The 115,343-nt window shown below is 45.3% G+C and carries 96 protein-coding genes, 4 tRNA genes and 1 pseudogene (2 of these 101 running past the window's edge); 40 read left to right on the forward strand and 61 right to left on the reverse strand.

The window, feature by feature from the left end; all coding sequences use genetic code 11:
• On the forward strand, positions 1-206 hold the final stretch of the coding sequence (locus C4S60_RS08240) for a phosphate ABC transporter substrate-binding protein (protein WP_103879864.1). It extends 610 nt beyond the left edge of the window; 206 of the gene's 816 nt are visible here — the last part of the coding sequence; its start codon lies off the left edge, out of view; its stop codon occupies positions 204-206.
• Between the two features lie 155 nt (positions 207-361).
• Positions 362-682, forward strand: coding sequence for a heavy metal-binding domain-containing protein (locus tag C4S60_RS08245; RefSeq protein ID WP_103879865.1), 321 nt, complete (start codon positions 362-364; stop codon positions 680-682).
• A 121-nt stretch (positions 683-803) separates the two neighbouring features.
• Here the strand turns inward: C4S60_RS08245 and C4S60_RS08250 are convergent, their stop codons facing one another.
• From C4S60_RS08250 to C4S60_RS08270, 5 genes are all read right to left on the reverse strand, one after another.
• Entirely contained in the window at positions 804-2,138 is a 1,335-nt protein-coding gene (locus C4S60_RS08250; RefSeq protein ID WP_160111348.1) for a CHASE4 domain-containing protein, read from the reverse strand.
• Positions 2,125-5,289 carry an ATP-binding protein gene (locus C4S60_RS08255; RefSeq protein WP_103879867.1) on the reverse strand — a complete coding sequence of 1,055 codons (3,165 nt, stop codon included), beginning with the start codon at positions 5,287-5,289 and terminating at the stop codon, positions 2,125-2,127. The genes C4S60_RS08250 and C4S60_RS08255 overlap by 14 nt, the downstream gene beginning before the upstream one ends.
• A 277-nt stretch (positions 5,290-5,566) precedes the next feature.
• Positions 5,567-6,277, reverse strand: a complete 711-nt coding sequence (locus C4S60_RS08260; protein WP_103879868.1) for a Crp/Fnr family transcriptional regulator — start codon at positions 6,275-6,277, stop codon at positions 5,567-5,569.
• Between the two features lie 17 nt (positions 6,278-6,294).
• Entirely contained in the window at positions 6,295-7,485 is a 1,191-nt protein-coding gene (locus tag C4S60_RS08265) for an EAL domain-containing response regulator (protein ID WP_103879869.1), read from the reverse strand.
• A 190-nt stretch (positions 7,486-7,675) separates the two neighbouring features.
• On the reverse strand, positions 7,676-8,164 hold the full coding sequence (locus C4S60_RS08270) for a hypothetical protein (RefSeq protein WP_146060853.1): 489 nt from the start codon (positions 8,162-8,164) through the stop codon (positions 7,676-7,678).
• Between the two features lie 342 nt (positions 8,165-8,506).
• Here C4S60_RS08270 and C4S60_RS08275 point away from each other — a divergent pair.
• Positions 8,507-8,641 (forward strand): annotated as a pseudogene (locus C4S60_RS08275) (heavy metal-binding domain-containing protein); the annotation flags it as partial.
• 129 nt (positions 8,642-8,770) lie between these two features.
• On the opposite strand, the gene pulA reads toward C4S60_RS08275, so the two are convergent.
• From pulA to C4S60_RS08300, 5 genes are all read right to left on the reverse strand, one after another.
• The gene (gene pulA / locus C4S60_RS08280) at positions 8,771-12,394 is read right to left on the reverse strand and encodes a pullulanase-type alpha-1,6-glucosidase (protein WP_103879976.1); all 3,624 of its coding nucleotides are present in this window, start codon (positions 12,392-12,394) and stop codon (positions 8,771-8,773) included.
• A gap of 496 nt (positions 12,395-12,890) precedes the next feature.
• The gene (locus C4S60_RS08285) at positions 12,891-14,171 is read right to left on the reverse strand and encodes a rhodanese-like domain-containing protein (RefSeq protein WP_103879871.1); all 1,281 of its coding nucleotides are present in this window, start codon (positions 14,169-14,171) and stop codon (positions 12,891-12,893) included.
• A 62-nt stretch (positions 14,172-14,233) separates the two neighbouring features.
• A complete protein-coding gene (locus C4S60_RS08290; RefSeq protein ID WP_103879872.1) occupies positions 14,234-14,560 on the reverse strand; it encodes a hypothetical protein in 327 nt (108 codons plus the stop codon).
• Between the two features lie 37 nt (positions 14,561-14,597).
• Complete coding sequence (locus C4S60_RS08295; RefSeq protein WP_103879873.1) at positions 14,598-15,182, reverse strand: cytochrome b/b6 domain-containing protein; 585 nt, start codon at positions 15,180-15,182, stop codon at positions 14,598-14,600.
• A 14-nt stretch (positions 15,183-15,196) separates the two neighbouring features.
• The gene (locus C4S60_RS08300; RefSeq protein ID WP_244183058.1) at positions 15,197-16,819 is read right to left on the reverse strand and encodes a tetrathionate reductase family octaheme c-type cytochrome; all 1,623 of its coding nucleotides are present in this window, start codon (positions 16,817-16,819) and stop codon (positions 15,197-15,199) included.
• A gap of 582 nt (positions 16,820-17,401) precedes the next feature.
• On the opposite strand from C4S60_RS08300, the gene C4S60_RS08305 reads away from it, so the two are divergent.
• Positions 17,402-19,744: a DUF11 domain-containing protein gene (locus C4S60_RS08305; protein WP_103879874.1), complete on the forward strand. Its 2,343-nt coding sequence runs from the start codon at positions 17,402-17,404 to the stop codon at positions 19,742-19,744.
• A gap of 119 nt (positions 19,745-19,863) precedes the next feature.
• Here C4S60_RS08305 and C4S60_RS08310 read toward each other — a convergent pair whose 3' ends face one another.
• The 9 genes from C4S60_RS08310 to viaA (C4S60_RS08345) form a co-directional block, all read right to left on the reverse strand.
• A complete protein-coding gene (locus tag C4S60_RS08310; RefSeq protein ID WP_103879978.1) occupies positions 19,864-22,578 on the reverse strand; it encodes an Ig-like domain-containing protein in 2,715 nt (904 codons plus the stop codon).
• A gap of 865 nt (positions 22,579-23,443) precedes the next feature.
• The gene (locus C4S60_RS08315) at positions 23,444-24,223 is read right to left on the reverse strand and encodes a DsbA family protein (RefSeq protein WP_244183059.1); all 780 of its coding nucleotides are present in this window, start codon (positions 24,221-24,223) and stop codon (positions 23,444-23,446) included.
• Between the two features lie 419 nt (positions 24,224-24,642).
• A tRNA-Cys gene (locus C4S60_RS08320) sits at positions 24,643-24,716 on the reverse strand.
• 290 nt (positions 24,717-25,006) lie between these two features.
• A tRNA-Leu gene (locus tag C4S60_RS08325) sits at positions 25,007-25,093 on the reverse strand.
• Between the two features lie 64 nt (positions 25,094-25,157).
• Positions 25,158-25,263, reverse strand: a tRNA-Gly gene (locus tag C4S60_RS23545).
• A gap of 440 nt (positions 25,264-25,703) precedes the next feature.
• A tRNA-Cys gene (locus tag C4S60_RS08330) sits at positions 25,704-25,777 on the reverse strand.
• 142 nt (positions 25,778-25,919) lie between these two features.
• A complete protein-coding gene (viaA, locus tag C4S60_RS08335; RefSeq protein ID WP_103879876.1) occupies positions 25,920-27,365 on the reverse strand; it encodes an ATPase RavA stimulator ViaA in 1,446 nt (481 codons plus the stop codon).
• A gap of 41 nt (positions 27,366-27,406) precedes the next feature.
• On the reverse strand, positions 27,407-29,068 hold the full coding sequence (locus C4S60_RS08340) for an ATPase RavA domain-containing protein (RefSeq protein ID WP_103879979.1): 1,662 nt from the start codon (positions 29,066-29,068) through the stop codon (positions 27,407-27,409).
• 173 nt (positions 29,069-29,241) lie between these two features.
• Positions 29,242-30,735: an ATPase RavA stimulator ViaA gene (gene viaA, locus C4S60_RS08345; RefSeq protein ID WP_103879877.1), complete on the reverse strand. Its 1,494-nt coding sequence runs from the start codon at positions 30,733-30,735 to the stop codon at positions 29,242-29,244.
• 238 nt (positions 30,736-30,973) lie between these two features.
• Here viaA (C4S60_RS08345) and C4S60_RS08350 point away from each other — a divergent pair, with 238 nt between their 5' ends.
• Positions 30,974-31,492, forward strand: a complete 519-nt coding sequence (locus C4S60_RS08350; RefSeq protein ID WP_103879878.1) for an NUDIX hydrolase — start codon at positions 30,974-30,976, stop codon at positions 31,490-31,492.
• A 10-nt stretch (positions 31,493-31,502) separates the two neighbouring features.
• Positions 31,503-32,510 (forward strand): low-specificity L-threonine aldolase, encoded by a 1,008-nt coding sequence (ltaE, locus tag C4S60_RS08355; protein WP_103879879.1) that lies wholly within the window; start codon positions 31,503-31,505, stop codon positions 32,508-32,510.
• A 64-nt stretch (positions 32,511-32,574) separates the two neighbouring features.
• Here the strand turns inward: ltaE and C4S60_RS08360 are convergent, their stop codons facing one another.
• Both C4S60_RS08360 and C4S60_RS08365 read right to left on the reverse strand, forming a co-directional pair.
• Entirely contained in the window at positions 32,575-33,378 is an 804-nt protein-coding gene (locus tag C4S60_RS08360) for an AraC family transcriptional regulator (protein WP_103879880.1), read from the reverse strand.
• Entirely contained in the window at positions 33,365-34,147 is a 783-nt protein-coding gene (locus tag C4S60_RS08365; protein WP_103879881.1) for an EAL domain-containing protein, read from the reverse strand. Before C4S60_RS08365 ends, C4S60_RS08360 begins: the two co-directional genes overlap by 14 nt.
• Positions 34,148-34,709: 562 nt before the next feature.
• On the opposite strand from C4S60_RS08365, the gene C4S60_RS08370 reads away from it, so the two are divergent.
• The 3 genes from C4S60_RS08370 (at position 34,710) to yjeH (ending at position 38,066) form a co-directional block, all read left to right on the forward strand.
• Positions 34,710-35,030: a c-type cytochrome gene (locus tag C4S60_RS08370; protein ID WP_103879882.1), complete on the forward strand. Its 321-nt coding sequence runs from the start codon at positions 34,710-34,712 to the stop codon at positions 35,028-35,030.
• A 147-nt stretch (positions 35,031-35,177) separates the two neighbouring features.
• Positions 35,178-36,704, forward strand: a complete 1,527-nt coding sequence (locus C4S60_RS08375) for a phospholipase D family protein (protein ID WP_103879883.1) — start codon at positions 35,178-35,180, stop codon at positions 36,702-36,704.
• A gap of 96 nt (positions 36,705-36,800) precedes the next feature.
• A complete protein-coding gene (gene yjeH / locus C4S60_RS08380; protein WP_103879884.1) occupies positions 36,801-38,066 on the forward strand; it encodes an L-methionine/branched-chain amino acid transporter in 1,266 nt (421 codons plus the stop codon).
• Between the two features lie 106 nt (positions 38,067-38,172).
• Here yjeH and C4S60_RS08385 read toward each other — a convergent pair whose 3' ends face one another.
• Complete coding sequence (locus C4S60_RS08385) at positions 38,173-38,913, reverse strand: sulfite exporter TauE/SafE family protein (protein WP_103879885.1); 741 nt, start codon at positions 38,911-38,913, stop codon at positions 38,173-38,175.
• 411 nt (positions 38,914-39,324) lie between these two features.
• Here C4S60_RS08385 and hpfG point away from each other — a divergent pair, with 411 nt between their 5' ends.
• Together hpfG and hpfH are read left to right on the forward strand one after the other, a co-directional pair.
• On the forward strand, positions 39,325-41,856 hold the full coding sequence (gene hpfG, locus C4S60_RS08390; protein WP_103879886.1) for a (2S)-3-sulfopropanediol dehydratase: 2,532 nt from the start codon (positions 39,325-39,327) through the stop codon (positions 41,854-41,856).
• Between the two features lie 71 nt (positions 41,857-41,927).
• Positions 41,928-42,881: a (2S)-3-sulfopropanediol dehydratase activating enzyme gene (hpfH, locus tag C4S60_RS08395; protein ID WP_103879887.1), complete on the forward strand. Its 954-nt coding sequence runs from the start codon at positions 41,928-41,930 to the stop codon at positions 42,879-42,881.
• Between the two features lie 7 nt (positions 42,882-42,888).
• Here the strand turns inward: hpfH and C4S60_RS08400 are convergent, their stop codons facing one another.
• The 3 genes from C4S60_RS08400 to C4S60_RS08410 form a co-directional block, all read right to left on the reverse strand.
• Entirely contained in the window at positions 42,889-43,236 is a 348-nt protein-coding gene (locus tag C4S60_RS08400; RefSeq protein WP_103879888.1) for a DOPA 4,5-dioxygenase family protein, read from the reverse strand.
• Between the two features lie 103 nt (positions 43,237-43,339).
• Complete coding sequence (locus C4S60_RS08405) at positions 43,340-44,632, reverse strand: DEAD/DEAH box helicase (protein WP_103879889.1); 1,293 nt, start codon at positions 44,630-44,632, stop codon at positions 43,340-43,342.
• Positions 44,633-44,701: 69 nt separating this feature from the next.
• Positions 44,702-45,283: an acyl carrier protein phosphodiesterase gene (locus tag C4S60_RS08410; RefSeq protein ID WP_103879890.1), complete on the reverse strand. Its 582-nt coding sequence runs from the start codon at positions 45,281-45,283 to the stop codon at positions 44,702-44,704.
• A 189-nt stretch (positions 45,284-45,472) separates the two neighbouring features.
• On the opposite strand from C4S60_RS08410, the gene C4S60_RS08415 reads away from it, so the two are divergent.
• Positions 45,473-46,081 (forward strand): YitT family protein, encoded by a 609-nt coding sequence (locus tag C4S60_RS08415; protein ID WP_103879891.1) that lies wholly within the window; start codon positions 45,473-45,475, stop codon positions 46,079-46,081.
• A gap of 11 nt (positions 46,082-46,092) precedes the next feature.
• Here the strand turns inward: C4S60_RS08415 and C4S60_RS08420 are convergent, their stop codons facing one another.
• Genes C4S60_RS08420 through C4S60_RS08430 form a run of 3 tightly spaced genes read right to left on the reverse strand, consistent with a single transcriptional unit; the run spans position 46,093 to position 49,782 of the window.
• On the reverse strand, positions 46,093-47,127 hold the full coding sequence (locus C4S60_RS08420) for an HlyD family secretion protein (protein ID WP_146060854.1): 1,035 nt from the start codon (positions 47,125-47,127) through the stop codon (positions 46,093-46,095).
• A gap of 14 nt (positions 47,128-47,141) precedes the next feature.
• The gene (locus C4S60_RS08425; protein WP_103879893.1) at positions 47,142-48,458 is read right to left on the reverse strand and encodes a glycosyltransferase family 2 protein; all 1,317 of its coding nucleotides are present in this window, start codon (positions 48,456-48,458) and stop codon (positions 47,142-47,144) included.
• A complete protein-coding gene (locus C4S60_RS08430) occupies positions 48,451-49,782 on the reverse strand; it encodes a TackOD1 domain-containing metal-binding protein (RefSeq protein ID WP_103879894.1) in 1,332 nt (443 codons plus the stop codon). Before C4S60_RS08430 ends, C4S60_RS08425 begins: the two co-directional genes overlap by 8 nt.
• Before the next feature lie 279 nt (positions 49,783-50,061).
• Between C4S60_RS08430 and C4S60_RS23755 the strand changes: the two genes are divergently transcribed.
• From C4S60_RS23755 to C4S60_RS08445, 4 genes are read left to right on the forward strand one after another with little or no spacing between them, the layout of a single operon-like run.
• A complete protein-coding gene (locus tag C4S60_RS23755; protein WP_244183060.1) occupies positions 50,062-50,220 on the forward strand; it encodes a hypothetical protein in 159 nt (52 codons plus the stop codon).
• Complete coding sequence (locus C4S60_RS08435) at positions 50,221-51,093, forward strand: TRAP transporter substrate-binding protein (RefSeq protein ID WP_279626941.1); 873 nt, start codon at positions 50,221-50,223, stop codon at positions 51,091-51,093.
• A 10-nt stretch (positions 51,094-51,103) separates the two neighbouring features.
• Positions 51,104-51,634, forward strand: a complete 531-nt coding sequence (locus C4S60_RS08440) for a TRAP transporter small permease (RefSeq protein WP_103879895.1) — start codon at positions 51,104-51,106, stop codon at positions 51,632-51,634.
• Positions 51,631-52,929 (forward strand): TRAP transporter large permease, encoded by a 1,299-nt coding sequence (locus C4S60_RS08445; protein WP_103879896.1) that lies wholly within the window; start codon positions 51,631-51,633, stop codon positions 52,927-52,929. The genes C4S60_RS08440 and C4S60_RS08445 overlap by 4 nt, the downstream gene beginning before the upstream one ends.
• Before the next feature lie 39 nt (positions 52,930-52,968).
• On the opposite strand, the gene C4S60_RS08450 is transcribed toward C4S60_RS08445, so the two are convergent.
• Positions 52,969-53,544, reverse strand: coding sequence for a dioxygenase family protein (locus C4S60_RS08450; protein WP_103879897.1), 576 nt, complete (start codon positions 53,542-53,544; stop codon positions 52,969-52,971).
• A 185-nt stretch (positions 53,545-53,729) separates the two neighbouring features.
• Here C4S60_RS08450 and C4S60_RS08455 point away from each other — a divergent pair, with 185 nt between their 5' ends.
• From C4S60_RS08455 to C4S60_RS08465, 3 genes are all read left to right on the forward strand, one after another.
• Positions 53,730-54,665 carry a LysR family transcriptional regulator gene (locus C4S60_RS08455; RefSeq protein WP_103879898.1) on the forward strand — a complete coding sequence of 312 codons (936 nt, stop codon included), beginning with the start codon at positions 53,730-53,732 and terminating at the stop codon, positions 54,663-54,665.
• 300 nt (positions 54,666-54,965) lie between these two features.
• The gene (locus C4S60_RS23945; protein ID WP_160111349.1) at positions 54,966-56,396 is read left to right on the forward strand and encodes a DUF3943 domain-containing protein; all 1,431 of its coding nucleotides are present in this window, start codon (positions 54,966-54,968) and stop codon (positions 56,394-56,396) included.
• A 163-nt stretch (positions 56,397-56,559) separates the two neighbouring features.
• Positions 56,560-57,486, forward strand: coding sequence for a LysR family transcriptional regulator (locus C4S60_RS08465; RefSeq protein WP_244183062.1), 927 nt, complete (start codon positions 56,560-56,562; stop codon positions 57,484-57,486).
• Positions 57,487-57,682: 196 nt separating this feature from the next.
• Here C4S60_RS08465 and C4S60_RS08470 read toward each other — a convergent pair whose 3' ends face one another.
• Entirely contained in the window at positions 57,683-59,038 is a 1,356-nt protein-coding gene (locus C4S60_RS08470; protein WP_103879900.1) for an MATE family efflux transporter, read from the reverse strand.
• Positions 59,039-59,315: 277 nt separating this feature from the next.
• Positions 59,316-59,681, reverse strand: a complete 366-nt coding sequence (locus C4S60_RS08475; RefSeq protein WP_103879901.1) for a hypothetical protein — start codon at positions 59,679-59,681, stop codon at positions 59,316-59,318.
• Positions 59,682-59,898: 217 nt separating this feature from the next.
• Between C4S60_RS08475 and C4S60_RS08480 the strand changes: the two genes are divergently transcribed.
• From C4S60_RS08480 to C4S60_RS08505, 6 genes are all read left to right on the forward strand, one after another.
• Complete coding sequence (locus C4S60_RS08480) at positions 59,899-60,987, forward strand: efflux RND transporter periplasmic adaptor subunit (protein ID WP_103879902.1); 1,089 nt, start codon at positions 59,899-59,901, stop codon at positions 60,985-60,987.
• On the forward strand, positions 60,987-64,046 hold the full coding sequence (locus C4S60_RS08485; RefSeq protein WP_103879903.1) for an efflux RND transporter permease subunit: 3,060 nt from the start codon (positions 60,987-60,989) through the stop codon (positions 64,044-64,046). Before C4S60_RS08480 ends, C4S60_RS08485 begins: the two co-directional genes overlap by 1 nt.
• A gap of 539 nt (positions 64,047-64,585) precedes the next feature.
• Entirely contained in the window at positions 64,586-65,260 is a 675-nt protein-coding gene (locus C4S60_RS08490) for a hypothetical protein (protein WP_103879904.1), read from the forward strand.
• A 208-nt stretch (positions 65,261-65,468) separates the two neighbouring features.
• Complete coding sequence (gene gltS / locus C4S60_RS08495) at positions 65,469-66,665, forward strand: sodium/glutamate symporter (protein WP_103879905.1); 1,197 nt, start codon at positions 65,469-65,471, stop codon at positions 66,663-66,665.
• A gap of 55 nt (positions 66,666-66,720) precedes the next feature.
• The gene (locus tag C4S60_RS08500; protein ID WP_103879906.1) at positions 66,721-67,554 is read left to right on the forward strand and encodes a hypothetical protein; all 834 of its coding nucleotides are present in this window, start codon (positions 66,721-66,723) and stop codon (positions 67,552-67,554) included.
• Positions 67,554-68,921: a patatin-like phospholipase family protein gene (locus C4S60_RS08505; RefSeq protein WP_103879907.1), complete on the forward strand. Its 1,368-nt coding sequence runs from the start codon at positions 67,554-67,556 to the stop codon at positions 68,919-68,921. The genes C4S60_RS08500 and C4S60_RS08505 overlap by 1 nt, the downstream gene beginning before the upstream one ends.
• A 69-nt stretch (positions 68,922-68,990) precedes the next feature.
• On the opposite strand, the gene C4S60_RS08510 is transcribed toward C4S60_RS08505, so the two are convergent.
• From C4S60_RS08510 to dhaK, 4 genes are all read right to left on the reverse strand, one after another.
• A complete protein-coding gene (locus C4S60_RS08510) occupies positions 68,991-69,584 on the reverse strand; it encodes a GNAT family N-acetyltransferase (protein ID WP_103879908.1) in 594 nt (197 codons plus the stop codon).
• Between the two features lie 327 nt (positions 69,585-69,911).
• On the reverse strand, positions 69,912-72,308 hold the full coding sequence (gene ptsP / locus C4S60_RS08515) for a phosphoenolpyruvate--protein phosphotransferase (RefSeq protein WP_103879909.1): 2,397 nt from the start codon (positions 72,306-72,308) through the stop codon (positions 69,912-69,914).
• A 2-nt stretch (positions 72,309-72,310) separates the two neighbouring features.
• On the reverse strand, positions 72,311-72,946 hold the full coding sequence (gene dhaL, locus C4S60_RS08520) for a dihydroxyacetone kinase subunit DhaL (protein WP_103879910.1): 636 nt from the start codon (positions 72,944-72,946) through the stop codon (positions 72,311-72,313).
• Between the two features lie 15 nt (positions 72,947-72,961).
• Complete coding sequence (gene dhaK, locus C4S60_RS08525) at positions 72,962-74,020, reverse strand: dihydroxyacetone kinase subunit DhaK (RefSeq protein WP_103879911.1); 1,059 nt, start codon at positions 74,018-74,020, stop codon at positions 72,962-72,964.
• A 349-nt stretch (positions 74,021-74,369) separates the two neighbouring features.
• Between dhaK and C4S60_RS08530 the strand changes: the two genes are divergently transcribed.
• The 5 genes from C4S60_RS08530 (at position 74,370) to C4S60_RS08550 (ending at position 78,177) form a co-directional block, all read left to right on the forward strand.
• The gene (locus tag C4S60_RS08530; protein ID WP_103879912.1) at positions 74,370-75,455 is read left to right on the forward strand and encodes a glycerol dehydrogenase; all 1,086 of its coding nucleotides are present in this window, start codon (positions 74,370-74,372) and stop codon (positions 75,453-75,455) included.
• 223 nt (positions 75,456-75,678) lie between these two features.
• Positions 75,679-76,308 (forward strand): heme-binding beta-barrel domain-containing protein, encoded by a 630-nt coding sequence (locus tag C4S60_RS08535; protein ID WP_103879913.1) that lies wholly within the window; start codon positions 75,679-75,681, stop codon positions 76,306-76,308.
• Between the two features lie 353 nt (positions 76,309-76,661).
• Positions 76,662-77,036, forward strand: a complete 375-nt coding sequence (locus C4S60_RS08540; RefSeq protein ID WP_103879914.1) for a hypothetical protein — start codon at positions 76,662-76,664, stop codon at positions 77,034-77,036.
• Between the two features lie 204 nt (positions 77,037-77,240).
• Positions 77,241-77,630, forward strand: coding sequence for a DUF302 domain-containing protein (locus tag C4S60_RS08545; protein ID WP_103879915.1), 390 nt, complete (start codon positions 77,241-77,243; stop codon positions 77,628-77,630).
• Positions 77,631-77,787: 157 nt separating this feature from the next.
• Positions 77,788-78,177 (forward strand): universal stress protein, encoded by a 390-nt coding sequence (locus tag C4S60_RS08550; protein WP_103879916.1) that lies wholly within the window; start codon positions 77,788-77,790, stop codon positions 78,175-78,177.
• 380 nt (positions 78,178-78,557) lie between these two features.
• Here the strand turns inward: C4S60_RS08550 and C4S60_RS08555 are convergent, their stop codons facing one another.
• From C4S60_RS08555 to C4S60_RS08585, 7 genes are all read right to left on the reverse strand, one after another.
• On the reverse strand, positions 78,558-78,965 hold the full coding sequence (locus C4S60_RS08555) for a GFA family protein (RefSeq protein ID WP_103879917.1): 408 nt from the start codon (positions 78,963-78,965) through the stop codon (positions 78,558-78,560).
• Between the two features lie 164 nt (positions 78,966-79,129).
• On the reverse strand, positions 79,130-79,684 hold the full coding sequence (locus tag C4S60_RS08560; RefSeq protein ID WP_244183063.1) for a P-loop nucleotide/nucleoside kinase family protein: 555 nt from the start codon (positions 79,682-79,684) through the stop codon (positions 79,130-79,132).
• Between the two features lie 44 nt (positions 79,685-79,728).
• Positions 79,729-80,583 carry a glyoxalase III HchA gene (gene hchA, locus C4S60_RS08565; protein ID WP_103879919.1) on the reverse strand — a complete coding sequence of 285 codons (855 nt, stop codon included), beginning with the start codon at positions 80,581-80,583 and terminating at the stop codon, positions 79,729-79,731.
• Positions 80,584-80,737: 154 nt separating this feature from the next.
• The gene (locus tag C4S60_RS08570; protein WP_103879920.1) at positions 80,738-81,139 is read right to left on the reverse strand and encodes an HIT family protein; all 402 of its coding nucleotides are present in this window, start codon (positions 81,137-81,139) and stop codon (positions 80,738-80,740) included.
• A gap of 41 nt (positions 81,140-81,180) precedes the next feature.
• Positions 81,181-81,396 (reverse strand): TIGR02450 family Trp-rich protein, encoded by a 216-nt coding sequence (locus tag C4S60_RS08575; RefSeq protein ID WP_103879921.1) that lies wholly within the window; start codon positions 81,394-81,396, stop codon positions 81,181-81,183.
• A gap of 111 nt (positions 81,397-81,507) precedes the next feature.
• The gene (locus C4S60_RS08580; RefSeq protein ID WP_103879922.1) at positions 81,508-81,960 is read right to left on the reverse strand and encodes a GNAT family N-acetyltransferase; all 453 of its coding nucleotides are present in this window, start codon (positions 81,958-81,960) and stop codon (positions 81,508-81,510) included.
• 38 nt (positions 81,961-81,998) lie between these two features.
• Positions 81,999-82,268 (reverse strand): hypothetical protein, encoded by a 270-nt coding sequence (locus C4S60_RS08585; protein WP_103879923.1) that lies wholly within the window; start codon positions 82,266-82,268, stop codon positions 81,999-82,001.
• A 277-nt stretch (positions 82,269-82,545) separates the two neighbouring features.
• Here C4S60_RS08585 and pncB point away from each other — a divergent pair, with 277 nt between their 5' ends.
• Positions 82,546-83,778, forward strand: coding sequence for a nicotinate phosphoribosyltransferase (gene pncB / locus C4S60_RS08590; protein WP_103879924.1), 1,233 nt, complete (start codon positions 82,546-82,548; stop codon positions 83,776-83,778).
• Between the two features lie 44 nt (positions 83,779-83,822).
• Here pncB and C4S60_RS08595 read toward each other — a convergent pair whose 3' ends face one another.
• The 10 genes from C4S60_RS08595 to C4S60_RS08640 all read right to left on the reverse strand — a co-directional run bounded on the left by C4S60_RS08595 (position 83,823) and on the right by C4S60_RS08640 (position 94,118).
• Positions 83,823-84,278 (reverse strand): DUF3291 domain-containing protein, encoded by a 456-nt coding sequence (locus tag C4S60_RS08595; RefSeq protein ID WP_103879925.1) that lies wholly within the window; start codon positions 84,276-84,278, stop codon positions 83,823-83,825.
• A gap of 60 nt (positions 84,279-84,338) precedes the next feature.
• A complete protein-coding gene (locus C4S60_RS08600; RefSeq protein ID WP_103879926.1) occupies positions 84,339-84,872 on the reverse strand; it encodes a P-loop NTPase family protein in 534 nt (177 codons plus the stop codon).
• Between the two features lie 134 nt (positions 84,873-85,006).
• A complete protein-coding gene (locus C4S60_RS08605) occupies positions 85,007-85,405 on the reverse strand; it encodes a hypothetical protein (RefSeq protein WP_103879927.1) in 399 nt (132 codons plus the stop codon).
• 449 nt (positions 85,406-85,854) lie between these two features.
• Positions 85,855-86,289, reverse strand: coding sequence for a hypothetical protein (locus C4S60_RS08610; RefSeq protein WP_103879928.1), 435 nt, complete (start codon positions 86,287-86,289; stop codon positions 85,855-85,857).
• A 167-nt stretch (positions 86,290-86,456) separates the two neighbouring features.
• Complete coding sequence (locus C4S60_RS08615) at positions 86,457-86,879, reverse strand: DUF3592 domain-containing protein (RefSeq protein ID WP_103879929.1); 423 nt, start codon at positions 86,877-86,879, stop codon at positions 86,457-86,459.
• Between the two features lie 899 nt (positions 86,880-87,778).
• Positions 87,779-89,701, reverse strand: a complete 1,923-nt coding sequence (dhaR, locus tag C4S60_RS08625) for a dihydroxyacetone kinase operon transcriptional regulator DhaR (protein WP_103879931.1) — start codon at positions 89,699-89,701, stop codon at positions 87,779-87,781.
• Between the two features lie 330 nt (positions 89,702-90,031).
• Positions 90,032-90,181, reverse strand: coding sequence for a hypothetical protein (locus C4S60_RS23640; protein WP_167390964.1), 150 nt, complete (start codon positions 90,179-90,181; stop codon positions 90,032-90,034).
• A 184-nt stretch (positions 90,182-90,365) separates the two neighbouring features.
• The gene (locus tag C4S60_RS08630; protein ID WP_103879932.1) at positions 90,366-92,384 is read right to left on the reverse strand and encodes an alpha-glucosidase; all 2,019 of its coding nucleotides are present in this window, start codon (positions 92,382-92,384) and stop codon (positions 90,366-90,368) included.
• A gap of 95 nt (positions 92,385-92,479) precedes the next feature.
• Positions 92,480-93,529 carry a TRAP transporter substrate-binding protein gene (locus C4S60_RS08635; protein ID WP_103879933.1) on the reverse strand — a complete coding sequence of 350 codons (1,050 nt, stop codon included), beginning with the start codon at positions 93,527-93,529 and terminating at the stop codon, positions 92,480-92,482.
• A 79-nt stretch (positions 93,530-93,608) separates the two neighbouring features.
• Positions 93,609-94,118 carry a YgjV family protein gene (locus tag C4S60_RS08640; protein WP_103879934.1) on the reverse strand — a complete coding sequence of 170 codons (510 nt, stop codon included), beginning with the start codon at positions 94,116-94,118 and terminating at the stop codon, positions 93,609-93,611.
• 223 nt (positions 94,119-94,341) lie between these two features.
• On the opposite strand from C4S60_RS08640, the gene C4S60_RS08645 reads away from it, so the two are divergent.
• Positions 94,342-95,214, forward strand: a complete 873-nt coding sequence (locus C4S60_RS08645) for a LysR family transcriptional regulator (RefSeq protein ID WP_103879935.1) — start codon at positions 94,342-94,344, stop codon at positions 95,212-95,214.
• Positions 95,215-95,277: 63 nt separating this feature from the next.
• Here C4S60_RS08645 and C4S60_RS08650 read toward each other — a convergent pair whose 3' ends face one another.
• The 8 genes from C4S60_RS08650 to yihU all read right to left on the reverse strand — a co-directional run bounded on the left by C4S60_RS08650 (position 95,278) and on the right by yihU (position 103,375).
• A complete protein-coding gene (locus C4S60_RS08650) occupies positions 95,278-95,541 on the reverse strand; it encodes a PTS sugar transporter subunit IIB (protein ID WP_103879936.1) in 264 nt (87 codons plus the stop codon).
• 87 nt (positions 95,542-95,628) lie between these two features.
• Positions 95,629-96,675, reverse strand: coding sequence for a TRAP transporter substrate-binding protein (locus C4S60_RS08655; protein WP_103879937.1), 1,047 nt, complete (start codon positions 96,673-96,675; stop codon positions 95,629-95,631).
• 73 nt (positions 96,676-96,748) lie between these two features.
• Positions 96,749-98,038 (reverse strand): TRAP transporter large permease, encoded by a 1,290-nt coding sequence (locus C4S60_RS08660; RefSeq protein ID WP_103879938.1) that lies wholly within the window; start codon positions 98,036-98,038, stop codon positions 96,749-96,751.
• A 12-nt stretch (positions 98,039-98,050) separates the two neighbouring features.
• Positions 98,051-98,671 carry a TRAP transporter small permease gene (locus C4S60_RS08665; RefSeq protein ID WP_103879939.1) on the reverse strand — a complete coding sequence of 207 codons (621 nt, stop codon included), beginning with the start codon at positions 98,669-98,671 and terminating at the stop codon, positions 98,051-98,053.
• A gap of 167 nt (positions 98,672-98,838) precedes the next feature.
• Positions 98,839-99,699 carry a class II fructose-bisphosphate aldolase gene (locus C4S60_RS08670; RefSeq protein WP_103879940.1) on the reverse strand — a complete coding sequence of 287 codons (861 nt, stop codon included), beginning with the start codon at positions 99,697-99,699 and terminating at the stop codon, positions 98,839-98,841.
• Positions 99,700-99,943: 244 nt separating this feature from the next.
• On the reverse strand, positions 99,944-101,194 hold the full coding sequence (locus C4S60_RS08675; protein ID WP_103879941.1) for an AGE family epimerase/isomerase: 1,251 nt from the start codon (positions 101,192-101,194) through the stop codon (positions 99,944-99,946).
• Between the two features lie 150 nt (positions 101,195-101,344).
• Entirely contained in the window at positions 101,345-102,406 is a 1,062-nt protein-coding gene (locus C4S60_RS08680) for an aldose epimerase family protein (protein ID WP_103879942.1), read from the reverse strand.
• 75 nt (positions 102,407-102,481) lie between these two features.
• A complete protein-coding gene (yihU, locus tag C4S60_RS08685) occupies positions 102,482-103,375 on the reverse strand; it encodes a sulfolactaldehyde 3-reductase (RefSeq protein ID WP_103879943.1) in 894 nt (297 codons plus the stop codon).
• 268 nt (positions 103,376-103,643) lie between these two features.
• Between yihU and C4S60_RS08690 the strand changes: the two genes are divergently transcribed.
• The 8 genes from C4S60_RS08690 to C4S60_RS08720 all read left to right on the forward strand — a co-directional run bounded on the left by C4S60_RS08690 (position 103,644) and on the right by C4S60_RS08720 (position 115,124).
• A complete protein-coding gene (locus C4S60_RS08690) occupies positions 103,644-104,534 on the forward strand; it encodes a PfkB family carbohydrate kinase (RefSeq protein WP_103879944.1) in 891 nt (296 codons plus the stop codon).
• Positions 104,535-104,551: 17 nt separating this feature from the next.
• A complete protein-coding gene (locus C4S60_RS08695) occupies positions 104,552-105,310 on the forward strand; it encodes a DeoR/GlpR family DNA-binding transcription regulator (protein WP_103879945.1) in 759 nt (252 codons plus the stop codon).
• A 120-nt stretch (positions 105,311-105,430) separates the two neighbouring features.
• On the forward strand, positions 105,431-106,312 hold the full coding sequence (locus tag C4S60_RS08700; protein ID WP_103879946.1) for a LysR family transcriptional regulator: 882 nt from the start codon (positions 105,431-105,433) through the stop codon (positions 106,310-106,312).
• 96 nt (positions 106,313-106,408) lie between these two features.
• Complete coding sequence (locus C4S60_RS08705) at positions 106,409-107,491, forward strand: efflux RND transporter periplasmic adaptor subunit (RefSeq protein WP_103879947.1); 1,083 nt, start codon at positions 106,409-106,411, stop codon at positions 107,489-107,491.
• Between the two features lie 9 nt (positions 107,492-107,500).
• Entirely contained in the window at positions 107,501-110,572 is a 3,072-nt protein-coding gene (locus C4S60_RS08710; RefSeq protein WP_103879948.1) for an efflux RND transporter permease subunit, read from the forward strand.
• Between the two features lie 3 nt (positions 110,573-110,575).
• The gene (locus tag C4S60_RS08715) at positions 110,576-112,075 is read left to right on the forward strand and encodes an efflux transporter outer membrane subunit (RefSeq protein ID WP_103879949.1); all 1,500 of its coding nucleotides are present in this window, start codon (positions 110,576-110,578) and stop codon (positions 112,073-112,075) included.
• A gap of 284 nt (positions 112,076-112,359) precedes the next feature.
• Entirely contained in the window at positions 112,360-112,536 is a 177-nt protein-coding gene (locus C4S60_RS23645) for a hypothetical protein (RefSeq protein ID WP_167390965.1), read from the forward strand.
• 632 nt (positions 112,537-113,168) lie between these two features.
• Positions 113,169-115,124 carry a hypothetical protein gene (locus C4S60_RS08720; protein WP_103879950.1) on the forward strand — a complete coding sequence of 652 codons (1,956 nt, stop codon included), beginning with the start codon at positions 113,169-113,171 and terminating at the stop codon, positions 115,122-115,124.
• 48 nt (positions 115,125-115,172) lie between these two features.
• On the opposite strand, the gene C4S60_RS08725 is transcribed toward C4S60_RS08720, so the two are convergent.
• A protein-coding gene (locus C4S60_RS08725; RefSeq protein WP_103879951.1) for a BatD family protein crosses the window boundary here: on the reverse strand, positions 115,173-115,343 show its 3' portion. The gene runs 1,068 nt beyond the window's last position; the window shows 171 of its 1,239 coding nt (coding positions 1,069-1,239); its start codon lies beyond the right edge, outside the window; it ends in the stop codon at positions 115,173-115,175.

A 115,343-nucleotide genomic window follows, 5' to 3' on the forward strand; every position in this document is an offset into this window, starting at 1 on the left:
GCTCAGTTAAAGCGATTCAATTTGAAGGTGTCGAGCCAAATACCAAAAACATTGCAGATGGAAAGTACAAGTTGGCGCGCCCTTTCCTGCTCTTACACAAAAAAGATGATATTGATGACGATGCCGACAAATTCATCGATTTTGTGCTATCTAAACAAGGCCAGGCACTGATTCAGGAGTATGGTTATACACCAATCAAAAAATAGTCGTTTAATCAGGAGAGCATTGCTCTCCTTTTTATTGCCATCGGTTACACAAACTTCGAAACGGCAATTTGACCAATCTCATCATTTACTGCACTGTTATAGCAGCTATTTACATCACTTCGTTATATCCAATTAAACTCAAGAGGAATGCATCGATGATTGTAACCACCACTCAATCCGTTGAAGGTAAAAGAATTGTTGCTTACAAAGGCGTCATCGCTGGCGAAGCTATTCTCGGAGCAAATGTCTTCAAAGATATGTTTGCCGGGCTACGTGACATTGTGGGTGGTCGATCCGGCACCTACGAGCGAGAATTGCAACATGCTCGCGAAATAGCACTCCGTGAGCTTGAGCAAAAAGCTGCGGATGTTGGCGCTAACGCAGTTGTTGGCGTTGACTTAGATTATGAAATACTGGGGACGGGCAATGGGATGTTGATGGTGTCGGCGAGTGGTACTGCAGTTGTTGTTGACTAACTAGATTGCCTTTACCGAGGTTTTCATTTTCAGCCCAGCAATCGCCGTCCCCATCTTTCTAATGGGTACTCGTCAGGCTTTATCTGGGCTGGTTATTAATGCTAGAGGGGAGCCAGTCAAGTTAGCTGCTCTTTATGTTTCTTATTACAATCAACATATCCTTTTCCAATCTGGATATAACAAGCCTGACCTGAAGGTACGGTGCGTCCTTTCGATATACTCTTAAGTACTGATGAGAATCAAATAAGGTATTTCCATCTAAAACTTGAGCTAGAATTGGTAGCAAGCTCGGATACTCCTTCAATTGGATTAGAATATCGACTGGATTATTAATAATATCCGATTTTTTTATACCAATAAGCATTTCACAAGATTCAGAACAATATAAAACCTTCCCTTCTTCATCAACTTTAAACACATAGTCCCCCATGGAGTTGACGATCTTGTTAGATTCCTTAGAAACCAACTGCAAATTCCGATGCATATTGTAAATATTATCTGACATATCCCCAATTTCATCATTCCCAGCGTAATCAAACTTGGAGATAAGTCCTTTGCCTTCTGTGCTTTCTTTGAGCCACTGATTAATTTCAGCGAGTGGAATAGTTACAAACCTTCTCAATAAGATAAGAAGCCCTGTCATAATTAAGAGTATTGTAGCTATTACCAAATATATAAATACTTTTATTCCATGAAGATAATCAACTGAGTGGAACTTTCTAACAAAAACATCTAACTGAACTTTTTCACTCTCAGTTAGGACCTCAAATAGACCGTCAGAAAATGAATCATTCCAGCTATAACTTACAAGCCGAATATCTACGTCAAAAAAATTATCATAATCTGAGACTCCATCATGCTTATAGATGATATCTACTTTATCATCAAAGACCCTCCTTAGATTTTCGATCAATTCTCTATTGAGACGCCTAATCAAAACAAAATAGTGCTCTATACTCGATCGCCCATCCATTAATATCGGCCTAGAAACCACCCAAAAAACCTCTTTTTGCCGTGTTACAACAAAATACTTTTCAGAAGATTGACTAAATTTATTGTAAATCAGTCGAAGTATAAACTCTCTATCGTCATCGGAGGACTTAACTATAGAATCACCATTATTAACAATAAAAGCAGAGTTACTATCGCTATTTAGATGTGATATCTCCGATTCATAAAATAGATCTATTTTAAGCTTATCATCACTATTGACAACATCATATAATTGACCCCAGCTGGAGTAGTCCTTACTAACAACCTCTAAAGATTTCAGATCGAGAAGCAAGACCCTCATTGCATTCTTAGCCAATTTTTCAATTTGTTGTTTTTCCACGCGATAAGAGGTGTCGCGCAGTACATTAATTGATAATAAGGAAAACACTAGTAGAACAGCTATCAAGATTAATAACATAGCCAACAACAGCCGCTTTTCAATTCTATACTTAAGAATTTTCATTAAGTGAATCCAAATATTTATTAATAGCAACCCTAACATTAGTCAAAGCCTCGATCAACCTGTCTATTTCAGCGGTTACCTGTTCCTGATTCAGCGTATTAATTTTATTCTCTATATCACTAGCCATATCCGCAGTCTTTGTTTCACCAAGGTAAAGTAATGAACCCTTTATCTTATGCAGTACGCGTTTTACAGCTGAAGAGTCTCGGACCTTATATACATTACGAAGTGTGTCAATATCATCTCCTAGCAAATAGTTTTTCAATATATTGACCATCACCTGGTGCTCGTGACCTGCTATTTCTTTTAGGTGTTCCAAGTTCAAGGAGTGATCTGAAGATATCGAGTTTCTTGAGATCTCACTAGCACTATGAGTCGATACAATGTCAAGTGCCTTAGCATCAATGCCACGCGTTCTTAAAACAACTGAAAACTTTTCCCTCAAGGATAAAGCGCTTGTTGGCTTAATAATGCAGTCATCAAATCCTGCTTCCTTACACCTATCTTTAACCTCACTGTTTGCGTCTGCAGTAATGGCGATCAAGTATTCGAACCTGTCTCGCTTTCTAATCTCCCGGGCAAGCTCATAGCCGTCCATTTCTGGCATGTGGCAATCAGATAGGACAATATCGAAAGAACGATTTTCAAGCGCGTTAAGTGCTTCAACACCGTTGCTAACGGTTTCAAATGATACACCGAGTTGTTGCATCTGATTTGCTACAACGAGCAAATTCACCTCATTGTCATCTACGCAAAGTACTCTTAAGGCCCTAATTAACGAACTGTCTTTCTCATTGCCAGATAGACTATCACCCCCTGGTTGAGAAACTCTTTTTGTTGGTATGGTTATTTTGACTTGTGTTCCCCAACCATAAATCGAAGAAATGTCAATTGCTCCGTGCATCGCATCGACGATATCCTTACATATACTCAGCCCAAGCCCAGTTCCTAAGTGACTATAATTATCCGACTGTTCTTGATGAAAAGGTGAAAACACGTTTTCAAGGCTAGCATTCTCAATCCCTTTACCTGTATCTCTGATTAAGAACACCAGTTCTACATCGTCTAGCGCGTTGCTAAAGCTTTCAACTCGTAGTGAAACGTCACCCTTTTCGGTAAATTTAATCGCATTTGACAAAAGGTTATTCAGTACTTGCAGCAGCCTGTGAGCATCAAGCTCATACCAATTATTAATAGAGTTAGAGTATGACACACAAAGATTAAGTTTCTTCAACCGAGCTCTGCTTTTAAAATTACCCTCAGCTGAACGAAGTAAGTCGGGTAAGTATACACTGCTTTTGGCAAGCGATATTTTCCCTGCCTGGAACTTAGAGAAATCCAATACATCATTTAACAAGGAAAGAAGGTTGTTAGAGGAATCATCCAACGCTCGGACTAACTTCCTTTGATCTGCGGAGAGTGTGGTGGTGTTTAAAGCCTCAACCATGCCTAAAATACCGTTCATTGGTGTCCGAATCTCATGACTCATCCTTGCTAAGAAGTCAGATTTCGCTTGAGATACTTCAGCGATAACTTGCTGTTTATCCTCTAGCACTCTCAATGCAGTTTGATAATCCATTGAAAGTCGCCTTTGTCGGATAAACAACATTACTACAAATATAAATGCAGTAAACATCGCAAAAATGACTACCAATAACTGGTAATCATATGACTCACTATCAGACACGGCCACTTTGTCTTGGCTATACCACCTTTCCTTAGATTGAGCATAGAAGTTTCCTCCTAACCCACTCAGAGCTTGATTTATTAAACCTAAATAGTCTTTTCGGTAATTTCTCAATGCAATTTTCAAAGGAAGATCAAATTCAAAATCGAGTGGTCTAAGCACTAACACATTGTCAGCCTGCTGTAGTTCCTTTTGAAAAGAAATATGATAGAGGTTACCGACGTAAGCATCAACCTTGCCTTCAGATACTAATTCCATCGCTTCAGTTATCGATTCTACGTAGACTTTGTCGTAACTAATTTCATTTTGCAGTATCTCATTCTCCGCGAAACCTGCCACCTGAGCCAATGCTTTCCCTTTCAAGCCAATTAAACTATCCGTTCCATCTAAACTTGCGATAGACGCCGTCACCGAACCTATTCTCTCACTGAATAAAAATTTTCTTCTCGATGGAATTTGAAATAAACCTAAAACTAGATCCACCTCATCCGATTCAAGGGCTAGCAATGCCTTGTCAAAGTTTTCATAATAGATAGGTTTAAATTGCACTCCACTTTGATTACCAATTTTCTTTGCGAGATCAACTAGTGCCCCCTCTACTAAAAAGCCACTAGATATGTAATCCGGCTCATCACCTTTATAAAAAGGAAACTTTAATTCCAATGACGATTTATACAATGGCAAGTGATTTTCGAATAAACTCTTATCGTACGTCCCCGCTAACGGAGTATAATGCGGACTCCCTTCCTGGAAAGAGTTCTTCCAATAACTTAAAGTCAACGCATAGTTACTTTCAACTATCCATTTATTAACCTTCTCTAATAGTTTATCTTCATCATTTACTGAGACACTAAAGCTCGTGAATACGTCTTCGTCATGAATTTCACGAAATCCATACTCCTTTAGCAGTTCGGCTTCAATATTAGTTCTGTCCGCTAGGTAAAGATAATCCGCTTGGTTCAGATACTGAACAATTAATGCTGGATTGTCCGTTTTAACTAAATTTTCATTATAATTGTTGTAAAAATCCGGTTCTGCACCCCATGGGGACACTAAAATACTTTTTTTTCTCAATTGTAGACTTAGACTACTGTTTTTGGAAAACAAACTGCCCTTCATCTTGATGTAGGGAACGGAAGCATGCGCTCCTCGAATAGATAAGTCAGAACTTGGCGTGAAAAGCAGCAGGTCTAGGCTATTTGCTTTGAATCCCTCGTTGATTTCATTTCGTGTTAATTTGGAGATATGTAAGTCATAATTGTGCTTCGTCGCCCAATCTAGCCAATAGTCCGTCAGAAATGAATGCAGCGATTCTTGCTCTGGCAACGCTATATGTTCATAAATCTCTATAGCAGCATGAATCTTTTCTTTATTTCTAACTTCCTCAGAAAAAGCCAGAGAACTTGCGAGAAAAACGGACAAAAACCCGAAAAAAGGACATAATCTATTGATTTTTCCTAGCATAAGATGTTACTTCCCATACCCTAACACCAATAAAACTCTAAAGTGGCGAACCTTAGTAAGTGAGCATTGAACAATAATGGCATATTTATATTATAATCATATAGTTAAGCTAACAGACTACTGCAAGTATAGACGCTTATACCAAACAAACAAGCCGATACATATACAACAATTAAGTCTTCTAAAATTTTCCATCGCTATGGCGAGTAATCAGCAATGAACAACCAATGATAAGTTAGCATCTATAGAAAAAACCTAGAACACGTCAACTTCTCTATTAACGTTCTATCAATGCCCTCGGATCATGGAACATTAAGTTCATACCATCCATAATTTTGCAAAGTTCTTGTAGATGGTCGATATAAATCTTCCCTCTTTGAATGCTGATAAACCCCTTAAACTCTAATATTTTAAGTGCTTCATTAAGCCTAGGTCTAGATATTCCCGTTATCATTGCCAATTGACTTTGAGAAATATTAATACACAGCTTTGTGCCTTTAAAATACTTACTATAAGTAACAAGAGAAACTATCGCGTATACTACCTTTTGTTCCCTGCTATGGATACTCGAGAGCAATGCTTGCATCCATAAAGATTGAGATTTTTGACCACAAAAATACAGCCATTGGTAAACTTCAGGGTGAAGGTTAGTAAGCTTATAAATCGTTTGTTTAGGAAAAAACAGCAACCTGACAGGCTCTATCTGTTCAGCAATTGCATACAACTCGGAATCACCATAAATACTTAATGGACCAATCCAATCTCCGCGACCTACGACTGCTCCCGATATGTTTTTCATATCTGATGTCGAGAAACATATCCCCAAAGAACCACTTAGTATATAAAACACTCCGGGCATTTTACTGAACTTATTAGTAATTTCTAGACCAGAAGTACCTTCTCTTATAGTCGCTGTAGATATGAGTGCATGTTTAAGAGAGTCTGGCAAACTACAATTCCAGTTGATTTCACAATCCTTGTTATTCATAGTATGACCTCTTGAAATCAATATGCACCTTCAACTGTCGCCATATACTCCATTAAGTCCGCCTGTGACAATGGCTTAGAAAAATAGTAACCCTGGACTATTTCACATCCGAGCTGCTTTAGCCTAAAATACTGCCCTTCAGTTTCAACACCCTCAGCCACAACTTTGAGTTCAAGGCTTAATGCCAACGCAATGGTACTATTGACAGCTGCCATGTGCTTGCTGCTCTCTAACATATTGTCAATGAAGTTTTTATCGATTTTAAGTTCAGTAAATGGCCCATGAACTAGTTGCCACAATGAGGAGTGACCTGTACCAAAATCATCAATCGATAGCTCAATTCCCAATATTCTGATTTTATTAATTATCCTTAAGAGACTTGCCACTTCATCACAAATGTCATTTTCTGTTAGCTCTAAGATTAGTTTATGAGGAGGGAAATTATGCTTGGAAACCACCGCTATCAAATGGTCATAAAAATCGTCTTCAAGCAAGTCATTTGGGGCAACATTCACACTAATAGATATAAACTGTTTTTGCTTATGACAAAAACTTCCAACTTCTATTGCACTATCCAGCACTTTCTTAAACAACGCGTAACCATAATCTTTTTCTATAAGCTCAGAAAGAAATTGATTTGGTGTTAAAAGTCCATATTGTGGGTGAGACCAACGTGTCAGTGCTTCCAACCCTATCACTTTACCCGATTCCACCGATATCTGGGGCTGGAAATAGACGACCAGCTCATTTTCCGCGAACGCTCTTTCGAAATCTAATGACATTTCATCATATGAGATAGAAGTAGGAGCTGAGCAAACCGCATCTTTAAGTCGACTCAATACCTCTTCAAATTTTTTTGGCGTCGCTGGCTTACTTAATGTGGCAACGTTTACCATCCCAAACTGTTTTGCCATCTCCAATACAGAAGAAATGATACTACCTTCAACACCAGATAGAATGACTACGGGTACTTCATTATCCAACTCAGACAACTTCGCGATGAAATCCACACCATTCATTTCAGGCATTTGTAAGTCACAAACAATGAACTCTGGCATTTCACCTTTTTGCTTCAAAACGTCTAGTGCCTCAAAGCCACTTTCAACACAGATAATTTCACCATCAGTTAACAGCCTAGCCTGTGTGAGAAGAATGTTCTGTTGAAACTTGTCATCCTCAAGGATCAATATATAGTCATTTCTCTCCATAAAGCCCTCATAGCGCACCAGCTAAATCTTTAATATAGCAGATATTATTCTCGTCAAATCAACCTCTTTCACAAAACTTTACATACATAAGCCAACTGACGTACTTAGCTAACCTGTAGATATCATACTAAGCTCAATGCTTCGTTGAGCTTTCTCTATACCTTCAAGAATACGTGTATAAGGTTCTGCACTAATGAAACACGACACCACCAACATCAAGTTTCTTTTCAAGGTCATTCATGTCACACCGATAGTTATCTAAGTCCATTATAGAACCACTTAAAGCGGGTTTTCCGTCACCATCTCTTTTCATCCAATTCAAAAGATAAGGATAATCTGCAACTGTTAAAGGTAAAACACAGAAACTAACGTTCGAGAACCCATTCTCAACTAGATGGCATGCAGCATCGTAAAGCTTTTTTTTAGGTCCGACTGACAATAAACAAATAGGCACCCCTCTTAGGCTGTTTCTATATGAAGCAAAGAGTTCTATACGTTCCCCCTCAACCGTGTCTAGATTAATGATACATAGTGATGGTGTAATAGAATCTAAAATAACATCGGCTTCGTAAGTACTCTCAACGAGAACGGCAGCCATATTAGTTTGTGTGTGAAAAAACTTCGCTAGTTCACTCACATATACTTCATCATTATCAACTATCAAAACAAGTTTATTCACTGAAACTGTACACCTCTCGTAGAGCTTTTGTTTCTTCATCTGTTAGAATATACGACACCTTTTGACTCTCTAGCCCCTTAGACAGAGTGGATATTATTCGTTTCCTTTCTTGTGCTGAAAGTCTCTCAACCAATGCTCTAACTTGTTCTTCCACCTGCTCGTAATTCATTGTCAACCCAACCACCTAGCCACATATTCTGATTGTAACGCTCCTTTATCCAGTGGACTGTTCCAAAAGGAACACAAACCAGCAAAAAAAATTATAATTTCAAGATTCAAAATTATTGACGAACACGTGTACCACAAAGCGGGAGCTTTAACGAACTCGTGAAATCACCTTGAAAAGAGCTTGAGCAAAAAGCTGCAGATGTTGGCGCTAACGCAGTTGTTGGCGTTGACTTAGATTATGAAGTACTGGGGACGGGCAGTGGTATGTTGATGGTATCGGCGAGTGGTACTGCAGTTGTTGTTGATTAGTATTCGCTTCCAAGTGTGTAGATAAAGAAAAGCAGCGCTGATCGGCGCTGCTTTTTAGTGGTTTAAAGCTAACTTACTTAACAGTCACGGTAATTGCCTGAGAAGTTTAATTAGTAAGCATTCATCTGGCTATTTTACCGAAACAATTGGTTTCTCTATGTCATCACTTTGCTCATGACTCGCATCCAGAGTAAATGTGTATTCACCGGCATTCTCAATCGTGACTGAACAGTCTTTACTATTCCCCAGCGCTAGCGAGTCAGCGGCTACTGTCGCATTATCACAACCAATATCTGGCGCACTCCAACTGCTGTCTGCGAATTTAAATTTATAGCTTCCTGCCTCAAGCGCACCAGAGACCTGATAGATACCATTGCCAATAAACGTCATCTTCCAGCTGTCGTTATCACTCCAACTGTTCATATCGCCTTTAACGTATACCGCGGTTTCACCATACGGTGGAACACTGGACACATCTTTGTTAGAGGTATCAACCGGAAGTCCCGTACCTTGAGCATCGCCTTGCGGCAATACAAACACGGCTGAGGTTAACGCCGGCACAGAGAAGGTACTGTCAGCAAACGTCGCTGTTTTCACAGTAGTATCTGCCGATGCCAGTTGTACCGGGTGGAGTTCAAAGTTAGCCGTACCCTGAATACTGAAGTCCTGAGCCTCTTTGGTTGAGTTGATAACGACCACAATGGCGTCATAGTTAGGGTCCAAATCGGTACCTGCACTAGTGCCATCATCTATAGTCATCACGATCAGGCCTTGTGTTTGGTTCTCACCAACGTTTCTGAAGTCGACTCGATTCATCACCTCAGCCGCCGTAGCTAAACGGAACAGTTCGCTGCTACTGCGGATCTTCAACAGTTCGATAAATTGCTGTTTAGTGAGCTCAATATCTTCGGCTGCTGGACCTGCCGTTGTGTCTGCAATGATTTCTTTAATCAGCTTCCAGTTTGCACCGTCTTTGTCTTCTCGTGGCAGACCGACATTCCAGTTGTTGTCGGAACCATCAAAGCGAACACGGTTATACCAGTCACCTGAATCATACGAGTCACGCTGCATTGATTTAGAGCGAAGTAGCTCTGAACCCATGTGGATAAACGGAATTCCCTGCCCCAACATTACGGTAGACAGCGAAACACTCTGCATACGAGCGCGCTCTGCTGACGGTGTGCCAGTCGCGATCTTATAAGCGTTGTTGTCCCACAACGTTTGGTTATCGTGTTTCGAAACGTAGGAGATATTCTCTGATGGACTTTGAGTGTATCCAGCCTGTGCTCCGTTATAATCAACATCCTGACCACGCTTAGGCATACCGGTGTAATCCACCAGCACATAGGACGCTAAGTTACCCGCCATACCCAAACGAACCAAGTCCTGATTGTGCAGCATACCGTCGATTGTCTCTTGAGTGCTGGCCACCTCTTCATTTTCATACGCGCCATTGCCGAAACCCTGGTTATAACGAAGGGAACGTCTGCCATCCTGATCTTCTCCGCCATCAAACGGGCTACCACCTCGAACCGCATCACGCAGACGGTCTGAGAAAGTACCAATTCCCGTACCAGCCATGGCTACCTGAGTGGCCTGTTCAAAGCGAGCGTGATTGGCAACCTCACCGAAGTCCCAACCTTCACCGTAAAAGATTGTATTACCGTCAATCTTCTTGATTTCAGCCAAAGCTTCAACCATCAAGGCTTTTGGTTGGTGGCCCATCAGGTCAAATCGGAAACCGTCCACTTTATAGTCGTTAGCCCACACTTTTAGCGAGTCGACCATCAGTTTACCCATCATCAGGTTCTCTGTGGCTGTGTTGTCGCAGCAGGTTGAGCTCTCAACTCCACCCGTATTGGTATTCAGGCGGTGATAGTACCCTGGTACGATTTTATCTAATACCGACTTGTTGTTAACCCCAGATGCATTGGTGTGGTTATATACCACGTCCATCACAAACTTCAGCCCCATATCGTGGGTCGCTTTCACCATTTCACGGAACTCTTTGATGCGGAGAGAACCTTCTGCATCGGTCGCGTAGCTGCCTTCTGGAACGGTATAGTGGAACGGATCGTAACCCCAGTTAAAGCTGTCATACATTCGCAGATCATTCATTAACGCCTGTGCATCTGCACTTGAAGGGTCGTAGCTTGCCAATAAGTCTTCAATCACCTGGCTTTCGCTGGCGGTGCTACACACAGCAGCACTTGCGTTCAATGCACACAAATCACCGACTGTATCGGTAATGTCCACACGCGCTACTTCATTGACTGTCGCGATATCAAACGCTGGTAATACGTGAAGCGTTGTTAGACCCGCTTCTTGAAGTGCTTTCAGATGCGTTACGGACTCACGCGTCTCTTCTGTAAACGCCAGATATTTGCCGTTGAAGGCGTCACTGCCAGTAGAATCACTGAAACTGAAATCTCGAATGTGTGATTCATACAGAACGTGGTCTTCGTCTTTATCCAACACTGGGCGCACGTGCCCGACTTCACCCCAACCTTCTGGCATTAGAGATGGATCATCAAGGTTAACCACCTGAGAATACAGAGAGTTAGCCGATACACTTAAAGAGTAAGGGTCGGTTACCGGGAGTCTTTCCACTTTACCCGTGGTTGGATGATAAACCTCAACATCGTAGCGATAGAACTTATTAACCGCACCAGAAACAACCGCAGACTCCCAAATACCTGTCGTGGCATCCTGAGTCATTGGGTAAATCGTATCTACGGTTTTGTCATCGTTATACACTGCTACCGAAATGCTTCTGGCTGAAGGAGCCCACAGTCTGAACGTCGCGTCACTGCCTTCAACAATTGCACCTAACTGTTCAGCAATCGCGTTACCCGCCGCTGAATCTGCATAAACTGCATCAAGCACTGCTGCAGTCTGAAGTTCTGTCGCCGATGTAATCTCGCCTTTGCTGTTCAATGCTGCAATAACCAGTTGATCTTTCAAACGAGCATGGCGAGTCGCCGCATCGAAGTCAACGCTCACTGCTGTCAAGCCAGCTAAATGACGATAACGTTGTTGCAAAGTCTCTGACAGATCACCACCAACACTCAGTTCAACTTTTCCATCCTGTCCTTCGATGACCTTATCATCATTCATCGTGATGCTGCCATCTGCACTGTAATACAGTTCAATTTTTGCTGCGTTAGCCGCTGCTTCCCAACCAATCGTGGTTGCATCTAGCCAGTGAGCTGCACGTCCATCGATAGTGACTGGTCGCTCTGCAATGGGCACATAGTAAAGTTGGCTACTACCGTGGAACCCAAAGACTCCTTTACTTTCACCCAGTTCACGTAATTTCACCGAATGGTTACTGCTGCCAAACGCTTTCTCATCCCCTTTATGCAAGATGAAGTTCATACATTCATGAGGGTCTGACGCATCAGGGTTCACTTTAAGCACATAATACGCGCCATAGGTAGAACTGATACCGCTATACAGCATTGGATCATCCCATGCCGTACCACCACTGGCGATCCCCATTGCGTCTAAATCGGTACTTTCGCACCCTTCCCCATTCCACAGGTGAAGTCCCCAACCGTCATATGGGCTGCCTGATTGAGAGGCAACATCACGCTTATAGTAAATGACGACTTCGTTTTCACCTGCTTGATACAAACCATCGATAGATCCGTTATTCCCGCCTGTATCACTGCCCGAGCCACTGCCGGTATTACAACCCGCTAGCACCGCTGCAGAAAGCAACGGTATCAGCGTTCTTGCGACCACGGTCATGTTTAGTTTTTTATTGTCCACTAGCTAAACCTTTCTTATTGTTGAGGGTAAAAATGTTGGTTAATTCACCTCTATATCGTAAAGAAAGACATGCTCAACAAAGTGTGAAACAGATACGTAAAGTTAGTTAATACAAATAAATAACAATGGGATCGATGCAAGGTCACAGATTGAGTGACGATTTTTCACACAGAATGTCCGACAGCGCACATTTACCTGCTGGACACTCAAAGGGCGTAGAAATATGGGAGGAGATCGAGAGGCGTAGGTTTCAACCTTCAATTAGAGATAATGATCAAAGTAATCATCGTAGTTATTTCACGAGTAAAATTATGTGGGTAGCGGAGTGAGTCGAGTCGCTGGTAGTTAGACTGAATTTTGCGTTTGCCTGAGTGTAGGTAAGCCAGACTATAAAACCAAAGGGGCACCTTTGTGCCCCTTTTATTCACCACTTTTCAATATCCCACTGGGTCATCGATCGCTTTACCCTAGCGGATTAAATCAACTTAATACCATTTTCTTTCACCACATCTACAAAACTGTCGTCCAGATACTGAACGTTGCTATAACCTAGCTTGATCAGCGTAGTATAAGCCAGAGCAGCTCTTGCGCCTGCAGCACAGTGGAAGATAATAGGCTTATCCTTCGGGATATTCGCCAGATTTTGATCAAGCGTCTCTAGCGGGATATGAATTGAAGCATTCAATTTCCCTTTTGCGACCTCATTGTCGTCCCTGACATCAATGATCAACGCTTCGCCACCTTTAACTGCCGCTGCGAACGCAGCGCCATCTAAGGCTCCGGGTTTCGGTTTTTTCACATAGGTAAGCTCGGACAGAGCCTTGTCCATTGGACGGCTTGCTTGCTTCCACCCTTCGATTCCCTGCTCAAGAATGGACACATTTTTGAAGCCCCAGGAAGACAAGATCTCATAAGCCTCGATAGCAGCCTCATCATCCGCATTACTCACCAGTGTAATTGGCGCTTTCTTATCACGAAGAGCAAAAATCGTGCGCTCAGCGACCGGTTTTTTTTCGTTGTTCCACGTTTCATGCATTGATGCCAATTCAGAGGAGGGTAAAGTGACCGATCCTCTCACTGATACATTCTGAGACTCTCTTACGTCCAGAATAACGTTGTGAATATTAAGGTTCTGTTCCAGCCAGTCCGGAGCGACATAGCTCGGATACATATCACCTTTCCATGCTGGATAGCCTTCAACATAGACTTTCACATTGCCGTAGCCATTTTCCTTAGCGATTTTCATCGCTTTTGGGCTCAGAGGACAGGTAACGCCGCCGCAATAGAAGACCATTGGTGTCGCTTTGTTTTCGGGCAGCCAGTCTAGGTTCTTAGCAAGCTTGGTTGCGGGCGTGGCTTTCGCATTAGGAAGATGACCAACATCAAATACCGACCTGGGTCTGGCATCTCCAATGAATAACCCCTGATTCGCTTCGATAAGTTCAGAAAGCTCATCTGTATCTATGACAAGCTCGGGAGGTAATTCTACCAAGACCCGTTTGATGTTTAACGCCAGATTATTGTCATCGAGTTTGGCTTTGAATTTGGTATTGACGGTGAAATCTGAAAACGCATCGGCATTTTCCAGCGTCGTATCATCATTAAACTTCAACACTTCAACTTGTTGAGTTTTGGTGTTGAGGTACTGAATCACCTTCCCTTTTCCAGACATTGACTGGACCTTACCGACCACATCAGCACCTAATGCCAAAGGGGTCAGCAGTAACATTGGAAAAATGAGGTATTTCTTATCCATAACTATTCTCCCTGATAGAGGGTTACGTTGCATTTAAACAAACTAGAACCCGATGAGTCATGCTAGTTACACGCTGGTAACTCACCGCTGTCCGCTGCGTATTTAATGGCGAAGTCCCGAATGTCTGGCGCGATAGTCTGAAACTCATCGCTGGCCAGAAACTCAGCCGATTCAGGATGCTTCTTGCTGTATTTTTTGATAAATTTTGCCGCATCTTTCTTAAAGTAACGTTTCCATTCTACTTTCAGATGCTGTGTGGCAAACTCCTCGCCGTTATAGCCAAACAAAGGCCTCAGGTGCTCCAGGTAATACTCCTGACCCTTAGCAGCGTCGGCATAGGCACCATTGGCCAGTAACGATAATGCAAAAGCTAATATTAGTTTTTTCATACTGTCCCTCGTCTTTTCTTAATCTGAATTTGTAAGGTCATTCGCTTCCCGTTAGCATCGCTTTTAGGTGTGATGTGAGCTTTTCTCCCAGCGTGATCAGATACAGATGAACGATAAGGAAAGCGATCATCAGATAGGCAATCAGTGTATGTAACTGAGCCACCCAGTCTACCTGCTGGATAAGTCCCAATGCCTTAAGCTCAGGGAAGAAAAAATAGGTTAGCCCCGACAGAATTTGCAATGGCACCAGAATGAATAACAAACCCAAATACGCCATTCTTTGTAACGGGTTAAATTTGCTCTGTGCTGAGACCTTATGAGGATGTTTTTCCCCGACAAATACCCCATATAAGTAATAACGAATCACTGCATCCATACCATGTCTGGATGGCCTGAACTGCCGCCACTGATCAGCGCTGACAAACCAGGTAAAAATCATAATCACTATAATCACCCACAAGAAACCGGCAATATCGTGGAGATTGGTGCTGAGCTCAAAACCAAATAACGAGATAATGCTGTGAATCTCAAGTCCAGATACGATCAGGAGTAGTACTAATAGCGCTTGTCCCCAGTGCCAGAATCGTTCGAATTTCTTAAAAATAACCTCTGATTTCTTCATAATTCGATACTCCATTATTTATCGCTGTTTTGGCGATTTCTCAGCATAATCAACCGTGTTGTCCCATGAATGAACACGCCTAAAAGGCTTCCCACGATCAACAATCCGCCTAGCAGCTCAATCCAGAGTGAACGATCGCGCCCCACCAGATAAAAGTCGCTGATGCCAGCCAGACGACTCTGTTGACTATGACACCCTTCACAACCAAGAGACGCTGATGCGGGAGCGACCATATGTTTTATCGGCCAGTAACCATTGGTTTCGATGAAGTCATACTGACCGCTAAACTCGACGTTATTTAGCTCTGCTCCGGCCTCAAGTGCTTTGTCCCAGTTAAATTCAGTCCAGAATGCACCTGTTCCCGCTCTACCATAAAGCTTGATAGGCAAAAAGTGATTTAGCTCGGTGTCGAACGGTTGCTTGCCGCGATGGATTTTGAATGGCCATATCCGAGCATCGGGGTCTGAGTAATCCCCGGTAGGTGGGTTAACATCAATTGGAGCACTGGCCGGATCTATCTCATCCAGATAAGTAATTTGCTCCAGTGTCCCTTTATACCAACGATATTCAGGAACCACTTCTCTCCCCCAAGTGAAGGTGCCTTTCTTACTGACGTAAGCGTGGTGACTAACGCCATCAAAGTCGGCATCAACGACGAAGGGTTTTCCGTCTTTGAGTTCCCCTGCGGTAGACCAGTCCCATGATAGCTTGGTTAGGTAAGGTCCACGCGCCATTTCCGGAATATGACAAGAGGTACAGGCAACTTTGGCCGTATGGTTATCAATGACGCGTTTCTGGTGAGGTGCCGCACTATGACAGGATTCGCAGGAGACATTCGACCCATATCGATCAGACCTGCCCATATTAGGCTTATCATCAACAAAGGCCGCTCTATCATAATAACGTCCGGAGATTTTGTGTTCACTAGCGGTATGGCAATCCTGACAGGCGAAGTTGAGCTTTTCAGGACTCATATGAACATCGAGCGCATATTCAGGGGATAACAAAGAGAGATCGGTATCGCCGTGTTTCACACCATTCCCACCACCGCCTAAAGCATGGCAGGAAAGGCAGTTGGTACGATCTGGCTTACCGACATGCTGAGCGACGTATTGTAAGTCCACAGCCTTCTGCAACTGACCACTGACGGTTGTGTCTTCATAGTAGGGGTGACCCGATGAGGCAGCAGATTTCTTATAAGTCCCCGTCGTATCATGGCAGACCAAACAATCTACATTTTCCTCAGCATCAAACTCAAAGTCTTCATTACGCCACCCATAACCCGCGTGGCACTGGGTGCAACTTTCGTTGCCTTTGGCTGATACGCAATAATTATTAAACGCATTCTTGCCTTTACCTACATCCACACCATCCACTTTTTTCATCCATGTCCAGTGAAAAGTGTCATGTACTTGCTTGGACGCTTCGGTGTGACATTCCAGGCACGCTTCTGTTACATCGGGTGCATAGTCAAATTCCTGCGCTAACACTTCAAAACTGGCATGGTCAGCGGTACTTACGATACTACTGACAGATTCACTATCGGTAATCACCATCCCATCCTGACACCACGCCTGTCCTTGTAAAAAAAGCCAGCCTATAAGTAATACAAATGCTCCCCTGCAGCTTCCACGCATCCCTTGCTCCTTAATGCCAAATTTTTTACGCACAAAATCAATCGAACACTAATTTAACCAATACTAATATACAGATTTAACCACAATGTTTGTGCGGTCTTATCACAAAAATAGAGATTTCATTAGAAAAAGCTAATTTATTCGAGACGAGCTTAACTTAAATCAAGAAAGGGGCGACTTGATTTCTGACACGAGTCGGCTGCTTAATGTCGGCGTGTTTCTGTTGTGTAAAGTTGGTTTACACATTGAGTGTTCTCATTCACTACCTTTCTAACTCGCTGATCTCAGTTCAATAATCTAAACAACATCCGGTGACTAGTCGTTGGCGATTAACACTGTGTTAATCACAAGTGTTACATCCGCATTCAGAGAAACAGTAAAAGTACATTAAATCAATACGATAGAGTTTGGTCTACTTCTTGCTCCCGGGTTGGTTAACCGACAAAGACTTCAAAGTTTGTGCAATAGGAGTCGTGGAATGTCGGGTTAACAGTTGGTGTGTCCTCTGATGCCGGAATGCAGCATTGGCATCATTGGGCATTCACATCCCACTTTTATCACTTTCAGAGAAAAAGAAGGTAGATGATGAAACATTTAATACATAGCCAACAGAACAAGTTGCTCAGCTGTATGCTAATAGGTGCCTCTGCCCTTTACGGACAAACAGCATTCGCAGCTGAAGACGATGCCAAATTTTATCCGCAGTTAAACAATCAAGAATGTTTAGCGGATTATTCCGACATGGGCTTGAACTGTACCGCAAATGATGTACGTGTCAGTCAGGTGGTTAATATTAAAGGAGTTAAACCTGGTACATTTCCACCAGAGCCTGATGATTCAGGTGATCCCGTATCGTGCCGACCTGGTGACCCCGTCACCTTTTTTGCAGATGTCGAAGTTGTGACCACTGCAAACGAACGTTACGACTATGCGGTCTGGTTACCCGGAGGTTCTTATAGCCCTCAAGAACCTAGCACTCCGGAACAAGAAAAGGTCTGTTCAGTCTTGATTGGTGATAACCGCGATCCGAACAGCGCGTCGGGTTGGATAGACGGACTGAGTTTTGAGTTTGATGTCGATAAGAAAGCGGGCACGCAAACACCGCTGGACTATTGTACCGACATCAGTAAAGCTTCCCCATACAGCGGCGTTCATACGTATTACGAGCAGCTTATCACCATGACCTGTCTGGATGATGACGGTTCAGGTAAAGCAGACTTTAACTACTGTATGTCGTGGAACCAGAGAGCTGAAGCTGAATGTAACGCCACAACGCCATCTCCTGCTGGTGCCCCATCTAAATGTCGTTGTGACATTTTTGATGTCGATATTCTAATCGACCCACCAGGAATAGTGAAAACGCTTGAGAGTAGTACTCCTTTAGATGAGCCCGGTGGTAACTTTATCTTTAAAGTATCCATTGAAAACATCAACCCTAACTCTTCTTTGTTTATAACTTCGTTAACTGATTACCTTGACTTCAACAATGCGGGTACTTTTGGTGAAGTAATCGATTTGTGGGGACCCACTGAAACACCGGCTGGTGATGGTGTCTATCTGATTGAAAATAGTACAGCTTGTCCTAAACCAGCGCCCGGAGGAAGCTATGAAATCCTCGCGAAACAAATCTACACCTGTCAATTCACGCTGAAAGTAGTCGCTGACGACTTGCCAGATCTACCAGTGGGATACCTGGAAATTGATGATATCGTCAAAGCATCTATAGAAAACCAGTTTGGTGCCCCTGTCCTTGATGGCGATTCATGTCCAGCAGCTCTATCCGCGATTGATGGCGACCACTGTAGTGAAGTTAAAACCGTCAAAGTAAACAATGTATCACCAGATATAGATGTTACAAAAACTGTTTCGCCGACTCAGCTAGCAGAAACCGGACCAGGCGCTACAGCTTCCGTGACTTACACTGTCACAGTGAAAAATACATCAACCAAAGATGCCTTGATCATCACTGAAAGTGATATTTCAGATAACCCTTATGCCCTAACCTCTTCTGAAAAAGCACCTTGTGTGGGTACATTAGCTATTGGTGCGTCATGTGTCATGACATACACCAGGGGTGGTCTCGTGGGTAACTCGGGCGATTCCATCGTAAATACCGCAACGGTATACGCAGTGGATAACGAAAATGATCCGACCAATGACTCTGGTACAGCAACAGTCGTCTTTACCGATGTACCTGGAGCACTTGACTTGACTAAAACACCGAACAAAAATTCGGTTCTAGAGTCCGGTGAAGACGTTGTCTTTACATTTGTCATCACGAATGAATCGCCAACTGATAGAGTGCAGCTAAAATCAATGGTTGATACCGTTTTCGGTACGATTTTTGACGATAGTAGTTACCAAGGTACCTGTAGTTTCTACAATACATGGCTAGAGCCAGCGGGTGATAGTGTCAGCTGTACAATCACTAAATTCCTAATTGGCGAGCCTAGTGATCCTGATCATGAAAACTGGGCCACCGTTACAGGTGTCAGTGATGACAATGAAACATTGACCGCGACGGATAATGCTATCGTAAGTTACGAAGACGTACCTACTGACTTCACCTTGAACATCGGTCTAGCGTTCGAGTTCTCTATCAGTATTACAAACAATTCTGATTTTGAACCAATAACATTGGATGCGTTCAATCTCGGAGGCGTTCCATTTAAAGGCGGACTAACCGGCGGCGGCTTCGAAGTCATTAATATCGATTGTCCAGAGTACACTGACTTACCGTATGAAATTGGTATTCTCGGTGAGCTAAACTGCTCATTCAGAGTCAATGTGCTTAACCCAGCGACAAGCGACTTTAGCCTAGTGGAAGGCGGTGATGATGTAGAACTAATTATCAGCGATAATGATGGTAATACTGCGGCACAACCTTCATATAATGTTAAGGTTCAGGCAGTACCTAACCTTTAAAAGACTCCGATAGTTTTAAAAAAACAGTGAGTCATAGAGTAATGGTGGAAGAGGAAGTGCACTTTCTCTTCCACCATAATTTTTCATACAGCGAGGCAATAAAACACCTCACCAATCAGTTACTTTTTACCTTTACCGCCATTGCCATTGGAGCTTTCCATTCCAATCGTTACAACTGCAGTGCTGGTTTCATAACCATCTGTAATACTGTAGGAGAAACTGTCATTTCCTTTAAAGCTCTTAGCAGGAGTGTACAGTAGCTGGCCTCCCGAAGTAATTTGGACCGTTCCTTTTGAGCCTTGAGTTACTGAAGTAATGCTCAAACTATCACCATCTGGATCGCTATCGTTGATAAGTACATCAATGACAACGGGTTCTTTTGCTGAAAGAATGAACTCATCATTGACAGCAACCGGGGCACCGTTGGGTTCAACCGCAGATTCAATCACAACGCTCTCCACCTCACTAACACTAAAGCCTGGCTCTGAAGTATGCTGCGCTAAAAATGTCACATTGTAATTACCATCCGACGCGTCAGTGCTTGAAGCAACGTCCAGATACAGCGTGTTACTTTCATCCGGTGCTAAAGTCATGGTTGTGTCATTGGCATTCCAGCCATCAGGAACGCTCACGGCTAAGTCGAACATCGCTGGTTCACATTCTCCGCTGTCCTGACTGGTCACCGTCACGGTATAACTCATCTTACTGCCCGGTTCATACACCCCGGTTTGGTTTGCTGTAACCGTCAATAATGGCGCACTCAATTGACATACCTGAACGGGTGTTTCTACCAAATAGCTAGACGTCGCGCTGGCGTTGAAATTACTATCACTACTGTTTGACGCATTGAATGTAATGTCATACGAACCATCTGCTGCCGTTTCATTCGAAGTAACATCAAGTATTACAGTATCGCTGGCACCAGGAACTAAATTTAGCGATGCGGCAGTTGTTATCCAGCCTGAAGGTACAAACGCTTCAACCGCGAAATCAGACGATGAACAGCCGTTACTATCGTTATTGGTCACTGACACCGTATAGCTCAGAGTGCTACCAGAACTTACACCCGCACTCTGGAGTGGAACAACCGTAATAGACGGGTCATTCGATGTACATGTTGCCTCCGCGAAGCTCACATAGACACTTGCCCCGGTACTGTCCGCCCATTCGGTAGTCACTGTGATACCAGCGTCTAAATCACTATAGCTGTTTCCCGGCACCAGTGATGAATCATTCCAATCGGCACTGGCACTGTTTGGCGTCATATCCAATAATTGGCTGGTGTTCCTGTCACCTTCTCTTCCTAGGTGAAAAGTAACACCTGAAATGAGCGATGGTGTATTAACGAGATAACGGTCAAAGCCTACCGCCTGACGGTATTCCAAGTAATACCAGAGTTTTTCACCTGTTGAAGGATCAACACCACGTTGGATTTTAAGTGCTTTGCTTTGGCCCCCCGGTAGAGTTTCATAAGGCTCCAAGAAGTAGCTACCTTCACTCTTAATTTCAACAATACTGTCTGTGTGAGAATCGGTAGCGGTGTTTAACCAGCCCAAAATGTCTTTACTAAACGAATTAAAATGTCCGGTAAAATTTGGTGCCCCCATAATATCCAGACTGTCACCATACTCGACGCTGTAGCAGTTGCCCTCCACAACATCTGTCTCACACTCAAGCTTCTCTGCGTGATGCAAACCCAAGTTATGTCCAAGTTCGTGGGCTACGGTTCTAAGTGTCAGCGAACCGTTTATCCAACTTCTCGAAGGGTTACCTCCAACGGTTCCACGACCTGTCCATCCACATTTACTGCTTTGTGGGAAGACATACATCAGCCTGTTGTAGCTCGCGACATCTATGCCACTGTCTTCCGCTGCCTGATTCGCATAGGTGCTGATAGTGCTTAAATCACAAACTTCATCGATGGGTAGAGTGTAATAGCCTTGTACATCTCCAGAAAACAATGTCTGTCCATAAGACACTTCTTGAAAGTAATCATTGACTGAACCAAACACAACTTCCTCGACTTCTCCGACCGTCCAGGGCTGTTGGGGGTTGCTTTGGAAGTTAACCAACATCACTAGTGTTTTTTGGTCACCCAAAGTGTTATTTAGTGCTGAAGATGTCGTGCTAATTTCTGTGGTCGATACGCTACCGTCCGCTAATACCGTTAGGCTTTGTAGCGATTCATTCAAAACTAATGAAGCAGGTTCACCTTCGTGTTTCTCAAACCTCCAGCCACTCGCACGAACTCTCATACCTGAATGAACTGCGTTTAACTGAGCGCGGTCCTTCATGTGCAACTCAATATGTCCATCAGCGGTTTTCAGGACATGGTATAGACGGCTCTTACTATGATCTTCATAGTCTTCGTAATAAACCTCAAGCTCACCATCGAGCACCTGTTCTTGTTCCAGAAGTTCGCGAACTTCCTCGGGTGCACCTTGGCGTTCCTCTGAGCTAAGCGCCAGGCTTGCTACATCGGCTGGGGCCACTTCTACGAGTTCGGATAACAATTGCTGGCGCTCTTCCGCTAGCGACATCATCTGACTTAGATAGTGACTTTTATCTTGTTCTGTTGCGTCGCGGTAAAGAGCTAAGGCCTTTGTCAAAGCTTCACTATTCGATTTAGCATTTTGGCGCATTTCTATCGCGAATTGTCTGGCACTTTGTGAATGAGTATTGTGTTCCTCTAAATGTCGTCCATGCATAAAGGTGTCATCACCGGCTAAAGCGGATGCATTGAAAAACAGATAGGACGTCCCAAGTAAAGCCGTAAATGAAGATTTAAACGTGTTGGACGCTAATATTTTTGAGTTAAATAGGAGGTTAAACATACGTGTAACTTTCAGATCCATTTCGTTTTGCAAGATAAATCAAAGCCTAAGCAGAGTGACGCTCACACAAAGACCACAGGATAATTAACCCGTAGGGATTATTTACTTTGCATATATTGAGTTATCTTCTAGTTAAGACAACCATGAAATAATTAAAGGCAAGCGAACCCCAAAATTGCCACTTATTTAAAATTAGAGCAATCATGATTAGCAAACTTTTATAATAATATAATCCGCACTGCCCAATCTTTGCATATTGAGAGTACAATTAAACAAATATAATTTTATTGTACAATAAAATTATACTTGCATAATGTCAGGGTGTTATTTAAGAACATTTATACAACTGTAACAATATCTACTCCACTTACAATTGAACATATTTGCTTACGTTTTAAGAATCAAAATACTAGCAAAAACCCAGGTCAAAATTCAACCACATCGATAACAAAAAACGAAATCAAAGTGGAAATTCCATTTAACTCGTGAATATATAAGGCAATTATTTTTTATTAAAATGGCTTATCTAACCTTATGAAACAATTGTTATATATACATAAAGTGAATAGCAAAGTTGCATTTTATACTTTCAAAATTAACCACTTGTCATAGCCCTGACCATTCGATAACACAACTTTGACATTTTAATGGGTGGGGTAAATCTAACACAATATTTACAGTGAGGTGTAACAAAGCTATTCAAGCACACTCATACCTCATGCTCTGAAAATAAATATTTAGTTACAAAAAACCAACAAAATATCCACAAATAGCACGTTGTCCATACCCAATTTAAGGGATTGTGTGCTTATCAAAAAAAGCAGCTAAATATAGCTGCTCTTTAAATATTAAACATTCCTATGTCTTACTCTGGTTCTTCCTCACTTTTCTCTAACTCGTTTATCAGTGATTCAAAAACTGGGTATTGTTGAGCTCCAACAACAATTTGGGGCTCAATCAGAAGGTCGTTTTCCACCCGGCCAATAAGAAACGTTGGTGTACCTCGTATCCCAAGTGATTGACCTAATGCCAAATCTTGTGCGACTTTATCGGCAACTGACTGATCCTTTAAGCAATCAGCAAAAGCATCCATATTCAACGATAAGTCCGTGGCAGATTTTTGATATAACTCACTACCCAACTGCTGTACGTTACTAAATAGCATGTCTCGCATTGGCCAATAAGAGTTTTGCTTAAAACTGCATTTCGCCGCGACCGCGGCTGGTACTGCCTCTGGATGGAAGTCTAGCGGAAAATCTCGAGCGACATATTGTACTCTACCAGTATCGATATAATTTTTCTTTAAGTCTTTGAATGTAAAGTCAGCAAATCTTTTACAGAACGGACATTGAAAATCAGAAAATTCTATAATAGCGATCTTTGCATCAGAACTCCCTAGTATAGGAAGATTCCCGCCTTCAGAAAAATTGGGTTGATCTGGTAGAATTCTGGGTTGTTTTTTGGGTTTTTTAAATGCTAAATCATGTATTTCCGATACTTTATCTCCAATATCACCCACCTCTTGGGAAAGCTGACCTATCTCCTGCTTCAATGATTCGATTTCAGATTTTAACTGCTCAGTCTCTCCCGATTCACAACCCGATATAGCTTGCAATAACACCAACGAGATAACGAGTCTAGCCATATGTATAAACATCTTAAGCCCTCACTTTGAAATAGCACAAAATTGAGTTCGTACCTTACTCTTACCTGCTAAAAGATTTGCTGTATCATGCTATTACTAGTTTTATCTTATTAAATTACGAGTAATAACATGAAGCTACAGAAAACTGCTCACTTTCCATATTGTGTTCTTCACCATCACGTACGATGAATCAGACATTTCTTTCAATTTGCTAAAGAGTATTGTAGAGGAGTTGTTATAAGTCAATTTACACTAAACACTGAAGACGCTACCACGGAGAATTTTCTGGTTGGCAAGACATATCTTAATTAACACGTTGTAATTAAGATAGTTTTAATTATTACGTTAAAAAAATGGGGAGATGGTTTGAACGGTATTTTTGTACGAAAAAGCCTGTCGAATGACGGGCTTTAAAATGATGGAGGCGCCTCCCGGAGTCGAACCGAGGTCCACGGATTTGCAATCCGCTGCATAGCCACTCTGCCAAGGCGCCTTAGATTGTGTGCTATTTCATAATAGCTGAGAGGCAAAACCAAATACTATAAGGTTACTCTCATAAATGATGGGCCCCGGCCGGAGTTGATGGTCCGACATTTCGGCCGGCACTCGAGCTGGGAGCTTAATCTCATAAATGATGGTGCCCCGGGCCGGAGTTGATGGTCCGACATATCGGCCGGCACTCGAGCTGGGAGCTTAATCTCATAAACGATGGTGCCCCAGGCCGGAGTTGATGGTCCGACATATCGGCCGGCACTCGAGCTGGGAGCTTAATCTCATAAACGATGGTGCCCCGGGCCGGACTTGAACCGGCACAACGCGAACGTCGAGGGATTTTAAATCCCTTGTGTCTACCAATTCCACCACCAGGGCACACAAATCTCTTTGTGATGGAGACACCATCTTGATATCGCCTACAGGCCATACCTTTTTAATTTGGAGCGACTCGACCCGATTGGGGCACGAGGTTCCCTAGCTCTTAACAAAAAAGGCGTGACCTCAACCTTGGCAAGGTTGCGCTCTACCAACTGAGCTAGTGTCGCATTTTGTCTTATCAGACTTCGTTTCAGCGAGCTTCCCCGTGAGAACGAGGTGTACTTTAACGGATTAAGATTTTCCGTCAACAGGTATTTTTCACTTTATGAATCAAGTGATTAAATAGCGAACTTCAGCGTATGAAGCACGTACAATTCGTCTATTTATACGTCGTTTTATAACTTAGCAATCTCTCGTTCAAGCTGATGTTTTTCGTCCGTAATGATTTTTTCGAGCACCTCCACTCATAGCAAAACTAACCATAAATAGACGCTGGTCACAATGCAACCTGTTTGGCGATCCGGGAGCGTTTTTCTGATGTTTAGTCTCAGAAATAAGTTGAGATTTGAATCGATGAGAGGTAGCGACGAAGATAGAGAAGATGACGAGGGGATTTCAAAAGGCCCAAAACGACAAAACCCCGACCTAAGTCGGGGTTTCTAAATAATGGAGGCGCCTCCCGGAGTCGAACCGAGGTCCACGGATTTGCAATCCGCTGCATAGCCACTCTGCCAAGGCGCCTTTCTTTTCAACACGTTAGATAAGCTCTCTCGCCGTGTTCGAGGCATACTTTACGGATTACAGAAAATTAGTCAAACAAAAAACTGTCTTTTTAGGTTTGTTTGGCGACTTTAACATCAAACTGAATACCAAACCGTCACATTTACCATCTTTTCATCAAACGCCCGACAAGATTGGGATGATAAGACCAACAATGATCAAACATACTCATCAGTGACGGATTACCATACTTTGACAGATTGATGGCATGAAAGCGATTTTTCTTCTCTTTCAACTGCTCTACTTTATGCTTCATTTCCTCAGACTGCTCTGGAGCAATAAAATCTGAGATGACCACCATATCCGCATTCTTGTAAGTGTCGGTACTCATCAAATCGATGGACTGTTTTAATACGGGTTCTAAATCGGTACCACCATGGAACGAGTAACTAAGGAAATCTGCTGCTTCTCGCAAGCCATCTTGCTTAGTCAGTTCATAGGTAATGTGTGTGGTAGAAAATAGGATGACATAACATTCTCTGTCTTCTGCCAGAGCAATTTGCATCAGAGCATACGCCATGGCTTTGGCGCACTGCTCAGGGAAACCACTCATAGACCCTGATGCATCGATACAGACAATGAATGGCCCTTTTTCGATTTCTATCTGACTGTTATCGGGGGCGGTGGTGCGGACTTTTTTAAGTGTTCTTGATTTACCTTGAGTTTTGTAATTCATCAAACGCTTATCAGCCAGGTGCTTGTAAAACACGACTTCCAACTCGGGATAGGCAAGAAACATGGTTTCATTGGGAAGGAGTTTATTGAGGTCATCCGACTCGTGGATACCGACAATGTCGTCTGTGGCCTCATCACTTTGCTCTTCCACCATTTCGACATTATCCGCCTGGGCTTTATTAAGCTCAGGATCATCCTGATCGTTGGCCATGCGGCCAAGCTGTTCTGCTATTTCCTGAAGTCCTCTATTCTTTTTAAGAAACTCAGCATGACTGTGCATTACTTTAAGATCAGTTTTGGTGAGTTTCGCGGCGGCCATGTCCCAAAGTCGACCAATGGCTGCTTCATCGCCCTGCTCAGCCACCGTATCCATCTCTTTCATCGTTTCCATGCGCTGATAAAGATCCGCCAGAAACTTCTCTTTGCTGGCTTCCAGCTCAGAGATCTCTGCCTGTTTGATGGCATCAGCCAGGCTCTTATACCATAAGTCGCAGAAATACCTTGGAAACATTGGGTTGTTGACCGCTTTATTTTTCTCGATCAACCGTCGTGCTTGCAAATAGAATGCTGAATGCCACTCCAGTTGCCTGACGACATCATTGATTTGCTCAAAGAACGTCGCCTCATCCCAATGAATCACTTCTTGGTACAGCGCCAGTTCTTTTTGGAATCGTTCTGTTTCACAGACGCGGGTCATGCGTTTTTTAACCGACCCACGCCACTTGAGTAGATGTCCCTTGACCGCCGAGCGCACACCACGTTTCTCTGTTAATGCCACTACCTGAGAACGTGCCATAAGGTCATTGACAGCAGTATCTATCAGACCAGAATCCGCTATCATAAGGGCTAGATTTAATCCATCGGCTCCGAGCATCCATGCCTCCGAGTAGTGATTGAGTGCTGTGCCTTTACCTATCAGGCAAAGAAATCTTTCAGGTTCTTGATTCGCGCTACCGCCTTTTCAGCTTCTGCGTTGGTGCTCTCTAATGTCTGGGTCACGTTTTGCAAACTGACTTCCATCTCAGTTGGAATGTCTGGCTGAATAAAGCCGTGAGGCAATGCACCGTGGAATTTCGAGCGAACCGAGCGTAGATGATGTTCCGCGTGGTTAAGTTGCGTCATTACCTGATCAGCTCTTGTCGTCCACTCCTCCAGCATAGTGGAGTCAATACCCTGATTGGTAACCAGCGTGGTGAGTACCGAACGATTCGCTATGTCCTTAATGACCAGGTTATTGGATGCATCGATATCCAGTTTGAGACGGCATAAATGGGTGTTCTGGTTGACGTAACCATATACCTCACTGCCGCCCTCCTTAATTGCCCGGTTCAACTCATCCTTTGGTATGTATACCCAACGACTGTCGCCTTTCTCGTTTTCAGACACTGACATATTACTTTGTAACAACACCAGTTTGACCAGATCCGTTGCCGGACCGACTTTATAAGATCTGGCATTACCAATGTCGTACTGATAAACGTCTTTGCGCAATAGACCCGTTGTTGTTTCCATGGAAAGCAGCATCGCAAATTCCGCTTCTATTTCGTCCTGAATGTCGGCAAGCTGCTCCTTGCCCTCCTCAATTTGTTGGAATACTTCCTGCTGATCGAAGGCGTGATTCAGGGCGAAGTCCCTGACCACATCACGAACAATCTCTAACGATTCAGGACTGTTCCACAGGCAGTCTTGAAGCAGTAATAGATCGAGAGGATTAACGGTGTCACGACCATTAAAAAATGCACTCGCTTTGAGCAGTTTTACCGCTTTTTTCCAGCGTCGGTCAGAAACATAAAGATCGGCTTCGGACAAGGTAGCACGGTGCTCATCGGCGGCACTCTCTAACATGGTTTTAAGCTGATATAGCTTTTCGAACACATCGTCACTCAGTTTGACTGAATTTAGTTCGCTCTGCCATTGATGATACTCCTCGTCGGTAATCGCCAGACCTTCCGGAATTTTTGCTTCTTCAGACGTTCCAACGGTGAGCATCGATTTGAAATTCTGTTTGTTTTGGATACGGTTAACAAAAATTCGCACCAACATACGGTCATAAAGCGCTTCCAGGCCGCTGTCTTCATCCGGAAGCTCGTTCGATGCGGACACCAAAAGGCGCATGGGCACTTTTTCGATATCACTACCATTCTTAAAAGTTTTTTCGTTCACAACCGTCAACAAAGTATTAAGAATCGCCGGACCTGCTTTCCAGATTTCATCGAGAAAAACCACTTGAGCTGTGGGTAGGTAGCCGTCGGTAAGTCGAAGGTATCGACCATTGTCTTTTAGTTCCTGAATACTGAGCGGACCGAACACCTCCTCTGGCGTCGAGAAACGCGTCATGAGGTATTCAAAGTAACTGCTATTGTCGAAAGCCTGAATCAAACGTTTTGCGATCAGACTTTTTGCAATCCCCGGAGGCCCCAATAGGAATACGCTCTCACCAGCAAGAGCAGCCAACAGGCAGAGTTTGATGGTTTCTTCACGCTCATAAACACCGTCAGAAAGTGCAGAGGCTAGTTTATTTATTCGTTCAGATAGCAATGCTTTATCAGCGTGGGAAACAACTGTGGGCTTTATCATGCCTATACCTCTGTGCACAAAACTGGAATGCATAAATCTTTTATACATTTGTTATCATTATGTTACAAGATTTTTCAATCATGCCCTCTTTTAAGCATGACCACTAACCAGAATTTATCAAATTGATTTTATTGGCTTTTAGTCTAACAAAACCGTCGACCTCAACCCGGTCATTAGCCGAAAGTATTAGACAGTGCCAATCTTGCTTTTTGCAACCCGCTAGATGGTTTCTTAACAAATTGGCCGATGAGACTTGGATGGTAGCGCCATTGAGAGTCAAACAGATTGAGTACCTCTGGGTTACCGTATTTCGATAAACACAAAGAATGGAATCGGTTGTATTTTCCCTTTAGGGATAGAACTTTTTTTACGACATCTTCGTCTTGTTTCGGAGCAATGAAATCCGATATCACCAAAAGATCAGCATTTTTATATTGCTCCCCTTGCATTATGTCGACCGCATAACTTAAGACTTTGCTGAGATCTGTCCCTCCCTTAAAACTGTATGACAAAAAGTCACAAGCTTCTTTCAGGCCGTTTACACCAGACAGGTCGTAAGTAATGAATGTAGAGGAAAACAGAATCACATGACACTCACGCTGTTCCTTTGCCGCCATTGTCATTAAAGCGTATGCCATCGCTTTGGCCGATTTTTCCGGGGCTCCCTGCATCGAGCCAGACACATCGATAGCAATAACCATGGGCCCCTTCTCTTTCACAGCCTCGCCTGATGTCGGTGCTGGGGTAAGGAGCTGACGAATGGTTCGCTGCTTTCCTTCAGCTTTATAGGTCAACAGACGTTTCTCAGCCAAGTGCTGATAGAAGACGGTCTCTAGCTCTGGATAAGCCAGATACATGGTTTCATTAGGAAGCAGCTTATTAATATCATCGCTGGTATGAATACCGACGATATCGTCGGTCGCAAAGTCGCATTTATCTTCCACGACCACGTTATCGTGCGTTTGTGCTTTATTGAGCTCAGGCGCATCCACTTCCTCAGCCATGCGACCCAGTTTTGCTGCAATGGCCTGAAGCTCACGATTCTTGCCAAGATATTCCGCGGTGCGTTCGATGGATTTTCTGTCTTGTCTGGTGAGCTCTGCTCCCGCAAGATCCCATAATCGGCCTAGTTTCGTCTCAACTCCACTACCGCTGACATTTTCCATGTCTTTTAGTGTGTCGATACGTTGATAGAGTTGCTTCAAAAATCGCGCTTTCTGTTCATCCAGAGCATCTTGTTGTCTGTTTTGTACTGAGGTTTTGAGGCTCTCATACCACACCTTACAAAACTGACGAGCAAAGAGCGATGGTGGATAAGACGCTTGACTGGCTATCATTTCCTGAGCTTTAGTATGAAATGGCGACTCGGCAGGAATCTGGTCAACAATCGAATCAAGTTTGGCTGTGAACTCTTGTTCCGACATATAGACTGCGTCCTGATACAGATTCAACTCATCCTGAATCGTATCTCCTGGTTGGGACTTAACCAGTTTGCGTTTAACACTTTTGGTCCATTTAGCCATCGATGCGGTCAAACTGTCCTTGACACTGTCATCACTGCTTAGGGAAAGTAAATCCGTTTGAGACATAATATCGCGCACAGCTGAATCTATGATGCCGGATTCCGCCACCATAATTGCCAAATTTAAACTGTCTGCGCCCAACATTATTTTGCCTCCACAAGATGCAATCTCTCATCGATTGATCCCGACTATCTTCACCCGAACGCTCTGATATACCGAATAACTAAGGCAAATCACAGACCTTAAATCACTGTTTTCATTTTCGATATATAAAACCGCAATACTTCATATCGTCATCCATCGACATTTATCTGGCATTGTGGTCATATTGGAGAGCAAAAAATCAGTTAGACAACCACGTTGTCACAATACGGAAGAAACTATGAGTACTCGCACTATTCATCAATGGAAATCGATATCCCTAGTGGAAGAAGATTTAACGCTACCCAATAATAAAGCCGTGACTCATACGACTATTCGACACCCCGGAGCGGCCGTAATCCTTCCTGTCACTGCAAGCGGTGATATCCTGCTGCTCAACCAATATCGACCGTCCCTAAAAAAATGGTTGCTTGAGTTACCTGCTGGCACCATGGAGACCGGTGAAGATCCTATGGCGTGCGCCCACAGGGAGCTAATTGAAGAAACTGGCTTCAAAGCCGGTAAGCTGTTTTCACTTGGGCAGGTCACCCCTCTTGCCGGGTTTTGTGATGAGATTCAGCACCTATTCATCGCTAAAGAGCTGAGTGAAAGCAACGAGTATGCTTGTGACGACGACGAAGTTATTGAACTGGTGACAATGTCACTTAACCAACTACACCAAAAAATTATTGATGGTTGCATCACCGATGCCAAAACGATAGCGTGTTTAAGTAAAGCAACGCTATGTGGATACATTTAGGAGAGTATCAATGGATTTCCGCTCAGACACCGTTACCCAACCTACCCCTGCTATGCGTGAAGCAATGGCAAACGCCCCTGTTGGCGATGATGTTTATGGGGATGACCCAACGGTCAACGAATTAGAGCAATGGGCAGCCGAGCGACACGGTTTTGAAGCCGCATTATTTACCACATCCGGCACACAGGCGAATCTGCTTGGCCTGATGGCACACTGCCAACGTGGTGACGAATACCTCTGTGGTCAACAGGCTCATAATTACAAGTACGAAGCCGGTGGCGCTGCCGTCTTAGGTTCAATTCAGCCTCAACCGATTGAAAATAACCCGGATGGCACGCTGGATTTTGACAAACTTAAAGCGGCCATCAAACCAGATGACTGCCATTTTGCACGTACCAAACTTCTGAGCCTTGAGAACACTATTAACGGCAAAGTTCTTCCAATGTCTTACCTACAAGACGCGCGTAAGTTCGTCGATGAAAATGGACTGAGTTTACACCTTGATGGGGCACGTGTTTACAATGCTGCAGTTGCTTTGGATATTGATGTCAAAGAGATCGCTCAGTATTTCGATTCTATGACTGTTTGTCTGTCGAAAGGTTTGGCCGCGCCTATTGGTTCTTTGCTTCTTGGCTCTAAAGAACTTATCGAGCGCGCCAGAAGACTGCGAAAAATGGTCGGTGGCGGCATGCGTCAGGCAGGAATATTAGCGGCGGCGGGCAAGTTGGCTCTAACTGAGCAAGTCGCGCAGCTTAAAACAGACCATGAGAATGCGAAAAAGCTTGCTGTTGGCCTTAACAATATTCCGGGATTCAGCGTTAACTCTGAGTTTGTTCAGACCAATATTGTATTTGCAAAACTGGATCAATCGGTTGATATCGAATCTGTCGCCAAGTCTCTGGCTGACGATGGTATTACAATTACGCCAGGAAACCCGATACGCTTTGTCACACACAAAGATATCACTTCTCAGGACATCGATGTGCTATTAGCAAAACTTACAAGCGCAGTAGATTAAAGAGTTAGCAATACTACGCCTTCGGGTAAGAGAAATTTTTCCGAAGGCTGTAGTCTCTTCACTCTTAGCTATAACGTTTTAACTCACGTGGTGACATACCATAACGTTTTTTAAACAAATTGCTGAAGTATGCATGGCTTTCAAACCCACACCTATCCGCTATCTGAGCGATAGATAACTCAGTGTGCATGAGCATCTTTCTCGCGTAATCGAGCCGCGTATAGTTGACCAGTTTTGAAAACTCAGTCCCGCTTTCCTTGAGCTTTCTTTGCAGTTTTGCTTTCGACATATTCAGTCGATTCGATACAACTTCAATTCTCCATCGGTTACCAAGTTCACTCGCAACCAGTTCTGAAACTCTATCGACGATGCGGTCTTCATTCCAAAGTTGAGACCAGAATGGTATTGCGTTTAGTTGAACAAGTTCATTAAGGAGTTGGTGTGTAAGAGCGTTGATCGCAGCATCAGACCAGTCTTCCTCTATCTGAGAAACGCTGTGAATGGTATCAAACAAGGTCTCTAACTTTGTATTCTCTTTTACATAGATACCGAATGAGTCATCACCTGAATCTGACTTTTGCCTAATTTTAGAGAGAGTATCGACCAAGTACTGACGCTGAATATCGATCACATCGAGTTCAATACTGTGGCCATCGATATTAGTTACAGCAATATTATACCTTCGATTTGAATCCAGAAAGACTACACACCTTGAATCTATTTCTTGAACGTACCCTGAGGTACCAACAAATCCTTGTGCGTTTGTTACTCTTACTATTTTTATCGTTGTTGCCAGTGTTTCTGCGACAAACTCTTTATCCGATACTTTCACCCTACGGTAGAGAATACTGCTATCAGTGAAATCCATCTACCAAACTCTTTTGCCTGTTAGAAATAGCATGTGTTGATCGTAAAGCACTTTGAGGGTACCCAAAGTAAAAGCCTTGAAGGTAAATGCCTTCACGCTTAAATTGCGCTCTTTGCATATTAGTTTCGATTCCCTCAATAATAATTCCTTGCCCGCTATATTTGTGAAGGTATTTTATGAGCAACTGCATTCGAACGCTGTCATTATCACTTGTATATAAATATGTTTTGTCAATCTTAATCATATCCCAATCAATCACACCCAATGTATCATTGGCACTTTGACAATGAGGCAAATAATCATCGAGCCAAACTTGATGCCCAAAGCGCTGCAACATTCTGATATTATTAATTAACTCTGTAGTCAGCGTTGCTCTTTCGAATTCATTAATCTCAATAGCAATGGGGCCATGAGTTTCACAAATGATTTGATTCACGAACTGCTCATCACACAAGCAAGACAAGGTCAAATTGAGGGAAATTAAATCAAGAGAATTCGCACAATTATGATCAGAGATCCACCTTAATTGTGAAATAAACACGTTTTTTATCAATTTTTCATCGATATTAGAAAAAAAAGATTCACAGTCTACGCATTGATCTTCAAGATCACTACTCAATCTTGACAACATTTCATAAGCCATCGGTGAGCCATTTTTTGAGCTAACAATTTGTTGCAAAAGATACTCAAACTGCACCACTAATTGGTTAGTCAAAGTTGACCGAATCAACAGTCCGCCGGGTACTTCTTCGTAAGAGAGTTTATCCATTACTCACTACCTTTTTTGTGCAAACGTATCCTTTGCGCCGTTAGTTATCAACCATATATCATCCTAAATAAAGTATTTGATGCAATATTTATAATAATTGCATTTTCATTTCAACAATTTGATCTTTTGGACAAAAAGCAAACGAATGAAATATTTGTTACGATAATTAACCCGCTAGCCTGTTGAGATTAATCACTATAACCAATGCGCAACGTTGCCTCACCTTCGCTAGCATTCATCGTACAAGTTAAAAGCAGATTAAGCGGAATTAAATCGGATTAAGGCTGCATAAGTTATTCCTTATATAAAAGAACAGTCACAACAAGTCTAGAGCATTGGATTGATATTTCACTTGGCTATATATTATGCCAATTTCGAATATTGCCAATTTTATAATAATGAAAAGTAGTTTCTATGTTAGCTAAAACCCTGTGAGCTTATATTTTTCAGCCACCTTTGCCTGCATCACAATTCCCAACAAAAAATGCCGGATTTTTCTTGAGTCTTCCCTTAGGTTAGGCTTTAAATTGAAGGCATTAATAGCCTTATATGAGTCATCTGTGTGAAAACCAAAAACCTGCTATTCATCTTACTTACTATCACTTCCGGTTCGCTATTCGCGAGTGAGTTTGGAGACCCAAAGTTGGGTGAAATCAAGGCCCCTAGTTGCATCTTTTGCCACAACCCCAATGGTCCAGTCGCTCAGGACGGTTATCCAAATCTGAACGGTCAGGATCCCCTTTACCTGTTTAACGCAATGCAAGCGTACAAGAGTGATCAAAGAACGGGACCGATGGCTCAGTTGATGAAAGCTCAGCTACAACATTTATCGGAAGACGATCTCAAAGATGTGGCTGCGTTTTACGCCAGTAAAGCTAACTAATCTTCTGAAATTTTTGGGCAGAAACCGGCCCCCGCTACTTCTACGCCCAAAATTCAATGTGATGCTTTGCATCTTTACGCAAAGGTTGTTGGCAAAAAGCTTCCATTCGCTTTTCGTATAAACCATAGTTAATGGTGACGACGTTAAATGACCAAAGGACCTGAGATTTTGAATCGACTGATACTGCTGCTTATTACATTAGTGCTCAGCGCCTGTAGCTCTGTTTCTATTGACGATCAGCAGCCAAAAGATGTGAGTTATCACTATGGTTATCAGGACGAGAGCCCTCTCGCTGATTTTTTCCAGCAAACCACAAACTATGATCCTTCCCTCACTGGATTTTTCCCTCTGAATAAGGGTGAAGACGCGCTGCTCACCAGACTCGCATTAATCGAAGGAGCAAAGAAAAGTCTCGATGTGCAGTACTATATCTATCGTGACGATGAAACTAGTTTGTTGATGACCTGGAGACTTTACGAAGCAGCTCAACGCGGTGTTCGTGTTCGTTTATTACTCGATGATATGCAAAAAAGAGACGACCTGGGTTTGGCGACATTAAATGCTCACCCCAATATCGAAGTGCGACTGTTTAATCCTCACCAATATCGTCAGGCCCGAATGGTCGCATTTGCCAGCGACTTTTCTCGTCTCAACCGACGGATGCATAATAAATCACTAACTGCCGACAACGTTGCCACCATCATTGGAGGGCGCAACATAGGTAATGAGTATTTTTCTTTTGGCTCTAATGTCGAATTTGGTGACTTTGACGTACTCCTTTATGGTGACACCGTCGAACAGACCGCTGTACAGTTTGACACATACTGGAACAGCGTTTATGCCATACCAATGGAATGGATAGTCAGTACAGCACCAGCATTGAACGATTCGGAAATACAACAGTTCATTTCAGACTCAGGGTTGGAGGCTCAATTTACCAGCGGACAATACAATCTGGCAAATTTGGAGCTCTACCAGCAGTTTCAACGAAGTGAGCTCACTTTGTATTGGGGCAAAGGCAAGCTTTGGTATGACATGCCAGACAAGGTGACCTCAAGTGAGAGCTTACTCATTGACAATTTGGTCGAGCTTTTGTCCCGGGTAGAAGACTCTATGGTGCTGATCTCCCCTTATTTCGTCCCTACCGAATCAGGCACGCGTGAAATGGTAAAAGCCGCTCAAGACGGAATCAATATTACCATTATCACCAACAGTCTGGCCTCCAACGATGTCTTTGCTGTTCATGGCTGGTATGCAAAATATCGAGCCGATTTGGTTGAGGGTGGCATCGAATTGTGGGAGTTCAAACCTACGGTTGAAATGAACACTCAGTGGAGCATGACCGGTAGCAGTCGTTCAAGCCTGCATGCCAAAGCCATCATGTTCGACCAACGAAAACTCTTTGTCGGTTCAATGAACTGGGATCCTCGCTCAGCTTACTTAAATACCGAGATGGCCGTTGTACTTGAGCACCCTAACTATGTTCAGTCGCAACTTGATGAGCTGTCTGCTGCATTACCCCAAATCGCCTATAAAGTGGTCGTTGAAGAAGGCAAGGTACGTTGGCTGGACCTAGATTCTGGTGAGCGTTACACCAGTGAACCTAAAGCGAGCATATGGCGCAAAATGGGCGCCTGGTTCTCTGGCCTTCTTCCCATTGAGGATCAACTATAGAGGTTTCTTTTTCGAGTTAGCTCAAAAAGTTCCCTCGCCAATGACCAGCGCTTCTTGGTATAGTCGGCCCCACTCCCTCTAATAAAACAAGATGTTATGGCAGAACTCAAAAAGGAAATTACGCTCATTGGCGGCATTGGCCAAATGTCCACAACGCTTTTGGGAACCGGACTATTTATGGTTCCGGCCATCGCAGCCAGCATTGCCGGAGAACAGATGTTATGGGCATGGTGGATACTGTTGTTAGCCATTTGCCCTATCGCCATTACATTTGCATTGTTAGGGAAACGCTACCCCAATGCCGGTGGCGCTTCTTACTTTGTTCGGCATGCATTTGGACCTCGACTGGAAAAGGCCATCGCGTTACTGTTCATTAGTGTCATCCCTGTTGGTGTTCCAGCCGCAATTGCTATTGCCGGGGGCTTTGCTCAACAATTCCTTCCTGACTTTTTAGCGACTCCGATCATGGCACAGTTACTCGTTGTGCTACTGTTAATGATCGTCAACTTCTCGGGGAGCAAGTCTTCCAGTCGGCTACAGACTTTTATCGCTTTGGGTATTCTGGCACTGGTTGGAAGCTTTTTCTGGATGGGAGATATGAACGTCCAGGATACTCTTCCGCACTCGCCTCCTACTGAGCGGTTCCTTTCTATCGGACAAGCCATCGCCGTTATGTTCTGGTGTTTTGTCGGTATCGAAGCTTTCGCTCATATGGGAGAGGAATTCAAAAATCCAGAGCGGGATTATCCCATTGCCATCGTTATTGGATGCATATTAGCAGGCGCTATCTATTATCTGTTTTCAACAGTCGTACTAAAACACCACGCTTATGGTACGCAGGAGCTTAATACGACCTCAGTTCCTTACCTGGCGGACTTACTATTCGGCCCTAAAGCAAGGTGGATCATCAGCGTCACCGGTTTTCTTGCCTGCTTTGCGACCATTAACCTTTACACCCAAAGTCTGGCAAGAATGTTATGGTCATTAGCTCGTGAATATCGCCCGACCAGTCCCGCAGCAAGAGTTACGGTCAATGGCGTCCCCTCGGTTGCGACCTTGATTGTCGGCGTAATACTTGCTGTCTCTTGCGTCTTTGGTGAGCTTTCGGGTATTGATATCGAAGTCTTTCTGACTTTGGCAAACGGCATTTTTGTGGTGATTTATCTGTTTGCGATGTGGAGCGCGGTACGTTTACTGACGGGATGGCGCAAACACTTAGCCATTGTTTCTCTGTGTCTGTGTCTGCTGGTACTGGTTTCCATTGGCATCGCGATGCTTTACGCTGTCACAATGTTACTTTTGTTCTGGTGGCTACTTCCCAAACCCGCCCCGCTGCGCTCAACCTCATTACGCACAAAATAACCATTGCTGACGACCAGAACCAGATACAAAACAAGCAGGCACTACGCCTGCTTGTTTGACTCTGGATATACGCTGTGGTTAAGCAATTCTAAATCAAACAATACACTCAGAAATTGACATTTTTCAACACTAGCGCACAACCAATGAACAACAGGAACATGTGTACAATACGGTGGTAGTCAATCTTGTACTTTTGCAGTAGATGATAACCAAACATCCCGCCAGCCAGGCCCACAGCAAATGCAGGTAAGGCCGAGGTTACCAGTGACAACACTTCTTCGGTAATTAACCCTTCGTTCCAGAAACTGATGTTTGCACCAATCATCTGCAGCATGAAGAAAAAAGCCAATGTGGATTTTGTCTGGTCCGCTGTCCAAGGTTGCATTGAAGTATACGCGATAACCGGTGGACCTGATTCACCAACACTTGCGCCGAGTACACCTGAAGTAAATCCAGCACCGACGGTCACTGGCACAGATGTCTTTTTAAACAGAGGCTTAGTAGAGCGCAGTGAATGTAAGCTAGACGCTACCAATACAACACCCATGGTCAAAAGAATGTACTGCGAGGGCATGGTTGCCAAGAGCTTAGCGCCAACAAACGATGCTGGCACTGAGCCAGCAAACAGAATAAGTCCTGTCTGACGCTGTATTGAGTGACGCATCTTCCAGACAATAGGCAGAGTTACCAACCAGCCAAAAATACCGGCGATGGGCACGGCCGTCTGAGCGCCAACGATAAACGACAGCAACGGAACCGACACGAGTGCCGAACCAAATCCCGTCAACCCCTGTGTAAATCCAGCCAATGCAATGATCAGCGAAACGAGTATTAAAGTGGTGTCCATATGTCCTGTTATTTAGCCGAAGAAAGTTAAGCACACTATAGACTTCAGAAATTAAATAACCATTACACGTGTCACATTTTGTTGTTTTTTGTCATTTTAGTTTCGCGTATGTGACATTTTTCTCAGAACAAGACACTGCGCATCGTATAATGAAGCCAATAACAGAGAGTGATTTATAAAGCAGAGCACGCAAAGCCCAAACACAGAATAGCTGATGTTGTAAGCGACCCAACGTCCATCGGCTTTCCCTGCGTTGGCATACAACGAACAACAAAGCACAGCTTCAGCAACAATATGGCGCCAGACTCACAAGACTTAGATGTCAGTTTTCATACATGAGCGTCAAGCATCACTCAACAGCATTCTATATTTTCAAAATTAAACGCATTTAAAATTTTTAAGAGGTAAACAATGGAACATTTCCAGGCTGATCAAGCGAGCTTGTTGGACATCAATTCCGATCATCATACGACCGCAAGTGGCGTCGAAGCATTTGATAAAGTTTATGGTCTTGGTTACGAAGTCGGCCACGAAGACTGGTCTCCCTACCCACGAGTCAACAAGCTAAGACAAGCCTTTCTCGACAGACCCTATGACATAGATGTAGAGAGACTGCGCCTGGTCACCCAAGCCTATCAACAAAATGAAGCTTCACCTCGTATTCTTCAATGTGCTTATGCGTTTGAGAATATTTTGCTAAAAACCACACTGCACATTTATCCGGAAGATCTTATCCTGGGAGAGATTGCAGCCCCGGCTAAAGCTTCACCTATCTATCCCGAATTTTCCGTAGACTGGATTATTGACGAAATACTTCATTCGCCATTTGAACAGCGTGCGAACGATCAGTTTTACATACGAAATGACGAAGACAGAGCTGAAATCCTTAAACTTTGTGAGTACTGGAAAGGAAAGAGTGCCAACGAAATTATCACTGCCCACCTTGACGAGGACCAGAAGAAAGGTTCACACATGGGCGAAAAGGTTTTCCAGACCAATAACTACCACTTCGCGGGCATCGGCCATTTCGCCATGGATTTCAATAAGCTGATGACCCTTGGTTACGATGGTGTACTCACTCAGACTAGAGAGGCCTTTGCTAGGCTATCCAAACAAGACCCGGATTTCGGTGAAAAAAGAGATTACTACAAAGCGACGATAATCACGCTGGAGGCAGCAAAGAAATACATCACTCGTTATGCTTTGCTCGCCGAAAAGATGGCCGGAAAAGAGGCCGATCAGGTTAGAAAGCAAGAATTACTAACCATGGCGCAAAACTGCCACCAAATCGCCGGAGGTGCACCTCAGTCTTTCTGGCAAGCCGCTCAACTATTCAATTTTGCTGTCACACTGACTCAAATTGAAGGTAATGGTCACTCCATTTCATATGGCCGAATGGACCAGTGGTTACACCCATTCTATGAGAAAGACGTTAAAGAGCGCGCGGTACCTAAGTCCTTCATTTTAGAGTTGATTGAAGTGTTATACGTCAAAATGAACAACCCAACCAAACTCAAAGATAAAGGTACGGTTAAGGTTCGTAACGGCCGTGGGTTTGGCGGCGAAAGCCTGACCATTGGCGGTGTTGATAATAATGGTAACGACGCGACTAACGATCTCACGATGCTAATGCTGGAAGCATCCGTACATACTCGAATGATGAACCCTTGGGTTTGCCTACGTATGCACGAAAAAACGCCATATGAGCTGAAAATCAAAACCATTGAATGTATTCGAGCCGGGTACGGACATCCAAAATTGTTTAATGACGGTCCTGCAATCAAAGCCATGCTTGGTAAAGGAGTCACGCTTCAAGAGGCTCGCAATTATGCCGTCGTTGGCTGCGTTGAACCGACCATTCCCGGTAAAGAGCACGGCTGGCTCGACGCGGGTTATGTGAACACCGCCAAAATGATGGAGATGGTCATCAATGGCGGACGAATTCTGTCAGGTCCTAACGCTGGAATGCAACTTGGGCCAGATACTGGCAGTCTCGAAACCTACCAAACGTTTGAGCAAGTTCTGGAAAGTGTCGATAAGCAATTTGCTTACTGGTGTGATCAGCTTTGTAGCTGCTTGAATGTCACCGATAAGATCCATCGCACTATCAAACCAACGCCTTATATCTCGGCGTTTTTTGAAGGATGTATTGAATCCGGCAGAGACATGACCAATGGGGGCGTTAAATATAACGGTACGGCACCACAGGCTGCAGGTATTGCAACCTGCGCCGATTCACTGGCAACCATCAAGAAGCTGATGTTTGATAGTAAAAAGTATACCGGTACACAACTTCTCGATGCCCTGAAAAACAACTGGGTTGGTTATGAGAAGCTCTATGCGTTGGTTAACAGCTCAAAGATCCCCCACTACGGGAATGACATTGATGAGGCTGACGAATTATTCACCTTCATGTTTGAATGCTATTGCCGTCATATTAATGGTCGTATCAACCCGAGAGGCGGAAAATTTAGCCCTGGCGTTTATACCGTCAACGCAAATGTAGGCATGGGCTTATACACCAATGCGTCGCTGGATGGCCGTAAAAATGAAGAGCCTATCTCTGACAATATGGGTCCTGTCCACACTGCCGGTGGCTCTCATGATATTCACGGGCCTACCGCTATTGTCAACTCTGTGACTAAGGTCGATCATAGCCTGGCCACCAATGGCACCCTACTTAACCTGCGCTTCCCGGAGGATGCCGTGTCTGGTACCGAAGGTCGAGATATTCTGGTGAGCTTTATTGACGAGTACATTTCCAAACAAGGGATGCATGTTCAGTTCAACATCATGAGCTCAGAGAAGATGAAAGCGGCGCAACGAAACCCTGAGTTGTATAAAGATATGTTGGTACGTGTCGCGGGTTACAGTGCCTATTTTGTCGAACTGGGCAAACCGCTTCAAGATGACTTGATTCAGCGAACAGAGCTTAGGTTTTAAGCAATAAACGCAAATCCTAATCCATAGAGCGGACGAATAAAGTCCGCTCATAAACGATACTGAGGTTATTTGTGTCAAACCTAGGAACTGTACTTAACGTACAACGCTTTACACTGCACGATGGTCCGGGCATTCGTACTGAGTTCTTTCTTAAAGGATGCCCCCTGCGCTGCGACTGGTGTGGTAACCCAGAGAGTTTTAACCGTCATATTGAAGTCGGTGTATTTCAGAACAAGTGTATTTCGAATACCAGTTGTGGTTCGTGCATAGAAGTCTGTCCCGCTCCGGATATGTTGATCTTTACTGACTCTACATTGAATCAGGTTACCAGAGACCAGTGCACCGCCTGCCTTGCCTGCTCAGAGGACTGTCCGTCTGAAGCCATCAGGCAGTGGGGAGACTCTATGTCGGTGGAGCAATGCATGACGCTGATCAGAAAGGATAAGGGCTTTTATCAGCGTTCAGGAGGTGGGGTCACCATTTCCGGAGGCGAGCCTTTGTTGCAGGCCAACTTTGTGTTGGAACTGTTCTCAAAATGCCAACAAGAAGGCATTCATACCTGCCTGGAGTCGAGTTTTTTCGCCAACTGGAACCGTATAGAGCGATTGCTACCAGTCACAGATCTGTTTATTTCCGATATAAAACTGATGGACAGCCAACGGCACAAAACGCACACGGGAGTCGATAACCGTAAAATACTCAACAACTTGAAGGCGCTGGCTACGACGGATAAAGCCATCATACTGAGGATACCGGTTATCCCTCACGTGAACGACGATGATGACAATATCCATGCCACCGCAGATTTCATCATTAACGAAATGGGAAGCAAGGTGCAAGCACTGCAATTATTGAGTTTTATGCGCCTTGGTGAGGAGAAATATCAGTCGCTGGGGTTACCTTACAAAATGCAAGACCTCCAGTTTGACCGTATTTCATTTCAACGCCGCGTGAGCGACATCGCTGACTATTTTAATAGCCGCGGAATCCATTGCACGGTAGGTACCAAAGAGAGCAACGGATAAACTCCAACTAGAATCCTTTAAGATTGAGGTCGACTTCGCTGCCCAACCAATAGGCATAGGTGGTGTGATCTTTAAGTGCGTCACCTGTGCTGGCGTGAACCAGAACGCTAAGCTCACCCCTTGCCTCATCGAGCCAGGGAATAAAGCGGTCAAAGTTGTCTTTTGTAAAAGTGACCTGACAGCTCCATTTTGTATGCGGACCGACAGGCTTTTGGTGGATACGTCCAACCGGAAGGGTAAAGATTTGGCCAATGGTACGGCACAAATCTGTAGCAAAATCGACTGTTTCACGCTCAAAGTAGATGTGAGCGTGGTATTCATCATGAATGTTTACTGGTCTTTTAGGTGAACTCATAATGTATCCTACTCCGTCCATTCAGGTGGGTATATGTGAAATCGCCTGCATCAATATAAAGGACAAGCCAAGCTGACTTGTCTTTTCTATCTGTGGCAGGTGATTATCGTTTTTTGCCGCGGTTTGCATGAATTTTAAGCTTGGCTTTCATCTTGCGTTTGTCGGCACCGCGACCTTTGCGGCGAGGAGCACGATCCGGCTCTATCTCAGATTCCGGACTAGGTTCAAAGCCCGCTAACCACTCTTGGGGCAAGCGCGTATCAAGCAAACGTTCAATGGCTTCCAGAAGGTAATGCTCATCGTGGCTCATTAACGAAACCGCAAAGCCTTCATGACCCGCTCTGCCCGTACGTCCGATACGATGGATGTAATCTTCAGCCTTGTATGGCAAATCAAAGTTAACGACCTGCTCAAGTTGCTGAATATCCAGTCCTCGTGCAGCCACATCGGTTGCAATAAGCGCACGAACTTTACCAGACTTAAAATCATCCAGTGCTTTCTGGCGCGCTCCCTGACTCTTATCGCCATTGATCGATACCGCATCAATGCCATCCAGTTTCAGTTCCTTCGCCAGCGCATCACTGCCCTGTTTGGTTTTGGTAAACACCAGCACTTGCTGCCAGTTACGTGAACCAATTAAGTAGGCTAGCAACTCGTGTTTGCGCTTTTTGTCCACTGGGTAAACCATCTGCTTGACCGTATCCGCCGTCGAGTTGGCCGGGGTAACCTGAACTTCCACCGGTTCATTCATAATACGGTGCGCGAGCGTTTTTATACGTTGTTCAAAGGTGGCGGAGAACATCATATTCTGGCGTTCTTTGGGAAGACGTCGCAGAATACGATTCAAATCTGGCATAAAGCCCATATCTAACATGCGATCTGCTTCATCCAGTATCAGGAATTCACACTCGGCTAACGTGAGATTACGAACATGCTGATGATCCAACAGTCGGCCTGGGGTAGCCACAAGAATATCAGCACCGCCCCTGAGATTCTTAGTTTGCACACCCATGCTTGTACCACCGTAGGCCACCACCACTTTAAGTCCGGTCGACTTCGCTAACGGAATCAGGTTATCAAACACTTGCTGCGCCAACTCGCGCGTTGGTGTCAAAACGAGCGATCGAATCACTTTACTATTGGCTTCACGCAGTTTGGGGGAGTCAATAAGCTGTTGAATCAGCGGCAAGCCAAAGGCAGCGGTTTTACCCGTACCCGTTTGAGCACCCGCAAGCATGTCTTTTCCTTCCATGAGATGCGGAATCGCACGGGCCTGAACAGGTGTTGGCGACGTATAGTTGAGAGCCTCAAGATTCTGATTAAGAGTATCGTTAAACGCAAAAACGTTAAAAGAGTTCAGCGCTTCAGCGTTATCGGGTAAGGTCTTGTCTGTCATTGTCTCGCCAACAGGAAGTATAGAAAAGGGTCGCGAGTGTATCAGATTAATACGCTAAGGTTAACGATGTTATTCAGTTACCTGTTTTCGGGTTTGCTGAAGAACATCAGGATATAAATCAGAGAACAATCGTGAAAATGTTTCATAGTTTTGCTCTAACTGTTGTCCACACTCCATCAACGGTGTCATTCGCATACTACGCAATGACATACGCTCAAGCGCATATTTGATATTGTCCAGCTCTCGATAGGATTCCAGCCAACGTCCCTGCCACATATGGGCACTCATCAGAACAAATCTTTCAGGTAGCGGTTCATCGGTAGCGCTAATTTGTTGCTCTGCGTAATCCACAAACCGGCTCAGCGGTTCGCAATGATACTCCGACCATCGCTTAGCTAAACAGTGATCCCAGAACATGTCCATCGCAATAGGAGCAAAGCGCCTTAATTCAGGATCAAAGTGTTGCTTGCAGGCTTTCATGATTTCGTGGTTGTCAGTGAAAGAATCGACAAAGCGATGTAGCAGTATCCCTTTGGCCACGCCGGGACTGTAAAGCTTATTGGGATCGCCTTTGACAAAATCACCAAGAAGGTTACCAAGTAAACTGCTCTGGCAATGGTCTGCAATGTGAAGATGGGCTAGAAAATTCATAGTTCCAAGTATAGCGATAATTGACCGACATGCACCAAGTTAGCGCGAGGATGTAAAGTTGATTAAACACTCAGTTATTTTTTGATCTTCGTCACTAACTCGACATAGAGGCTCACCCAGCGATAACATCGCGCCAACAAAACTGCGTAAAGCGCAATATTCGATTCACTATCTACGGAGCCAATCTTTATGGACAAAGACCACAGTCTTCGAGAGAACTTACTTGCTCTCACATTAGGTAGCGCACTGGTCTCACTCGGTGTCATATTCTTCAATCAAGTCGGGTTGCTGACTGGCGGAACCGCTGGACTGGCACTGTTCATCACCAAAATCACCGCATTGAGCTTTGGTCAGGTATTCTTCGCGTTGAACTTACCTTTCTACATTCTTTCCGTCACTAGAATGGGCTGGCAGTTCACATTGAACACTTTCGTAGCCGTAAGTATCGTCTCTTTTGCCGTTGACCATCTGCATCACGTTATTCAAATCGCGCACATTGAACCTTTATACGCAGCCTTAATTGGTGGTGGTTTGATTGGCATGGGTATGCTGGTGATCTTCAGACACAAAATGAGCCTGGGTGGTTTTAATATTCTGGCGTTATTCCTGCAAGAACGTTTTGGTATTCGTGCAGGCAAAGTTCAGATGGGACTGGACTGCTCTATCGTAATCCTGTCTTTCTTTGTGGTTGATATTGAGCTTATTGCACTGTCCATTCTTGGGGCAATAGCCACCAACCTGATCCTGGCTATGAACCATAAACCTGGTCGCTACCAGCCCGTCGTCGCCAACCCTTAACATCTGGTGCCCTAAAAATACACTTCGACAGGCATGCCTTCAATGAGCTCTTCCCTTGAGGGAAGTGGCTCATCGATAGTTAACAGCACTTCTAGCAGTGCCTTTTGCCCTTCAAATGGCCTGCTCAATTGGATAGGTAGCTTCGACGCCAGTTCCGTTGGACTGGACACATGAGCATTTAATCGACTTCCATTGGGCAATCGAACCGTCACTTTTCTCGCGAGTAACGCTTTGTCACTATGTTTTGGATCCAGGTAGGCAACCACTCGTACACGGGCCGAACTTTCTGCCACCGTAATGATGTCTGTTTGCGACTGCAAACGCTCTCCTCGCTGGCCCAGAACGTCGATTACATGACCATCAAATGGCGCTGAGATAAGCAGTTCTCGTTTTTGACTTCTCTTACCATTAAGTTCGAGCTCCAACTGACGCGTAATGTTAGCCAGGCTGCCAACATACTGCTCATCCGCCTCATTCTGGCGCGCCAAAGCCAGGTCTAATGCTGCTTTAGACTTTCTCTCCTGGGCAGCATAGTAGTTATTGAGTATCGCGGCATAATCGCCGGTACTGACCAAGCCTTCTTTGTTAAACGCCTCAAACTCTCGTTTAATTTTCTCAATTTCCTGCAGATTTTTATTAGCATCACGCTGTGCGGAGAGGTACAGATCCACAAAATTATCGGCACGTTGCTGTGAATAGGCTTTTAGGGCTCTTATTTGTTGTTCGAGATACTCGATTTCATCTTCGAGTACGCTGTTTTGTAATTGTACTAAGAACTCACCTTTTGAAAACGTATCGCCGACTTCGAAATACACACTTTCCACCACACTTTCTCGTGGCGATTTGATTGATATAGGCTCGTAACTCACCACACCTGAGGCGATAGTAAACACCTGTGGTTTGACAATATAATACGCCACAAAAATGACTGGCAGCAAAATCAGCCCCAATAGCGCAAACCACCTGAAGCGGTACCCCGTCCGTTTGGCTTCCCCATAGGCGACTTTCATTCCCCTTTCGCTTTGAGGGGATTTTTGTTTATTCATTTGAAACTTAACTTTCAAAATCTACGTCCTCTTTTCAGCACCCACCACGGTGCCATGCTCGACTCTTCATGTGAACGCCTGAAGGTCTCATTCAGAATCGAAAAAGCAGTGATAAAACGAGAAAATAATGCATATAAAGGATAGAGAGCAAGCCAACCGACCATTCCTATATCCTGTTGTTTGCGCTCAGAAATCAGCGTCAAATAGACAGTGAACTTAATCAAAACTAAGGTGACATAAATGGCGTAAGTAATCATGGTAACCGACAAAGAAAACAGTATCGGATAGGAAGCAAAGATATACACCGTAAAGAGAGTAATGAATATGGGCAGCAGCACGTTTTGTAACACACCATAGACTAAGGTGTACAAAAACACCCTCCATCCCAACAGTTTCGGCGTTAGCCCTTTGATGTGCTTACGAAGATAAAGAAACAGAAGGTCTCCGTCCCAACGTAACCTCTGTAACACAAAGTTTTTTAAAGTATCAGGCGCATCGGTGTGTCCAACCGCATGAGGCGTAAATGCCAGTTTTGACTCTGGATAGCGCCGCTTGTACTGTTTCAAACGCATAGTCAAATCCAGATCTTCTGCCGTATGCGTATCCCAACCGCCGACTCTCTTTAACTGTTGTTTTCGAAATGCCCCAAAGGCGCCAGAGATATTATTAAGGAAGCCAAATTGACTGGTTCCGGTTTTTCCCCCTTGCATTGACATCATGTATTCCAGAGACTGCATTCGAGTAAGGAGGTTTTTGTTCCAGTTACGTACCCTAAGGGCACCTCCACTAGCGATTACGTTAGGGTCGACAAACTGACGCATCATTTGGGTCACCATATCGTTATCAAAAGACGTGTCACCATCGACGTTGATCACTATGTCGTGCTTCGCTTTGTAAAGACCAGAGTTGAGTGTAGAAACTCTGCCACCCCGTTGCCATTTTGGAATCACTCTTACCACACGATCTATTCTGTTACGGTACTTGTCTTGGGCTCTTATCGCTGCCTCATAGGTTTCCTGATTTTGAACCGCGCCATCGACTACCACCAATATCTCTATGTTACCCGGGTAGATTTGCTCTACTAAGGTGTCAATTGTGATATTTATGCCATCTCCCTCCCCATAGCATGTGATTACGAAGCTAACATTAGGCGTGTAGGTGTTCACCACTGTGCGATTTTGCCAGTACCAGGAAAATATCCCGGCGATCACCAACAAAATTAGCGGAAGCTCAATGACCAAAACGACCGGCAGAAACTTAGCCAGTAGCTCTGTATTCTGCACGACCTGGGTAACGATAGTGCTGCTAAGTTGGATAATGGCGTCAATCATTCAATTCCGAAGACCTCTCTAGCAACCATTTGTTGGCATCAGAAAGTCGATTGTCGGGCAGAGCCCAACTCATTACCGTCAGCGAAAGAATGTCTGATTCCACCTTGTCTGAAAAGGCTTCAATCCGTTTCTCAATGGATGACATAAAACTGATGTCACAGTGAGGCAGTAAGATGAATAGGGTGTCATCAGCATACTGGCAGCTAATGTCAGTAGTTCGGAAAAGTTGCTCCAATTGCTCCGCAAATGCGCTAATGAATTCGATGTATGCCACATCACCCTGTTCGGCAATAAACTGACTAATCTGATGGATCTTAATACCCAAAAGTAGATCCTGATGTTTGTGCCGCAAAGATAACTGATTTTTCCAGCCTAGTGCAGCATCAAATACCGCTGTACTGACAGTGCCGGCCAAAACCAGGTTAGTGTTTCTCTCCACCTGTTCATCCAGCAAATGACGCTGGATGTTTTCTCCCGCACGATACGTATAGTAACTTCTCGCGGTTAAGTCGGAAGTGGCGTTCTGGTGACCGCAAGACAAACAGCTGGCGACGACATTCGCTTCTGCAAACTCCTGAGAACAGTGATTGCAACTATAGAGTTCCAATGGACGATCGTAATCCACACCAATGTGCTTAAGTGACGTGTGACAATTGGGACAGGTCATCGCTCGACGCGAAACAAACTTATCGGCATCGTCGACATGTCCGCAGGTAAAGCAGTGCAATGCATCAAACGTCTTGATGTCGATGGATTGGCAAGATGGACAGGTATCAACAAAATTGAGGTGTCCCGAACCACAAGATTGACAGTAACGCACTCTGTCTTCGCAACGTTCTGCTTCGATAAGCCCTGAATCTATAAGGCGATGTAGGTAGCGAAAAGGCGTCTGCTGTTGATTGTGATACACATCCAGTAATGGATAACGATATATCTCCGAATTACTGAGCACTTTCATTGGGCGTATCCGGCGGGTCTCATTTATCCATAAATAAGCAAGCAGCTTGTCTTTTGGAACATCGCTCAAGCGCTTAAGCTTTGGAAAAGGCTTGAGTTCTTCCGTAATTACATCATTACCGTTAAACACTGCATCGGACAAGAACGGCGCAAGTTCACTGTGGTGAAGGGTCAACACTCGCCAACTCCAGCCTGCTGGTGAGCTGTGAATTTGTAACAAAGTCTCATCTTGCCTCTCTGGCGTGACATTAATCACGCACACTCGCCCCCATTCTCGGAGTATTTCATCATCCAGATACTCATCTACAACCTGCACATCCTGATGCTCCATTGAACGAGGAACCTTACCTACAACTAAAGCGCGCATACGTAGTTTGTCATCCTTAAGGGTTAATGTGTCTCCCATAACTATAGACAAGCTTCGTTAAACAATAGCTTCTTTTTACTGAAGTTTTTGACATTCATCGCCGCTTTACACTCACCGAAGCTGTGTATTTGAAAGCCACTTATTACAAATTAGTTAACCCGGGATCACAGTTATGCAACAAAACACCCCCTACGTACCCTAATCGGGTAATGCGCCTGCACAAATGTTGTGCAATGTTGGTTTTCCAACCTCACTAGTACAAAAAAACAGGACGTTATAATGAAAACAAAAAGTCTAATCCAATCCCTCGCTATCGCCTCCGTGGCCACCTTCGCTTCATTTAGTTCTTGGGCTGAAAGCAAAGAGCTTAGAGTGGGTACCTGGCTTAGTCCTAACCACACCATGAATGCCGATGTGATTCCAACCTGGGGTAAGTGAATTGAACAAGCGACCGATGGCCGGGTTACGGTCAAAATTGAATACAACATGGGACATCCCAAGAGCCTGGTTGATTTAGTCGAAGATGGCGCCGTGGATGCAGCATGGACCTTCCATGGCTATATTCCCGGTCGATTCCAGCTTCCCCAGATGGTCGAATTACCAGGAGTAAAAGCCGGGGCTGAAGCTGTGTCTGTGGCGCACTGGCGAATCAATCAGGAGTATTTCGCTGACTCTGGTGAAAACGATGGCGTAGAGCTTGCTGCGTTGTTTGTACACGGACCAGGCCATATCCACCTACGTGAGCCCGTTGACTCGTTGGAGTCTGTCAAAGGTTTGAAGATACGTATCGGTGGCGGTGTTTCTGTAGAAATTGGTAAACGACTAGGCGTAACTGGTGTCAATGCCCCTGCAACCAAAGCGTATGAGCTTCTGGCTCAGGGTGTCGCAGACGGGATCTTTATGCAGATGGATTACATGCGTGTCGGTCGATACAAAGAGGTTGCTCCTTATACCATCAAGATGCCTCACGGAATGTATCTGGGTTCGTTTGGCATGTTCCTGAGCCCTGATTTTATGGCGGGATTAAGCGAACAGGATCAGGCCGCCATTCGTCGCGTGTCGGGTGAGAAACTGTCAGCGCTAGCAGGTCGAGCCTGGGCAACTGCGGACGATATTGGCGAAGCCGATATTCGAGCTACAGGCAGCACTGTAGTAGAAGCGACAGAAGCGGATATCGCCTACTTCGAGAAGATCACAGAAGGCATGGATGAAGAGTGGATTTACAAAGCCAGTCGCCGTGATGTCGATGCAAAATCTGCCCTGAAAGCGTTCCGACAAGAAGCTGAAAACTACCAACCTATCGATCTATAAGAGCACATCAATGAAAAACTTACTTTCAATTGGTGTTCAGTGCTGGGAGTGGTTCGCCCAGCACCTTTATCACCTTTTTAGCCTGTTCGCCTGCATTCAACTTGCCGCATTGATGCTGGTCACCTGCATCGATGTTGTAGGACGCTATCTTTTTTCCAGCCCACTGGTAGGTAGCGTCGAACTGACCGAGATTCTGTTGGGAAGCCTGATCTTTACCTCTTTACCACTTGTGACGTGGAGAAAAGAACATATCAGCGTCGACCTGATGGAAGGCATGCTACCCAAACAAATCCGCTCATTGCGGGACATTCTGTTTAATCTGGCCATCAGTATAAGCCTATTTGCCATAGGCACGAAGGTATGGAGTCTGGCCACACGATCTCATCGTTACGAGGAGATCAGCGAGTATCTGGAAATTCCCGTTTACTACCTGACTTACTTTCTGGCCATTACCTGCTGGCTGACATCGGTCACCTGTTTGGTGTTGATTGGTACTCACCTTCTCAATAAAAACTATCCTACTCAAGGAACGTCTCAATGATAGTAACTCTTATTGGCTTTGGCGTTTTGCTGTTTCTGATTCTACTAAGAATGCCTATCGCATTCGCAATGGGCGTTGTCGGCTTCTTTGGCTATGCGGCCCTTGGGGACTGGAACTTCAATAGTGCGCTTACTGTGAGCGCTAAGCGCTTGATTGATACTGCTCAGGACTACGGGCTTTCTGTGATTCCTATGTTCATTTTAATGGGTAACTTCATCACCAAGGCAGGCTTGTCTCAGGAGCTCTATCGAGCCTGTTATGCATTTCTCGGTCATAAAAAAGGCGGGTTGGCGATGGCGACGGTTGCGGCCTGTGGTGGATTTTCTGCCATTTCTGGTTCGAGTCTTGCCACATCTGCCACTATGGCTCAGGTGGCTATGCCGTCGATGAGAAAGTACGGTTATTCGGACGGACTCGCAGCCGCATCCATTGCCGCTGGCGGTACGTTAGGGATTCTGATCCCGCCAAGCGTCATTCTAATCATCTACGCCGTGCTAACAGAACAAAGTGTACGTGATCTATTTGCAGCCGGTTTCATTCCGGGTCTGATGGGTATCGTCCTTTACATTGTCGCGACCCGCTTCGTGGTATGGCGAAACCCTAAAGCAGGACCTTGTGGCGAGAAGCTGGCTCGAGCGGAAAGAATTCAGGCTCTGCGCTCAGTTTCGTCGATACTAGGCTTGTTTGCATTAGTGATGGGAGGCATCTACGGGGGTATTTTCACACCAACTGAAGCCGCTGGCGTCGGCGCTTTCGGCGCATTTCTGATCGCCTTCTTCCGTGGTTCGTTAACCTGGAGCAGCCTCAGAGATATTCTTATTGATACAGCCAGAACCAGCACCATGCTATTTGGGGTCGTCATCGGTGCGCTTATCTATTCCAACTTCGTCAACCGAGCGGGATTACCCAATGATTTGGTGGATTTTGTCAGTTCGCTGGGTACAGAGCCACTGTTAGTAATGCTAATGATCTTGCTCATCTACATCCTAATGGGCACCGTTTTTGAAAGTCTGTCCATGCTCCTGCTCACCATTCCTGTGTTCTATCCACTGGTTGAGAGCCTTGGGTTTGATTTGGTCTGGTTTGGCATCATAGTCGTGGTAGTAACGGAAATCAGCTTAATCACGCCACCTGTTGGCCTGAACATCTTTGTGCTTAAAGGGGTCATCAAGGACATTCAAACCAGCACCATATTTAAAGGTGTCACCCCATTCTGGTGTGTCGATATCCTTCGCTTAGCCTTACTTCTGTTCATACCGGGTTTGTCGTTGTGGCTACCAAGCCTACTCTACTGATAACCCGATAAAATCCATAAAGTGCCACTCGCTGGCACTTTATGCATCAATCACGAAAGTAAACTCAGCCTCATCGATGTCGTTGCTGCTGCTCATCTTCATCTGCAACAGTTCGCGTTCACTTCCTCCCCACCACTCACTGCCCATCTGATTTGGCAAATAGAGCTGTGTGGTAAGTAAGGCTCTTTGACCACGCCATAACTTCACATGGATATGGGGAGGCCTGCTTGCATAAGGCACTGGATAAAGCGTTTGAAACTGAAATTGCCCTTCTAAATTTGTGGCCGTAGCTCCGCAGCCAGCAAAGCTGGGGTCAAACTGTTCCACATTGGGCTGTCGGGGATGATCATAGATTCCGGTACCATCGCATTGCCAGATTTCAACCGTGATATTCGTTAAAGGGCTGCCCTGCAAATTCACTACCCTTCCAGACAACTGAAGTGGCTGTCCTTTTAGGCGGTCTGGATTGACAATCAAATCACTACGTACAGCAATGGGCTTGACCGGATAAAAAGGCCCCTCTGCCTGAATAGGCGTGGGACGCAGTTCACTCTTCGCCAGGACCGGCCATGCAAACCATACCGAGCAAACTGTAAGAAAATCTCGTCGCTTCATGATTATTCTCCAAGGGATTTTACTACAGTGTGGTACGGGTTTCGGGGATTGGCGACTCTGAAGCAGTCAGATCTTTTTCACACTTCAACAACGGGAGTAAAAATTGGTCACAATTTGCAGCTCCATCTTTGTCCTTTTACTGTACTATCATAAAGATAACGCGATCTCATGAGGAAATGTTTCGCATGCAATCTAAATTAGAAGAACTTGACTTAAACCTACTCAAGCTACTTCGTATCGTCGTAGAAACTCGCAATACCTCGCAAGCTGCGGAAATTCTGGGGATCTCTCAAACCAGCGTAAGCCGCGGTATGGCAAAGTTACGAGAAACCTTTGGCGATCAGCTGTTCATCCGTAAAGCGCATGGCGTAGAGCCATCGGAACTGGCTGAAAAACTGGCTGAAGCTGCGGATAATATGCTAAAGCCGTTCAGTCAGGTACTGGAAGCCTATCAGACGTTTGACCCGCAAGAGTTTGAGGGCAGCGTGTCTATAGCGGTGGAACTCAGTCTGTTAGAAGTATTCGGTCCGGGATTATACCGTGCACTCAACAACGCCCTGCCGAAGGCCAAAATAAAGTTGGTCTACTGGAGAGAGGAGTCATTGCATCATCTGTTCGACCGGCAGCTGGACTATATGATTCACTACTCAATCCTCCCGTTACCTCAAGATATTTATGTTCACCACTTATCTGAAATCGCCGTCAGTCTGGTGGCCCGAAAAGATCACCCTGTCCTGAGTCAATCCAGTGATTGGGAAGATATTCACCATCTTCCTTTGATTAAATTGGTCGCGGAAGCGATGAAGAGTAAACACGACCCGTTCGATGAGCTATACGTCAGTAGAGGGTACGAGCCCAACATTTGCTTAGTGACACACAGTATTCCGATTGTTGTCGAGAAACTCGTCAACTCAGATGCAATTAAATTCAATAGCAGCTATTTGCTTTCTCATAGCGATCAACTTAAGTGTTATCCCCTACCGTCGATACCACGGGAGTTAAGGAAGTTCAGTGTCTCAGGGGGCTATCTTCAGTCAAAACGCGGCTACCCAATTAATCAGTTCCTGCATCAAACGCTGCAGCAGTTTTTCAACTCTATCATTCAGCCAGACGTCAATTAACTCTTCCTGCTTGCGAGAATCTGGATAAGAGATTCTCGCCTCTGTATTTGTCAGTGATCTTTGCTGCCAAGGGCAATTTTGGTCTCCCGCAGCACGCCGCTATAGAGATACACCAGATTTGAATTTCTGTTATACGTTCATTTGTTTCTGCAACAAACCTACACTCACACCGCACCAAACAACAGGTTGACTTTCATTAGCCGAAAGTCGGCAAGTAATAACCGAAATTTAAGGAATACAAATTTCGTAATTAGCAAAGGATGGGCATAAATCAAATATATCAGAAGCAGAAACACCATAATGAATACTCTAACAAAATCCATGCTCACCGCATCCGTTATATTAAGCGCTCCTGTTCTATCCGATTCACTCCCATTATATATCGGCCACCAGCCCTCCGATCTGGCTGACCATTGGAGAACGTCACTAACCGATTTCAACCAGCTCTCGGAACCGGATACGACAGATTTTACAATCAGTACCAACCCGGAAAAGTCCAACTCGGCTTGGGAAGAACTTCCAGACACCAACCACGTTTACAGTAACCCTTATCGTGTGTCATTGTTCTCCCCTCAAAACGGCGAAGATGGCGCCAGGCTCTGGTCACAAACAAAATCCATCGCTGCATACGGTGTGGGGGTAGCTGGTGTTCTGGCACTGATGCCAGAGTCAATCACCAACTGGGAAAAAGGCGGGGACGATCTTTTTAGCAAGTGGGTTGATAACGTTAGCAGTGGTCCAACATGGGACCGAGACGACTGGGCTATCAATTATATTGGCCACCCTTATTTTGGCGGTGTGTATTATCAAGCGGCTCGTAAATCCGGCTATCGCCAATGGGACTCATTTATTTATTCCGCCATGATGTCAACGTTCTACTGGGAGTACGGTATCGAAGCCTTTGCAGAGGTGCCGTCTATTCAGGATCTGTTCGTTACCCCGATTCTTGGATGGGTATATGGAGAGTGGGCCTACAATAAAGAACAGGAGATTCGACTGACAGGCGGTACAGTCTGGGGCTCAAAGTCACTGGGTAATGTGTCACTGTTCTTGCTAGACCCAGTAGACAGTCTGGGCAACGGCGTTAACCATATAGCAGGGAGAGAAATAGTAAGAGCTGGTACCGGATTTGTCGGCGTGCAGAACGTAAATACTCCCAATGGCGTTTCAGAACGTCAGTTCAGGTTTGAAGTGCAGTACGCACTCGATGCAACCCCGGGTTCTTCACGTACCAGAAAGAGCTACTACTCTCAAAATAGCGAGGATCCCGTTACCTATAGCATCGTGGGAGTCTCGGCGGGTGCCAGTTATGTTGAGCCATCGGACTATTGGGAGCTAGACCCTGGTGCAGGCGTATCGTTCACTGTTGGCTTGCACTTCAGCCCTGCTCTGTCTGGCCACCTAACTTACACTCGAGCGTCACTGAATGACCGAGAAACACAGCAATCGGCAACGTATGAAAGCTACAGTGCAAACGGACTTTACTACTTTAATACTGATTCAAAACTGCGCCCATTTGTTACCGCAGGTTTTGGTGAAAGTCTGAAAAATGAAGATACCAAAACCAAGCAGTTCCAGTTAAATGCCGGAGCAGGTCTACACTATGCGCTTCATCCGAACTGGGCGCTTCAGGCCGAGTGGCGACATGCAGGCCGACCATCCGCTAAAGCAAGCGAAAATATTGCAACGGGTCGATTAGTTTACCGATTCGGTAAAGGGGAAAGAATATAAACCCTGTCTAAACAAAACGCATCAGAATCCTTCGTATTTTCTGGTGCGTTTTTTCTTGATTATCCTCTCTAAACCACCCTCTTTGTTGATGAGCCTGTCGCCAGGTGTTATTTTTATGTTAAGCAATTGAACTGGCGAAGGCATACTGCGGATGAGTAAGTCAATGAAAAACCTCGACTTGAACCTTTTGACGCTTCTGAAAGTCGTAGTTGATACACGTAATGTTTCTCAAGCAGGTGAAATACTAGGAATCTCGCAAACCAGTGTCAGTCGCGGCATGGCAAAATTAAGAGAAACTTTTGGCGATCAGTTGTTTATTCGTAAAGCTCACGGCGTAGAGCCATCGGAACTTGCGGAAAAGTTAGCAGAAGCCGCAGACAACATGTTGACCCCATTTACTGAAGTACTGGATGCATACAGCAACTTTGATCCTCAGAATTACGAAGGGTCAATTGTGATCGCATTTGAACTTTCCTTGCTTGAGACATTTGGGCGCGGGATATATCAGTCGCTGACGAACGCGTTGCCAAAAGCAAAGCTTTCCCTAATGCATTGGCAACAGGATACGCTTACACAAATACTTAATCGCCATGTTGATTATATTGTTCATTATGAACCCTACCCTTTGCCTCAGGATATTTACACCCACCACTTATCCGATATAAAAATCAATCTCGTCGCGCGTAAAGACCATCCAGTGTTAAGCCAAACTTCTGACTGGGAGGTTATTCACAAACTTCCAATGATCAAGCTCTTTTCAGAGACCGTAAGTGCCAAACAAGACCCTTACACTAATGCACTGTTTACCTCCAAGGGATATACCCCCAATATCGTGCTCAGTACTCATAGTATTCCTATCGCTGTCGACAAACTCATCACATCGGATGCGTTCAAGTTTAGTAGTAGTTATTTGCTCACCTACAGTGATGAATTAAAGTGCTATCCGCTCCCGGTAATGCCCAAAGAATTAAGAAGTGTGTCCGTCGTTGGCGGCTATTTGCAGGCAAAACGTGGTTACCCTCTCAACCAGTATTTGCATCAAACAATACAGAGTTTTTTTAACAATGTACTCCAGCCAGATATAGAATAACTTATACTCAAGTAACCTCAAGATGCGTATTCAGCGAGAATTACTTGGCTTCTGGGCGCGACATTGATTCGAAGATCTAGTGGCTCTAAATCGAAAATCGCTAACAAAGCATATAAGCCAAGTTAACTCGCCCTCTGGGAGTCCTGCATCCTGAGGTCACTTGAGTATAAAGGGTTGAGCTAAAGCTAACTCGGTATCAGGTGATACCCTGGACCCATTTCTTACTTCTTATTCTCAACAATGAGGTAATACACTTAATCAACTCTCCAAGTAGGAATAACAGGAAGACCCATAGCGGTTCGATATCGAGATAGACGACCGCGAGTGCTGATATTGGTATCGTGATCAACCATTGCGCGACGATATCCTGATAGAGGCAAAACCTGACATCTCCCCCTGCGCGCAAAATACCAGTGATAGCCATCATTGGAATAGAGCGAAGCACAACTCCTAAGCACAATACAAGAATAAAGTTTTTTGACAACTCGAACGACTCTTCGGTTAGCGCGGGAAACATGGACAGTAATAGGTTTTGAGAGAGATAGACCGTTATAGCGACGACAATGGCGCAACTGATATTGAACACCATCGCGCTTTTAGCATAAATCAAACTGCTCTTGTACTTCCTGGCCCCAAGGTTATTGCCGATCAATACCCCCGCGGCGCTTGATAATCCAATGACGACAGAAAGTGCAAATGATTCTATTGGTGCCACTACAGATAGAGCAACAAGCCCTAATACTCCGGTTTGCCCCATGATAGCGTGACAGGCAAATAGGCCCGCGGCCCATACAAGAAAATTAAGCGTGGTAGGCACGGATATCTTCAAAAAATGAGATAATCGACTAATTGTCAGACAATTAATAACATCCTGCCCACCGAATGCAACCGCATACTTTTTACTATAGACATACATGTAGAGCAGAAGGAATTCTGCGATCCCACTTAATAGAGTAGCGATTGCAGCGCCTTTGAAACCGAGCTCAGGAAAACCCAAACGACCAAAAATGAGTGCCCAATTCAGAAATATATAAACAACCAAACCTACGGCACTAAAAAAGGTACTGACTCCGGGTTTATGCATGGCTCTTAAGCCAAACAACATCGTTGTTACGAAGGCCACACTTAACATACTTGGCGCAGCAATAGATAAATACAACCGCCCCAGAGCGACCACAGAGTTATCATCCGTCGCAAGCGACATTATCTGAGTAGAGAAAAGTAAGAAAACTGATGTGCAAACTAAAGCTAAAGCACTGGACACAATCCAGGTGAGAGCGGTGTTTTCCTTTACGCCTTTATCATTCTTTGCGCCCCAATATTGAGCCGTTATCAACGCACCCGCAGTCGTCGTGCCCACTATCATGATAGTGGTTACAAAGATGGCTCTTGCTGCCACACCAATGGCGGCTAATTCCATATCTCCTAAATGGCCAAGCATAATGACATCGATTAGACCCCGGCTTGAATAGAGCACATTCTGCAAAGCGATTGGCAGGGCTATGACTATCAACTTCCTGAAGAAATGGCTACGCAATGGCAGCGCAATCATTGTATTCGATAACACCAGGGACGATCCTTGTTTTATCTGAGTGCCTACAATTAACGCTAACACACTTTGAAAAGACTTGTTAATTTTGTGTTAACTTTAATGTCTGACTATCAGTCACTACGCATATGCCTTCACATTATGGTGCCAACGATTATTTTGTTGATTCTGTTGCTCACGGTGTTTACATCGTAAGGGGATACACAAAACCCGAAAAACAAAAAAGCTGAACCTTAAATAAAGGTTCAGCTTTTTGGCCCAGCAACAGTCCCATCTCAACTCAAATTTCGCTACATTGGCGAACCGCCAGTCGTCTTTCTATGAAAGAAAGATCCAGACCATCGAGTGTCGTGTCAAATACCACACAGTCTAGCCAAAACACATCCAAAAGTAGGTGAATATCATCCGTCAACTGCGCTAAGTCATCTTCCGTCAATGCAAGAATATCCCTCCCCCATGCCTTTGATATATCGAAAACAAGACTTCTGCCTGACACCTTGTCTGTACTGTAGTCGTCCTCAGTAATCTCTACTACAAGAATAATTTTGCATGGCCCATCACCAATGTCCAACAACCCATAGGGTCGGTCGTTGAGATGGATGGTTTCTTGATAGTAGGTCTGCTTTAGCTGATTCCTACGGTTCATTTGTACCTCTTAATACACTTAAATTTTCATCATCAACTTACGTGTTTACGACTACAAACTGAACGAATAAGAGTTATTCATTATTGCAAAAAGCCAAATAGCAAATATGAATAACTGCTAAACATAGCGTGAATCGGTGATTTGTTTAAAATTCCAGCCAATAGACAAGACCTGTCGAAATTAATTTCAATATTTTAAAGAAACCTTGGAGAAAACCGTGAATCGCCCAATGTTGTCAGCCCTGTTAAACACCAAACCCCTTCTAGTGACAGCTGGACTTTCTGCTTCGGTACTACTCACCGGATGCAAAAGCGAACAGAACGCTGAACAGACTGCCCCTGTCGTTCGCCCAGCTTTTACTGAAACTGTTACCGCTCAGGCAGTGGCAGACCTGTACTTCAATGGTGTGGTTCAGTCTTCTAACCGTGCCGATCTATCATTCCGTATCTCTGGTCGTCTGGATGAGCTTCTGGTTAAGCAGGGAGACAAGGTTTCTAAGGGGCAAGTTATCGCAAAACTTGACTCGGTTGACGCCGAGATCACCTTAAATGCAGCGAAGAATGAGCTGGCGAATACCTACACAGAATACAAGCGAGCTTTGCAACTTTACAACGGCAAACAAGCGATATCAAAAAGCCAGCTGGACGAAATTAAGCTTCGCTATCAACAATCAGAAAGTAAATTGGAAGAAGCCCAGCGTCGCGTAGATGACACCACACTAAGAGCGCCGTTTGACGGAATCGTTAGCCGCAAGCTGGTGGACAACTACACCCAGATTCAAAGCAACGAAGCCATTGTTTCTATTCACGATTTAAACCAACTTGAAGTCGTGATTCAGGTTCCTGAGCGAATTATGGCGCAGCCAAATGGCGCACGAAAAGTTCTAGCCAGCTCACCTTTATTCCCGGGTAAAACTTTCGACTTGTCTGTTAAGACATTCGAAACCGAACCGGACCCAACGGCACGAACTTATGGCGTCACTTTAAAATTTGAAGATACCCAACAGGTCACTCTGCTTCCAGGCATGACAGTGCGCGTCTTCTCCATATCAACAGAACAAGAAAGCGGCATGATCACCGTTCCTCTTTCTGCGATTTCTCCAGATAACCTGGGTAATCAATACGTTTGGGTGGTCGATGAGAACAACACTATTCAACGCAGAGTCATTGAAACAGGCTCCATGGTTGGGGATCGTGTACAAGTCACATCGATGCTTAATGCAGGTGAGCAAATCATCACAGCTGGCACTCTGGGCTTATCTGAGGGGCTGGAAGTTCGACCAATGACAACTAAGGCGGCGAAATAATGAATATAGCCAACTTCACCATAGCTAAACGCACCAGCGTTTGGGTATTGATCGCCCTAACCCTAATCGGTGGGTATATCAGTTATCTGAAACTCGGTCGCTTTGAAGACCCAGAATTTGTGATTCGTCAGGCAGTTATCGTGACACCTTATCCGGGTGCAACAGCGCAAGAAGTGTCCGACGAGGTCACTGATGTTGTGGAAGGTGCACTGCAGTCGCTACAAGAAGTGAAAGAAATTACTTCGGTGTCAAAGCAAGGCATGTCAGAAGTCACGGTAGAAATCAAACGTGAGTTCTCCAATAACGAGGCAGAGCTACAACAGGTCTGGGACAAAGTCCGAAGAAAAATCGGTGACGCCGAACGTTCTTTACCTCCCGGTTCTGGTCAGCCCATCGTCAATGATGACTTTGCTGACGTGTTCGCTCAGTTCTATGCCGTTACCGGCCGAGGTCACAGCGACAAACAGCTGCAGGATTATGTAGACACCTTGCGTCGTGAACTTGCACTGGTGCCTGGTGTGTCGAAAACCGCGACACTGGCAGAGAAAAACGAAGTCATTTTCGTTGAGATCGCAAGTGATCGTCTTGCTCAATTCGGTGTATCTGCCGAGCAGGTATACCGTGTTCTAGAACGCCAGAATATGGTGTCGACTGCGGGTAGTATTAATACCGATACCATGCGTGTTGCCATTACACCAGTTTCTAGCATCAGTTCATTTGAGCAATTGAAAAACCTACAAATTGCGATTGGTGATAACAACACGGTCATGAGACTGTCCGACATCGCCAACGTAACGCGCGGCTTTGAAGAACCTTCGTCAGTACTTATGCGCTACAACGGTAAACGTGCGATTGGCCTGGGTATTTCTAACGTAGCCGGTGGCAACGTGGTCGAAATGGGTGATGCGGTAAAAGCTCGTATTACAGAGCTAGAAAGCCAGCGTCCTCACGGAATCGAACTTCACGAAATCTCGATTCAGTCTGACTCCGTGCGTGATTCAGTTTCAGAGTTCATCAATAACCTGATTGCCGCTGTTGTCATTGTATTTGTTGTACTGCTGCTGTTTATGGGAGTTCGAACTGGTCTGGTCATCGGCTTTGTTCTGGTACTGACTGTCGCAGGCACGTTAATCGTCATGTTAATTGATGATATCGCCATGCAACGTATTTCTCTGGGTGCTCTGATCATTGCTCTCGGTATGTTGGTTGACAACGCAATCGTGGTAACGGATGGCGTACTAACCCGACTACAAAAGAATCCCAGTGCCGACCGCAAGCAAGTCGTTTCTGAAATCGTCAACGAAACTAAGTGGCCATTACTGGGCGGTACGATTGTTGGTATCTGTGCATTCAGCGCTATCGGCCTGTCACCATCGAACATGGGCGAATACGCAGGGTCACTGTTCTGGGTAATTCTGTACTCAATGATGTTGAGCTGGGTGCTTGCAGTAACTGTCACCCCAATGCTTTGCCACGACTATCTGAAGGTCAACGCAAACAAAGTATCAAAACCAGGAAAAATCAGCGCAGCTTATCAACGAGTGCTAGAAGCGGTACTGAATAATCAGAAAAAGAGTTTAGTCGTCGTTGTGGGTCTTTTTGCAGTGGGTGTGGTCACTTTCAGCCATGTACCACCGGGCTTCATGCCAGAGTCACAAAGAGAGCAGTTTGCAATCGATATTCGTCTGCCACAAGGAACTGACATAGAGCGTACTCATGAGATCGTGGGGCAAATAGAGAAAGATGTTTGGGAAAAATCGAATATCACTGGTACCACGAGCTTTATCGGTTCAGGCGGTCTTCGTTTCATGTTGACCTACTCTCCGGAGCCACCAAACTCAAGCTATGCCCAAATGTTAGTGGATGTGGATGATTATAAAGTCATTGAGAGTCTGGTAGCGGAGCTACATGTTGAACTGAACGAACGTTACACCGATGCCTCCATCAATGTCTGGAAGTTTATGTTAGGCCCAGGTGGTGGTAAAAAGATTGAAGTTGCTTTCAAAGGCCCGGACAGCGAAGTGCTGAGACAACTAGCCGAACAAGCAAAAGACATTATGGAGCAATCACCTGCACTCGTAGCGATTCAGGATGACTGGCGTCAACAAGTGCCTGTCATCAGGCCTGTCTACTCAGCAGAAAAAGTGCAGAGTTTTGGTCTGACAACAGTAGAGCTAAACCAGGCGATTCAACAAACATTGTCAGGTCGAAATGTTGGTGTCTACCGTGAAGGCAATGACCTCATTCCGATTGTGGTTCGTTCTCCAGAATCAGAGCGTCACCATGACCGAGTGATTGAAAATACCAAAGTGTACAGTGCAACGATTGGACAGTTTGTTCAGGTCGAGCAATTGATTGAAAGTTCAAGCGTTGAATGGCAAGACGCAATGCTGCGCCGTATTGACCGAGTGCCAACCATCATGGCACAGGCTGACCCAGCGACTGGCATCCTTACGTCAGAAGCGTTGGAGATGATTCGTGCAGATATCGAAAGCATGCCATTGCCAGTAGGTTATGAACTGGAGTGGTTCGGTGAGTACAAAGACGCCAAAGAAGCGGACGAAGGACTAAAGATATCAGCACCTTACGGCTTCACCGCAATGGTTCTGGCCGTGGTATTTATGTTTAACGGCATTCGTCAGGCTCTGGTAATTTGGTGTACGGTACCTTTGGCAGTGTGTGGTGTGGCAATCGGGCTGGTAACCTTCCAGACGCCGTTTGAGTTCATGGCAACGCTGGGCTTCCTGAGCCTGATAGGTATGATGGTGAAAAACGCAATAGTGTTGGTCGACCAGGCAGATAAAGAGATTGCATCGGGTACACAACCATATGAAGCAATTATATCGGCAGCGATGAGCCGAGCCAGACCGGTTATTCTTGGTGCAGCCACGACGATACTGGGTGTCGCCCCTCTGCTCGTAGACCCGTTCTTCAAGAGTATGGCTGTCACTATCATGTTCGGTCTGTTGTTCGCCACTGCATTAACATTGCTGGTTATTCCACTGAACTACGCACTGTTCTTCAGAATCAAGCAGCCTGCCCAGCCGCAGACGAACTAACAATGAAGAAGAAGCCTGAGTCACGTACTCAGGCTTTTTTGTTTTGCTGCCTTATAAAACCGTCTTATCGTCAGCTTGTCTGTTGGTGCCCATTCCTGCGTCAAATAGCTTCGAAAGGGAATAGCTATTCCTTCAACTATTTTCCTTGAATTGAACACCTTGATGAAGCTCTGAGTCCTGCATCTTGAGGTCACTTGAGTATATTAGCTGTTCATTTCAACCTGCTTGAAATTACAGGGAAATAAATAGCGTCATAACGAAGGTTTTTTATTGCCTTGGCGTAAATTATTATTTGACTTCAGATAATCGCCCCACTTTAGCTCTATTTAACCGCCAACAAATTACAACCTGAAACTTATATACACACTCTGTTACACTTAGCCAGTAAAACACCACAAAATAGCCCAAACTTGCTCGTCTTCGTGCAAATATGAATAGCTCTTATTCATTCCACTAGAAAATCAAATACGTATACTTATCCTCATTGAAGGGAATCAGCAAAAACACAAATTCAATATTTATTTAAAAGAGATACACAAATGAAAAAGTCAAAACTAACTATTATCGCCGCTTCTATCGTAATGTCTGCTTCTGCTATTGCATCAGAGCGAGTTAATTTTGCTAACCCTTACGAACTTTATACTGGTGCTTCTGTTGGTTATGGTACTAATGGTGCGCACCTGTCTGCTCAATTCGATACTCAAATGTCTCAAAACTGGGCGCTACTAGGTAAGTACAACACCGAAGAAAGCTTTGATAATCACAATATCGCTCTTAGCGTCATCAGTATGAGTGGCCTGGGTTTCACCCTTGCGTATGACTACGATAAGAACTACAAAAATGAAAATCTGAAAGCAAAATCTACTGAAATTTCAGCGCACTACATGTTTGGAAATAACATTGGTTTCTCATTCATTCCTGAGCTATCTGTGGGTTCTATGACGCACAACGAGATGTCAAACCGCGCTTACTACAGTGATCTGACACTGAACGCGATTTACAACACATCATCAGGCCTTTGGGCAAGCGTAGCACCAACCTACAGCTACAGTTACAACGACCTTAAAACCAATCAGGGTAATGAGAGCCTACGTGGCTGGGATGTAAAAGCGAGCCTAGGTTACACCTTTAAGAATAACCATAGCCTTGCTTATGAATATAAGCGTGAGCACGGTGACAACCTATCACTAGTCAAATATTCATTTGGATTCTAATTGCATTGAGGCCTGATTAATTCAGGCCTCATTACTTCTATTAGCAACCTAAACAAACGTTTTATTTATGAAAAAATTTGGCACTAATAAATATCTTAAAATCACCATCATGTTCTCACTTTACTTAACTTTCTTTTACATGATGGCCGTTAAGTTCTCCTAGTCACTCGCTATATAAGCAAAGTAAAAAAACACCAAGGTAAACAAAATGAATATTATTGAAGTGGATGGCTTCCTAGCTTTCACTCTAGCCATTGTCCTTCTCTTCATCGGGAAGCTAATGACAAAAAAGTACGAAATATTAAGGAAATACAGCATACCTGAGCCGGTAATCGGCGGTTTTACCTGCGCCATTATCGTCGCTGTTATCTATGCCTTTTTTGACACTACGATCAGCTTCGATCTGGGTATGCGCGACGCACTGCTGCTCTATTTCTTTGCCGGTATTGGGCTGAGTGCTAATTTCTCTACCCTGCTAAAAGGCGGAAAGCCATTATTTATTCTTACCGGGTTAAGCGTTGTTTATATCGTTATTCAGAATGGTATTGGGATTAGTGTTGCCACTATGCTGGGGCTTGAGCCTGTTCTGGGATTGATGGCAGGTTCTATCTCTCTTATCGGTGGTGTCGGTACCACCATGGCATGGGCGCCGACATTCAACGAGATGGGATTAGAAAGTGCTGCCGAAGTCGGACTGGCAAGTAATACTCTAGGTTTGATTTTTGCCTGTTTAATTGGCGGCCCGATTGCCAACTATCTGATTAAAAGGCACCGTCTTCAGTCACAAGGTGATACTCAACTGGATATCGGTGTCTGTCACAATCAGACCGTTAAGCTCGATCACTTCGGTTACCTTTACGCGTGGCTAATGCTGAACCTCAGTCTGATCCTTGGCCATTTTATTGATGCCGGACTGAGCAAGATGGGCCTACAACTGCCAATGTTCGTAGCTTGCCTTATCGCAGGTATCTTGATTGGTAACTTTAAGCTTCTGGTTCTAAAAAAGAAAGTGAGCGAGAACGCGCAGTTAGGTCAAACACTGATTTCCGATATCTGCCTGGGGATGTTCTTGACTATGGCGCTGATGGGACTCCAATTATGGCAATTGCAGAGCACTATGCTGTTCATTGGCACCGTTATGTTATTCCAGGTCGCAGCATCGATTCTGTTTACTATCTTTGTGGTATTCCGATTCATGGGTAAAGACTACGAGTCTTCGGTTATCAGCTCAGGTTTTGGCGGGATCACGCTGGGCTCGACAGCCACAGCCATCGTTAATATGACAGCAGTAACTCAACAATACGGCGCGGCTCATAAAGCATTCATTATCGTACCTTTGGTATGTGGATTCTTTATCGATATTGCTAACGCCCTGATTATAAATACGTTTTTACAGGCATTGTAGCGGTCATTGTTAGCGCCGTTCACTTATCACATTAAGATTTCAGAAAGGTAACGAAATGAAGCCGCTCATCGTATTGGGAACAGCCGTCATGCTATCGCCAATAAGTTTTGCTCAGGACTCAATCTTCCCCATTTGGGGAGAACAGGCCGCGCAGCGTGGACACACGCTGCCCAAACCCTATGGCTTGTCGCTATCTTATATGGATATAAGTAACCCAATCACCATCGACAACATCAACCTAACAGGCGGGATTGGCGACGTCATAGATATCGATGCCACAAAAGCGGAGTTTGAGGGTTCCAATGTCACCCTGCGTGGCGACGTATGGTTGTTGCCTTTTCTGAATGTATACGGAATTTTGGGATATACACAGGCACAAAGCACCGCAAAAATTGACTCTATCTCTTTGGCTGGCCTTCCCATTCCTGTAGATGGTGCCAAGTTCACTCTGGATATGGATGGCATTACTTACGGTATCGGGACCACCGTCGCTGGAGGCATCAATAACTGGTTCGCTCTGCTGGACATAAATTACACCTACACCGATATCGATGCCATCGATGGCAGCATTAAAACCTTTGTTGCAGCACCCAGAGTGGGCCATCGCTGGCAATACGATGGTGGTCGAGAGCTCAGAGTGTTTGTTGGTGCCATGTATCAAGATGTGCAACAGCACTTATCCGGCGACATTAAGGCACTTGGGCTCGACCTCGGCGATATGAACTTTCTCATCGACGATACACGCTTTGAAGTAAGTCAACGCACCGAACAAAAATGGAATGCACTGGCGGGTTTTCAGTACTCAATCAACCGTGATTGGGATGTGCTAGCAGAAGCTGGATTCGGTCAACGCAAATCCGCCTTTGTTTCTTTGGGAAGGCGCTTTTGATGAAATACAAATTCGTGACCAGAGCGCTCCTCGTCACTGGATTCACCACGGTACTGACAGCTTGTGCCCCCAGCCTGCAGAGAAATGTGCTCACACCTGATATGGAGGTCGCAGGCGAGATGATGTTTGAGTCTAACATCCGTACCTGGGGCGATCTAACTCACAGCTATGACATTGGTGGTCAGGGTTCGCATTCACTCAACACACCGCTGGACAAAAGTATCCTGAACGATTTGGGGAATCAAACCAAATCCATCGACTATCTGAGTATCTCTGGTGGTGGCGCGGAAGGGGCTTACGGTGCAGGACTGTTAAATGGCTTATCCGACAGTGGCCAACGACCTGAATACCGTTTAGTGACGGGCATCAGTACCGGAGCGATCATCGGTTTATATGCATTTCTGGGACAGGAGTTTGACCCGGCACTGCGCGATTTGTATACCCAAACATCAGACGAAGACATCTACAACAAGAGAGGATTATGGGCCCTCACTCACAGCCCTTCTCTCATGGATACCACCCCTTTTGACCAGATGGTAAGAGCGTTTATCGACCGAGATGTGTTAGATAAGGTGAAGGAACAACATTTGCGAGGACGACTGTTTCTGGTAAAAACCACCCACTTGGATGCCCAGCGCTCCGTCATCTGGAATATGGGCGAAATCGCCATGCATCAAGGCGACGAGGCAGTAAAACTGTTTCAGGACGTCATTATCGCGTCAGCATCCATACCTGGTGTATTTAATCCGGTGCTAATCTCAGTCAATATCGACGGTGTCAAATATGACGAAATGCACGTCGATGGCGGTGTGGTTTCTCAGGTATTTTTTCTGCCCGATTACTTTGACGTTTCAGAGGCCGTCGACAATACACGACAGATGATTGAACAACTTGATGTCACAGAAGATACTCATATCAACAGCAAAGTCTGGGTAATCAGTAACACCCGATTGGCTGCCAAATGGAATGAAACCACCCCTTCGTTTACCGGAATTATGGGGCGTTCGATACAAACCATGATCAAATATCAACGCCGAAGTAATATCGCACAAATCTACCGTCAAGCGCAGGAAACTGATTCCGAGTTTCGTCATAGTTATCTATCACACTTGATCCCCGAAGCTCAATCGGATGCGCCATTTAACGCGGGCTATATGCAATATCTGTATTGCTATGGCTACCTAAGAGGACTCGATAATCAGCACTGGGAAGAGACACCACCTAACTATTGGCAAATTCAAAATGAAGCCAGAGACGCTTTAAAGACACCAAATGCTGTTGAACACATTGATCAGTTTGACTGGGACACACTGGAGGAAGGGCTACATAAAACAGTGACCCAGTGCCTGACAAAGCTCAATAGCTAACCAGTACCGCCAGACACGACAAAGCCCACTTTTTGGCGGGCTTTGAGTCTATTGCTTATGACGTTATGTTTACGCCTGAGCGGGACGCAACATAAACCAGTATGGGAAGTTTTCACTTTTTGACAAGACTTCGAAGCCACGACGCTCAAACGTCTTCACCACTTTATCGCTTGAAGCCACCACATATGTTGGTTTGCCCGCAGCGTCCGCCTGATCAGTCACTGTTTTGATAAGTGCACTTGCAAGCCCTTTACCACCGGCCTTAGGCGAAACACCCAGTCCCCATAACCAGTAGCAGTCTTGCATTGGCGGGACCGCCAGCATTTGCTCACACACTTCTTTCGCCAGTTCGATCTTTGATGACCCCATCATGCGCGTTACAATAGCCAACAGCTCCATTTTCTGCATCACATCCGCTTGGTGCTTGCCAGGAGAACGCATAATAACGCAGCCATCCAGTTCCGGAGTCGTATACACTTCACCATCAATCAGGCCCCACTCACCAATCGCCCAGCGCCAGTAGGCATCGTGAGCAAAATCTCCTGCCTCATCCTGACGCAACGCAGCCTGCATCGCTTCATTGTTCGCATAGGCATCCATAAACATGGCGCTTAACGCAGGTACTGCAGAGTAGTCGGCTTTAATAATTTTCAATTCTGACATTCTACTTCCTCTTAGCGGATTGAAATTGACAAACTCACTTGGATTAACATTAGCAAGCCGTATTCACACTTACCAGTTCCAGCTGTTTGAATGACGTTAAACTAAGCACAGTTTTATTAAATAACAAACAGTTGAGGTCATTTATTACGGTGACTAATCACTTAGCAACTCAAAAATAGATTTGCTCAGTCGATTCTTACACCGTTTAAAACACCAAAAGAGAATATACAAGCCAAACAGGTAGATGACCGAGTTTCGTCAGACTGCGGTTATAAAAAAACCCGGACAATAAAACTTGTCCGGGCTGATTCTTTCAGAGCACTTTAGTTACGACGTCACTAATTCCAATGCACGTACCTGTTGCTTCAGTGTCGGTAACAGCGTTGAACTGGCGCTAAACTTACGTAATCCAAGTTTCAACAACAGCTCTGTCGCTTTGACGTCACCCGCCATCTCACCGCACATGCTGACTGAAATACCAGCTTTGTTCGCAGACTGAATCGTCAGTTCAATGGCTTTTATCACTGCAGGCTCAAAGTAGTTTACCAACTCAGCTACTTCTGTATTGCCGCGATCCGCTGCCATAACATATTGAGTCAGATCATTGGTGCCAATGGAGAAGAAGTCCACTTCCTGAGCCAGTGCATCAGCATTGAACACCGCCGCAGGAACTTCAATCATAATGCCCACGGGTAAAGCCGTGTCTGCCATTCCCAACTGTGTACGTTGCTTGGCAATCAAGGCTTTTACCGCTCGCACTTCAGCCACATTCGCAATCATAGGAATCATAAGCTGAATGTTCGGTTGCTCTGCATGGGCGCGAAGAATTGCACGTAATTGAGTCGCAAACAGCTCTTCGTGTTTCAGACATAAACGCACGCCACGTTGACCGAGGAACGGGTTCTCCTCTTCCGGCATAGGGTATGCTGCCAAAGGCTTATCACCACCCACGTCGAGACTACGAATCGTAATGGGCTTATCACCGAAGGCAGCGGCGATCTGTTTATAAACCGCGTACTGCTCATCTTCTGTCGGTAACTCATCGCTTTCCTGAAACAAAAACTCAGTACGGAAAAGACCAACACCCTCTGCGCCATTGGCTAAGGCCGCTTCGACATCTTCCGGACCACCAATGTTCGCCAGTGCATGAATCTCGATACCATCTTGAGTAACAGCCTGAGACTGAGCATTTTGTAATGCCAGTTCCTGAGCGGCTAGCCACTCATGACGCTTACTGGCTAGTTCCTCTTTGGTCGCCTCACTTGGGGCAAACCACAGAAGTCCACTAAAACCGTCTACGGTAATTTCATCACCAACATTGACCTGCTCAAGACAACCTTGAACCTTAACAACCGCCGGGATACCCATAGCACGAGCCAAAATTGCACTGTGCGACGTTTTACCGCCCTCACTTAAGCAAATTGCTACTACTTTGGATTTATCCAGCCCAGCCACATCCGATGGCATCAAGTCACGTGCGAGCAATACGCTTGGCTGATTAATCGTGATAGCTTTCGGTGTTTCACCCGTCAGAGCGATCATAACCTGACGACAGATATCATACACATCCGCTTCACGCTCACGCATGTATTGACTCTCTGCTGATTTGTACTGCTCCGCCAGCGCCATCATGACATCAAACCAAGCCTGTTCCGCTATCACTTGCTCTGCGATTTCCGCTTCTACTTTTGCTGCAATTTCTGGATCGGCTAACATCATCGCGTGTGCCGCAAAGATTTCACCATGAGGCAACTTGGATTGTGCTTCTAAGTGAGCTTTCACTTCAGCAATCGCCTCTCGCACTTTCGCCGTTTCTTTATCTGCATCAGTGAAATCGCGACCTGGAACGGCTGGCATCTCTTGAGTGAAAATCACCGCTGGCGCTGTGACAATACCGCCATTGACACTAATGCCCGCTAACGCACCATCGATTTCATTGGCAATGACCGCTTCTTCTGGCTGTTCGGGTTCCGTTTGAACGCCTTTAGCCACTTGTTCCGCCTCACCAAAGTGTTGGTTGGCAAGTTGAGTAAACGCCGCAACGGCTTGTTCTGCATCATGGCCAGATGCATAGAAAACGATACTTTCATCACAACGAACGCCAAGTTTAGCGATGCTGTTCAGACTTTTGGCACTCACTTTCTGGCCAGCTTTTTCAAGCTGTACGTCACTGGAAAATGGCGCCAGACAGCCAACAATCGCAGCCGCTGGACGAGCATGAATACCATGAGGGTTTTTAACCAACCATTGGAACGAAAGTGCCTCTGCGCTTACGTCAGCTGTGCCGCTCTCCTGTGGAGCTTCAACCGCAACCTCTTCACCAAGGTGCTCTTTCTTGACATCAAGCGCACTGGTTGCTTCTGCAATCACCGCTTCAATCGGAAGCCCGGCAGCGGCAGCCACAGATGCTGCCATGGTCCCCTCGACGATTGGCGCAGAAACAAGCGCTACTCTCTCACGAGTGTCATCATCCAGCAGCTCCAAAGCCATTTCGGTGCTGAGAAGTGCACTACCAAGATCCATCAATACCACAACACCGTCTTGGTCACAGACTTCTTCAATCGCACCCATCACAGCGATGGCATCTGTACCAATTGGGTTCTCCGGGTCGTCTACCCCAGCTGCGATCGCCAGATTCGCTTTGCCCTGCGTCATTTGAGTGGCCAATTCGGCCACTCCTTCAGCTAACAGGCGGCTATGCGATACTACTACAATGCCTACCATGTTTATTTCCCTGCTATCGCCTGTCTTAGTGCTTTAATCATCAGTAGTGAAGAGGTAGCGCCTGGATCCTGGTGACCAATGCTTCGCTCACCAAGATAACTAGCTCGCCCTTTCTTTGCCTGCATCTCAATAGTAGAAGTAGCACTCTTTTCAGCCAACACGACCATCTCATCCAATAGGTGATCTGGGCTCGCGCCACCTTCTAGTAATGACTTAGTCTCATTCAGAACAGGTAGCCAGACGTCACACATTGTCTTGTCACCCTGCTCTGCTTTACCACGAGATACCACGCCATCGACACCACTCTTCAGGTCTTCAATCAGCTCCTGGAACGTCAAAGACTCACGGCTACCTACGGATGCGGCAGTACGAATAAACAGTGTGCCGTAAAGTGGACCACTTGCCCCACCAACACTAGACAATAGCGTCATGCCCGTATTTTTCAGAATGGTAGAGATGTTTTGCTTCTCAACTTTCGGTAAGTTCTCTTTTACCTTCTTAAAGCCACGGTTCATATTCAAGCCATGGTCTGCATCACCAATGTCACGGTCCAGATCAGTAAGAAAGTCCTGGTTCTCTTCATAAGATACTGCGCAAAGCTCAAGCCAGTTGATGATATGTTGTTTTTCAATTTGCATGTTGGTTACCTCGGCCTACCACTTCATTGCTGCTGTATCTACCGGAGCATCAAATAGCTCTAGCATTTCTTTGTCTGCTTTTAGTAGCGTGATTGACACGCCTTCCATGTTTAGTGATGTGCAGTAGTTGCCCACCAGATTACGAGCAAGACGGAAACCTTCTTTCTCACAGTTGTGTACCAGACGGTTATACACGCCATAAAGCTCTGATTCAGGTGTCGCACCCAAGCCGTTTACGATAGCGATGTAGTCGTGATCGGTTTCAAAGTTCTCAATCGTTGACTCCACTTCATCCCACTCACCTTCTACGCGGTTCCAGATGCGCAACGTACGGCTATAGGCAATGTTTTCTTTTAGCTCAAGGAACATCTTGTCGACCAGCTCATCCGCACCTGTGTATTTGATGCGCTCGATACCCGGTTCGCCGTGAATACCAACACCAAATTCAACTTCATCATCCGCAAGTTGGAATGATGGTTTGCCTGCTGCTGGTACCACACATGCATCCAGAGCAACACCAAAAGAACGGCAGTTGTTATTAATACGACGCGCCAGCTCTTCACATTGCTCCAACGAGTAACCTTTGTCTGCCGCCGCACCGACGATTTTTTCCACCAGCACCGTACCAGCTACACCGCGGCGACCTGCCGTGTACAAGCTGTCTTTTACCGCTACATCATCATCGATCAACACAGAACCAACTTTAATGCCGTCTGAGTGAAGCAGTTCAACCGCAGTTTCGAAGTTCAGAACGTCACCGGTGTAGTTCTTGATAAAGAACAGAACACCTTCACCTGTGTTAACCTGATTACCACACTCGTACATTTGGTCTGGTGTTGGTGAAGTAAACACTTCGCCCGGGCAAGCGCCTGTTAGCATGCCTTTACCAATGAAGCCTGCGTGCAATGGTTCGTGACCTGCGCCGCCGCCAGATACAAGGGCAACTTGTCCCGGTGTTTCTTCATGCCACATATAACGTGGTTCATAGTTTGCTTTTAATTGAGGGCGAGAGGCAGCAAGACCTTCCATTTGCTCTTTTACAACGTCTTCAACACTATTAATTAGCTTTTTCATACCTTGTTTCTCTTTTGTATTTTTTAATGTTCAATAATTTGGATTTGTGTAGGATTAATGCCATCATATGAACAAATTCATCATCGACAACGAAAAATATTCATGTTTCATAATGGAACGTTTTGTCGTAAATAGCGTTTCATTTTGGAACGGTAAAGCCCGAATTTGAACGATTTAGTGATCTACTCCAAGATATCTCCATCTCCGACATTCGACACAAATCTTGCTTTGCTAGCCATGTCATAAAAACAACAAGCATCACCGAGAATGGCTTAGTGTTCCCGGTATCGAGACCTATGATGAGTCCAACGTTGAAACAAAGATAACCATTAACAGAAGGTCTGAAAAAATGGACAAAATTATTATTAGCCCAAGTAAGTATGTTCAAGGCGAAAACGTATTAGGTTCTATCGCTAGCTATGTAAAAGCATTAGGTGCTAACCCTCTGGCAATTGCTGATGAGTTCGTAACTGGCCTTGTGGGCGAAACGGTAAAAGAAAGCTTCGTAAAAGAAGAAATGCCATTGGCGATGGACATCTTTAACGGTGAATGTTCTCGCGCAGAAATCGACCGCCTTACTGACATCTGTTCAACTCAAAAGAACGACGTCATCATCGGCATTGGTGGTGGTAAAACACTGGACACTGCTAAATCAGTGGCTTTTTACACCAAGATTCCTGTCGTGGTTGTCCCGACCATCGCTTCTACTGATGCGCCGACCAGTGCACTAGCGGTTATCTATACACCTGAAGGTGAGTTCGCTGAATACCTGTTGTTCCCTAAAAACCCAGACATGGTGGTGATGGATACAAAAGTTATCGCAGGTGCTCCAGTACGTCTTCTTGTTGCTGGTATGGGTGACGCGCTGTCTACTTACTTCGAAGCACGTGCAAACATGACATCTGGTAAAGCGACAATGGCTGGCGGCGCACCGACTCGCTCTGCACAAGCGCTGGCAAAACTTTGCTACGAAACGCTGTTGGAAGACGGCCTGAAAGCCAAAGTAGCAGTTGAAAATGGCGTGAGCACCACTGCTGTAGAAAACATCATCGAAGCAAACACCTACCTAAGTGGTATCGGTTTTGAAAGCTCTGGTTTGGCGGCTGCACACGCTATTCACAACGGCCTGACTAAGCTAGAAGAATGTCACCACCTATATCACGGTGAGAAAGTGGCGTTCGGTACGCTGGTTCAGCTTGTTCTGGAAAACGCGCCAATGGAAGAGATCAATACGGTTATCAACTTCTGCCGCGAAGTAGGTCTTCCAACCAACCTGTTCGAAATGGGCGTAAAAGAAATCAACAAAGACAAGCTATACGAAGTTGCAGAAGGTGCAACAGCGGAAGGTGAAACCATTCACAATATGCCTTTCCCAGTCACTGCAGACAGCGTTTTCGCGGCGATTCTGACAGCGCACCAGCTGGGTCAGAAATAAGTCTCACGTTGTGTGAATCTATAAGAGCTAGCATTTCGCTAGCTCTTTTTCTATTCATTCATAAAAGTTTCGTTGATCTCACCCTTTGTTACAGCCAGTTACCCTGCCTTGCAAAACTCCCTATTATCCAATCAATTACAATGATTTGGATTAATTTTTGTCTTTCCTGTTTTCTATAGCATCTCCTCATCAAAACAATACTAACTATCAAAAGGAAGCAATCATGAAATCAGCAATCACATTCAGTTTATCAGCAGCGCTACTCATTCCATTGCCAGCAATGGCCGATCACAATGTTATCGACGGAATGGACTTCGGCCCAATTGCTCAACTGGTCGGGACATGGAAATCGGTAGAAAGCGGCGGTGTAGACATTTCTCCCGCTCAGGCAGGCACTGAGCAAGGTAAAGGTGCTCCGGCCATCACACCTTTCTACGAAGTCATGACATTTGAAGTAGCCGCTGACGCGGTCAACGCCAGCGAGCAGACACTTGTTGCCCTTTACTATAAGCAGGAAGTGTTCAGAAAAGCCGATGACTCTAAGTTCCATGATCAACGCGGCTACTTCATTTATGATCAGGAAAACCAAGTGGTCTACAACTCTTTCTGTGTCCCGAGAACCACTTGTGTCACCGCTGAAGGTGCGGCAGGTAATGAGATGACATTGACTCTCTCAGAACGCGGTGTCGCCGAATCCAACTTTATGAAAGATAAAGCCAGCACGACAGGTTTCACCATGAACATCAAGATTGATGGCGACACGCTGACCTACTCCCAATCAACCATCCTTAGCATTTATGACGGTGAATTTGCCCATACAGATTCATCAGTACTGGAACGCGTGAAGAACTGATTGGCTTCATAAAACATGTTCACTCAACAAGTGGTAAGCCAGGCTTGCCACTTTTTACTCCTTTCTCCTGTGACACATCCAAAAACATCCCATAACAATCAGCACATTGGGTAATAACCCGGCAAACTGTCAGAATTGCGCCTTTAAACGGGCACAACGACTATTATGCGATGTCCGCATATGGCAGAATGAATCTTAACAAGCTCAACACTCTCTCAGATACGTTATGATTTTGTCGGCTAGAATAGCCACATAGAAGAGTGTTTACCGGTCTGGCAGTGGTTTGCGCCGGTGATAATGGGTCACTCCAATGACCCATAGATTGAATCCTAGCTAGAGGAGAAGATTCAGCAATGACTCATGAAACCAAAACAATGGAAGTGCCTGTCGCTATCGCAGATCGAGTTCAGGCTCTGATCGATGCTTATGAGGCGAAACAGAAGTTCAATGCAGAACGAAGGGCAGTCGTGAACAATTTGCTGTCTATGGATGGCCTGAGCTGTGAAATGGCGGTGTACAGTCTCCCACAAGAAGAATTACTCGACACTCTTAGGTTCGTTTACGAGTTATCTGGCACCAACAGTCGCTTCGTCACCAACATTTTGACGCAGACCAGAGAGAATCCAAAGAAGAAGCTCTCCGACTCACAACGCTCATCAGCTAAGAGTCTGCTGTTCAACCTGTTAAATGACCCGTCAGTCATTTCGGCGATGAAAGAAAGTCAGTAACCCAATATTTTCATTCAAGGCCTATTGAGCCCCTCAATCGGTCCTCCAGACAAGCCACTCATCCGGGTGGCTTAATTGATTCCCCATATCTATTTCACTAATTTTCCCGATGTGTGAACTTTGCCCCCTGCTTTCAAGGGCAGAGTAAAAATCCCGACTATAATTCTGATGTTATCTGTCTCATTCAATTACAGGGAGCCATGTATGTACGGATTTTCGGTTACATTTGCAGGGAGTTATACTGACGCCATTTCTAGGGTTACCGAAGAACTCGCCAAAGAGGGATTTGGAGTATTGACTGAAATCGATGTCAAAGCCACGCTAAAAAAGAAAATTGATGTAGATAGAAGACCCTACATCATCCTGGGAGCCTGTAACCCCCACCTGGCAAATAAAGCCATCACGGCAGAGCCCGACATTGGATTGCTCCTGCCCTGTAATGTCGTGGTCAGAGAGGAAGAAGACGATTCGGTGACCGTTGCCTTTATGGACCCGGCATCCGTACTTAGCCTGGTGCAACAACCGAATGTTCACGAGTTGGCAAGTGAAGTGAAGTCCAGACTTGAGCGTGTAAGGGACGCTATCAGTGCCTGAGAGTAGCAACTCTTTAGCCTGACATTACCCACACCAATCCGGACGTCTGGATGATTCGCATTCAGACGCTTTAACGAATTGCTTTGCTGCTTTCAGAAATCAGCCGCTCCAAAGGTGCTAGACTTAAGTTTGCCTATGATGATTAGGGAGAAATGCAATGAGCTACAAGCACATCTTAGTGGCGGTCGATTTATCTCACCCCAGCCAGAAAGTGATCGACAAAGCGATCGCAATTGCCAGACAGGACAAGAGCAAGGTGTCGTTTGTCTATGTGGATGTGCATAAGGTGGTGTTAGAGCCCAAAAACGAACAGCAATTACAAAGTGAGTTACAAACGTTGGCAGATAACAGCGACTACCCCATTGATGAAGCCTTTGTTGTCGTCGGTGATTTGCACATTAAACTCTCTGGACTGGTCAAGACACATGGTGTCGACCTTGTTGTCTGCGGGCACCATCATAAAGTATTGAGTCGATTATTTTCTTCCGTCCCTAAGATGGCCGATGCTATAGAGGGTGACTTATTGGTGGTGTATTTGGAGGATTAAGCCTGATGACTCTTCAATAATACTGCGCCGTCCCCGTATTAGTTAGTCATCACCGCATCACTTCGTCGTCCACTACACACCGTCATCGCCGCTACACACGGCCGTCCCCAAATTAAACCGTCCACAAATTAAACCGTCATCTCCAACCCGCCGTCATCTCCTTGAAAAAGGAGATCTCGCACCACGAATGACTCACCCAATTCATATACCCTACCGCACCGCGCTGCATTGAGATGCGTTGGGTTCGGCGGTCAATTTAGAAAGTCACTCGCTTCATGAGATCTTCACTTGCGTGAAGATGACGGGCATTAGGACCTCATACCACGGGTGACTCATCCAACTTACACACCATGTCCTGCCGCTTCGTCTCGGATAACGTTCTACTTAAGAAAGCCCTCGACTTTTCTGCCACTCAATCCTAACTTGTGCCAATCTGTCTCTTCTTCGCAAAAAATCTGGGCGTCCAGAGGCTTGGACGGTTCTTGATCCAGACTGCCAGCGGGGACAATCAAGAATCTTCCGTTTTGAGACAAAAATGGCAACCCCGACCCACAGTCGGTACAGAATACCTTTGAAAATGAACGTGTCGGGTGATCATAGCGTTTAGTGTTCTCTTCCCCCTGAATCCATTCTATGTTGTCCGGAGTAGTAAACAGATTGGAAGCGTGAGCCGAGCCTGTCAGCTTTCTGCACTGCTCACAATGGCAAAAGAAAAACTTGCGAAAGTCATCATTAACTCTAAAAGTGACGTTGCCACAACAGCAGCCACCTGTAAGGGTTCGGGTCATCGTTCTCTCCTTTTAATCTAAATAATCCGGGGCACTGAGGTAGGTTCCGCACCTCTGACGATGCCAACGCCAACAACACACGTCAATGAAAGCCGACTTTATGAGGAGACTTCTCCTTCTTGGTCGCACTTGGTGTATTTATGATTAGTCAGCAACAATCACTCTCAGTAGCACTCCTCATAAACCACAGATAAGCCTTCATCATCTTCTGGTGCTTCAAAATACTGTGTCACGTGATGAAAAACGGTCTCGGTATCGAAGTGTGCCCGCTCTGGTTGCTCAAGGCGACGTTTAGCAATCTGTTGTAGGCACTGTTCGTCACTGCGAACGAGGTAAATCAACGTATGCTCGCAGCCCACTTCGGAGCACAGTTCGGTAAACCACTGCCGTTGCCTGACCGTGTTGGCTGGAAAATCCATAACCACATTGGTGCCAACCTCCAGTAGATCCTGAACATGACGTTTTACGAACGGCTTGATTGTGTTCGAATAAATAAGGTAATCATCAAAGGTGTGAATTTGATTGGCAAAGTGAGCCGACAACCACTCATCTTCAGAAATCAGCACGGCGTTGTTGTCTCTGGCCACCACTTTGGCCTGAGTCGACTTGCCCGCCCCCATCTTGCCACAAAAAAAGAACAGTTTTCCCTTAGGTATCATCTTCTCTCCTATGAGTGATTCGTAGGACGTCGGTCTCAGTAATCCAATCCGGTTTCCCATGCATGCTCGTTCACACGTTGGCAGAGCAGGATGAAAAAACCGTGTTATCTGTCCGCAGACAAAAGAGTTTCTGCAGCCAGTTTACCCAATGCGTCAGCAGCTAAAGGACTCGCCCCTGTGATCAATCGACGATCCAGACATACTGCATTATCTGCTTTGGTGTTGACCAGCGTCACCCCCAGTTGTTTTAGATTTTCACTCAGCCCCTGTGTCATTTTGCCTGGCAAGTAACCAATCAGCGGCGTTTGAGCATCCACCGAATCAGGAAAGACTGCCATCTTGTAGCCCTGATATAGGAAGTCATTCCCGCCCTGCATCGTTGATAGCAACGCAGCAGGCCCGTGGCAAATAGAGACAGTGAACAAATCGTGGTCGTGCGCCCAGTGCAGTAATGAGCCAACATTTTCATCCTCAGGCAGCCCCAACATTGCACCATGGCCTCCTGGCAAAAAAACTGCCGCGTAATCGTCGGCATTGAGTTGGTTATCTTCGATCAGCTGATATAAGTTTTTGGGGTTATCAAAAGCGGCTTTGTAGTCACTGTAGATAGCTTTCACATGCTCATCTTGCTTAGGAAAAGCCCACATTTCCAATATCGCCGGCTTGCCTGTCGGCGTGCAGATCTCAAAATCAAAGCCCGCATTTTTAAGATGCAGCATCGGCACCAGAGTCTCAACAGGATGATTACCGGTCGAAAACTGCTTACCGTTCTGCATCTCCATATTCTTCTGCTCAGTGGCAATGACTAATATTTTTGTCTTACTGCCCGCATAGGGAGGATAGGACACTGCTTTGTAGTCAGTCTTGTCTGAGGTGGCCAGCTTGAGCGCAAGTTTAGAGGGTGAGTACGACCCATCCGGTTCCTGATGCGGAGCCAGGCCCAACAATTTCTTTAACATAATCGCGTCCTTTCAGTATGTTGATTGTTCAGTATAGCTATAAGTTAGAAAGTCAGCGCTAACTATTTGCAAAATAAACAAAATTCTCTCGATGCAATCTCAAAAAAGATTCGTAGCTATGGCACGGAGAGAGCAACAGACTCGTTTAGTTGGCTCATAATCCCGCCAACGACTCTCGCAGCACATCGATACTTTGTATCCCCAGTTCACTGCTCACCCAACCGAACTGGTCACCATCGAAACGGGGGAAAATGTGCAGATGATAATGGCTTAGTTCATTACACGTGCCGTTATTTTGAATAAACGACATGCCATCGGGGTTAAACTTGTTCACTATTTTGTGATACAGATCGCGAGCGACGTGTTGTATCTCATCGTGTACAGCAACTGGTAGGTCAATAAAGGATCCATAGGGCTGAGTAGGACAAATGAGTATATGTCCAAAATTGATAGGATCGTGGTCAGCGAAGGCAATAACATGTTCAGATTCATACACAATTACTGCTTCAATGTCGCGGGATACGATTTGCTCCACGATGGTCTTTGACTTAACCAATGATGTTCACCCTGGGCCGGTTTGCCACTTATTGTTGATTTTTATTTCCAGCCGTGTAGCCAGATTTCCTCACGCTTTAGTTCCCGCCAGTCAATGGCGTATTCATTTTTGGTAAGGACAGCTTGCAGCTTACACAGCACCACAATTCCCTCTTCGTCAAACTCCACTTCTGACACCATAAAATGCTTCTCGCGATTCATCGGTTTAACGGCGGTCCATTTGCTGTTACGTAACTTATTGGGATTAATTCGATTCATATTCACTCCGTAACACTCTGACGATAGTTGGAAAACCGTCTAATTTTACGGACTACTGGCGTGGCAGGTTCAGTGTTATACAATGCTGAATCCGCTACAGCTGACTATTTTTTAACCAGCGGTCAGAGAAATACTCATCACTGAGTGTCCGGGTTCACTCTGCGCTTCGATTTGCCGCCAACCTAGTCGCTTATAGAAATCGGGAATATGAGTGTACGCCAAGAGCTCAGAATACCCCTGGCCTGCCGCCTCATTGATAGCATTCGCTATCAATCTGCGTGCCGCCCCACTGCCCCGAAACCCTGATACAACGAATAGCGCATTGACCCACAAAGCATCATGACAGGCATTTGGATGCGGATAAAAAGTGAACGCCAAACCGCCCACCAACTGCTCATTTGAGATTGCAGCAACAGGACGCAAAAGTTCAGAACTGTATCCGTCAAACGTAAAATCCGGCCATTGTGACTGAAACAAAGCTTCAAGTTCATCCAGCATGACTGCCCCCGGCTTACACTCGGCCAGTACTATCGGCATCACTTCTGGCTCATTGCGCCTATTCATGCCACTCCTCTGTTAATGAGCAAAATCTCCTGAACCGGTTACGGCAGATGGATTTCCACGTTTTCACGTATATAAGTGGGTACTGAGAGCAGTTCATCCAGATCTTTGTATTTTGACTGTTTTGGCATCCTCTCAACCACCGCACTCAGTTCTTGATAACTAATGCCGACCACTCTGCACGCTGTCATAAGCCCATCAATAAAGCTCTTTTTCTCTCGTTTTGCCTGCAGATCACAAGCAGGAATAGAAGTGTATTTATCGCACTCTTTGGCTAACAATGCCAACAACTCAGCTTTTTGTGATTGCATAGGCCGCCCTGTTTTGGAATGAATCTCATAGAATTATCGGTGAGTTACGGGGTAATTTCCGAGATATGGGTCTAAGGGTGACAAACTCACGGTTAACTTTCCCCCAGGGGAGTGAAAGCATAAGCGTCGGCTGATTGCTCAGTTTGAATTTTAACGGTTTAAATCTTGAGGTACTTCTCCTGTCTGGCCCTCAACCTACTGTCACATTTGACAATTTTCTCTGCCTTATCTAGAGTGCCACACTTCATCAATCCTAGTAACACAATAGGAAGGCCGGATGTCAGGCTCACTTTTCAACGATCGTATTATCCAAAGCGCACTCGACTTAGACGTCTATAAAATCAATATGATGTTTGCCGCTTTCACGCACTACCCACACACGACCGTGCGTTATGAACTAATAGTGCGCTCCAAAGAAAACCTGTCTGATCTGCAAAGCCTGATTGAAAAGGAAGTGAATGCCCTGTCCGAGTGTCAGTTCACACCCAGCGAGCTAACATACCTTGAGCAGAAGGCGCCTTACTTAAGCGCTGACTTCATCGATTATTTGTCCCGCTTCAAATTTGCTCCCCAACAGCAAGTGACGGTTTCGCAAAACAGCGGACAGCTCAGTGTGTCAGTTAAAGGTCTGTGGCATGAAACGATTCTGTACGAAACTCTGATCATGAGCATCATCTCTGAAGTTCGCAATCGCCAGCGTTGGAGCCAGATCCCCTATAGCCAGTTCGCGAGCACACTCAAGAAAAAGGTCATAGAATTGAAGTCTCAGCTCAATAGACGCGCCATCACCAATTTTCAGTTTTCCGAGATGGGCAGTCGCCGCCGTTTTAGCGCTCAGATCCAACAGGATGTGGTCGACTACCTGAGTCAACAGGTCCCTGCTCTGATGTCAGGCACCAGCAACTATCATCTCGCAAAACGCTTTAATCTGACGCCTATCGGCACTGTGGCCCATGAATGGTTTATGGCTCATCAGGCGCTCGCTGCGCCGCTGAAATCACAGCAAATGGCATTGGATTTATGGCAGTCTACCTTTAACGGCAAACTGGGCATTGCGCTGACGGATACCATTGGGATTGATGCTTTTCTGAAGGACTTCGACTCAGAGCGCGCTAACAGCTATGCTGGCGTACGCCACGACTCTGGCAGTCCTTTTCAATGGGGGGATAAAATGATCGCCCATTACCAGTCACTGGGCATCGACCCAATGTCAAAAACACTGATCTTTACCGACGGATTGGATTTCGCCACTGCGCTGGATATCTGCGACTACTTCGCAGGGAGAACCAACATCAGCTTTGGAATCGGCACCTTTCTCGCCAGTGATATGGGAGCCTGGCAAGACGAAACTGGTCACTATCAACCGCTGTCTATCGTCATCAAAATGGCAGAGTGTAACGGCCTGCCCGTCGCTAAAATCAGTGATGAGCCAGAAAAAGCCATGTGCGAAGATGCTGACTTTCTCACCACGCTCAAACAAAGTTTTGGCTTGTCGCATTCATCCCATTAGCGCATTACCTGTTTATTTTAGAGGAAGCCGTTTGTTAAACCAGGTTACTCCGGCGATTCTATATCCATCGGCGTGAAATTTGTTTTGAACGTGAACGCATGTGGGGTGTCGCCGTGTTGTCTTAGGTGCTCCAGACGCGCCAATGCTTCCTCTGTGGTCGGGATGTGGCCGTCCTCAACCCACCACAACACATAGGTATCTTCGGCGAGACGATGAAACCACTCACTTTTGCGACGCATGAAGTCTCTGTGGTGGGTTCTGAACATAAAGTTCTTTAGCGTATCCACCGACTCCCAAACAGACATATTAATAATCATATTCGGATCGTCGAATAGCTTGATATTCGTGGCATCACCGGCTTCGTCCTTCAGCCGCCAAATAAACCCTTCACTGCTCTCGGCAATACCATTGACTAAATCCAGGTTGTCTACGAACTCTTTGATTTCCGGCGCGTCCAGCGGGTACTTGGCCAGTGCGATATTAAGTTGTGCTAGTTTCATGGTGTCCATTCCTTGAATAGTTGTGGCTATGGGCGGTGTCTCGCTTACTGCAGATCCCCGTTATGTACCAAGCTTATCGACAAACGCCTTTGCCTTTTTAGGGCTTGTGATGCGGATAAAATTGATATGGCGATATTCGGGATTTGACATCGCCTGTTGATAGCGAACCCGATTACTTTTGTAGGTTTTCAGTGTCCACAGAATCACCGAATCTTTGCTCAGAAACGATTTTCGGAACGACTCGACATTTCCGGTCTGAGGCCACAACTCTTGTTTGGTGATCGAACGCAGAAAAGCCCTTTTTACCGCCTGATACAAGGTCCTCGAAAATGAGTAATCAATCCATACTACCGTATCAACGTGCTGCCACTTGATGGGCACTGTGCGATTGTAGTTGCCATCGAGTACCCAGAGTTCATCGGCTAACTTGCTTTCCAGAGTGGCGAAAAATTCCTGATCCGTAGACTCCTGCCAATTGGGCTTCCAGAACATGGCATCCATTTCCAGATGAGGATAATTCAACTTATCCGCCAGCATCCGGCTGAACGTACTCTTACCGCTTCCACTGGTACCAACAACGTTAATCTTCTTCATGCTTTTACCTGTTATTCTTCGAGTACGGGACGCATAAACGTCAGCACGGTTTTGTTTTACGGTGAATGAATGGTTGAGTAAAAGGGCTTTAATCACTGTGGTTGTGCAAAACAAAAGTGCCAAAGCCCTACTGGTTAATTGAGTGATTTTTTACGATGCTTTTGAGCATTGTAGGTTGAAAAGAACGCCATAAAGGCAATGAAAGCCAAAGCAACCAACATCTGAACCAAACCATTCAGACTTTGGACAAACTCTGTGTCTTCAAAGAAGGTGGCACTGTGGACTGATAAAATCCCTGCAAAAACAGGATACCATTTACTCTCCGGGTCGAAGCCCGTCCCTCCAAACCTCATCGCCAAGTAATGAAAAAACACCGCCGTTGCACAATGCAGTACAAGTAGAGCCAAACTAAGCGTCAGTATGAAGACAAAATACTCTTCTTGCATTGATGCCAAGTACCAAACAGCTATGGCCTTAATAACAAACGCTACGGCCACACCGCGTAAAAAATATTCGTTGGTTGAATCTAGCATTTTTAGTCCTTTAAAAAGATCCGTGATGAAAATAGTCCAGTGGATTATTTAGCCTTGCCATATTGTGGCTAAGATGTTGGGTTAATGGGCAACATCGTATTAAGTATTGAGCGATACACCATCCTAATTAATCCTATATTCCATAATCACATCCGTTTAAATCTCCCAACGCGAATCTACCATATGCGCTTTGTATAGTTAGACTTCGACTTGATAAAGTGGGTTAGCTTTAAACACCTGACTTTCTCTTCACCTCATTATTGTAATTAATGATTGCATCGATTACATTCTGGCACTTTTGAATACCAACGCGATTATGGTTGACTGCATTAACAAGATCACTAACAGTGTCACCATGATTCAAAACTGCCGGTTCAGCGCACTGCTCAACAAGCAGAGAGTCAGGGATAGTGACGTATATATTAATAGTCTTTTCCACAACAACTGGTTCAGGGGCCGGTAACCTGTTTGTTGTACATGCCGTTAGCGTTGTAAGCATCAACAATAGAATTGGGGATCTGGTACTCAAGTAGTTTAGCTTCAGCAATATTCAATTCCTTCTTTATCTCAATTAATTTCTTACTAAACACTGTGTTTTGCTTGTCGAGGTTTCTATTTTTATTTCGCAACTCATTTACTTCTGAATCAGCAGTAGAGTGTAGTTCCCTATAGTTCTTGTACTGCAATTTAGTCGCTTCAAGTGTATCGTGCATGCTCTTCAAGTTGCCTTTCAAAATGGAATTATTGGCTTCCAATTGAACCACTTGCGCTCTATAACCTGAAAGCTCTTGCTCTTTTTGGTAGAGTGAATACGACAAGTAAGAGAATAATACCGCCAAACCAACGTAAAAATAGAGCTTGATACTCGAAAATGAGCCTAACACAAATTATCTCCTTAATATGTAAGTCTCGCATTTTTGTTCATGCATTAGCTATAACGCCCATTTAAGTATCCCGAAACACACTAGCTAATTTTCCGCATCCCACCGTAAACACGCAACCCGACGCAAACCAAAAGTGCTGAGCTTTGAGGGTCTGCTTAAATTGTTTGTTATGACACTATGGTTTGAAAATATAAACCACAAGCCAAAATGATGCACATATCTAAAACATGGAATAGACGTACGCCCGGCACCAATACTGATTCAGTCGGCTTCTCTGGGTTATAGTAGACTTCAGTTTCCCCTACTTTAATGTAGAGTCTTTTAAATATTGCAAACCAAGTATCTAGTGTGGCATAAGCTATTTTATTTGATTCCAGCTCTTCACCATTAACCCAATAGGTATAACGCACTTTTGCTTTCAGTGTTCCTTCGCTCGGACCACCTAGTCCAGTTTCGCTACTTAGAACCATACCTTTAGCCTTGTTCCAACTTTTAGCCTTCACATTTTTAAGTAGATAATGAAGCTCTAGTAAAAACGCAAATACAAGCATTGTATATAAAAACAGTATATTCCAGTTGATATTTTCCACTCTAACCTCCTTATTTTACGAGTGTCATAACGCTTTGCTAAGTTGCAGCTAACGACTACGACTCTCAAGCAAAGCCACCTTAATAACTGAACTCAACCAAACCGAAACCGCCAAGCGTTAGCTGTCTGCTTGAGCAATTTGTTATGTGTGCTCTTCGTTTATGCCATTAATGCGCCACAGCCAATAAATATGTGGTGCTAAAGCAATTAGTATCAAGAAAGTATCACTGACACTAAACGCTATTGTTAGTAGAGTAATAGCGACCCAAATTAGCTTAAAACGAAAAACTGACCACATTTCTAAAATAACAGTGTAATAGCAAATTGCAGCTGGAAGCCACACGACTAAATAAATGGATAGCATTAAGTTGCTAGTCGATACTTCGTGTTCACCATATACGATGCCAATTACTACAAGAGCAATATAAAGTATTAAACCGCTAGCGACTAGCCAATAGTATTGTAACCCGTTAATTTTCATGTGATATCCCTGCACACATAACGCTTTATAGACAGATTTTTTCGGTCTTTTCTGCCTTTTTCCTTTCCGTCTATCCTGCTCTATCCAAATGAGCAACTCAAGTCATATGAATAGGTTATGTGATTTCTTAGCCAAATGATAGGGGTATAATTCGGATGACATCCTGATAAATGCTTATATGTCAGTGAGTTGGGTGGCTCTGTTGGGTTTACGGATCGCGGTGGGAGATCTCCTTTTTCAAGGAGATGACGGCGGGGCGGAGATGACTCGGATTCGGAGACAGAGGCGGTTCGGAGATAATGCGGTTTGAAAGGTGCTGGGGTTCGCGAATTTGGTGGTGTGGTGCGTTGAAGTGATGTGCTGTCGCTTTGGGTTTGTCGCATTACGACAGCAAATCTAATAGGCTGGATGGGTTCCGCCTACCCTTCATCCAGCCCATATTTCTGTATTTTTCTCCACAGTGTGGTTCGGCCTATGTCCAGGGCTTTGGCCATGTCTTGCATTTTGCCGTCGTAGAGGTTCCAGGCCTGAATAATGGCTTTCTTTTCCACTTCTTCTAGCGTCAGAATCTGTTTGCCTTCTTTGCCGTCATCGCCAGAGTTGAGTTTGATCTCTTCGGGGATATCTTCTAGCGAAATCATGTTGGAACTGCGGTTGAGTAAGATGCGCTCCATGCGGCTTTTTAGCTCGGAGTTGTTGCCTTGCCAGGTGAATTTGACCAGTGCATCCATAACGGTTTTTTCGATGGAAACCGCGACATTGTGGCGCTTTTCGTAGTTGGTGATGATCATCATCACCAGGTGCTCAATGTCTTCTTTGCGCTTTCTTAACGGCGGGATATTGAGTTCGTTGGAGGAAATCTCATAGTAAAGCTGGCGGCCAAATGAGCGCTGGGCAACGTATTCGCTGATATCAGACGTGGTGCTGGTGATCAGCTGAAAGCTCACCGGGATCAGTCGTTGGCTGTCGCTGCGGCTGACTAAACCGGTTTTCAGCAGCTTGAGTATCACTGCTTGCAGTTCGGGACTGAGGTATTCGATCTTTTCCAGATACAGTGTGCCGTTGTGGGCCAGTTCGAACTTTGATGGCAGCCCGTGACCGTCTTCGTCGTCGTAGCCGAGCATTTCACGGATCATGGTTTCTGAAGTCAAAGACCGGCAGTTGATGGCGATAAATGGTCCGTCTTTAAAGTCACTTTCGTTGTGAATCGCCATTGCCAGATCAGACTTACCGACCCCTTCTTCACCGGTGATCAGTATCGGTGCCTTGGATTTGACGGCCCGCTTGGCGACGGTGATCACATGCTTCATCCCTTTGGATTGAGCGTTCAAGTTGGCAAAAGTGTATTTGGCGCTGCCGCCGATTTGCTGTTGTGCCAGTTCGCGAATTTTGTCGATGGGGTGGATAAACATCAACTTAGAGCCATCCACTAGCGGTCGCAGGGTGATGATCGCTTCAATAAACTCCCCCGCCACTTCTACCGTGGTCTGTTTGCGGCGAATGGTGTTGTCTTCTTCGATGCTAGTGAGAATGGTGGGCGCAAACCTCACCACGGAAAAGATATCTTTATCAATCACTTCTAAGGTGTTGAAGTTCAACAGTCTTTCCGCCTGTTGGTTCGCCATGGTGATGCGGTTTTCCTCATTCCACGCCAGCAAGCCATCATCCATACACTCAAGGGTCGCATTGTGCGCGTTGAGTAAACGGTTCATGGTCTCTTGTTCATTCTGAACATGAATTTGTAGGGCGATCTCTTTGGCACAGGACGAAATGATCACATGGTTTTCTTTGCTGTATTCTTGGGCCCTTTTGAGCAAAGAGATGGTGCCCCGCAAGCGGCCAAAGGTATCGAAAATCGGTGCAGCCGTTGTCGCGTAGGGATGTAGATGGCGATTAAAATGCTCGGCAGCAAACACTTCTGCGGGCATATGAGTATTAAGTGTCAGGCTGATGGCGTTGGTGCCGATTTTTCCTTCGGAAAAGAAGCAGCCTTTCTTGAGTCCCAGTTCATTCACTTCCCGCAGCAGGTCGTCATGACCAACGGTAAACAACACGCAGCCACTGTCATCGGTAACAAACAACATAACAGCTTCGTCACGCAACAAATCATAAGTGTCTTCTATCACCGTCGTCGCACAAGTAATCACGCGCTCGTTACGTTTGATCAGTGACTTAAGTGTGTATCCCGATGCGATATGCGGTTTCGACCAGTTATAAGGGCTAGACTGTTTCGCGCAGCGTTCCCAGGACTCCAGGATCGGCGACAGCATAAACTCAGGAGACACCCAGTGGTGCTTCTGGAAAAAATCCCATTTCTTTTTGTTATCTTCAATCGACAGCATCGGTAAACCAGGCTAGTTCGTCTTCGAGATAGACGGTACGGTAGTGCAGAACGCCTTATTTTACCTGACTTTGCAATAAATGAGAGTGATTGCATTCACACAGTGAATCTGAAGATTTTGCTAATGGCGATAACACTGATCTTCGTCAGGGATCGGCAGCCTTTACTGAAAATTGACTCGAAAGAGGTAGGTCAACAAAGCCAGACCTGTATGTGGTCTAGTTTGCGTACGTTCATGAAAGCTTAGAGTCATGAAAAAAGGAGTAATGAAGGATTGGAGTGATGATGGGATATCGCACTTCCCTGTGTGCGTTTCTTGGCTGACCTGAAGTTAGATCCACGCCAGAGAAAGCAGCAATAAAGGTACAGCTACGGCTGAAGCCATTTTCACAAGTGAAACGGTTTCGCGAAGAATAACTTTAGTTTTGGAGTCAATAAGTTCGACGGGTTGTTCAAGAGTCAGTGTTGCTGCGTTGTTCATTTAAGTGCCTTAGTATGAGAGTGAATTATCACGACCACTGCGTGATTTACGTCGCAATTTTGCACCCATTTGTGACATCCGTCAATCTAAAATTGTATCTAATTGTCACTTTTTGTTGTTTTATGAACAAATAAAAGCCCAACACTCAGGCCGGGCTTTTAGTTACTCGCTTAACTTATTGAATTTAAGCGTTTTTAATTCCGTCTAACAGGTCGCGGTAGCTTGATGCTTCACGATAGAAGACCGCAGGTTGGCCAATTGGCGCATCAACCTCAATCCAGCCACCTTCAAAGACTTCACCGGTCCAGGCATGAACCCATTTGTCTTTTGGAAGGTAGAGACGCTTAACGGTTTCACCCTGGTTATAGACCGGAGCCACCAGAATATCGCGACCGAACAGGTATTGATACTTGATTTCGTACGCTTCGTCATCCTGCTCGTAGTGCATAAACAGCGGACGTTGAACGGGTACACCCTGACTTGCGTTTAGCGCAACCGCATCTTTAATGTAAGGCTTAAGGTGCGTGAAGATCTTAGTCATCTTCGCCAAATGCGTTAGCGTTTCTTCATCGGTATCAAACTGATGGTTATCACCCGGACGGTTACCTTCGTGACTGCGCATGATCGGTGTAAATGCCGCCATTTCTGCCCAGCGCTGGAACAACTCTTTCGTACGCTTCATACCGTGCAGTGTGGTATAGCCGCCGATATCACTATGGTGGATACCGTTACCCATCAGACCGGAAGAGAGCGCTGCCGGAATCACAGATGCCAGACCGTCATCCAGACACCAGTCTACTGACTGGTCACCGCCCCAAAGGGTGTGGCAGTAACCCTGAATGCCAGTACCGCCTGCACGCATGAAGAACAAGATGTCGTCCGTTTTACCCGCCTCTTCAATCGCTTCGTGCTGCACTTTAGCCCAGCGGTATGGCCATTTATTGTGCTCAATCTCTGCACTCACACCATTGCTGAGTGAGCAGTCTGTTGGCAGGTATTCACCAAAGTCACCCATCCAGCCATCAAGACCGAAATCAATCAGGTTCGACTTGATCACACCTTTATACCATTCACACGCTTCTGGGTTTGTGAAGTCGACAACCCCACAGTAGAACTCACCAAAGTCGACCACGTATTTAGAACCGTCTTCTTTCGTGGCCAGGTAGCCTTTCGCTTGCGCTTCGTCATACAGAGGGAAATCTTCCAGCACATAAGGGTTGATATAGCCAAGGAAGCGAACGCCCTGCTCCTTGAGTTCATGAATTTTCGTGTCCAGACCCGGGTACAAGTCTTTGTTCCACTGCCAATCCCATTGTAGGCGCTTACCAAATGACGTCATTTTGATGCCCTGCCAGTCCTGACACCATGCACCCGCCACTTCAACACCAGCTTTCTTGGCATTTTCGACTTTCTCAATCGTGATGTCAGTACCGCCCTGAATGCCCAGAATCACACCGTTGTACACCCACTCTGGTAGTTCTGGCTGACGACCAAATACATCGGTAATGTTGGTCATGAGTTCCGGGTAGCTCTCTTCGGCATCAAACAAAATGTATTGCGGAATATCCCATGCCTGCAGCTCGTGGAACTCTGGGTTAGTAAAATCAAAGTCTGCATAGGCCGTTGTTTCCAGATGACAGAAATATTTCTTGTCGGACACAAACGTCGGTTGTGGGTAGTTCGTGGTGTAGTAATCACCGCCCGCCTTGTCTTTCACATCCGCCTGCCAGGTTACATAGGTGTTCTTATTACGACCTACGCCCGGTTCCGATGACCACAGCGGGAAGTTTTTACCACGAAGGTTCAAATAAGTGAGCTGTTCGCCACAGCCAAATACGCGCTCTTCTTCTGTTGCGGCAACGCGCATCCAGAAACGGTTGAAGCTTTTATCAATCGCTTCAAATTCTGCTTTCAGACGAGATTCAGCGGTCTCGCCAACAATCATTTGGATGACTTCTTTGCCATCAAAATAGAATCCAATAGAGTGGAATTCCTGACCGTCACGCTCAAAACTGTCTACTTTGAACTGACGCAGAGGAAGACGCTCGATGACATAGTCCGTGATGTCAAAGTTACCACGGTACATATCAAAGTTACCTTCGCCAATACCTAAGTACAGCGCAGGACTTGCCTCTGAGTGTTCAAATACGGTTCTGTTTTTATGACTGATTGTAAAACCCGTTGGGGTATGGACAAGTTTCATGTGGGCGGCTTCCAAAATTTAGGGAAAATAAAGGCGCACCACCTAATAGAAAGTGCGCCTGACTTTTTAATTATGAGAATGTTAAATCGCGGGGATTAGTTGAACTGAATGTCGTAATCCGCCTGAATTTTTGCTTCACAAGTTTTGATTTCGCTTTCAAAACGTTGTAGCCATTTCTGACCATCAGATCCTGCACTGTCCAGGAATGAATCCTTAACGGACGCTGACGCCGTTTTGAATGCTTCTTTCTCAGCGGCTGTTGGGTTGTAAACAACACCGTCCGCTTTCTTGAACTCTTCGTAAGCCTCGAACTCTTTATGCTTCGGATACGCACGTAGGTATTGGTTCTGTGCAGCAACACCATCAATCACCACTTGCTTTAGCTCATCCGGGAACGACTTGAATTTTCTGTCGTTGAATACCCAGGCACCGCCCATGTAACCGTGACCATCTAGGATCATGTAGTTCAGGCTTTCGTGGAATTTGTTCATGATGATGTCAACAACACCGTTCTTAGTACCGTCAACCATGCCCGTAGACAGCGCTGTATATACTTCTGGCCATGCGATTGGTGTTGGTGCACCACCCATTGCTCTAACTAACTCTTGCTGAGTTTTTGCAGGAACGGTACGCAATTTCAGGCCTTTAACATCTTCTGGGCTCTTAACCTGTTTCTTCGTTGTCGCGATGTTACGCCAGCCACCCGAGTTAGACACCATCATCAGACGGATATTCGGTGCTTTGGCAGCAACTTCTTTACGGACGTCACCAATGAATTTCTCGTTATCGTATACACACTCAGCAACACGGTCACTTGGTAGCATGTACGGTAGGTCGAAGGCACCAATTGGCTGCCAGAAGTTACCCAGCTCAGGAATCGTCGTCTGGAAGTAATCGAACATGCCTGCTTGTACGCCCGCCATACACTCTTTTGCGTTACCACAAAGCTGACCAGAAGGGTAAATATCAACTTGGATTTGGCCATTCGAGCGTGATTCAACAAAGTTCTTAAACACAAGTAGCGACTGGTGGTTGTAGCCATCTGTAGAAGTTACATGCGGTACAGTTAGCTTGTAATCAGCAGCGTTAGCAGCGCCTGCAGCAAATAATGATGCAGCAGCTAAACCTAATAGTGTTTTTTTCATGATTAGTCCTTTCACGGTTATTGGTGTGATTCTGATATTTTAATTTCAATTAACAAGATCACGTTTTGGCTATTATTGTTTATTGAGCTTGAACTTGAGGCTTTTGCTCTCTTTTTATTCTGAATATTGTGATACAAAGCATGGTTGCATTAAACATATCGTTTAATATTCCACCATAAGAGCCCACAATAATTGCATTTAACATCCATATTAGGGTACAGATAAGAAACGCGATTCTCATTCGCAAACCTTCTGCGCAAAATAGTGCATAACAACTCACTAATGATGCGACCGCTGGCAGCAAATCCGTTGGGCTTGTATAAAAGTAAGCACTGAGTGCTACTTGTAATAGAACAAAGATCCAAAAGACCATTGTTCCCTTAAACTTCAATGATATAAATGCTCGGAATGAGTTCACAAACAGATTCAAACCAGCTACGAGAGCACCGAGCAAAGTGTAATGAAGAGAGAAGGTCAAACAGGAAAGGCATATGAGCGCTCGCATACGATTATCGCTCACTGTTGATGATGCCAAAATATTAATACCAAAGGCGACAAATCCTAATGCTTGAATATATGTGTCGCTCATCTAGATTGACTCTCTACAAATTTATTACAATAGTTTATTTTAGTTTTAAAAAGAGCCCTGCGAGCTATTCCTCTAATTATAAAGTGGTATAAAACACACAGGGCAAAATATTAAAAACACTTATTACGTTTAGGACTTCTACTTCCTAAACACAGAACAAACTATACAATGGATTTTTCATTAGATATAATGAAACAAATTCAGTTTTTGATTCCAAACCGGAATGGATATAGACTTACTTCGCACTTTTTGCCAGTTGGCTGAAGATCAGAATTATCGGGTCGCTTCCGAGCACTTGTTTATTACTCAATCAGCCCTCACCAAGAAGATAAAACGTCTTGAAGAACAGATAGATGTCACACTTTTTGAACGTGGCAGGCATGGTGCTGAACTGACGCCAATGGGCAAGATTTTGTTGCCAGAAGCAAGGCGAATGCTGAAGAGTTTTCAATCATTCAAGACGTTATCTAGTTATGTCGCTGAAGGGACATCCGGTCACCTCAATATCGGGTTTGGTATTTCCTCTTTTTACGAAGCACCCGCCTATATTGCTCAGTTCAAACAAGACCACCCCAATGTGCATGTCAGCCTGAACGACTACCCTTCTCACAAAATGATTGAAGGCCTAACACTTGGCAACCTGCAAATTGGTTTTGACCGTTTGCCCGTCGAACCGCCGTTAGCCGCTATCCCATTGTTTGGTGACCAATTGGCCATTGCTATCCATAAACAAGAGCATGTGGATGAAAGCGACCTTTGGGCATCACTCAGTCATTTTGACTATCTCGGATTAAGTCCAACCAAGAACCCAACGATGTTTAAACACATCAGTGCGTATTTGTGGGAAGCGGAGCAACAACTTACTCCAGTAGAAGAAGCGGATAACATCATGACATTACTCGCATTGGTGTCAGCACGTTTGGGGTATACCATTATTCCTGCGAGTGTGGCTCGGATCAGTCAACCTGAAATCCAGTTCATTCCTCTCACCGGCGATCATGCATGTTGGGATGTCGGTCTGGTCTGGAACTCGGAGCGTATTGACCCGCTCTGTACTAAATTTATTCAGCACGTGCAACACGCTGCCAGTAAGTAGATTAGGTTTACGGCGCGATGGATGAGATCCCCTTTTTCAAGGGGATGACTGCGCAGACCATATTCACGCCACTTGGGCTCTCAACTCATCGGCCAAACTATGTACATCAAAAAACACAACCTGCACCTGATTTTCCGGCAATCGGATAAAGCCTAACGCGCCCTGGCGACGTAAGCCATTCTCATCCACCGCGCCCATATCCTTCACCTGGATTCGAAGACGCGTTGCACAGTTATCGATCTTACCTTCTACAATATTCTCGATACCACCTAAACCCATAAGGATCTTTCTAGCCTTGGCCTGCAAATCACCTTTATCGTTAATCATATCGTTCTCCTAATTCTATCAATTAAGACAGGTTGAAAATAAAAAGTGCCAGCAAATTGGCTGGCACTTTGTGGTTTTAAATACACATTACATGGTTAGCTTGTAAGACGTTTCAATGTCTGCTTCACATGTTTTGATTTGGTTTTGGAAACGCTCCAACCACTCTTTGCCCTCTGCGTTTGCATTCGCTGCCCAGTTATCGATAACTGGTTTGGTTGCTGCTTTGAATGCGTCTTTCTCCGCTGGCGTTGGGTTATAGATCTTACCGTTTGCTTGTTTGAACGTTTCGTATGAAGCGTATTCGTTGTGTTTAGGATAGGAGTTCAGGTACTGTTGCTGTGCCTTGATAGCATCCAGAACCACTCGCTTAAGCTCTGGCGACAGAGACTTGAACTTCATATCCGACATCACCCATGCACCACCCATATATGCGTGACCATCCAGTGTCAGGTAATCCAGACTTTCATGGAATCGACTTTGGATGATATCGACGATACCGTTCTTAGTACCTTCAGCGACACCTGTGGACAGTGCAGTGTAAACTTCTGGCCATGCAATCGGTGTTGGTGAGCCATTAAGCTCTTTAACCAAATCTTGCTGAACCTTCGCAGGAACCGTACGAATCTTCATACCTTCTACATCGGCTGGCGCTTTGATCGGTTTCTTAGTGGTCGCAAAGTTACGCCAGCCACCCGAGTTTGCCACCATCATCAAACGCACATTTGGTGCTTTCTTAATAACGTTACTCCGTACGTCCGCCATGAACTCATCATCACCGTAGACACACTCAGCAACACGGTCATTAGGTAGAAGGTATGGCAAGTCAAAGGATTCCGCTGGTTTCCAGTAGTAGGCGATTTCAGAAACGGTTGTTGGGAAGTAGTCGAACATGCCTGCCTGAACCCCGGCAATACATTCTTTACCTGAGCCACATAGCTGGCCCGAACCGTAGATGTTTACCTTGAGTTCACCGTTAGAACGTGTTTCTAAGTGGTTTTTGAACACAAGCAGTGACTGGTGGTTGTAGCTGTCTGGTGAAGTCAGGTGAACCACGTTGAATTCCGTGGCAGCAGATGCTGCGCCACTGGCTAAAAGAGCGGTAGAAGTCGCTAAAGTAATAAGTGTTTTTTTCATTTTTTGCAATCCTAATAGATCATTGTTTTATTTTTGATAGCGGCACTTATGTTTGTGCCGCTTATCTTATTTTTTACATGATGCCGAATGCTTGTGGCAGGCCAATCACCAATTGTGGGAAGCACGAGATGATGAAAATAAGGGCCATTTCGACAATCAGGAATGGGATAATCTTCTTAGAGATTTCTGATACTGGTACTTTCGATACGCCTGATGCTACGAACAGTACAAGTCCCATTGGTGGTGTTGCCAAACCGATTGATAGGTTTGCACACATAACCACACCGAAGTGAACAGGGTCGATACCCGCTGCGGTCATGATTGGCGCGAAGATTGGTGCGAAGATAAGAATCGCAGGACCCGCATCTAGGAACATACCGATTAGGAATAGCAATACGTTAATGATTGCAAAGAGTAGGTATGGGTTATCCGTGATGCCATTCATAAAGTCAGCGACCATCGTCGATACACCAGACAAGCTGATTAGCGATGCGAAGCCACTTGCTGCAGCAACAATGATTAGGATAGATGCTGCGTTCACTGCTACTTTCGCGAATAGAGCGTAAGTTGCTTTAACGTTTGTTGCCTTGATGATGTATAGCGATACAACGATTGCGTAGGCTACGGCTACCGCAGCAGCTTCGGTCGGTGTAAAGATACCGCCATAGATACCACCCAGGATGATTACCGGAGTCATTAGAGGTACCAGAGCAAGTCTGAATGCCTGGCGGCGCTCCATTGCTGGTGCACGTTCCATTGGCTGAACATCAGGATACTTGTTGATCTGGATGCGGTTCATCACCATCAGACCCAAACAGAAGATGATGCCAGGTGTCACACCCGCCAGGAACATCGCTGCTACAGATGTGTTCATAACGAACGCGTAGATAAGCATGATGCCAGATGGTGGGATGATGTTACCCAATACCGTTGCTGCGGCCGTCAGTGCGGCTGAATAACCTGTATCGTATTTGTATTTCTTCATTTCAGGAATCAGCATGCCGCCAATCGCTGAAGTCGCTGCTACCGCAGAGCCTGTTAGGGCACCAAAGATTGTTGCCGCAAGGATAACTACATGACCAAGACCACCTCGTAGGTGCTGAACCATAGTTTGAGCAAATGCGATGATACGTGGTGTGATACCACCCGCTGTCATACACTCACCCGCCAGCATGAAGAATGGTAAAGCGAGTAGCAGGAAGCTATCTAGACCAGAGTAAAGGCGCTGATAAAGCATGTTCGCAAACAGCATTTGGTCATTTTGGACTAGCGTAATGATTGGCGATAGACCAAGTGTAAACAGAACAGGTACACCGACAATCAGTAGAATTAGGAAATATAGAATAAAAATTGGAGAAACCATTACAACACCCTCTTAAGCCGCAGTCTTAGATTCAACCAACGGAGATTCTTCTTGTTCTTCCGTTGATTCAACTGCTTGTTGGCCGCCTTCATATAGACCAGCCGTTTTTGCGGTTTGAGATACGTCTTCAAAATCGCCCAGAATGCCGCGAATTGATGCGATAGACTTTTGTACTGCGTACACGATTGTCACTGTCATCATCACTGGTGGAATGATGTAGACGAAGTACATTGGAATAGGAAGACTGTCCGCCATTACCGAACCTGTGTTGAAGAAGTTCCAACCGAACTTGATCCAAACTAGGAACACTAGAATTGCTGCTATGTGTGCAACCAGGGCAAACGCCGCAAAGATACGTGGGGCTTTCTTCTCTAAAATCTCAGTCAAAAACGTCATCGCGATGTTTTTGTCTGTGAGGTAAACGAAAGGTAAGCAAAGGTACGTCATGTAGATCATCAGAAATCGGGAAGATTCGTCAGTCCAACTTAGAGGCACATTAAACACATAACGGAAAAGAACTTGAGCAACAACAATCACCGTCATGACCAGCAATAAGATACCTGCTACATGCCTTAAAAGTCGTGAGACCGGAGTTGTCACCGTATTCAATGCTTTTTCAATTGCTCGTAGCATAGAATCACCTAAGAGTTTGTATTTATATATTTATGTAAACAACACATTGTTTACCGGATGGGTATTGATAACTTAGATAGTTATTCTGTTCCGTGACTATTTTCACAACCAGAAACAATGTGTTGTTTTTTGTAGGGTTAATGTCACATTACGGACATTTTGTTGTTTTAAGCTTTACCGTTTGAACCAAATAGACGGATTTTGTGTTGTACAACTTCCATCATTGCTTCAATACCTGTGTTCATCACATCGGCCAGAATGAAGTCGTCTTCATTTACTTTCCAGTGCGCCTGAACACCTCTGATAAAGCCCTGACGCAGCTCAGTATCTACGTTGATCTTCGCGACACCACGCTTCACAGCTTCCACAACCTGATCATCTGGCACACCAGAACCACCGTGCAGAACGATAGGTTTCTTCACCGCTTCTTTGATTTCTGTCAGACGGTCAAACTTAAGCTCAGGCGTTGTTTTATAAACACCGTGTGCAGTACCGATAGACACGGCAAGATAGTCAACACCCGTACGCTCAGAGAAGTCCAGCGCCTCTTCTACAGTAGTGATCATCGCGTCTTTCTCATCAACCGTGATGTCGTCTTCTGTGCCACCGATTTTACCGATTTCACCTTCTGCACCCAGACCAAGCGCATGAGCCACTTCAACCACAGCGCGTGTTACGCGTACGTTCTCGTCAAAAGGAAGCGCAGAACCGTCAAACATCAACGATTGGAAATCACGCGTTGCTGCTTCCATGCACTGCTCAAACTTGCGGCTATGGTCAAGGTGAATACAGATTGGAACAGAAATTTTGTGGTGCTGTAACAGGGAATCTACTGCATCACGCAGAGGTTTCATGCCCATTTCGTTAATTGCTTTTTGCCCAATCTGAAGCATGATTGGCGATTGCTCTGCTTCTGCAGCCAGCAATACAGCTTTGATTGTTTCCAGGTTATGTGCAGTAAAAGCGCCGATGGCATAGCCGTTTTCCCACGCTTGTTGAATCATTTGTTTACCTGACATGTAAGGCATTGTGAGTCTTCCTCTGTGTTTGTTCGTTACTGTAGTAAATTACCAGTCTGAAACGTTCATTTCTGTTAGATATGTATCACTTTACAACACAAACAAACAATAATGGACAAAAATGAGCTATAGAGCACATCTTATTGAGCGTTTTGATAGTGACAAATGAAAAACAATGGACAAAAAAAAAGATGACAGCAAAATGCTGTCATCTTTTACGTTAGCTCTCTGTCTCACATTCTAAATGAGCATGTTACTGCATCTGTTTATCAAGCAGACCTTCAGCAAGCGCTGGTGCCAGACCCGGAGTCAAAGGCAGGCGAGGAATGACCAGACAGTGCATCAGGTGGTAGATGTCCTGTTTACCATCCCAAACTTTACTCGTGCCCGCTTGGTTGTTCGCGTCCAGTTCTTGCCACCATGAGCAACCTTCGTAGTCGATTAGGTAGGTGCGGCAGTAATCCCACCAAGTGCGGTACCAGTCTTCGTACTTCTTGTCACCGGTCACTGTAAATAGTGCGTAGGCAGTACCAATGGCTTCCACCGGAGCCCAACGAATGCGCTCAAGAACCACTGGCTTACCATCCCAGTCAACGGAGTAAACAAAGCCAGGTGCACCGTCTACCGCCCAAGCGTCACGTACCGTTGCGTCAAACAGACCGATAGCGTCTTCCAGCAACCATGCTGGTGCTTCTTCACCGATCTCTAGCAAAGTCGCGCGTAGGTGACAGATTAAACGACCCCACTCGATCCAGTGACCCGGAGTACCGCCGTAAGCACGGAAGTGACTAGCTGGTGTTTCTTTGTTGTAATCAGGAAGTGGTTTCCAGTCAGAATCGAAGTGCTCATTCACACGGTAGTTCAGACCTTTTGCTGTCTTGTTGATCATGAACTCAGTGATGTTAAGTGCGCGGTCTAGCCACTTCTTATCTTTCGTTACATCGTAAACGATTAGGAATGCTTCTACAGAGTGCATTGCCATGTTACCGCCACGGTAGTCTTCCGTTTCAGTCCAAGCACGGTCCCAAGACTCGTAACACATTTGACGATCTTCAACCCAGAAGCGGTTCTCGTAAACATTGATTGCTTCATCAAGAAGCGCTTGAGCGCGTGGGTGACCTGTTGTTACAGCACTTGCTGCACCTAGTAGAACGAACGCATGTTGGTAGCCTTGTTTAGACTCATCCATGATGCCTTCGCCTTCGTTGTCGATCGTTGCAAACCAACCACCGTGCTCTTTATCTTTTAATGGACCTTCAAGAGCCTTGATACCGTGCTCTACAAGATCGTATGCACCTGGGCGACCCATATGTGCTGCTAGTGCGTAGCAGTGAAGCATACGAGCTGTGATCCAAAGGCGAGTACCCATTTCTTCACGAACGTTACCGTTATTACCAATCCAGCCGAAACCGTTTGGAACAACAGAATTACGACCGAACTCAAAAATGCGGTCTGTTTCTGTGTCCAGCCAAGAGGTATGGGATTTGGTATTAATCCATTTCATAGGGTGTTTCCTCGTTACTATATTTTGTTGTCACTGTATTTTTATGTTGAATCTAAAGTACCAGTCAGTGACGTTTAATTCTGTTAGTTAGTTATCACTTTTGGACAAAAATAGACAAAAAGTGACATTTTATTGTGGTTTTATCTTTGACTATTTCACACCAAAACGGTGAATAGTCTTCTCTTCAAACACCTCACCTGGATTCAGGCGAGTTGAAGGAAAATGTGCTTGGTTCGGGCTGTCTGGGAAGTGCTGAGTCTCCAGGCAAATACCTGCACAAGACTCGTACTTAAAGCCGTTGCGACCAAACCAAGGCTTGTTTGATAGCTTGAATCCGTTGTAGAACTGAACCCCTGGCTGAGTAGTGAGTACCGTCATAAAACGGCCACTATTTGGTTCATAAAGCTCTGCAGCGTAAGCGTACTCACCTTCTGTTTTCGAGCCATCAATGATCAAGTTGTGGTCAATCCCACGGTCGGGCATCAAATCCATATTCCGACCAATCACTTTTGTTTCAGTGAAGTCCAGACCAGAGCCTTTTACTGAGCGAACCTCACCCGTTGGAATTGATTTATCGGTAACTGGGGTATAGAAGTTGGAATAAAGCTTCAGCTCATGACCATCAATGGAGCCTGAATCATGACCAGCCAAGTTATAATAACTGTGGTTGACCAGGTTGATCACGGTTGGCTTGTCTGTTGTCGCTTTGAAGTTGTAATGAACCTGGTTCATTTCATCTAAGCCGATGGTATGAGTCACATTCAAGTTTCCGCCATAACCCGACTCACCATCTGGAGAAACACGGCTCAGGTGGAGATAAATCGCTTCCTTTTGCTCTTCAACGGCAAAATTCCAAACATGTTTATCAAAGCCTTTACTACCACCGTGCAGATGTTGCTTTGTTGGTGGTTCATTGGTTTCTAGCTGAAAGACTTCACCATCCAACTCATAGCGACCATCTTTAATACGGTTTGCGTAGCGACCAGCAATGGCACCAAAGAAAGGGTGACCATCTAGGTATTTTTCTAAGCTTTCATACCCCAAAACAAGATCCGCTTTATTGCCGTCACGGTCTGGCGTTGCAATAGAGGTGACGATACAGCCGTAGTTAGTAACTTGAATCTTCATACCTTGGCTGTTTTCTAATGTGAACAGCTTCACTGGTATGGATTGACCTTCGACTTCACCCCAATTTTCGACACTAATTTTCACGCTATTGTCTCCAAGATAAACAGGTGCTTCCAAGAAAAACGGGGTGAGCTAATGCCCACCCCGTCTCAATTTTTATTATTTTACTTTTGGTTCTAGACCAGAGGTTACGCGTAGTTGCTCAAATACTGCCGTCCAGTCCTGACGACCACGGCCCGCAGCACGCGTAATGCTATATAGTTCACGAGACGCTGCGCCACACGGCATCGGTACGTTCACTTGGTTAGCAAGATCCAACGCAATGCCCAGATCTTTATGCGCAAGGTCAACCATAAATGCTGGAGACAAGTCACCCGCCAGCACCTTACCTGGCCAGGTTGTGGTGAAGTGACCTTTACCTGCCGGTGTGCCACTCATCACTTTCATTGCCGCATCGAATTCCAGACCAATTGCTTCAGACAGCGTTGCTGCTTCTGCAGACAGTGCGTTAAGTGCAATACTCATGTAGTTATTGATGATCTTAACACGAATACCTTTACCCGGACCGCCAACATCAATAGTTTCAGAGCCCATGCAATCAAACAAAGGTTGTGCTCTTTCGATCTGCTCTTTCAAACCACCAGCCAGAATCAATAACTCGCCTTTGATGGCGTGGTCTGATGTACGGCCTACCGGCGCTTCCATCATCGAGAAGCCGTTATCTGTCATCTGCTTGATAAGTGCATCAGTTTCAAACGGGTGAATCGTTGACATGTCAATATGCAGCGCTTGCTTGTCCAGAGTTTCGGTAATGCCGTTTTCTCCGAACAGTACATTCTTAACCAATGCGCCATTTGGCAGCATAGTGATCACAAATTCAGCATCTACCGCTGCTTCTGCCGGAGATTTAGCCGCAGTAGCACCTAGCTCAACCAACTGATTCACAGCAGCTTCGTTAATATCAAATACGCGAAGAGTGTGGCCGCCTTTAATCAGGTTTGCAGCCATTGGGCTACCCATTTGACCTAGACCGATAAAACCTACTGTTGACATGAAAAAGTCCTTAGTTCTGTTGTTGAATTGCTATTTACTATAAACAACCGAAAATTTATAACCACTACATTTGTCACATTTTGTCGTTTTATGTCCATTTATATTCGTTTTGTGAGAATACTCTCATCCAAAGAGATTTTTGACCGTATAATGGACATCATCAACAAGGTAAACCGCTCATTGTGAGTAAGGGCTCTCAAAAGTATCCTGGCATGGTGACGTGTTAACCTATATTTTCCAATGACGTAAAAGTGATAAGAGATAGAAAATGGCAATAGCTTGTGTAGGTATTACGGTATTAGACCGAGTGCAATTGGTTTCTCAGCTTCCGACGAGCGGAGGCAAATACGTTGCACACGATTATTTTGAAGTAGGCGGTGGCCCGGCTGCTACCGCTGCTGTGGCGGCTGCCAGACTCGGTCATGAAGTTGACTTTATTGGCCGTGTTGGCTGTGACGGTGTCGCTGATGTGATGCAAACCGAACTCGCCGGTTATGGCGTTGGTGTTGACAAGATGATTCGTATTCCCGGCGCATCATCTGCATTTTCAGCCGTCATTGTCGATGAAGAAGGTGAACGTATGATCGTCAACTATCAAGACAAGTCGCTGTCGAAAGATGCTTCTCCACTTAAAAATGTTGATTTTTCGACATATTCCACAATTCTGACAGATGTACGTTGGATTAATGGCGCAAAATATGCACTAGAACAAGCGAAGAAATTCGGTATTCCTTCTGTTCTTGATGCCGATATCACGCCAGAACCTATTGATGAGCTTGTAAAACTTGCCGATCACGTCGCATTTAGTGAGCCAGGTCTCGAAAAATTCACTGGTGAAAGCGATCCTGTCGAAGGTCTCAAAATCGCTCAGAAAATGACATCAGGACGAGTTTATGTTACTGTCGGGTCTAAAGGATGTTACTGGCTTGAAAACGGCGAACTCGCACATCAGGCAGGGCTTAAAGTAGACGTTGTCGACACTACAGGTGCCGGTGACGTTTTCCACGGAGCACTTGCTGTCGCCGTCGCAGAGCGAATGGAAGCACGTCAGTCCATCGTCTTTTCCAACACCGTCGCAGCCATCAAATGTACCAAACTCGGTGGCCGTGAAGGTATCCCAACCCGAAAAGAAGTGGATGACCATATAGAAAACAGATAATAAAAAGAAGGGTTGTTGTGACTAATCCAAGACAAGACAAATTATTGCAGCTCGTCAACGACAAAGGATATTACACCGTTGAAGAGCTAGCAGAAATGCTCGACGTTTCGACTCAAACCATTCGTCGAGATATCAAAAAGCTAAGTGAAGATAGACTCGTCATACGTCATCATGGTGGTGCCAGTTCTCCAGCGACCAAAACGAACCTCGACTATGAAGTTCGGAAGGTGTCGGAAACGGAACAAAAGAACGCTATCGCAAAACGTATTGCCGAGATCATTCCCGACAACTCTACGGTATTTATTACTATTGGCACCACAGCCGAAGTGATTGCAAGTCACTTACTGAACAAAAGTAATTTGCAGATTATTACTAACAGCTTACGTGTCGCGAACGTGTTACACGGTAACAAAACATTTGACGTATTGATACCCAGTGGCAAGGTCAAAGCCTTCAATGGTGGTATTGTAGGTACCGAAGCATTAGATTTCATTTCTAACTTCCGCTTCGACTATCTAATCACCAGTGCAGCATCGATCGATGTTGATGGCACACTGCTTGAGTATGATTTGAGTGAAACACTGATAACCCAAACCGTGATGAAGTCTGCCCGACATGTGATGGTTGCTTTAGACTCGAGCAAGTTCATTCCAAAAGGCTCGATCGAGCTGGGCCCTATCAGTAACGCCAGCTGGCTGTTTACCGATGCTCCGCTAAGTAAGGAATTGGAGTCTATTGTGAATAAAGGCGATACAATGGTCGAGGTCTGCCAGTAGTTATTGGCAATTCGACTAAATCAGTAGAGTAAAGCCTACCTGACGGTGGGCTTTTTTACGTTTATGGCGGGCGTGTCGCACTGAACGTGGGTTAATATTATTACGCTAACAGGACAACCAATGAAAATCGCGGATTTGAAACTTTTTATCAAAGTTGTCGAACTGGGGAGTTTTACGGCAGCTGCGACAGCCCTCGACTTACCCAGAGCAAACGTTAGTCGCAGAATCAATGAGTTAGAGAAAAGTGTCGGAACAAAGCTGTTTCACCGGACCACTCGCAGCCTGTCTCTGACCAACAGCGGCTCAAGCTATTTTGAAGAAATCTCCAAAGCTCTTGAAATGTTTGATCGCGCACAGCGTTCCGTCGTTGATTCGAACGCGTTGATTTCGGGTAAGGTTAAATTAGGGGTTTTGCCAGAAACCTACGACTTGTTGCAGCCGATATTGTTTGATTTTCACGACAAATACCCAGACATTGAGCTGGATATACGAAGCATCAACAATGGCTTCAATGAACTGTTTCAACAAGGTCTCGATATTGCAATGCACGGCGGTCAATTGTTCGATTCAGACATTATCGCCAGAAAAGTAATTCGCTACGAAAGAGTGCTGGTTGCCTCACCCCAGTACGTGAGTCAGTTCGGCTCACCGGATTCACTACAATCTCTTCTCGATCATCAATGCATTTGTTACCGCTGGCCAAGCGGTGACGTTGACAACAAGTGGCAGTTTGAAGAACAAACAATCTCCGTCAAAGCCAAGCTAATTGCCAACAGTATTGGCTTTGTTAAGGGCGCAACCATTCTCGGCCGTGGTATCAGCTTCCTGCCGATGATGATGGTCAGCCAAGAGATTGCCAACGGCACCCTTTTGCAACTGCTTCCCGAAATAAACACATGCAACGAGTACGGCTGGCTCCTCTACCCTCAACCAACGACACTCAACATGGCAAGTCGCTTACTACTCGAACACTTGACTAATGAGCTACCTAAATTGAGCTGATTGTCACGAAATTCGTGACATTAAGTCTCACAACAGAGGGATTATTTGAACGCTGTTCAATTATAAGATAGCGCCCACCAAGAGGAGCGTCATTATATGAACAGAAATAACAAACTGGCCGTTTGCATAACTGCATCTTTGGCCTTGTTGGGTTGTAACCAGGCACAGGTTCTCGAGCCACAACCAGAACGTCAAAATCCCCTACAGGTGGTGAAAGTTAACCAGGCCAATCACACCACAAACAAGCACTTTAGTGGCATCGTACGCGCCCATGAGACTGTCAATGTCGCATTTCGAATACCGGGCACGTTAAACCATCTTCACGTACAAACTGGTGAGTCAGTCTCAAAAGGCGACTTGATTGCCGAGCTCGATCCTCATGACTATCAGGTCGCACTGGAAGAATTAGAAGCCAAGATGTTAGAAGCGCAGTCTGCGCACAAACTTGCAAAAGCGGAACTTCGCCGAGTAAAGCAGGCAACGCAAGACAATGCCATTGCTAGTGTCAACCTCGATCGTGCCACCAGTGGCTACGAACGAAGCCTGTCAGCGATCAAAGTGGTAGAAAAAAACATTCAACGAGCCAAAGACACATTGAGCTATACCAAGCTTGTGGCACCATTTGATGGTGTCATCGGTCGTGTCGATTTCAAACAGCACGAACAGGTTCTTCCGGGCATCGCTGTCGTCACTATACAGGATCAGTCTAATTTTGATGTCGAAGTGGACGTGCCTGAAAACATGATTCAAAACTTTAACGTTGGTGACATCAGTAACCTGTCCTGGTATCAGTCTGAAGCAGCAGTTCAGGCCCATGTAACTGAGGTTTCTCCGGTTCCACATCTGATTAAACAAACCTACACCGTCACTTATGCCGTAGATTCAGAGCATCCATCACTGTTTGAAGGTAAGTCAGTTACCATTTCAACCGCTCACAAAACAAAGCGAGATACTCACTGTGTTCCCTACTCAGCAGTTGTCGGAGAGAAAGAAGAGCTGCACGTCAATATCGTAAGAAACAACACCGTCATTTATACGCCTGTCGAACTTCGCTCACTTGATGCTTACCAGGCATGTGTCGCAGGTGATCTGCAGGATGAAGATTACATTGTGGTCAGCGGCTCTCACTATCTTCAGGATGGCGACAAAGCAAACTCTGTCGTGTTGAGAACAAATTAGGAAAGGACCATGATAAAACTTGCCGAATTCGCTATTCGTCAAAGAACATTTCTGCTGTTCTTTACCGCACTCAGTATTATTGCTGGGATTTATTCCTACTTCGATCTGGGAAAACTCGAAGATCCGAGTTTCACAGTGAAAACAGCGGTTGTAGTAACACTCTATCCCGGTGCATCTGCTGAACAAGTCGAAAAACAGGTTACAGATACAATCGAGACCAAACTTCAGGAGATGGGCGAACTAAACCGCTTACGCTCACTTTCTCGCCCGGGTGTGTCCATGGTGTTTGTGGATTTAAAAGAGAGTTTAAATTCAAAGCTCCTGCCACAACAATGGGATTTACTGCGCAGTAAAGTTCAGGATGTCAAATTGCAGCTTCCTAGCACCGCTCAGATCAACATTGTTCAAGATGAGTTCTCTGAGGTGTACGGCATGCTCTTTGCCATTCATGGTGATGATGCGCGTCCGGAGGAGCTACGTCGATATTCAGAAGAACTGCAGCGTCGCCTAAAAACCGTCAAAGGCATCAAGAAAATAGAGCTGCACGGTATTCAGCCACGCTCGGTCTATATCGATCTTCCGGATGAAAGGCTTGCACAGTACGGCCTATCTGTGGCTCAGGTCTGGAACCAGTTAAATAACAGCAATACCACATTCGAAGCCGGAAAGTTTGATGCAGGAAGTGAACGCATTCGAGTACATCAGGGCAGTCAATTCCAGTCATTAGACGATATCCGCAACCTTGTCATTAAAGGCGGCGTAAGTGAATTCGGAACCGGTCTGATACGTCTGGGCGACGTGGCAGATGTTTCTATGGGTTACCACCAGCCTGCACTGACCGAGAACCGATATAATGGCGAACGCTCAGTAACACTGGCTGTGAGCCCTGTTAGTGGTATTAACGTTGTATCTCTGGGCGACACAATTCGCTCAATCATCGACGACTATCAAACCAGCCTGCCACTTGGTGTCAAGATCTCTACCATCGCCTATCAACCCGATGAAGTACAAAAGTCTATCGATAATTTTGTAAGTAACCTTGCGGAAAGTGTCGCCATCGTCTTCATCGTATTGTTGATTTTTATGGGCTTTAAAAGCGCCAGCATCGTCGGTAGTAGCTTACTGCTGACCATTCTTCTTACGCTGATATACATGAACATCAACGACATTGATTTGCATCGAGTGTCTTTGGGTACCTTCATTCTTGCGCTTGGAATGTTGGTAGACAATGCCATTGTCATTACCGATATGATGATCGCCAAATTAAACAAGGGGGTTGAGCGAACTCAAGCAGCATTTGAATCCGTCAAAGAAACCGCAATGCCTCTGCTAGGTGCGACGATCATTGCCATCATGGGTGCAAGTCCTGTTTTGTTTTCCAAAACTGATGCGGCGGAATTTGCGGGATCTGTTTTCTACATCATTGCCGCTTCGCTTCTATTGTCCTGGCTCGTTGCCATGACGTTCACAACGTTAATGTGCTGGCTATTTTTGAAACCTCGCAAAGACGATCAAACAGAGAAACTTAACCGATATAAACAGTGCATCAGTTGGACGGTAGACAATCCCAAAAAGGCCTTAGCGACGTTACTACCGCTGGTCGTCACCACAGCACTGGTGATTCCGTTGATTTCCATCAACTTTATTCCCCAATCAGACCGACCCGTCGTCTTTTTCGACTATTGGCTACCTAACGGTGCAAAAATCGAGCAAACCTCTGCAGATATGGCAAAAATCGAGCAATGGCTACTAGAACAGCCAGAGGTAACAAGCATTGCTACCGCAGTTGGAAGCAGTGTTCCACGCTTTTCTGTGACCGTCGAGCCGGAGCCGCTCGATCCGGCTTATGGGCAGATACTTATCAATACTAAGGACTACCATTCTATCTCTGAGCTCGTAGAACGCGGGGACGCCTGGATCAACACGCAGTTCCCAAATGCAGAACCACGATTTCGAGCGCTCAAGCTTGCCACCGCTGACAAATATTCGGTAGAGGCAAGATTCTCTGGGCCAGATGAAGCTGTGTTGCATGATTTAGCTAATCAAGCGAAAGCAATTATGGCGACACACCCTGACGCAAAATACGTGCGTGATGACTGGCGTCAGGAAAGCAAAGTATTGATACCTATCATTAACGAAGATAAAGCCCGCCGCGCCGGCATTAATCGTACAGATATAGCCTTTGCAATGAAACGTGCGTCAGACGGAATGCCAATAGGACAAATGAATCTCAATGATGAACTCATTGCTATCCAGCTTCGCGGCTCTGAGCAGACGATGGCCTCTCTCGAGACCCTACCCGTCAAATCATTGCTGGGCTTACACAGTGTTCCTCTCGGTCAGGTCGTTGATGGTTTTGAACTCAAAACAGAAGAAAGCATGATTTGGCGTCGGGACCGAGTAAAAACCATTACGGCTCAGGCAGATGTTGACCGCAATAGTACGCCAGCCCGAGTGCGAAATGCTATCAAGGAACAAATCGAAGCACTTCCATTGCCTTCCGGCTACAGCATGGAATGGGGTGGCGAGTATTATGATGAGCACAAGGCCGTCTCTGACATACTGACCCACCTTCCAAAGGCGTTAATCATTATGGTGGTGATTTTAGTCGCAATGTTTAATGGCTTTAAGCAGCCTGTCATTATTCTCTCAACTATCCCCTTAGCCGCTACGGGCGCGAGCTTCGCACTATTGGCGTTCGACAAGCCCTTTGGCTTTATGGCACTGATCGGTGCAATCACATTAATGGGGATGATCATTAAAAACGGTATCGTGTTAATGGACCAGATTGAGTTAGAACGAGTAAACGGCTTATCCCTTTGCGATGCGATAAAGTCTGCCACCATCAATCGTACGATGGCCATTTCGATGGGTGCGCTCACGACTGCGCTTGGTATGATACCTCTGCTTTCAGATTTGCTATTCGACCAAATGGCAGCAACCATCATTGGAGGCCTTGCCGCTGCGACCGTCCTCTCGCTTTTTGTCATGCCTGCTCTTTATCGATTAGCGTATAAAGAGTCAAGATCGGAAACGGAGCAACAAACAACCAAACTCCTTTCACACGAGCAAGAGGCATAAAAGATGAAAGTACACAAAAAGCGCCTTGCAAAGGCTCTTAAATTGACACCTCTAGCCTTGGTAATAACGTTAACTGGCTGTGCCATTGGGCCCGATTATACCGAGCCAAAGACGACAATAGCTGCGACCTATATGTATGACCATCACGAGCTAGTTGCCGAGAATGATTACTGGTGGACTCAGTTTAACGACGAATCTCTGAACCAAATGGTTTCAGATCTTCAGCAGCAGAACATTCCGATCAAGATCGCTTCCCAACGCATCAAGATGGCAAGCAGTTATCAGTCGGTTGTTAATTCCTTCAAGGTTCCTACCGTCAATATCGGAGCTGGTTATTTTAATTATCAGTTAAGTAAGAACGATTCCCTGCTGGGTCCCGCTCTGAACCCGATTGGCAGTACCACGCCGACAGGGACCCCCTTGGATTCGGTGACCTTACTCGATAATCAACATGATGGTGTCTTTGCCGGCGCCAGTATTGGTTGGGAAATGGATTTATTCGGACGCATCGACAGACAGGCCAATGCTGCCAGCATACGTGTGGAACAAGCTGAGATTTACCGGTCTGGGCTCAACACCCTGATCACCGCAGATCTTATTCATAACTATCTACAATACCGGGGCGCACAAGAGCGTATTACGCTGATTAAGGCTAACCTCGCTGATCAGGAAATGACTCTGAAGCTAGTCGAAAAGCTGGTTAAAAGTGGCTATGGTTCGGAGCTCGATCTGGCTCAGGCTCAAACGATGTTAGCGGCAACACAATCCGTGATTCCTCAATTGGAAATCGCGCAACAAGTGCACAAACAAAGAATGGCGATGCTGCTTGACGAACCTCTTTCACAGGTGGACGCTCGGCTCGCATCCCGAGACACACTCCCAAGCATCGAGGGTATTATACCAGTAGGGTTGCCCTCTGATCTTCTTCAACGTCGCCCAGATATACGCATCGCCGAGAGAGAGATGGCCGCCGTAAACGAAGAAGTTGCAGCAAGTATCGCCAATCAGTACCCGAAATTCTTCTTAACAGGAGCGCCAGGTGTCACCGCCAGTAGTTTCGATGACCTATTTAATGGCGACTCTGTAGGATGGGCCGCGGCTGTTGGTGTAAGTTGGAATATCTTTGACGGCGGTCGTGGTGAAGCAATGGTCGAGTTAAACGAGGCTCGTTTTAACAGCGCCGCCCTCGCCTACGAACATTCGGTAAATACAGCAATCAAAGAGGTTGATTCCCTGCTGTTTGCCTATGGACGCAGTCAACAAAATGAACAACGAATGCAACAAGCGCTCGACGCCTCCACCAACGCCGTTGGCAAGGCAGAGTCACTCTACAAAGCGGGATTGATTAACCACCTTGCACTGCTCGACGCTCAACGTCAGCAACGCATAATGGAGGATCGGAAAATTGCCGCAAGACTGCAAACCGCGCAAGTGACCGTCGGACTCTACAAGTCACTCGGTGGAGACTGGCGTTTAAAAAGCATAGATAACGACGACGCTTAACCGTTTGGCTTACGACCCAATAAAAATGAAGTGCCTACGACCTTGTAGGCACTTTTTGTAATCAGTCACTTTGCTTAACATTTCATAGATATACAGTGCACTTCCCTTCCCACACCGGACGCTGCAGATCGATGCCCATGCTCATAAAACCTTGGTCAACCTGACTTGCTGCCCACGCATCAAGTGAATAAGGGATCTATTAATATCTTGCTGTAACGCACACCTCTCTCCTCTGCGTTATCTATACTTACAGTAGTTAGTCATAACATCAGAGGTGGCTACAAATGGACTTCACAGAAAAACTTCGCTTACGAGGCAAAGCTGAAGAGGACATGTACTTCGCAGCGTTGGATCGTCAACTCATTGAAGCTATGCACGAAAAGCAAAAGCTTGAAGACGAGCTGTTGAAATCGCAACATTCTGACGACCCAACATTTGATACCGGTTCTCATAGCAAGTAACTTGCCTGTCTAGAGAAAGGGATCGTGTTCCCCAAAGCGTCGTCGTGCCAAATTTTGGCGAATTCACATATACAAATCATTCGACAAACCGAGCGAACAATTTAAACCCCAAATTATATATCAAGGCTCTTTGCTTTGGGGTTCAATTGTTAAAGCAATCACGATTTCAATCCCTATAATCCATTTTGGTGGTACAGAGCAGAGCATCTCGTTTTGTATCGACAATATCGTTAAAGAAACGGTTGAGCTGGAATGTGAAACCTATTGCCCGGTGTTTTACCATGTAGAACAATAAACGCCGTAGTAAAGAGAAGGTGAGTTGTATACTGACCTTCTCTGCTCCTTCTACTATTTCTCTCCTTTTTTCACCATTAAATTTGGAACAAGCCTCTAATAATTTTTAAGGGGACAAGTGGTCAATCAGTTCAAACTGAACACTTCATCACATTTTGTTCAATCTAGAGTTAATACTCCATCACACTTTGTACCGCCATCTATGCGGTATATTTTCCAACCATAAAATCAACAATATCAACAATGTAATGGCTTACGATGTGCTCGTCTTTTGCTAGTCAGTAAACCAGCGCTGAATTACATGTTGGCAAAAATAATATGAAATAAGGCTATTCATCATGAAATTTAGATTACTCGCAACGTCGGTTTTGGCTGGATTAATAAGTGGCTGCGGCGGAGGTGGCGGAGGGGCAGACGCCAGCGGCAGTTCCGGGGGCTCTGCGGCGCTAGATGCACAAAGCGCTGCTGTTGCGGCCAACAGTCTAGAGACACTGGAACAGCCAGTAGCCATGACGAACTTCATCATCAGTGTATTACATCAACTTTCTGTTACAGACGGCGCGATCAGCGGCGACTGCCAGACCAACGCTTCAGAGGCCGGCACATTCTCTGCCCGGCTAACAGGTTCAACGCTCTCTCTTGCTCTCGACAATTGTGACATTACCGGAAAAGAACAAATTACTGGCGCAACGACCGTGATTTTTGAGCACTTAAGCAAACACGGCCAGTACCTTGAGTTCGCAGCGAACATAGCCACTGATGTGCTCGAATATGACCATAATGGGCAGCGATTTACCGTGAAATACGACGCGTCCATAACTCAGGCGTTAATGACTGATCACAACATCAAGCTTACCGCCCATTTAAACAATGACGAGGCAATCACGGTCGATGGTACTCCTATCTTTTTTCACCAGAGCGAAGTTGTAAGGGAGTTAGATTACCTGACAGGCAGCTACTCTGCCTCCGCTTACGCCAATATCTCTGCGCCTCAAATTTTCGATGGTACGTTATCTCTCCGCACGTCCTCGCCACTACAAGGTACGATTTTGCAATACCCGACGGCGGGCAAATACACAATCTATGGTGCTAATGGCAGCTATGCTTCCGTGAGTCCCGGCAGCACCCGTTATTGGGCAAAAATTGAGGCCAGTGGGAGCGGAGAATCTATTGATGTCAGTTGGTCAGATATGACATCAGGAGCAATTATTGCCTTCCCTTCCCGACGAGCGGTCTTCCCGGGAGAATTTGGCTCTGATTACCGACCCGACGAACAGAGACTATTCGTAAATCAGTCTCCGAACCTAGACCAATCGGCTCAACACCCGCTCCAGCCAGAACAAACTGTATTGATCATTCCTGCACCGCAACCAGAACAGTTAGCGGACTCGCATTTTTACAATCGTTACGACTACTCTACTGTGTCGCCTGATAACTATGTTGTCACCGCAGACGGGCCTTGGGTAACCGTCAAGATGCTGGAAGATCTTCCGGTTGATGCGGACTATACGCTTGAGTTTCCGAATCTGACAGGAGGGGTATTTACGTGGCTTGAATTCAACACGCATCAAACCTTCGAAGTCTCTGTAACAGAAGATCAGATCATAGAAGACTTGTCACCGTTCACTCTCAAGCCTGTAGATGTTACTGGAGACAGCAGCAGTTACAGCGTCGCATGGTCTCAGATCGTCAAAGACCACTCGATCGAGGTAAATCAGATAAATCCGACCGAGGCCACTATTGACCCCTCAATGATGCAAACCGGAAAGATTTACAAGTTTCAGGCACAAATCACCGACCCTTACAACAGAGTATCAACGCACGTCGTCTCTCTCATGGTTGAGGATCCGGTCAAAGGACGTTCATTTGTTTCCTACGACACCGACCAAAACTGGAGAGATCCTAATCAGCATTACATGAAAGTGATAGAGTCGAACGGATACATTACCAGTTCTGACGCCTATATTTCCAATCTGGCTGACAGCGGTTACAACCTGCGAGAGACGTTTACATTACAGCTGACCAATATGACACACGGGTACGTGTATAAAGGCTACAACGGCTCAAACTCGGATAGTGACTTTTATTTTTCTGTTGATGGCAACACCCTCAACTACAACTGCATGAAGTCCAGTGTTTATCTGGACGTACTGGAAGATGACGTGGTTGTAGAAGGAGTAAACTCTGAAACGGGCGCCCCGAACGAATACCATAAGCTAGCAGCTGACTTTACCATTACCTGTGATTCAGGCACCCTGAATGGCAAGATTCGCTCCAACTCTCATATTGAGTAACCTTGCATTGGGGAGAAGAGAACACACTACTCCCCCATCCCTGTTGGGTTACCCTCCATAACCTTTCTCACCGCCAGCCAGTATCCATATCTTCAGCCACGCCAATCGTGACGATGTGTTCACGCCTGTCGCATTGTGCGAGTACCGTTGCGTGGTTATGCGTCTCACCCACTCTTGGTAGCGAGGATGACAACTCCCCTCAGACAACTGGTAACAGTG

The organism is Vibrio hangzhouensis, assembly GCF_900107935.1.
GTDB lineage: Bacteria > Pseudomonadota > Gammaproteobacteria > Enterobacterales > Vibrionaceae > Vibrio > Vibrio hangzhouensis.

Coding starts and splice junctions, on each gene's coding strand:
- C4S60_RS08245 (WP_103879865.1), top strand. CDS start 362: ATGATTGTAACCACCACTCAATCCGTTGAAGGTAAAAGAATTGTTGCT.
- C4S60_RS08250 (WP_160111348.1), bottom strand. CDS start 2,138: ATGAAAATTCTTAAGTATAGAATTGAAAAGCGGCTGTTGTTGGCTATG.
- C4S60_RS08255 (WP_103879867.1), bottom strand. CDS start 5,289: ATGCTAGGAAAAATCAATAGATTATGTCCTTTTTTCGGGTTTTTGTCC.
- C4S60_RS08260 (WP_103879868.1), bottom strand. CDS start 6,277: ATGAATAACAAGGATTGTGAAATCAACTGGAATTGTAGTTTGCCAGAC.
- C4S60_RS08265 (WP_103879869.1), bottom strand. CDS start 7,485: ATGGAGAGAAATGACTATATATTGATCCTTGAGGATGACAAGTTTCAA.
- pulA (WP_103879976.1), bottom strand. CDS start 12,394: ATGACCGTGGTCGCAAGAACGCTGATACCGTTGCTTTCTGCAGCGGTG.
- C4S60_RS08285 (WP_103879871.1), bottom strand. CDS start 14,171: ATGGATAAGAAATACCTCATTTTTCCAATGTTACTGCTGACCCCTTTG.
- C4S60_RS08290 (WP_103879872.1), bottom strand. CDS start 14,560: ATGAAAAAACTAATATTAGCTTTTGCATTATCGTTACTGGCCAATGGT.
- C4S60_RS08295 (WP_103879873.1), bottom strand. CDS start 15,182: ATGAAGAAATCAGAGGTTATTTTTAAGAAATTCGAACGATTCTGGCAC.
- C4S60_RS08300 (WP_244183058.1), bottom strand. CDS start 16,819: ATGCGTGGAAGCTGCAGGGGAGCATTTGTATTACTTATAGGCTGGCTT.
- C4S60_RS08305 (WP_103879874.1), top strand. CDS start 17,402: ATGATGAAACATTTAATACATAGCCAACAGAACAAGTTGCTCAGCTGT.
- C4S60_RS08310 (WP_103879978.1), bottom strand. CDS start 22,578: ATGTTTAACCTCCTATTTAACTCAAAAATATTAGCGTCCAACACGTTT.
- C4S60_RS08315 (WP_244183059.1), bottom strand. CDS start 24,223: ATGGCTAGACTCGTTATCTCGTTGGTGTTATTGCAAGCTATATCGGGT.
- viaA (WP_103879876.1), bottom strand. CDS start 27,365: ATGCTCGGAGCCGATGGATTAAATCTAGCCCTTATGATAGCGGATTCT.
- C4S60_RS08340 (WP_103879979.1), bottom strand. CDS start 29,068: ATGATAAAGCCCACAGTTGTTTCCCACGCTGATAAAGCATTGCTATCT.
- viaA (WP_103879877.1), bottom strand. CDS start 30,735: ATGTTGGGCGCAGACAGTTTAAATTTGGCAATTATGGTGGCGGAATCC.
- C4S60_RS08350 (WP_103879878.1), top strand. CDS start 30,974: ATGAGTACTCGCACTATTCATCAATGGAAATCGATATCCCTAGTGGAA.
- ltaE (WP_103879879.1), top strand. CDS start 31,503: ATGGATTTCCGCTCAGACACCGTTACCCAACCTACCCCTGCTATGCGT.
- C4S60_RS08360 (WP_103879880.1), bottom strand. CDS start 33,378: ATGGATTTCACTGATAGCAGTATTCTCTACCGTAGGGTGAAAGTATCG.
- C4S60_RS08365 (WP_103879881.1), bottom strand. CDS start 34,147: ATGGATAAACTCTCTTACGAAGAAGTACCCGGCGGACTGTTGATTCGG.
- C4S60_RS08375 (WP_103879883.1), top strand. CDS start 35,178: ATGACCAAAGGACCTGAGATTTTGAATCGACTGATACTGCTGCTTATT.
- yjeH (WP_103879884.1), top strand. CDS start 36,801: ATGGCAGAACTCAAAAAGGAAATTACGCTCATTGGCGGCATTGGCCAA.
- C4S60_RS08385 (WP_103879885.1), bottom strand. CDS start 38,913: ATGGACACCACTTTAATACTCGTTTCGCTGATCATTGCATTGGCTGGA.
- hpfG (WP_103879886.1), top strand. CDS start 39,325: ATGGAACATTTCCAGGCTGATCAAGCGAGCTTGTTGGACATCAATTCC.
- C4S60_RS08400 (WP_103879888.1), bottom strand. CDS start 43,236: ATGAGTTCACCTAAAAGACCAGTAAACATTCATGATGAATACCACGCT.
- C4S60_RS08405 (WP_103879889.1), bottom strand. CDS start 44,632: ATGACAGACAAGACCTTACCCGATAACGCTGAAGCGCTGAACTCTTTT.
- C4S60_RS08410 (WP_103879890.1), bottom strand. CDS start 45,283: ATGAATTTTCTAGCCCATCTTCACATTGCAGACCATTGCCAGAGCAGT.
- C4S60_RS08415 (WP_103879891.1), top strand. CDS start 45,473: ATGGACAAAGACCACAGTCTTCGAGAGAACTTACTTGCTCTCACATTA.
- C4S60_RS08420 (WP_146060854.1), bottom strand. CDS start 47,127: ATGAATAAACAAAAATCCCCTCAAAGCGAAAGGGGAATGAAAGTCGCC.
- C4S60_RS08425 (WP_103879893.1), bottom strand. CDS start 48,458: ATGATTGACGCCATTATCCAACTTAGCAGCACTATCGTTACCCAGGTC.
- C4S60_RS08430 (WP_103879894.1), bottom strand. CDS start 49,782: ATGCGCGCTTTAGTTGTAGGTAAGGTTCCTCGTTCAATGGAGCATCAG.
- C4S60_RS23755 (WP_244183060.1), top strand. CDS start 50,062: ATGAAAACAAAAAGTCTAATCCAATCCCTCGCTATCGCCTCCGTGGCC.
- C4S60_RS08440 (WP_103879895.1), top strand. CDS start 51,104: ATGAAAAACTTACTTTCAATTGGTGTTCAGTGCTGGGAGTGGTTCGCC.
- C4S60_RS08445 (WP_103879896.1), top strand. CDS start 51,631: ATGATAGTAACTCTTATTGGCTTTGGCGTTTTGCTGTTTCTGATTCTA.
- C4S60_RS08450 (WP_103879897.1), bottom strand. CDS start 53,544: ATGAAGCGACGAGATTTTCTTACAGTTTGCTCGGTATGGTTTGCATGG.
- C4S60_RS08455 (WP_103879898.1), top strand. CDS start 53,730: ATGCAATCTAAATTAGAAGAACTTGACTTAAACCTACTCAAGCTACTT.
- C4S60_RS23945 (WP_160111349.1), top strand. CDS start 54,966: ATGAATACTCTAACAAAATCCATGCTCACCGCATCCGTTATATTAAGC.
- C4S60_RS08465 (WP_244183062.1), top strand. CDS start 56,560: ATGAAAAACCTCGACTTGAACCTTTTGACGCTTCTGAAAGTCGTAGTT.
- C4S60_RS08470 (WP_103879900.1), bottom strand. CDS start 59,038: ATGATTGCGCTGCCATTGCGTAGCCATTTCTTCAGGAAGTTGATAGTC.
- C4S60_RS08475 (WP_103879901.1), bottom strand. CDS start 59,681: ATGAACCGTAGGAATCAGCTAAAGCAGACCTACTATCAAGAAACCATC.
- C4S60_RS08485 (WP_103879903.1), top strand. CDS start 60,987: ATGAATATAGCCAACTTCACCATAGCTAAACGCACCAGCGTTTGGGTA.
- C4S60_RS08490 (WP_103879904.1), top strand. CDS start 64,586: ATGAAAAAGTCAAAACTAACTATTATCGCCGCTTCTATCGTAATGTCT.
- gltS (WP_103879905.1), top strand. CDS start 65,469: ATGAATATTATTGAAGTGGATGGCTTCCTAGCTTTCACTCTAGCCATT.
- C4S60_RS08500 (WP_103879906.1), top strand. CDS start 66,721: ATGAAGCCGCTCATCGTATTGGGAACAGCCGTCATGCTATCGCCAATA.
- C4S60_RS08505 (WP_103879907.1), top strand. CDS start 67,554: ATGAAATACAAATTCGTGACCAGAGCGCTCCTCGTCACTGGATTCACC.
- C4S60_RS08510 (WP_103879908.1), bottom strand. CDS start 69,584: ATGTCAGAATTGAAAATTATTAAAGCCGACTACTCTGCAGTACCTGCG.
- ptsP (WP_103879909.1), bottom strand. CDS start 72,308: ATGGTAGGCATTGTAGTAGTATCGCATAGCCGCCTGTTAGCTGAAGGA.
- dhaL (WP_103879910.1), bottom strand. CDS start 72,946: ATGCAAATTGAAAAACAACATATCATCAACTGGCTTGAGCTTTGCGCA.
- dhaK (WP_103879911.1), bottom strand. CDS start 74,020: ATGAAAAAGCTAATTAATAGTGTTGAAGACGTTGTAAAAGAGCAAATG.
- C4S60_RS08530 (WP_103879912.1), top strand. CDS start 74,370: ATGGACAAAATTATTATTAGCCCAAGTAAGTATGTTCAAGGCGAAAAC.
- C4S60_RS08535 (WP_103879913.1), top strand. CDS start 75,679: ATGAAATCAGCAATCACATTCAGTTTATCAGCAGCGCTACTCATTCCA.
- C4S60_RS08540 (WP_103879914.1), top strand. CDS start 76,662: ATGACTCATGAAACCAAAACAATGGAAGTGCCTGTCGCTATCGCAGAT.
- C4S60_RS08545 (WP_103879915.1), top strand. CDS start 77,241: ATGTACGGATTTTCGGTTACATTTGCAGGGAGTTATACTGACGCCATT.
- C4S60_RS08550 (WP_103879916.1), top strand. CDS start 77,788: ATGAGCTACAAGCACATCTTAGTGGCGGTCGATTTATCTCACCCCAGC.
- C4S60_RS08555 (WP_103879917.1), bottom strand. CDS start 78,965: ATGACCCGAACCCTTACAGGTGGCTGCTGTTGTGGCAACGTCACTTTT.
- C4S60_RS08560 (WP_244183063.1), bottom strand. CDS start 79,684: ATGGGAAACCGGATTGGATTACTGAGACCGACGTCCTACGAATCACTC.
- hchA (WP_103879919.1), bottom strand. CDS start 80,583: ATGTTAAAGAAATTGTTGGGCCTGGCTCCGCATCAGGAACCGGATGGG.
- C4S60_RS08575 (WP_103879921.1), bottom strand. CDS start 81,396: ATGAATCGAATTAATCCCAATAAGTTACGTAACAGCAAATGGACCGCC.
- C4S60_RS08580 (WP_103879922.1), bottom strand. CDS start 81,960: ATGAATAGGCGCAATGAGCCAGAAGTGATGCCGATAGTACTGGCCGAG.
- C4S60_RS08585 (WP_103879923.1), bottom strand. CDS start 82,268: ATGCAATCACAAAAAGCTGAGTTGTTGGCATTGTTAGCCAAAGAGTGC.
- pncB (WP_103879924.1), top strand. CDS start 82,546: ATGTCAGGCTCACTTTTCAACGATCGTATTATCCAAAGCGCACTCGAC.
- C4S60_RS08595 (WP_103879925.1), bottom strand. CDS start 84,278: ATGAAACTAGCACAACTTAATATCGCACTGGCCAAGTACCCGCTGGAC.
- C4S60_RS08600 (WP_103879926.1), bottom strand. CDS start 84,872: ATGAAGAAGATTAACGTTGTTGGTACCAGTGGAAGCGGTAAGAGTACG.
- C4S60_RS08605 (WP_103879927.1), bottom strand. CDS start 85,405: ATGCTAGATTCAACCAACGAATATTTTTTACGCGGTGTGGCCGTAGCG.
- dhaR (WP_103879931.1), bottom strand. CDS start 89,701: ATGCTGTCGATTGAAGATAACAAAAAGAAATGGGATTTTTTCCAGAAG.
- C4S60_RS23640 (WP_167390964.1), bottom strand. CDS start 90,181: ATGAACAACGCAGCAACACTGACTCTTGAACAACCCGTCGAACTTATT.
- C4S60_RS08630 (WP_103879932.1), bottom strand. CDS start 92,384: ATGAAACTTGTCCATACCCCAACGGGTTTTACAATCAGTCATAAAAAC.
- C4S60_RS08635 (WP_103879933.1), bottom strand. CDS start 93,529: ATGAAAAAAACACTATTAGGTTTAGCTGCTGCATCATTATTTGCTGCA.
- C4S60_RS08640 (WP_103879934.1), bottom strand. CDS start 94,118: ATGAGCGACACATATATTCAAGCATTAGGATTTGTCGCCTTTGGTATT.
- C4S60_RS08645 (WP_103879935.1), top strand. CDS start 94,342: ATGGATATAGACTTACTTCGCACTTTTTGCCAGTTGGCTGAAGATCAG.
- C4S60_RS08650 (WP_103879936.1), bottom strand. CDS start 95,541: ATGATTAACGATAAAGGTGATTTGCAGGCCAAGGCTAGAAAGATCCTT.
- C4S60_RS08655 (WP_103879937.1), bottom strand. CDS start 96,675: ATGAAAAAAACACTTATTACTTTAGCGACTTCTACCGCTCTTTTAGCC.
- C4S60_RS08660 (WP_103879938.1), bottom strand. CDS start 98,038: ATGGTTTCTCCAATTTTTATTCTATATTTCCTAATTCTACTGATTGTC.
- C4S60_RS08665 (WP_103879939.1), bottom strand. CDS start 98,671: ATGCTACGAGCAATTGAAAAAGCATTGAATACGGTGACAACTCCGGTC.
- C4S60_RS08670 (WP_103879940.1), bottom strand. CDS start 99,699: ATGCCTTACATGTCAGGTAAACAAATGATTCAACAAGCGTGGGAAAAC.
- C4S60_RS08675 (WP_103879941.1), bottom strand. CDS start 101,194: ATGAAATGGATTAATACCAAATCCCATACCTCTTGGCTGGACACAGAA.
- yihU (WP_103879943.1), bottom strand. CDS start 103,375: ATGTCAACAGTAGGTTTTATCGGTCTAGGTCAAATGGGTAGCCCAATG.
- C4S60_RS08690 (WP_103879944.1), top strand. CDS start 103,644: ATGGCAATAGCTTGTGTAGGTATTACGGTATTAGACCGAGTGCAATTG.
- C4S60_RS08700 (WP_103879946.1), top strand. CDS start 105,431: ATGAAAATCGCGGATTTGAAACTTTTTATCAAAGTTGTCGAACTGGGG.
- C4S60_RS08705 (WP_103879947.1), top strand. CDS start 106,409: ATGAACAGAAATAACAAACTGGCCGTTTGCATAACTGCATCTTTGGCC.
- C4S60_RS08710 (WP_103879948.1), top strand. CDS start 107,501: ATGATAAAACTTGCCGAATTCGCTATTCGTCAAAGAACATTTCTGCTG.
- C4S60_RS08715 (WP_103879949.1), top strand. CDS start 110,576: ATGAAAGTACACAAAAAGCGCCTTGCAAAGGCTCTTAAATTGACACCT.
- C4S60_RS23645 (WP_167390965.1), top strand. CDS start 112,360: ATGGACTTCACAGAAAAACTTCGCTTACGAGGCAAAGCTGAAGAGGAC.
- C4S60_RS08720 (WP_103879950.1), top strand. CDS start 113,169: ATGAAATTTAGATTACTCGCAACGTCGGTTTTGGCTGGATTAATAAGT.